Source organism: Bartonella sp. AP88HLJMH (genome assembly GCF_042195605.1).
Taxonomy (GTDB): Bacteria; Pseudomonadota; Alphaproteobacteria; order Rhizobiales; family Rhizobiaceae; genus Bartonella.
The window spans coordinates 173,014-288,356 of sequence record NZ_JBHIOR010000001.1 but is presented as its reverse complement, the minus strand read 5'-3'; the positions used below and the strand labels follow the sequence as shown (position 1 = coordinate 288,356).

The 115,343-nt window shown below is 37.6% G+C and carries 93 protein-coding genes, 1 tRNA gene and 2 pseudogenes (2 of these 96 only partly in view); 38 read left to right on the top strand and 58 right to left on the bottom strand.

Features of this window, described 5'->3' with window-relative positions:
- Together cobS and cobT are read left to right on the top strand one after the other, a co-directional pair.
- Positions 1-163, top strand: the 3' portion of a protein-coding gene (gene cobS / locus ACFIMA_RS01075; RefSeq protein ID WP_375612717.1) for a cobaltochelatase subunit CobS. Its footprint begins 818 nt before the window's first position; 163 of the gene's 981 nt are visible here — the last part of the coding sequence; its start codon lies off the left edge, out of view; its stop codon occupies positions 161-163.
- 14 nt (positions 164-177) lie between these two features.
- The gene (gene cobT, locus ACFIMA_RS01070) at positions 178-2,073 is read left to right on the top strand and encodes a cobaltochelatase subunit CobT (protein ID WP_375692970.1); all 1,896 of its coding nucleotides are present in this window, start codon (positions 178-180) and stop codon (positions 2,071-2,073) included.
- A 49-nt stretch (positions 2,074-2,122) separates the two neighbouring features.
- On the opposite strand, the pseudogene ACFIMA_RS01065 reads toward cobT, so the two are convergent.
- The 3 genes and pseudogenes from ACFIMA_RS01065 to rpmB all read right to left on the bottom strand — a co-directional run.
- Positions 2,123-2,269, bottom strand: a pseudogene (locus ACFIMA_RS01065) (HaeIII family restriction endonuclease); the annotation flags it as partial.
- Positions 2,270-3,452: 1,183 nt separating this feature from the next.
- Positions 3,453-4,136, bottom strand: coding sequence for a VUT family protein (locus ACFIMA_RS01060; protein ID WP_375692971.1), 684 nt, complete (start codon positions 4,134-4,136; stop codon positions 3,453-3,455).
- Positions 4,137-4,256: 120 nt separating this feature from the next.
- Positions 4,257-4,574: a 50S ribosomal protein L28 gene (rpmB, locus tag ACFIMA_RS01055; protein ID WP_375622115.1), complete on the bottom strand. Its 318-nt coding sequence runs from the start codon at positions 4,572-4,574 to the stop codon at positions 4,257-4,259.
- Positions 4,575-4,870: 296 nt separating this feature from the next.
- On the opposite strand from rpmB, the gene ACFIMA_RS01050 reads away from it, so the two are divergent.
- The 3 genes from ACFIMA_RS01050 (at position 4,871) to ACFIMA_RS01040 (ending at position 8,490) form a co-directional block, all read left to right on the top strand.
- Positions 4,871-5,653 carry an SURF1 family protein gene (locus ACFIMA_RS01050; RefSeq protein WP_375612234.1) on the top strand — a complete coding sequence of 261 codons (783 nt, stop codon included), beginning with the start codon at positions 4,871-4,873 and terminating at the stop codon, positions 5,651-5,653.
- Positions 5,654-6,354: 701 nt separating this feature from the next.
- Positions 6,355-7,974, top strand: coding sequence for a bifunctional phosphoribosylaminoimidazolecarboxamide formyltransferase/IMP cyclohydrolase (gene purH / locus ACFIMA_RS01045; protein WP_375692972.1), 1,620 nt, complete (start codon positions 6,355-6,357; stop codon positions 7,972-7,974).
- Positions 7,975-8,337: 363 nt separating this feature from the next.
- Complete coding sequence (locus ACFIMA_RS01040; protein ID WP_375612232.1) at positions 8,338-8,490, top strand: DUF1127 domain-containing protein; 153 nt, start codon at positions 8,338-8,340, stop codon at positions 8,488-8,490.
- A gap of 924 nt (positions 8,491-9,414) precedes the next feature.
- Here ACFIMA_RS01040 and ACFIMA_RS01035 read toward each other — a convergent pair.
- The 3 genes from ACFIMA_RS01035 to htpX form a co-directional block, all read right to left on the bottom strand.
- Positions 9,415-11,160, bottom strand: coding sequence for a heparinase II/III family protein (locus ACFIMA_RS01035; protein ID WP_375692973.1), 1,746 nt, complete (start codon positions 11,158-11,160; stop codon positions 9,415-9,417).
- A gap of 64 nt (positions 11,161-11,224) precedes the next feature.
- Positions 11,225-12,589: an RsmB/NOP family class I SAM-dependent RNA methyltransferase gene (locus tag ACFIMA_RS01030; RefSeq protein WP_375692974.1), complete on the bottom strand. Its 1,365-nt coding sequence runs from the start codon at positions 12,587-12,589 to the stop codon at positions 11,225-11,227.
- 47 nt (positions 12,590-12,636) lie between these two features.
- Positions 12,637-13,683, bottom strand: coding sequence for a zinc metalloprotease HtpX (gene htpX, locus ACFIMA_RS01025; RefSeq protein ID WP_375677714.1), 1,047 nt, complete (start codon positions 13,681-13,683; stop codon positions 12,637-12,639).
- Positions 13,684-13,766: 83 nt separating this feature from the next.
- Between htpX and ACFIMA_RS01020 the strand changes: the two genes are divergently transcribed.
- Positions 13,767-13,982 (top strand): DUF1674 domain-containing protein, encoded by a 216-nt coding sequence (locus ACFIMA_RS01020; RefSeq protein ID WP_375606032.1) that lies wholly within the window; start codon positions 13,767-13,769, stop codon positions 13,980-13,982.
- Between the two features lie 134 nt (positions 13,983-14,116).
- On the opposite strand, the gene rpsP is transcribed toward ACFIMA_RS01020, so the two are convergent.
- The 4 genes and pseudogenes from rpsP to ACFIMA_RS01000 form a co-directional block, all read right to left on the bottom strand.
- Entirely contained in the window at positions 14,117-14,491 is a 375-nt protein-coding gene (gene rpsP, locus ACFIMA_RS01015) for a 30S ribosomal protein S16 (protein WP_375692975.1), read from the bottom strand.
- Between the two features lie 16 nt (positions 14,492-14,507).
- Positions 14,508-14,836: pseudogene (locus ACFIMA_RS01010) on the bottom strand (chorismate mutase).
- Positions 14,837-14,860: 24 nt separating this feature from the next.
- Entirely contained in the window at positions 14,861-16,429 is a 1,569-nt protein-coding gene (ffh, locus tag ACFIMA_RS01005; RefSeq protein ID WP_375693009.1) for a signal recognition particle protein, read from the bottom strand.
- Positions 16,430-16,659: 230 nt separating this feature from the next.
- On the bottom strand, positions 16,660-17,316 hold the full coding sequence (locus ACFIMA_RS01000; RefSeq protein ID WP_375692976.1) for a carbonic anhydrase: 657 nt from the start codon (positions 17,314-17,316) through the stop codon (positions 16,660-16,662).
- Between the two features lie 265 nt (positions 17,317-17,581).
- On the opposite strand from ACFIMA_RS01000, the gene ACFIMA_RS00995 reads away from it, so the two are divergent.
- Positions 17,582-22,291: an NAD-glutamate dehydrogenase gene (locus tag ACFIMA_RS00995; protein ID WP_375692977.1), complete on the top strand. Its 4,710-nt coding sequence runs from the start codon at positions 17,582-17,584 to the stop codon at positions 22,289-22,291.
- A 1,304-nt stretch (positions 22,292-23,595) separates the two neighbouring features.
- Here the strand turns inward: ACFIMA_RS00995 and ACFIMA_RS00990 are convergent.
- The 4 genes from ACFIMA_RS00990 to ACFIMA_RS00975 all read right to left on the bottom strand — a co-directional run bounded on the left by ACFIMA_RS00990 (position 23,596) and on the right by ACFIMA_RS00975 (position 29,029).
- Entirely contained in the window at positions 23,596-24,582 is a 987-nt protein-coding gene (locus ACFIMA_RS00990) for a DUF2125 domain-containing protein (protein WP_375632429.1), read from the bottom strand.
- Between the two features lie 798 nt (positions 24,583-25,380).
- A complete protein-coding gene (locus ACFIMA_RS00985) occupies positions 25,381-26,127 on the bottom strand; it encodes a glutamine amidotransferase (RefSeq protein WP_375606037.1) in 747 nt (248 codons plus the stop codon).
- Positions 26,128-26,273: 146 nt separating this feature from the next.
- Positions 26,274-27,833, bottom strand: a complete 1,560-nt coding sequence (locus tag ACFIMA_RS00980; RefSeq protein WP_375632428.1) for a heme biosynthesis protein HemY — start codon at positions 27,831-27,833, stop codon at positions 26,274-26,276.
- An 11-nt stretch (positions 27,834-27,844) separates the two neighbouring features.
- Positions 27,845-29,029 (bottom strand): COG4223 family protein, encoded by a 1,185-nt coding sequence (locus ACFIMA_RS00975; RefSeq protein ID WP_375632427.1) that lies wholly within the window; start codon positions 29,027-29,029, stop codon positions 27,845-27,847.
- Between the two features lie 307 nt (positions 29,030-29,336).
- Here ACFIMA_RS00975 and tsaD point away from each other — a divergent pair, with 307 nt between their 5' ends.
- The 3 genes from tsaD (at position 29,337) to ACFIMA_RS00960 (ending at position 33,143) form a co-directional block, all read left to right on the top strand.
- Positions 29,337-30,431: a tRNA (adenosine(37)-N6)-threonylcarbamoyltransferase complex transferase subunit TsaD gene (tsaD, locus tag ACFIMA_RS00970; protein ID WP_375692978.1), complete on the top strand. Its 1,095-nt coding sequence runs from the start codon at positions 29,337-29,339 to the stop codon at positions 30,429-30,431.
- A gap of 695 nt (positions 30,432-31,126) precedes the next feature.
- A complete protein-coding gene (locus ACFIMA_RS00965; RefSeq protein WP_375620936.1) occupies positions 31,127-31,561 on the top strand; it encodes an EVE domain-containing protein in 435 nt (144 codons plus the stop codon).
- A gap of 901 nt (positions 31,562-32,462) precedes the next feature.
- The gene (locus ACFIMA_RS00960; RefSeq protein ID WP_375612220.1) at positions 32,463-33,143 is read left to right on the top strand and encodes a response regulator transcription factor; all 681 of its coding nucleotides are present in this window, start codon (positions 32,463-32,465) and stop codon (positions 33,141-33,143) included.
- 901 nt (positions 33,144-34,044) lie between these two features.
- Here the strand turns inward: ACFIMA_RS00960 and ACFIMA_RS00955 are convergent.
- From ACFIMA_RS00955 to argH, 5 genes are all read right to left on the bottom strand, one after another.
- Positions 34,045-34,815 (bottom strand): class I SAM-dependent methyltransferase, encoded by a 771-nt coding sequence (locus ACFIMA_RS00955; RefSeq protein WP_375612730.1) that lies wholly within the window; start codon positions 34,813-34,815, stop codon positions 34,045-34,047.
- Positions 34,816-35,037: 222 nt separating this feature from the next.
- Complete coding sequence (locus ACFIMA_RS00950) at positions 35,038-37,467, bottom strand: TIGR02302 family protein (RefSeq protein WP_375671994.1); 2,430 nt, start codon at positions 37,465-37,467, stop codon at positions 35,038-35,040.
- Positions 37,468-37,593: 126 nt separating this feature from the next.
- Entirely contained in the window at positions 37,594-38,874 is a 1,281-nt protein-coding gene (gene lysA, locus ACFIMA_RS00945; RefSeq protein ID WP_375692979.1) for a diaminopimelate decarboxylase, read from the bottom strand.
- Positions 38,875-38,882: 8 nt separating this feature from the next.
- The gene (locus tag ACFIMA_RS00940) at positions 38,883-39,062 is read right to left on the bottom strand and encodes an LPS translocon maturation chaperone LptM (RefSeq protein ID WP_375622099.1); all 180 of its coding nucleotides are present in this window, start codon (positions 39,060-39,062) and stop codon (positions 38,883-38,885) included.
- A gap of 51 nt (positions 39,063-39,113) precedes the next feature.
- The gene (gene argH / locus ACFIMA_RS00935; RefSeq protein ID WP_375632420.1) at positions 39,114-40,514 is read right to left on the bottom strand and encodes an argininosuccinate lyase; all 1,401 of its coding nucleotides are present in this window, start codon (positions 40,512-40,514) and stop codon (positions 39,114-39,116) included.
- Between the two features lie 32 nt (positions 40,515-40,546).
- Between argH and ACFIMA_RS00930 the strand changes: the two genes are divergently transcribed.
- Positions 40,547-41,242: a TlpA disulfide reductase family protein gene (locus ACFIMA_RS00930; RefSeq protein ID WP_375632419.1), complete on the top strand. Its 696-nt coding sequence runs from the start codon at positions 40,547-40,549 to the stop codon at positions 41,240-41,242.
- Between the two features lie 2 nt (positions 41,243-41,244).
- On the opposite strand, the gene ACFIMA_RS00925 is transcribed toward ACFIMA_RS00930, so the two are convergent.
- The 7 genes from ACFIMA_RS00925 to ACFIMA_RS00895 form a co-directional block, all read right to left on the bottom strand.
- A complete protein-coding gene (locus ACFIMA_RS00925) occupies positions 41,245-41,721 on the bottom strand; it encodes a YaiI/YqxD family protein (RefSeq protein WP_375612882.1) in 477 nt (158 codons plus the stop codon).
- 30 nt (positions 41,722-41,751) lie between these two features.
- Positions 41,752-42,606, bottom strand: coding sequence for a YihY/virulence factor BrkB family protein (locus tag ACFIMA_RS00920; protein WP_375612736.1), 855 nt, complete (start codon positions 42,604-42,606; stop codon positions 41,752-41,754).
- 410 nt (positions 42,607-43,016) lie between these two features.
- Positions 43,017-43,946 carry a prephenate/arogenate dehydrogenase family protein gene (locus ACFIMA_RS00915; protein WP_375612737.1) on the bottom strand — a complete coding sequence of 310 codons (930 nt, stop codon included), beginning with the start codon at positions 43,944-43,946 and terminating at the stop codon, positions 43,017-43,019.
- A gap of 1,957 nt (positions 43,947-45,903) precedes the next feature.
- Entirely contained in the window at positions 45,904-46,944 is a 1,041-nt protein-coding gene (gene holA, locus ACFIMA_RS00910; protein ID WP_375632418.1) for a DNA polymerase III subunit delta, read from the bottom strand.
- Positions 46,945-46,948: 4 nt separating this feature from the next.
- Positions 46,949-47,743 (bottom strand): ABC transporter ATP-binding protein, encoded by a 795-nt coding sequence (locus ACFIMA_RS00905; RefSeq protein WP_375618340.1) that lies wholly within the window; start codon positions 47,741-47,743, stop codon positions 46,949-46,951.
- Complete coding sequence (locus ACFIMA_RS00900) at positions 47,736-48,632, bottom strand: ABC transporter permease (RefSeq protein WP_375692980.1); 897 nt, start codon at positions 48,630-48,632, stop codon at positions 47,736-47,738. The genes ACFIMA_RS00905 and ACFIMA_RS00900 overlap by 8 nt, the downstream gene beginning before the upstream one ends.
- A gap of 63 nt (positions 48,633-48,695) precedes the next feature.
- Complete coding sequence (locus tag ACFIMA_RS00895; RefSeq protein WP_375620923.1) at positions 48,696-49,673, bottom strand: ABC transporter substrate-binding protein; 978 nt, start codon at positions 49,671-49,673, stop codon at positions 48,696-48,698.
- 186 nt (positions 49,674-49,859) lie between these two features.
- Here ACFIMA_RS00895 and ACFIMA_RS00890 point away from each other — a divergent pair.
- Positions 49,860-49,934: transfer RNA gene (locus tag ACFIMA_RS00890), tRNA-Gly, on the top strand.
- Between the two features lie 1,661 nt (positions 49,935-51,595).
- Here ACFIMA_RS00890 and thiD read toward each other — a convergent pair.
- Positions 51,596-52,450: a bifunctional hydroxymethylpyrimidine kinase/phosphomethylpyrimidine kinase gene (thiD, locus tag ACFIMA_RS00885; protein WP_375612742.1), complete on the bottom strand. Its 855-nt coding sequence runs from the start codon at positions 52,448-52,450 to the stop codon at positions 51,596-51,598.
- A 129-nt stretch (positions 52,451-52,579) separates the two neighbouring features.
- Here thiD and ACFIMA_RS00880 point away from each other — a divergent pair, with 129 nt between their 5' ends.
- From ACFIMA_RS00880 to ACFIMA_RS00870, 3 genes are all read left to right on the top strand, one after another.
- On the top strand, positions 52,580-53,386 hold the full coding sequence (locus tag ACFIMA_RS00880; RefSeq protein ID WP_273790137.1) for a 1-acyl-sn-glycerol-3-phosphate acyltransferase: 807 nt from the start codon (positions 52,580-52,582) through the stop codon (positions 53,384-53,386).
- A 692-nt stretch (positions 53,387-54,078) separates the two neighbouring features.
- Positions 54,079-55,176, top strand: coding sequence for a D-alanyl-D-alanine carboxypeptidase family protein (locus tag ACFIMA_RS00875; RefSeq protein WP_375611309.1), 1,098 nt, complete (start codon positions 54,079-54,081; stop codon positions 55,174-55,176).
- A gap of 405 nt (positions 55,177-55,581) precedes the next feature.
- Positions 55,582-56,643 (top strand): CobW family GTP-binding protein, encoded by a 1,062-nt coding sequence (locus ACFIMA_RS00870; protein ID WP_375652365.1) that lies wholly within the window; start codon positions 55,582-55,584, stop codon positions 56,641-56,643.
- A gap of 891 nt (positions 56,644-57,534) precedes the next feature.
- Here ACFIMA_RS00870 and ACFIMA_RS00865 read toward each other — a convergent pair.
- The 3 genes from ACFIMA_RS00865 to ACFIMA_RS00855 all read right to left on the bottom strand — a co-directional run bounded on the left by ACFIMA_RS00865 (position 57,535) and on the right by ACFIMA_RS00855 (position 60,298).
- Entirely contained in the window at positions 57,535-58,284 is a 750-nt protein-coding gene (locus ACFIMA_RS00865) for a L,D-transpeptidase family protein (protein ID WP_375612743.1), read from the bottom strand.
- A gap of 40 nt (positions 58,285-58,324) precedes the next feature.
- Positions 58,325-59,281 carry an acetyl-CoA carboxylase carboxyltransferase subunit alpha gene (locus ACFIMA_RS00860; RefSeq protein ID WP_375611312.1) on the bottom strand — a complete coding sequence of 319 codons (957 nt, stop codon included), beginning with the start codon at positions 59,279-59,281 and terminating at the stop codon, positions 58,325-58,327.
- A gap of 78 nt (positions 59,282-59,359) precedes the next feature.
- Positions 59,360-60,298: a site-specific tyrosine recombinase XerD gene (locus ACFIMA_RS00855; RefSeq protein ID WP_375628561.1), complete on the bottom strand. Its 939-nt coding sequence runs from the start codon at positions 60,296-60,298 to the stop codon at positions 59,360-59,362.
- Between the two features lie 260 nt (positions 60,299-60,558).
- On the opposite strand from ACFIMA_RS00855, the gene ACFIMA_RS00850 reads away from it, so the two are divergent.
- From ACFIMA_RS00850 to ACFIMA_RS00835, 4 genes are all read left to right on the top strand, one after another.
- On the top strand, positions 60,559-61,191 hold the full coding sequence (locus ACFIMA_RS00850) for a shikimate kinase (protein WP_375606223.1): 633 nt from the start codon (positions 60,559-60,561) through the stop codon (positions 61,189-61,191).
- Positions 61,166-62,299, top strand: a complete 1,134-nt coding sequence (gene aroB, locus ACFIMA_RS00845) for a 3-dehydroquinate synthase (RefSeq protein ID WP_375612745.1) — start codon at positions 61,166-61,168, stop codon at positions 62,297-62,299. The genes ACFIMA_RS00850 and aroB overlap by 26 nt, the downstream gene beginning before the upstream one ends.
- A 415-nt stretch (positions 62,300-62,714) precedes the next feature.
- Positions 62,715-63,110: an MliC family protein gene (locus ACFIMA_RS00840; RefSeq protein WP_375611315.1), complete on the top strand. Its 396-nt coding sequence runs from the start codon at positions 62,715-62,717 to the stop codon at positions 63,108-63,110.
- Between the two features lie 17 nt (positions 63,111-63,127).
- Positions 63,128-63,520 carry an MliC family protein gene (locus ACFIMA_RS00835; RefSeq protein ID WP_375629080.1) on the top strand — a complete coding sequence of 131 codons (393 nt, stop codon included), beginning with the start codon at positions 63,128-63,130 and terminating at the stop codon, positions 63,518-63,520.
- Between the two features lie 16 nt (positions 63,521-63,536).
- On the opposite strand, the gene mnhG is transcribed toward ACFIMA_RS00835, so the two are convergent.
- From mnhG to ACFIMA_RS00800, 7 genes are all read right to left on the bottom strand, one after another.
- Entirely contained in the window at positions 63,537-63,947 is a 411-nt protein-coding gene (gene mnhG, locus ACFIMA_RS00830; RefSeq protein ID WP_375611317.1) for a monovalent cation/H(+) antiporter subunit G, read from the bottom strand.
- On the bottom strand, positions 63,944-64,225 hold the full coding sequence (locus ACFIMA_RS00825; RefSeq protein WP_375606068.1) for a K+/H+ antiporter subunit F: 282 nt from the start codon (positions 64,223-64,225) through the stop codon (positions 63,944-63,946). Before ACFIMA_RS00825 ends, mnhG begins: the two co-directional genes overlap by 4 nt.
- A complete protein-coding gene (locus tag ACFIMA_RS00820) occupies positions 64,222-64,707 on the bottom strand; it encodes a Na+/H+ antiporter subunit E (RefSeq protein ID WP_375611318.1) in 486 nt (161 codons plus the stop codon). The genes ACFIMA_RS00825 and ACFIMA_RS00820 overlap by 4 nt, the downstream gene beginning before the upstream one ends.
- Complete coding sequence (locus ACFIMA_RS00815; RefSeq protein ID WP_375632099.1) at positions 64,704-66,326, bottom strand: monovalent cation/H+ antiporter subunit D; 1,623 nt, start codon at positions 66,324-66,326, stop codon at positions 64,704-64,706. The genes ACFIMA_RS00820 and ACFIMA_RS00815 overlap by 4 nt, the downstream gene beginning before the upstream one ends.
- Positions 66,326-66,667 (bottom strand): Na+/H+ antiporter subunit C, encoded by a 342-nt coding sequence (locus ACFIMA_RS00810; RefSeq protein ID WP_273790150.1) that lies wholly within the window; start codon positions 66,665-66,667, stop codon positions 66,326-66,328. Before ACFIMA_RS00810 ends, ACFIMA_RS00815 begins: the two co-directional genes overlap by 1 nt.
- Positions 66,667-69,588 (bottom strand): monovalent cation/H+ antiporter subunit A, encoded by a 2,922-nt coding sequence (locus ACFIMA_RS00805; RefSeq protein ID WP_375692981.1) that lies wholly within the window; start codon positions 69,586-69,588, stop codon positions 66,667-66,669. Before ACFIMA_RS00805 ends, ACFIMA_RS00810 begins: the two co-directional genes overlap by 1 nt.
- A gap of 231 nt (positions 69,589-69,819) precedes the next feature.
- The gene (locus ACFIMA_RS00800; protein ID WP_375677710.1) at positions 69,820-70,317 is read right to left on the bottom strand and encodes a BA14K family protein; all 498 of its coding nucleotides are present in this window, start codon (positions 70,315-70,317) and stop codon (positions 69,820-69,822) included.
- Between the two features lie 167 nt (positions 70,318-70,484).
- On the opposite strand from ACFIMA_RS00800, the gene ACFIMA_RS00795 reads away from it, so the two are divergent.
- Both ACFIMA_RS00795 and ACFIMA_RS00790 read left to right on the top strand, forming a co-directional pair.
- A complete protein-coding gene (locus ACFIMA_RS00795; protein ID WP_375620959.1) occupies positions 70,485-71,582 on the top strand; it encodes a carboxynorspermidine decarboxylase in 1,098 nt (365 codons plus the stop codon).
- Positions 71,583-71,636: 54 nt separating this feature from the next.
- Positions 71,637-72,875, top strand: a complete 1,239-nt coding sequence (locus tag ACFIMA_RS00790) for a saccharopine dehydrogenase NADP-binding domain-containing protein (protein ID WP_375692982.1) — start codon at positions 71,637-71,639, stop codon at positions 72,873-72,875.
- A 1,139-nt stretch (positions 72,876-74,014) separates the two neighbouring features.
- Here ACFIMA_RS00790 and lpdA read toward each other — a convergent pair.
- The 8 genes from lpdA to ACFIMA_RS00750 form a co-directional block, all read right to left on the bottom strand.
- On the bottom strand, positions 74,015-75,421 hold the full coding sequence (lpdA, locus tag ACFIMA_RS00785; RefSeq protein WP_375652370.1) for a dihydrolipoyl dehydrogenase: 1,407 nt from the start codon (positions 75,419-75,421) through the stop codon (positions 74,015-74,017).
- 31 nt (positions 75,422-75,452) lie between these two features.
- The gene (odhB, locus tag ACFIMA_RS00780; protein ID WP_375632104.1) at positions 75,453-76,664 is read right to left on the bottom strand and encodes a 2-oxoglutarate dehydrogenase complex dihydrolipoyllysine-residue succinyltransferase; all 1,212 of its coding nucleotides are present in this window, start codon (positions 76,662-76,664) and stop codon (positions 75,453-75,455) included.
- Positions 76,665-76,696: 32 nt separating this feature from the next.
- Entirely contained in the window at positions 76,697-79,696 is a 3,000-nt protein-coding gene (locus ACFIMA_RS00775; RefSeq protein WP_375677709.1) for a 2-oxoglutarate dehydrogenase E1 component, read from the bottom strand.
- Positions 79,697-79,859: 163 nt separating this feature from the next.
- The gene (sucD, locus tag ACFIMA_RS00770; protein WP_375612754.1) at positions 79,860-80,762 is read right to left on the bottom strand and encodes a succinate--CoA ligase subunit alpha; all 903 of its coding nucleotides are present in this window, start codon (positions 80,760-80,762) and stop codon (positions 79,860-79,862) included.
- A gap of 3 nt (positions 80,763-80,765) precedes the next feature.
- Entirely contained in the window at positions 80,766-81,962 is a 1,197-nt protein-coding gene (gene sucC, locus ACFIMA_RS00765; RefSeq protein ID WP_375612755.1) for an ADP-forming succinate--CoA ligase subunit beta, read from the bottom strand.
- An 88-nt stretch (positions 81,963-82,050) separates the two neighbouring features.
- Positions 82,051-83,013, bottom strand: a complete 963-nt coding sequence (mdh, locus tag ACFIMA_RS00760; RefSeq protein ID WP_375628541.1) for a malate dehydrogenase — start codon at positions 83,011-83,013, stop codon at positions 82,051-82,053.
- Between the two features lie 288 nt (positions 83,014-83,301).
- Positions 83,302-84,501 (bottom strand): cell division protein ZapE, encoded by a 1,200-nt coding sequence (zapE, locus tag ACFIMA_RS00755; protein ID WP_375632107.1) that lies wholly within the window; start codon positions 84,499-84,501, stop codon positions 83,302-83,304.
- A 98-nt stretch (positions 84,502-84,599) separates the two neighbouring features.
- Positions 84,600-85,145, bottom strand: a complete 546-nt coding sequence (locus tag ACFIMA_RS00750) for an AprI/Inh family metalloprotease inhibitor (RefSeq protein WP_375620904.1) — start codon at positions 85,143-85,145, stop codon at positions 84,600-84,602.
- 225 nt (positions 85,146-85,370) lie between these two features.
- Here ACFIMA_RS00750 and dapF point away from each other — a divergent pair, with 225 nt between their 5' ends.
- The 7 genes from dapF to ACFIMA_RS00715 all read left to right on the top strand — a co-directional run bounded on the left by dapF (position 85,371) and on the right by ACFIMA_RS00715 (position 91,444).
- Complete coding sequence (dapF, locus tag ACFIMA_RS00745) at positions 85,371-86,222, top strand: diaminopimelate epimerase (protein ID WP_375632108.1); 852 nt, start codon at positions 85,371-85,373, stop codon at positions 86,220-86,222.
- Positions 86,222-87,505 carry a tRNA (N(6)-L-threonylcarbamoyladenosine(37)-C(2))-methylthiotransferase MtaB gene (gene mtaB / locus ACFIMA_RS00740; protein ID WP_375677707.1) on the top strand — a complete coding sequence of 428 codons (1,284 nt, stop codon included), beginning with the start codon at positions 86,222-86,224 and terminating at the stop codon, positions 87,503-87,505. Before dapF ends, mtaB begins: the two co-directional genes overlap by 1 nt.
- 14 nt (positions 87,506-87,519) lie before the next feature.
- Entirely contained in the window at positions 87,520-88,773 is a 1,254-nt protein-coding gene (gene ftsY, locus ACFIMA_RS00735) for a signal recognition particle-docking protein FtsY (RefSeq protein WP_375611333.1), read from the top strand.
- A complete protein-coding gene (locus ACFIMA_RS00730) occupies positions 88,770-89,456 on the top strand; it encodes a septation protein A (RefSeq protein ID WP_375632110.1) in 687 nt (228 codons plus the stop codon). The genes ftsY and ACFIMA_RS00730 overlap by 4 nt, the downstream gene beginning before the upstream one ends.
- 62 nt (positions 89,457-89,518) lie before the next feature.
- Positions 89,519-90,280, top strand: a complete 762-nt coding sequence (gloB, locus tag ACFIMA_RS00725; protein WP_375632111.1) for a hydroxyacylglutathione hydrolase — start codon at positions 89,519-89,521, stop codon at positions 90,278-90,280.
- A 2-nt stretch (positions 90,281-90,282) separates the two neighbouring features.
- On the top strand, positions 90,283-90,780 hold the full coding sequence (locus tag ACFIMA_RS00720; protein WP_375652372.1) for a hypothetical protein: 498 nt from the start codon (positions 90,283-90,285) through the stop codon (positions 90,778-90,780).
- 196 nt (positions 90,781-90,976) lie between these two features.
- Entirely contained in the window at positions 90,977-91,444 is a 468-nt protein-coding gene (locus ACFIMA_RS00715; RefSeq protein WP_375611337.1) for a hypothetical protein, read from the top strand.
- 23 nt (positions 91,445-91,467) lie between these two features.
- Here the strand turns inward: ACFIMA_RS00715 and ACFIMA_RS00710 are convergent, their stop codons facing one another.
- The 6 genes from ACFIMA_RS00710 to rho form a co-directional block, all read right to left on the bottom strand.
- Positions 91,468-92,364, bottom strand: a complete 897-nt coding sequence (locus tag ACFIMA_RS00710) for a ParB/RepB/Spo0J family partition protein (RefSeq protein WP_375612765.1) — start codon at positions 92,362-92,364, stop codon at positions 91,468-91,470.
- A 41-nt stretch (positions 92,365-92,405) separates the two neighbouring features.
- Positions 92,406-93,203 carry a ParA family protein gene (locus tag ACFIMA_RS00705; RefSeq protein ID WP_273790170.1) on the bottom strand — a complete coding sequence of 266 codons (798 nt, stop codon included), beginning with the start codon at positions 93,201-93,203 and terminating at the stop codon, positions 92,406-92,408.
- A 6-nt stretch (positions 93,204-93,209) separates the two neighbouring features.
- Positions 93,210-93,857 carry a 16S rRNA (guanine(527)-N(7))-methyltransferase RsmG gene (gene rsmG, locus ACFIMA_RS00700; protein ID WP_375611339.1) on the bottom strand — a complete coding sequence of 216 codons (648 nt, stop codon included), beginning with the start codon at positions 93,855-93,857 and terminating at the stop codon, positions 93,210-93,212.
- Positions 93,857-95,725, bottom strand: coding sequence for a tRNA uridine-5-carboxymethylaminomethyl(34) synthesis enzyme MnmG (mnmG, locus tag ACFIMA_RS00695; RefSeq protein WP_375692983.1), 1,869 nt, complete (start codon positions 95,723-95,725; stop codon positions 93,857-93,859). The genes rsmG and mnmG overlap by 1 nt, the downstream gene beginning before the upstream one ends.
- A 106-nt stretch (positions 95,726-95,831) precedes the next feature.
- The gene (gene mnmE, locus ACFIMA_RS00690) at positions 95,832-97,139 is read right to left on the bottom strand and encodes a tRNA uridine-5-carboxymethylaminomethyl(34) synthesis GTPase MnmE (protein WP_375677705.1); all 1,308 of its coding nucleotides are present in this window, start codon (positions 97,137-97,139) and stop codon (positions 95,832-95,834) included.
- A gap of 31 nt (positions 97,140-97,170) precedes the next feature.
- Positions 97,171-98,436, bottom strand: a complete 1,266-nt coding sequence (gene rho / locus ACFIMA_RS00685) for a transcription termination factor Rho (protein ID WP_015857121.1) — start codon at positions 98,434-98,436, stop codon at positions 97,171-97,173.
- Positions 98,437-98,988: 552 nt separating this feature from the next.
- Between rho and ACFIMA_RS00680 the strand changes: the two genes are divergently transcribed.
- From ACFIMA_RS00680 to polA, 6 genes are all read left to right on the top strand, one after another.
- Positions 98,989-99,828 carry a pyruvate, water dikinase regulatory protein gene (locus tag ACFIMA_RS00680; protein WP_375632115.1) on the top strand — a complete coding sequence of 280 codons (840 nt, stop codon included), beginning with the start codon at positions 98,989-98,991 and terminating at the stop codon, positions 99,826-99,828.
- Positions 99,825-100,421, top strand: a complete 597-nt coding sequence (locus ACFIMA_RS00675) for a Maf family nucleotide pyrophosphatase (RefSeq protein WP_375611343.1) — start codon at positions 99,825-99,827, stop codon at positions 100,419-100,421. Before ACFIMA_RS00680 ends, ACFIMA_RS00675 begins: the two co-directional genes overlap by 4 nt.
- Positions 100,414-101,286: a shikimate dehydrogenase gene (locus ACFIMA_RS00670; protein WP_375629126.1), complete on the top strand. Its 873-nt coding sequence runs from the start codon at positions 100,414-100,416 to the stop codon at positions 101,284-101,286. The genes ACFIMA_RS00675 and ACFIMA_RS00670 overlap by 8 nt, the downstream gene beginning before the upstream one ends.
- Positions 101,283-101,870 carry a dephospho-CoA kinase gene (gene coaE / locus ACFIMA_RS00665; protein ID WP_375612770.1) on the top strand — a complete coding sequence of 196 codons (588 nt, stop codon included), beginning with the start codon at positions 101,283-101,285 and terminating at the stop codon, positions 101,868-101,870. The genes ACFIMA_RS00670 and coaE overlap by 4 nt, the downstream gene beginning before the upstream one ends.
- Before the next feature lie 4 nt (positions 101,871-101,874).
- Positions 101,875-102,582: a DNA polymerase III subunit epsilon gene (dnaQ, locus tag ACFIMA_RS00660; RefSeq protein WP_375629128.1), complete on the top strand. Its 708-nt coding sequence runs from the start codon at positions 101,875-101,877 to the stop codon at positions 102,580-102,582.
- A 299-nt stretch (positions 102,583-102,881) separates the two neighbouring features.
- Positions 102,882-105,809, top strand: a complete 2,928-nt coding sequence (polA, locus tag ACFIMA_RS00655; RefSeq protein WP_375692984.1) for a DNA polymerase I — start codon at positions 102,882-102,884, stop codon at positions 105,807-105,809.
- A 5-nt stretch (positions 105,810-105,814) separates the two neighbouring features.
- On the opposite strand, the gene ACFIMA_RS00650 is transcribed toward polA, so the two are convergent.
- The 7 genes from ACFIMA_RS00650 to ihfB form a co-directional block, all read right to left on the bottom strand.
- The gene (locus tag ACFIMA_RS00650) at positions 105,815-106,678 is read right to left on the bottom strand and encodes an endonuclease/exonuclease/phosphatase family protein (RefSeq protein WP_375620887.1); all 864 of its coding nucleotides are present in this window, start codon (positions 106,676-106,678) and stop codon (positions 105,815-105,817) included.
- Positions 106,679-106,790: 112 nt separating this feature from the next.
- Positions 106,791-107,564, bottom strand: a complete 774-nt coding sequence (locus ACFIMA_RS00645) for a Bax inhibitor-1/YccA family protein (protein WP_375611347.1) — start codon at positions 107,562-107,564, stop codon at positions 106,791-106,793.
- A 1,118-nt stretch (positions 107,565-108,682) separates the two neighbouring features.
- Entirely contained in the window at positions 108,683-109,186 is a 504-nt protein-coding gene (gene lspA / locus ACFIMA_RS00640) for a signal peptidase II (RefSeq protein WP_375612774.1), read from the bottom strand.
- Entirely contained in the window at positions 109,176-110,030 is an 855-nt protein-coding gene (locus ACFIMA_RS00635) for a TrmH family RNA methyltransferase (RefSeq protein ID WP_375611349.1), read from the bottom strand. Before ACFIMA_RS00635 ends, lspA begins: the two co-directional genes overlap by 11 nt.
- A gap of 2 nt (positions 110,031-110,032) precedes the next feature.
- A complete protein-coding gene (locus tag ACFIMA_RS00630; RefSeq protein ID WP_375692986.1) occupies positions 110,033-110,965 on the bottom strand; it encodes a class I SAM-dependent methyltransferase in 933 nt (310 codons plus the stop codon).
- A 172-nt stretch (positions 110,966-111,137) separates the two neighbouring features.
- Positions 111,138-111,434: a lipopolysaccharide assembly protein LapA domain-containing protein gene (locus tag ACFIMA_RS00625; RefSeq protein WP_273790185.1), complete on the bottom strand. Its 297-nt coding sequence runs from the start codon at positions 111,432-111,434 to the stop codon at positions 111,138-111,140.
- Positions 111,435-111,441: 7 nt separating this feature from the next.
- The gene (gene ihfB / locus ACFIMA_RS00620; protein WP_273790186.1) at positions 111,442-111,720 is read right to left on the bottom strand and encodes an integration host factor subunit beta; all 279 of its coding nucleotides are present in this window, start codon (positions 111,718-111,720) and stop codon (positions 111,442-111,444) included.
- 183 nt (positions 111,721-111,903) lie between these two features.
- Here ihfB and lptC point away from each other — a divergent pair, with 183 nt between their 5' ends.
- The 4 genes from lptC to ptsN form a co-directional block, all read left to right on the top strand.
- A complete protein-coding gene (gene lptC / locus ACFIMA_RS00615; protein ID WP_375652375.1) occupies positions 111,904-112,548 on the top strand; it encodes an LPS export ABC transporter periplasmic protein LptC in 645 nt (214 codons plus the stop codon).
- Positions 112,549-112,624: 76 nt separating this feature from the next.
- Positions 112,625-113,224: an LptA/OstA family protein gene (locus ACFIMA_RS00610; protein ID WP_375612778.1), complete on the top strand. Its 600-nt coding sequence runs from the start codon at positions 112,625-112,627 to the stop codon at positions 113,222-113,224.
- A 6-nt stretch (positions 113,225-113,230) separates the two neighbouring features.
- Positions 113,231-114,025 (top strand): LPS export ABC transporter ATP-binding protein, encoded by a 795-nt coding sequence (gene lptB / locus ACFIMA_RS00605; RefSeq protein WP_012754448.1) that lies wholly within the window; start codon positions 113,231-113,233, stop codon positions 114,023-114,025.
- Positions 114,026-114,937: 912 nt separating this feature from the next.
- Positions 114,938-115,343: the 5' portion of a PTS IIA-like nitrogen regulatory protein PtsN gene (gene ptsN / locus ACFIMA_RS00600; protein ID WP_375611353.1), read on the top strand. Its footprint extends 59 nt past the window's final position; only the first 406 of its 465 coding nucleotides appear in the window; it begins with the start codon at positions 114,938-114,940; its stop codon lies off the right edge, out of view.

The window sequence follows — 115,343 nt, the reverse complement described above, 5'->3', positions numbered from 1 at the left end:
TTGGGCAGAAAATACAACAATTTTTCAAGATGTCGGCTTTGCCTTCCGATTAACCTTTCTCAATAAATGTGATGAACTCGAACGTGCCACTGTTGCAGAATTTTATCAACGCGCCTTTGGACAAGAGCTTCCCGAATCACTCATTCATGGTGTTTCGCCTTAAGGAATCTGTCACTCATGGCTACCGATATTGGCGACAACAAAAATCCGGCAAAAGATTCTTCCAACAACACTCTTAATGCTGAAGCTTTTAAAAAAGCACTTTCCACCTGTATGCGTGCAATTGCAGGCACAAACAACCTTGAAGTTTCCTTTAGTCATAACCGACCATCTTTAAGCGAAAGTTGCGCGCGTTTACCAGAATTACCTCAATACGCAACGAATAAAGACATCACTATTACCCGCGGACTAGGTGATTCCATGGCTCTGCGCAAAGCATGGCATGACAACCGCATTCACATGCAATTTTCTCCACCAGAATCAGAAGCACGTGCTATCTTTGATGCCCTCGAACAAACACGTGTTGAAGCAATTGGTACTTTAACCATGGAGGGACTTGCAAAAAATCTTGATGTCATGCTCGCCGATAAATACAAAAGAGCCCATTATCATAAAATTAGCAACCAAAGTGAAGCCCCCATCCAAGAAGCGATTGCACTTTTATTGCGTGAAAAAATAACAAAGCGCGCAGCTCCAAGAGAAGCGGGTTCTGTCTTAGAATTGTGGCGTAAAGAACTCGAACAAAAAGCAGCAGCAGAACTCAATGAACTCCCACATCATATTTACAACCAACAAGCTTTTGCACAGATTGTTCGCCAAATGCTTGTTACACTCAAAATGACAGTGCAACAAGCTGAAGCTTCTAACAGTGAAAACAATAAAAAATTAAAAAATGCGTGTGAACCTCAAGACCAAGGAGAAGAAGAGAGTAAAAACAAAAAACACGCTCAAAGTGAAGAACAAACCAGCACTGAACAAGAAAGTGATGTGCAAGATGATGGAAAAACACAAGCGACACAATCAAACAACAATGATCAAGCTGACGGCGAGCAAAAAAATGGACCTTGGCAAGAAAAGCCGAGCAAACCCAAACACCTTTTTTCTGATTCGGAACAAATGCAAAGACTTGGCAATTATAAAATCTTCACCCGTCAATTTGATGAAATTTTGGAAGCAACAGATTTTTGTTCTGAAAACGAGTTAGATCACTTACGCCGTTATCTTGATAAGCAAATCAATCATCTGCAAAACATCGTTGGACGTTTAGCAAACCGTCTCCAGCGCCGCTTGATGGCGCAACAAAATCGCAACTGGAACTTTGACCTTGAAGAAGGATATCTTGATACAACACGGCTTCCACGTCTAATTATTGACCCCATGCAACCCCTTTCTTTTAAAATGGAAAGCAACACCCAATTTCGGGACACAGTTGTTTCACTCCTCATTGATAATTCTGGCTCAATGCGCGGACGCCCCATTAGCGTTGCTGCAAGTTGTGCTGATATTTTGGCACAAACTCTTGAACGTTGTGGTGTCAAAGTTGAAATTTTAGGTTTTACCACCAAAACTTGGAAAGGGGGAAAATCGCGCGAACAATGGCTTACCCAAAACAAACTCCATAATCCTGGACGCCTCAATGATTTATGCCATATCATCTATAAAAGTGCTGATACCCCATGGCGTCGCGCACGACGCAATTTAGGTTTAATGATGCAAGAAGGATTATTAAAAGAAAATATCGACGGAGAAGCTTTGATTTGGGCTCATCAACGCCTTTTATCACGGCGTGAACAACGTCGCATCCTCATGGTCATTTCTGATGGTGCTCCTGTTGACGATTCGACACTATCGGTCAACTCCAGCAATTATTTAGAAAAACACTTACGCGCAGTGATTCAAGAAATCCAAACACACTCCCCTATCGAACTCATTGCCATTGGAATTGGTCATGACGTCACACGTTATTATCAACGTGCTGTAACAATTATGAATGCTGAAGAACTCGCCGACGCCATAACAAAACAATTAGAAATACTTTTTAGTGATAAAAGAACTCATATTCATAAGAAATAAACCTGCCTTGAATTAGCAACGATTACATTTTAAAAAATTATCTTTATCATTAAACCATCGGAATTTGATGGCTAACAACCTGAGAAGATAATCCCACAAATTGAATATCGAACTTTAAAGAAGCTTCTACTTTACTGGATGCATTATGAATCCTAAAAGAAATGCTCCAACCATCTTCAAAAATTGTAATGAGTTTGTTTTTACTTTCTGGTTATATTGCGACTGATAAAGTTTTGCTTAGAACTTTCCATTTACGACCATATCCCAGAGTACCCTTCAAATTAAAAGACTGAATAATCACCCATTTTTGTCTCGATCTTGTGTTATTTCATTATATTTAAATATTGAAATACACGTATATAGAAAAATATCTCCACTAGACATAGCTCTAAAATGCTGCTCTCACAGAAAATATAATGCCTAAACTTTCACCTTCAGTAATACAAAAAGATAAAAGTTGTATTTATTATACGCAAAAGAAGAATCATCCAAAGAGGATATTTTAAACACTAAGAATTATTTTATAAAAGAATCGGCATAAATGGATTCATAGCAATTTTTCGGCAAAAATTGCTAAAGCAAGCGAAAGCCAACCTGTCCCCTAACCTTCCCAAAACAGTACTCACCACGGGTGATCTATCAACATAAGCTCCCATCTCATGGATAAAAGAAAAAATCTTTACTCACATAAAATATAAGAAAAACACGAAAAAAAATATTACTTCATTCACGAAAAAGAACACACCATTATATATCTTATCCGCACTCCTACATTCTTCCTTGCTTCCAAGCTTATTTCACGACAGCGCCCATATATGGCATAATGCAAAATCCAGAATCATCCTTTACTTTACAAGCTACAAGCCAAAAGCAGAATCCTACTTTCAAGTTTCCAATGTTTTTAAGATAAATCAATATACTTTCAGCGCCTAATATTGCACTTTTATTGCATTAAAGCTCTTCATAAGAAGTATTTCTTTCTCAAATGACGTTGTCCGCACGCCAATTCCTCTTATAACATAGGCAAGCAAATGATTTTTATTAACTCAATATAAGAGTATTTAAAACGCGTAAAATTTTATGATATTGGGCTCTTTCACTCAAATGAAAAATATAAGTTATCATTTTAAATCAATCTATTAATAAACATCAGTTGCAATTTCTGTCACATTGAATCATTTGTAAAAAGCATATTTAGCCCCTTCTCAAACAAATGACTTTATCTTTTCCTCACAAGAGAATTTTGAAATAAAAAAGCGTTTTGTGTTGGAGTTCTTACTTAAGTTGGTAAATGATAAAGTATCCATTATAACTAACGTGTCACACCAAGCATAGCGTACAATTTTCTTGGCTTCAGGAAAACAAAAAGACAAAAATCCTTATTTGTGACAAACAAAAGAGGAATCATCTTTTGAATGACATTGATAAAGAGGAAGCTTTACAATATTAAGAATTGTTCCATAAGGAATCAACATAAACAGGCTCATAATAATTTTTACCGAAAAATCACCAAAAGCAAGCGATAGCCAAACTGGCATGCCTATCCCTCCCAAAACAGTACTCTCCACCAGTGAACTATCTGCATACCCTGTTATCTTATCAAAAACAGCAAACGAGCTAGAAAAAGCAAGAGCAAAAAACAGCACTGTATCCAAAGCTGAACCAACCAACGCTGCTGCTAAAGGTGCTTTCCACCATGTTTTACGTCGCAAAGGAGTAAAAACCACAATATCAAGGAGTTGCCCAAATAAAAATGCAAAACTAGAAGCAAGTGCAAGCCGTGGTGTCGCCAATATCCAAGAAACAAAGACACCCGTAAAAAAACCAGCATAAACCACACGCCGCGCAGCAGATGGACCATAAAAACGATTGGTCAAATCATTGATTAGAAAAGCAAATGGATAGGTAAAAGCCCCATAAGTCAACAGCGCATTCAAATCAAACCAATAGACAGGATATTGAACTAAAATATTAGAAGCCGTGACAGCAAGGCACATTGCAAAAATAGAAAAAACAACATACCTTTTCTTTTGCTGTTCTAATAAAAGACCGCTTGAAGACATTTTTTTTAACCTGGGATATGGAACCAATAAAATGAAACGATCAATCTGCAAAAAACTTAACTTCTAGAACAGAAAACCGAAATCAAAGCGTTAATAAGCCAAAAACAATAACGCTGAAAATTACGCTGCTTGTTCAGCCTTCTGCTCACCTTCTTGCTCAGCTTTTTTCTTAACGATTTGGCGTTTTAACAAACGCGCACGTTGTGACAACTCTTTATCGTCTGCTTTAATCAAAAAACCATCAAGACCACCGCGGTGCTCAACAGAACGCAATGCACTTGCTGAAATACGCAAGCGATAACTTTGCTGTAACACCTCTGAAATCAATGTCACATTGCAAAGATTTGGTAAAAAACGACGCCGAGTCTTATTATTCGCATGGCTAACATTATTACCATACAGAACCGTCTTCCCTGTCAATTCACATGCACGAGACATAAACTTCACCCTTAAACTCTAAGAAACTTTCAAATCCCCATACCCAAAGGACACAATGAACGCAAAACACGCGCAATGCAACCTTGAACGGGCATCATTGGGAAGTTTCTTTCTAATAGGGGGTCGACAACAAAAGGTCAAGTCTTTTATAAAACCTTTTTCATCTCTTGTTGGCTCATTTTTCATCTTTTTCCTCAATAAGGCGTGCAAATTCCACCAAAACGCGTACAAAATGTTTTTTTTAATATATACCATGTTAGAATAAAAGCCTATTGTCCCGAAAGGAAGCACAAATCATGAGCAAAAAAGACCCCCCCATGACAAAGCTTCAGGGAAATTCTTGCCGTTTTTCTTCTTTTTTATTTGGAACTTTATGTATTTGTTTTTTTCTTCTCTTCAGTGCATTAGGTATATGGCAAGTACAACGGTTAAACTGGAAAACAAATCTTATCACCAGTACCAATCAGCGCATTCATTTACCCCCCATAAAAGCCCCTCCAAAAAATCAATGGTCAGATGTTACTTTTGAAAAATATGAATATCAACCTGTTATTATCACAGGAAAATTTTTAACAGATAAAAATATTTTAGTCACTGCTGCCGCTCAAAATACTACAGGCTATTGGGTTTTGACTCCCTTACAAACTGCTGATAATATACTGATCTTTATCAACCGTGGCTTTATCCCCATGGATGAACGTAACAATTTTCAAAACACAGAGCAATCGCATACAAATGCCTTATCTCAGCAAAATTCTACCACAGACACAGAACAAACAACGATTATAGGTTTATTACGCATGAGTGAAAAAAATGGATTTTTCCCGCGTAAAAATAATCCTGACAAAAATTTATGGTATACGCGCGATCTCCCCGCTATGGCACAAAAACTTGGTTTGTCCACTGTTGCCCCTTATTTCATTGATGCCAGAAAAACATCTCCACAAGCAAAACTTCCCGTCGTTGGTCTTACGATTATCCATTTTCGAAATAATCATCTCGTTTATGCAATCACGTGGTTTATTTTAGCTGCTGGTGTGTTAGGAGGTTTTCTTTTTCTGCTACGGCAAAAAAACTAAAAAATACCTCTTCCATCTCAAGTAACAAAAATTTTTAGAATCTTGAAAACTGATAAAAAGAATAAAATCTACCAACTTGCGCCTTTGTTAAATAAAGATCATAGGCATACAATAGATCTTTATACCATCCACAAAAGATTTACGCGACACTTTTCAAAAAATCGTCATAAAATAGGGTTGATTCATTAAAGATGTAATGCCCTAAAATGTGAAGAAATGCATTATCTTCACTCTTAAAAAGAATTGTCATAAACGCTTTTGAAAAATATAAAGTTAAATTTAAAAATGATAGGAAAGATGAGCACTCATTTTTGCCTTTATAATTTTATATTCTTGCTTCATTAGATTATTTCCCATTTCAGAGATTACTCCAATTGATATACGCAATACTTTCGCCTTCATCTAGTATAAAGGCTAATATAGCAGAGAACATACGGATGCATTTTTTGTTTCAAAACTGCTATGAAGATGAGATATTGAGTTATAAGCAACAAAAAAATATTTAATGTCTCAATGAGACTTTTATACCTATCACCACACCTCAAATGAGAGGTTTTTACAGGATAATAGAAAAAGGTGAATCATCCTATATTCTAAAAAGACAGTTTATCCTTTCAGTGTATTTTGCTAAAGGCTTATGCTATAAACGTATAAGCGTGTTTTACTAGAATTTTAACTCTTTCATTTTTAAGGCTGCTGTTATGGGTGTTGTTGCCAAAAATTTTCCCATACCTGATCTTCATCGGGTTCGTCGTGTTCTCTTTTCTGTGTCTGATAAAACGGGTGTGGTTGCTTTTGCACAAGCCCTTCATGCTACTTACAATGTTGAATTGATTTCAACAGGAGGAACAGCAAAAACCCTCATAGCGGCTGGTTTACCCGTAAAAGATGTTGCTGAAGTTACCGGATTTCCTGAAATAATGGATGGGCGTGTAAAAACACTCCATCCTTTGATTCATGGTGCTTTGTTAGGGGTAAGAGAAGATCCTAACCATAGGGAAGCTATGGAAAAGAACAGCATTTATGGAATTGATCTTTTGGTGGTGAATCTTTACCCTTTTGAAGAGACGATCCTTTCGGGAGCTGATGGGCAAACGATTCTTGAAAATATTGATATCGGTGGACCGGCGATGATTCGCGCCGCGGCAAAAAATTATGCTTATACCGGTGTTGTAACAGCGATAAACGATTATGATTCGATTTTAGCTGAATTAAAGCAGCATAATGGATGTTTAAGCTTATCTATGCGTCATCAGCTAGCAATGCGCGCTTATGCACACACCGCTGCTTATGATACGGCAATAGCATCGTGGTTTGCAAGGGATTTAGAAATTGAAACTCCATCGTGGCAGAGTTTTTCTGGTCATCTTGAAAGTGTTATGCGCTATGGAGAAAATCCACATCAACAGGCAGCATTTTATCGCAATAATGAAAAACGTTTTGGTATTGCAACAGCAAAACTTTTACAAGGCAAAGCACTTTCTTATAACAATCTGAATGATACAGATGCAGCCTTTGAACTTGTGGCAGAATTTGATCCGCAAAAAACCGCTGCTGTCGCTCTTATTAAACATGCCAATCCTTGTGGTGTTGCGGAAGGAGAAAATTTGAAAGAAGCTTATTTGAAAGCTCTTATGTGTGATAATGTATCGGCATTTGGTGGAATTGTTGCTTTAAATCAAACCCTTGATGAGGAATGTGCTGAAGAGATTGTTAAAATTTTTACAGAAGTGATTATTGCTCCTGATGCCACAATGGCGGCACGTGAAATTATTGCCAAGAAAAAAAATCTTCGTTTGCTCATTACAGGTGGAGTTCCTGATCCACGCTGTGGAGGACTTCTTGCGAAAACACTTGCAGGAGGCATTTTAGTACAATCACGTGATAACGTGGTAGTCGATGATCTTAAATTGCAAGTAGTGACAAAGCGGGCACCAACTCAAGATGAAATGCGTGATCTTCAATTTGCTTTTCGTGTAGCAAAGCACGTTAAATCAAATGCTATTGTGTACGCGAAAAATAGCGCAACAGTTGGAATTGGAGCCGGACAAATGAGCCGCATCGATTCAGCAAAAATTGCTGCAAGTAAAGCAGCAGAAAGTGCGCAAAGAGCAGGCTTAACAGAAACTCTCACAAAAGGATCTGTTGTTGCATCAGATGCATTTTTTCCTTTTGCTGATGGTTTATTAGCAGCAGCTGAAGCAGGAGCAACAGCAGTTATTCAACCAGGAGGCTCCATGCGTGATGAAGAAGTTATCGCCGCTGCTGATGCACAGGGGTTAGCGATGGTTTTTACAGGAACACGTCACTTCCGCCATTAATAATTTTGCTGCTTTTCTTTTCGTATGAGACAAATGTTTCAAGGAATTTTTCATAATTATCGTATGACTATTGATAACTGTTGAAATGGAAGCAGTTATTCAATCCAAAGAAGCTACACGTGAAGAAGTTTATCACCGCAGAAAATGCACATAATTTAGCCAATGCACATAATTTAGCCATTGGTTAGGGATAAGATGTTCTTGTTGATATTTTTAATGGTTACCCTTTCGCATGAGAAAAATGTTAAAGGGACATTATCTTGTATTAGATGCATACCTGCTATGATATTATAACACAACTCTTTTTAGTAATATACTCTATTCTTAAACTAAAGAGTGTAATGAAAAGTTTGAGTAGAGGATATGAATATTCTACGTTTTTATAGTAATTGGCGCCGTTATCGTCGAACCGTTAATGCGTTAAGTCGTCTTTCGACATATGAACTCAACGATCTTGGAATTTGTCGAGGTGATATTGATTCAATTGCACGACGTTATTCGCGTAGATCTTTATGAAAGTTGTTTGAGATATTTGAGAGAATGCTTTGCTATGAAAAAGCGCGCATTTTGTGGTTTGTTATTATAACTTCATTTTTAGTATAATAACAAAGAGCAGAAGAGTTATTTTTCTCGGCCATTGTTATGTATTGTTTCTCGAATTTTCAATGCTTCTGTGATGTACAACATTTGATTTGTAATAATAATTTAGCGTTATTCATATTAAATTAGAACCCCGAATACCGTAAGATTCTCTCATTTCAAATCTGTGTATGTTGAATCAACAAAAACCATTCGCCTGCACGTTACAAGCGGGGAGAGCTGTATGGATAAAAGCTATTAAGAAAAGGCTAAAAATGCCTCTTATGAACCATCTCTAGTGCCAAGAGCTTGTTACAAACATTGGGCACTGATAAATAGTGTGATAGTGCCGAGCTGCTCCTTCATAAGCGTAAAGATGGGGGTGCTTAATGGATTTACCGTTATACCCATCACGGGCATCGTCGCAAAATAGGCTTGGAAGCGTTAAGGGATTTTTCTTTAAAATAAGTCCGTGAATATACAATACAATAGCGCTCTGTTTTTCGTGAAGAGCGTAATCCTATTAATGCAACTCTCTCAGAGAGAAATATTGATCCCAACAGCACACTTAAAAACTTATCGAAGATAAGCAACGGCTTAATTTTCTCTCCATATCTTTAAAGGATCAAAATCCTTAACTAGTACTCATCTGTCAACAATGGTCTTTCAAAAACCTTTTTTCTGAAGCCAATCCCTTTAGCATCACCTCATGAGATTCTATGAGCAAACCTTGCCTAAAAACATCCAACCCATACTCCCAAAAAATGCTTCGTGTATAAAATTGATATGATCTTCAAATTTTGAGAATATTACCACAATAAACAATAATGTTTTGCGACACACAAGATAAAACGCAATATACTATGGGTTGGAACAATGTTCTAATTTTTTATCAAATGCTTTACGGATAAAACGCCAACGAACTTTTTCCTGAAGTGCAGGACGAAAATATAAAACAATCTGTTGTGTCCGTTGTGGACCTGTTAATTCTGCAAAATCAATCGAATCTTCAAGACAAATATCTGCGTCAGGCGATATAAAATACCATACTTGTTCGCTCTTCACGTTCTCGTTCTTTACGGCTAAACACACACGTTTGCCATCATAGTTAACTTCAACTTGTGGATGAAGATGAAACCGAACAGCAACATGATTTTGTTCATTTTGCACACTCTTGTGTCTCTTTCCCCCTTTATTTGGCATAAAAAAGCGATCAAAACCTTCGATCGTATCTCCATTTGTGGCCAAAATAAGACCACGCTCATGAATAAGATTAAAGGGTCGCACATAACCATTATGACTCGCAATAAAACCTGTCTTCTCTGAATCCTCTATACGGCACACTTGAACATCTGTTGGTCCATCAAACAAAAATGGCGCGCCATTTTTCTTTTTATGATAAAAAGCACCCACTGAACAATCATTAAGCGTAGCTGTTGAATGTGCTGCAGTAACACGCCCTAAATGTCGATACTCTTCCCGCCCATCAGGATTAACACCGGCATTGATAATAAAACGGTGCCCTTGTGAAGACATTTCAAAAGACAAACACCCCGAACAAGCCTGCTGTGCTACAGAGCGGGGTGGAAACTTTCCTGTATCTGCAAGCACTGTTGTTTGATTGGCTTTTAAGCGCTGAAATCCTGAATAACGGGCATAACTAAAAGGATGCCCTCCTGTTTCATCAAGCTCCAAAAGCGATGATAACCGTTCCGATACTAGGGGACCAACCCCATTAAAATGGGCCAACGTTTGATCCTCATGGATAAAGAATCGTAAAGCTGGTAACATACGCTCAACAGAATCAATTAAAATACGGGGTGCTGTTTCATTGCTACGCATAAAAAGATGCCGTAACGACAATAAATCCGATAACAAATTCAGCAAAATAACAGGACTACGGGAAATATGCCCACCATCAACTAGGATTTGACGGGAAAGCTCCTCTATAAGTGTGGTTTGTACCTTTTTTTTCACTGCCGCAGAAACAGGCAAAGCAAGAGATGCGAATGTCAAAGCTACTGCTGCTTGTAAACGTTGATCATTGTGCTCCATACTACAAATTGTTACGCGCAAATAACGAAATTGCAAACCAAGTGCACGCAAAAAGCGTTTTTCAAACCGCTCACTTGCCCCTTCTAACAACATTTTCGAATGACAAATCCATGAAATCAAGCGCCGCGCCACAACAGGACCACTCCAAGCAAGTCCTTTTACCTTCTTGCCAGCATGGTCAAACCAATCTTCTAAAAGAGAGCGTGCATGTGCAGAAGCTAAATCACTTCCTGCTGCCTCCATATGGCGCAACCAATGAAAATCATGTAGAGCCGCTTCCCATTCTAGCGTTGGTGGAACCAATGAAAACGGCGAAACAGCACCAGAATGAACAATATGACCAGCAAAAGCAAAACGACCATGATAAAATTCATGCGCCATCATCGGATCAGCTACATGCAAATCCATGGGATGCGCTAAAATTTTATGAGGACGAAACCCTGAAAATCGCCAACGAAACAATGGTCCAACCCATAAACGCCGCATAACATTCTGTATCATATCGATACAGGCTGCCACTTTTACCTGAGGAGCTTTTACCGCAACCGCCAAAATTTCATCTCCATTTATGCTGAATCAAATACAATTTCGACCATTTTTGTAAATGAAGCGTTAATTAAGCAATTTTTCGTAAGCGCGCAGCGAAAAAACCATCCATTCCTAAAAATACGGTTTTCTCAGCATCAAAATTTTTATGACAAAAATCCGCAGGCGTTGTCCGTAACATCCCCCCACAAAGCAAATGTTCCAGTGCTCCCATTTCCTCTGGATAAATAGGGTCTAAAACAATGTCATTGCGTATCGATAAAATTTTCTCAATAAGATCTTCACCTTCTTCTCTTGCCAATGAACAATTGGAAAAAACAATCCGTCCCCCCTCCTTTACCAAAGAAATTGCTGCGACAAGCAAATCATATTGCAACGCCGCTAACTTGACGATATCTTCCCTCGATTTCGTCCATAAAATATCTGGATGACGACGGATTGTTCCTGTAGAAGAACAAGGAGCATCAAGAAGAACCGCATCAAAAAGCTGTGTTGAATGGAAATTTCTCACATCGCCCTTCCAAATGTGAACTAAAAAATGAAGCCGTTCCATATTTTCTTTTAAACGCTTTATGCGGTTAGCAGAAAGCTCAATTGCAGTCACCTCAGCCCCTTGCAAAGCCAATTGTGCTGTTTTTCCTCCAGGGCTCGCACAAAGATCAGCAACGCGTTTACCCTCAATACTCCCAAGTAAACAAGCAGGCAAAGCTGCTGCAAAATCTTGAACCCACCAAGACCCTTCACGATAGCCTGGTAAATCAGCAACAGAACACTCCAGATGCTTCAATCGAACAGAACCATTGGGCAATACCACACCGCCAAGCCTTTCAGCCCATCCACCACTATCAGATTTCACTGTCAAATCGAAAGGAGGTTCCACACTTTGAATTGCGATAATCTGATATGCCTTTTCTGTTCCATAAGCTGATATTAAAAGCTGTCCAAACCACGCTGGCACACCTTCAATGGTAGGAACTTGTTGACGTAAAGGCTCTGCCTCACGTGCAACATTGCGCAAAAGAGCATTCACCATCCCTGAAAAACGGCGCATTCGAGGATCAAGTTTCGCCACACGCACAGCTAAATCAATAGCCGCATGATCGGGAATATCAAGATAAAGAATTTGTGCAACACTGATATGCAAAAGATGCTGAAGTGAAAGTGCTTGTGAAGGCAAAGGACGCGCCAAAAAGCGTGAGAGAGCCGCCATAATCTGCCCTCGATGACGCAATGAAGCTGTTAAAATAGCCCGACATAACAAACGATCTCGTTGTGAAAGCTTCAAATATTGTGGATGTCCGTGTTCATTATCCGTCAAACCAGACAGAGGCGTGTACTTATCAACTACCGCCCCCAAAAGACGTACACACACCTGCCGAACAGCTAATCCTGGAACATTTTTTTCAGACACATGCCCCGCTTTTTTGTGTTTCAAAACACCACCTTTATATCACAGTTTTCTCAAGAGCTCTCTCAATAATTCTATGAACGAGATCTTTTTGAATTTTCATAACGAAGCCAAGAAGGACGTTTTGTAACACGCTGAAAAGAACTGTTTTCTTGCTCACCTAATGCATGAGCCTGACCACTATGAAAATCTCCATAGTTCATCCCGCTGCTTTTTTCATGTATAGCGTCTTCTTTATTCCATCCCACACTTTTGGCAAGAGCCCCTTTCAACTCTTCTGCTTGCCGATAAAGAGCAGCGATACGATTTGCAGTTGCTGGATGTGTCGAAAAAAGACTATCCGCTCCCTCACCGCTCAAAGGATTAATAATAAACAGATGCGCGGTTGCTGGATTATGCTCTGCTTCTTCATTATATACCCCACGTCCCCCATCAGCAATCTTATACAATGCCGAAGCCAACCATAAAGGATTACCACATATTTCAGCCCCTCTACGATCCGCAGCATATTCCCGTGTACGGCTAATCGCCATTTGCACCAGCATCGCTGCAAAAGGCGCCACGAGCAATGCAATAAATCCTCCAATTGCCCCAGCGCCATGAGAATCTTCTGAAGAATTACGCTGTCCTCCCATAAAGAAAGCAAAATTACCAAGCATTGAAATTGCCCCTGCAATCGTTGCGGTTAGAGTCATTGTTAACGTATCGCGATGCTCAATATGTGCGAGCTCATGCGCCATAACGCCGGCAATTTCCTCAGCGCTTAACCGCTCTAACAACCCAGTACTTGCAGCAACAGCTGCATTTTGCGGATTACGTCCCGTTGCAAAAGCATTTGGCTGTGCATTCTCAATAACATAAATTTTTGGTTGAGGAAGAGAAGCTTTTTTAGCTAAATCGCTTACAATCTTATAATAAACTGGTGCTGAATGCTGATCAACTTCACGCGCCCCGTACATGCGTAAAACGATTTTATCTGAATTCCAATAAGAAAAAAAGTTTAAACCACTTGCCATTAAAAGAGCAATGACCATGCCACCACCCCCTCCAACAAGATAACCAACTCCCATAAAGAGAGCAGTTAAAAAAGCCAAAAGCATAGCTGTACGCATTATATTCATTACTCAAAAAACTCCATGATAAAAGTCAATCAATACTATATGATGGTGTTTTCTTTCTGCTTCTTCAATGGAATAGGTGTAAAATGAATAAAAAAGATGAGAAAACAAGCAAAAAAAATGCAACTGTCATTAAACAGCAATCTCTTTCTCCCGCAGCACAACGCGCCCTTAAAGAAGCTGAAGAAAGACGAAAACGCGCAACAAAAAAAGAACAACCTTTAGAAAACGGCGGACGCGGCGGCAAAGACCCTTCCCGCTATGGAGACTGGGAAATTAAAGGCCGCGCCATTGATTTTTAAAACCATTGATTAAAAAAACCAGCGCGGTTTAAACAAGCAGCTTTTTAAAGAAAATCCGTTTTTGATAGACAAAAACGGATAATATGTATTTTTCTAAAGCTTTTAAAAACACGTTGATTAAACAATCATGCTTCTTATGCTGTAGCAGATTCTGCTTCAGCCGCTGCCGCTGCTTCTTCTGCCGCTTGCTTTGCTGCTGCTATACGTTCTTGTGCTTTTTTACCCGGTTCACCTTTATATGGATTATTACGAGTTGGACGCTTTTTCAAGCCAGCTGCATCTAAAAACCGTAAAACGCGATCTGTTGGTTGAGCCCCTTGCCCAAGCCAATATTGGATACGTTCTTCATTAAGTTTCACCCTCGGTCCATCTTTAGGCAACATTGGATCCCATGCACCAACACGTTCAAGAAACCGCCCATCGCGCGGACTACGAACATCTGCAACGACGATATGATAGTAAGGACGTTTTTTTGAACCTCCACGGGACAAACGAATTTTCAATGCCATATTTTATCTCCTATTGTCAGCTCTGGCTTTCGTTTAAATTGACTTTTTTGTTTTTTGCTCTTCAGCAATAACTTCATGATGACTCACAACTTCTTTAATAATAAATTTTAAAAATCTTTCAGCAAAATCAGGATCAAGATCACTATCCATAGCCAATTGCCGCAAACGCGCTACCTGATATTGCTCACGCAGAGGATCTACTTTAGGCAAATCATAACGCGCTTTTAAGCGCCCAACAGCTTTCGTACAACGAAACCGCTCTGCTAAGATATGAATCAAGGTTGCATCAAAATTATCAATGGATGCTCGTAAATGTGCCAATTCGTTTAATACTGTTTCCTGCATTATATTCCTCTCCCTCTTTACATCTTATTTTTTCTTAGGATGCTGAGGAAAATTTCCCCCATCGACAATGCCATTGGAAAGACCAGGAAATGTAGGTCCACGCTTAGGAAGTCCGGGCAAGAGCTTCCCTCCATTACCATTTTCAATTTGCTTTTGAAGCATTGAGAATTTCTTTGGATCCAATCCCGACAAATCCGGCATAGCTGGAGAATCCCCTCCCAAGTTTCCCATACCACCCAAACCCATTTTGGAACCAAGGCCTCCCAACATTTTTCCCATAAAACCACTTTTTCCTTTACCACCCATGGCTTTCATCATATCAGCCATTTGGCGATACATCTTCAAAAGTTTATTAATATCAGCCGCTGTCGTACCAGACCCCTTAGCAATTCGTTGTTTGCGGCTATGTTTTAAAAGCTCTGGATTCGCCCGCTCTTTGGGTGTCATAGATGAAATAATGGCCAATTGACGATCAAACAAACGATCATCAAACCCCGCAGCCGCAATCTGCTCTTTGACCTTCCCCATTCCTGGCAACATGCCCATAATACCGCCCATTCCACCCAGTTTTTTCATTTTCTGCAACTGTTCTGCAAGATCATTCAGATCAAATTTTCCAGCTTGCATTTTTTTTGTAAAAGCAGCAGCTTTCTCGTGATCCATTGTTTCAGCAGCTTTTTCAACCAAAGAAACAATATCCCCCATTCCGAGAATACGATCAGCAATACGACTGGGATGAAATTCTTCTAAAGCATCTATTTTTTCACCAGTTCCAATTGCTTTAATTGGTTTACCTGTAACAGCACGCATAGAAAGAGCAGCGCCACCACGCCCATCACTATCCATCCGTGTTAAAATAATCCCCGTAATCCCTACACGCTCATCAAAAGAACGAGCAAGATGAACGGCATCTTGCCCCGTCAAACTATCAGCCACCAACATAATCTCATGAGGAAGGGAACATGCTTTAATTTCAGCCAATTCGAGCATCAAAGCTTCATCAATATGATTACGTCCTGCTGTGTCAAGAAGAAGCACGTCATAACCACCCAATTTAGCAGCCTGTACGGCACGTGATGCAATATCAACGGGCAGCTGACCCGCAATAATAGGCAAGCTTGCAAGTTTTGCCTGTTCTCCCAATTGGCGCAATTGCTCCTGTGCAGCGGGACGGCGTGTATCTAATGACGCCATGAGAACTTTTTTATTGTGCTTATCAGTAAAACGTTTTGCAAGCTTTGCTGTTGTGGTTGTTTTTCCCGAACCTTGCAAACCAGTCATCATGATAACAACAGGAGCTGGTGCATTTAAATCACTCAGAACGCTTTCATTTCCAAGAATATGAACCAATTCATCATGAACAATTTTAACCACCATTTGGCCTGGTTTAATTGATTTAACGATTTCGGCCCCAACAGCTTTTTCCCGAACTCTATCGGTAAAAGAGCGCACAACATCAAGAGCAACATCAGCTTCCAATAAAGCGCGACGAATTTCACGCAGCGCCTCTACAACATCCTGATCCGATAAAGCGCCACGTCCCGTCAAATGAGACAGGATAGAACCAAGTCGCTCTTGCAAGGATTCAAACATCATTTACCTCATTGTTGCATAACAAACAAACCAAAATAGCATCCGAGAACGCATCGCGCCGTCGGATGTTGACCTCTGAGATCTCTTTATACCCTTAAACTGGGGTCTCAGTCGGTGGCTCCAAGTTAATTTTGTCACTGAAAGCTTGCTCCTTCAAACAATAAAACCCCAGCTTTGTCAAGTTTTATCATAAAATATCTTTTTATACGAAGAAATAAAAACAACAAATACTATACTTCAAAGCTTTCAACTTCAACACGCATAAAACAACCTGTTTCCTGTTCCATGCTCCATAATTTTCCGCTAGAGATATCAAACCAAACACCATGCAATGTCAAAAAACCTTGATCTTTGCGAAGCTTTATCCACGGAAACGTCTCTAAATTTCTCAACGAATGGCGAATAGAAAGCTGCTCTAATGCCGTCTGTTTTTCTGGCCAAGACAGCGACTTATTATTCAAAACGATTTCTGCTGCTGGTGCTAAGAGACTTATCCATTGACCGATAAAATCATTTGATAATAAAGATTTATATGTCTCATTAAGAGCAGTACGAATGCCTCCACAATGGGCATGACCAAAAACGACAATATGTCTCACCTCAAGCAATTGCACAGCATATTCAAGAGCTGCTGATGTTGCGTGATATTGGTCATCAGGAGAAAAAGGAGGAACCACATTCGCCACGTTGCGCAGGGTGAAAATTTCCCCTGGCTTAGCATCAAAAATCATTTCTGGTACTGCACGCGAATCACAACAAGCAATGACCAAAACTTCAGGTTTCTGCCCCTCAATCGCCAATTGCTGATAATCTGCTATTTTATGTAAAAAATGATTGTTTATAAAGTTTTGGTAACCACTTAAAAGTCTTTCTGGTAAATGCGCCATTCTCTCTTTACTTTTTCTTCTTTTTTTACTTTCATTTTGTATATTTAAAAAAACAAACTATTAACATACAAAAATACTAAAAGTGCCCTTTCCTTGAAGCAAAATATTTCTTTAAAGTACAAAATATTACTAAAAAATAGCAAAAACAAACTCATTCTTTCCAAATAAAGAGCTATTTTCTTTAGAAAGAAGGTGTTACAGTATATAAAAAATATAATGGTCTGCTTTTAAAAAGACCCCTTAAGAGCAAAAAGGGAGAGTGAATGTGTTGCAACAAAAAAAAACAGAGACAAAAAACACCCAAGATAAAATAGAACAAATCCTTTTTGCCCAAACCGATAAAGAAGATATTGCTTATTATGAAAATGAAGAACTTCAAAAAGCCACAGCCATCGCGGTAAAAGCTTTTAATCTCCATCAGACGGGAAAAAATACCATCTGCTTTGAGCAAAATTTAACCCGTAGTAACAGACCTATAACCGTTATCACGCTTGTCAATGATAACAAACCCTTCCTTCTCGATTCTATTTTAAATGTTTTTAATCAACACAAAAACCATATCTATTTGATTGCACACCCCATTATTGATTGTGTTTCTGGAAAACGCATCAGTCTGATGCAAATTCACATCGAGTCATTAAACAAACAGCAAATACAAAAACTTGAAAATGAACTCACCTTAGTTCTTGAACAGGTTAATGCTGCTGTACAAGACTGGAAACCTATGCTTGAAGAAGTTGAAAAGCAGATTCATGCCTACCAAATAAGTCTTCCCCCACACTACAAACAAGAAGGCGAAAAAGCCATTGAGTTTCTTCACTGGCTAATGGACGATAATTTTATTTTCCTTGGTATGCGCACTTACAACTTCATCAAAGACCAAAAACCCCTAAAATCCTTTACGGCAAGTAATATTGAACTTGGTATACTCACGGATGCTTCTATTCATATTGTTGACGATAAAAGTATGAAAGAACCTCCTCAAGAAGTTTTATCCTTCATGGAAAGCGATAATCTGTTTATCGTGACAAAAGCGAACAGCCGCTCCAAAATTCACCGTTCTGTTTGGCTCGATTATATTGGTCTTAAAATCTTTGATAAAGAAAACCAACTCTGTGGAGAATTACGCATTGTAGGGCTTTTTACCTCCTCAGCTTATACACGTTCTATTTTGCAAATTCCTTTCTTAAAAGAAAAAGCCCGAACTATTATTCAACGTCTTGGACACAATCACGCCGATTATTCAGGAAAAGCACTCATCAGTGCTTTAGAAACCTATCCAAGAGATGAAATGTTTCGCTCTGATGTTGATACATTGACAGAAAACACTAAGCTTATTCTACAATTAGATGAGCGCCCACGTTTACGGGTTCTTGCCCACACTGATTCTTTTGGACGCTTTGTTTCTATCCTTGTCTACGTACCGCGTGACCAATATAGCAGCAGCCTGCGTGAAAAAGTTGGCGAACATTTTGTAGAGCTTTATAAAGGTGACTTTTTTGAATCTTATCCGCTATTTTTGGAAAGCACCCTTATACGTGTCTATTATATCATCCATCGCAAAGGAAACGAAACTGTTCCCCTTCACGAGCGCTCCACACTTGAACAACATGTACGTTCGATTGCACGAAGTTGGGAAGACAGGGTTCAAGCCATCGCTCTTAACAAGAAAATAACAGAGCAACAAACACGTCTAGCCAGTGAATTCCCCAACAGCTATCGTGATTTATTTTCAGCTGAAGACGCTATTAACGATGCCGGACATATTCTAAGTCTTCATGATGAAAAGCCCCTTTTCGTGATCTTTTATCACGCACAAAACAAAGAAAAACAGTGCATTTCTCTTCGGCTTTTTCACCGCCATGAAGCACTTGCCCTTTCCAAACGTGTACCACTCCTTGAAAATATGGGGTTTCGCGTTATTGCTGAACAAACCCTTGAATTACCAGATGGCAATGGGCGCTCTGTGTATCTTCATGATATGCAGCTAGAAAGTACTTTCCAACGCTGTATCGATTTTGAAAAAGACGGTCAAAAACACGCCGAAACCTTTGAAGCCATTTGGGCACAAAATGCTGATAATGACGGCTTTAATGCTCTCACCCAAACAGCTGAGCTTGATTGGCATGAAATTGTTATTTTGCGCCATTATGGGCGCTATCTCCAACAAGCTGGAATTCCTTATTCGCAAGATCGCGTTGCCCAAACTTTAAATGCTTATCCTGACATTACCCAAGATCTTTATGCTTTATTTCATTTAAAATTTCATCAAAGCCATACAGAAAAAGAACGGAAAAAAAACCAACAAGTTATTCAAAAGCGCATTGAAGAAAAATTACGGAAAGTCTCTGGTTTAGACGATGATCTCATTTTACGCCGTTATTGTAACCTTATCGAGGCGAGTTTACGAACGAATGCCTTTACGACTCTTCCTGATGGAAGTCCACGGCGTATTTTAGCCACCAAATTAAATCCACGCCAGATTGAAGGTTTGCCTGAACCGCGCCCTTACCGAGAAATTTTTGTTTATGGACCAGAAGTTGAAGGGGTCCATTTGCGTTTTGGACCTATCGCTCGTGGCGGCATTCGTTGGTCTGACCGTGCATTAGATTACCGCACCGAAGTGCTTAGCTTAGTCAAAGCCCAACAAGTTAAAAATGCGGTTATCGTTCCTGCAGGTGCAAAAGGTGGATTCTATCCCCATCGGCTTCCCCAAACAAATGACCGTGCTGTCATCATAGAAGCAGCACGACAAGCTTATACAGACTTTATAACAGCTTTGCTCTCCATTACAGACAATCTGATTAACGGCAAAATAAGTTCTCCCCACAATGTCATCTGTCATGATGACCCTGATCCCTATTTTGTTGTTGCAGCGGACAAAGGAACAGCAACTTTTTCTGATACAGCCAACGCCATCAGCCAAGCAAACCACTTTTGGCTTGATGATGCTTTTGCCTCTGGAGGTTCAGCAGGTTACGACCACAAAGACATTGGTATTACAGCTAAAGGTGCATGGGAAGCCGTCAAAAGACATTTTAGAGAGTCATTTAATCACGATATTCAAACAACGCCCTTCACCTGTGTCGGTGTTGGCGATATGTCTGGTGATGTCTTTGGCAATGGAATGCTGCTTTCCAAACAAACAAAATTGATTGCCGCTTTTGATCACCGCGATATCTTTATTGATCCAGATCCGAACATAGACGAAAGCTATGCAGAGCGTACGCGTCTCTTCAGACTACCTCGCTCAAGCTGGCAGGATTACGATAAAACCAAATTATCAAAGGGCGGTGGTATCTTCTCACGAAAAGAAAAAACCATTACTCTCTCACCTGAAGCAGCACAAGCCATTGGTTTCGAAAAACAAACAGGAACACCCTTTGAAATTATCTCTGCTCTTCTCAAAGCCCCTGTTGATCTTTTATGGTTCGGTGGCATTGGTACTTATATACGTGCTGCAACAGAAAATGATGCCCAAGTAGGTGATCGCGCAAATGATGCAATACGCATTACCGGAGAACAAGTGCGTGCAAAAATTATTGGTGAAGGAGCTAATCTTGGTGTTACACAACGTGGACGGATTGAATATGTCTTAAATGGTGGTCGATGCAATACGGATGCCATTGACAATTCTGCTGGTGTGAATTGTTCTGATATTGAGGTCAATCTCAAAATTGTTCTTGCATCAGCACTACGTGCCAAAACACTAACCCGCGAAGATCGCAATAAGCTCTTGAAAAAAATGACGCCTCAAGTCGAGCAACTCGTCTTGCGCAACAATTATCTACAACCCCTTGCGCTTTCTTTGGCGGAAAACCAAAGCACTACTGATTTGCCCTATCAAATACGCTTTATGCACGATTTGGAACAAAAAAAGCTTCTAGATCGCAGAGTTGAAATACTCCCTGATGAGCAAATTTTACGACAAAGAACAACCCAAGGCAAAGGTCTTCTCCGTCCAGAACTCGCCGTTATTTTTGCCTATGCTAAATTGACCTTAAAAGAAGAAATTGCTAATAGCCCCATTGTTGATGATCACTATTTCAATACAGCCCTGCTGAACTATTTTCCAACCCAAATTCAAGAAAATTTTAAGAAGGAAGTTATTAACCATCAATTGCGTCGTAATATTATCGCAACGCTGATTGCCAACGATATTGTAAATCGTGGAGGCCCCACTTTTGTTAATAGACTACACGATGCAACAGAACAAAAGACTGAAAATATTATTCGCGTTTTTATTGCCATCCGCGATGGTTTCGAAATTCCTCAATTGTCTGAGCAAATTGATAAGCTTGATAATAAAATACCCGGTCTTGTCCAAAATAAATTCTACGCAACAATGACCCCAATGCTCTTTGAAACAACCAATTGGGGTTTGCACAACATAGATCTCTCACGTCCACTAGAAGAAATTGTAAAAACAATAAAGCAAGCCCGTAGCGTTATTGAAAAAGAGCTTATGCATTCTCACGACAACGATATTAAGCAAAAGATTGAAGAAAAAGCATTACACTACAGCGAAGAGGGAGCACCAAAAGCATTAGCGAAACAATTAGCCCTCTTGGAAGCTGCTTCAACAATCTGTGATATTTCTTTAATTGCAAAAAAAAGCAACAGTGATCTTATTAAAACTGCAGAGATCTACTTTTCACTTGCGCAAATCATTCGTATAAACCGCATTAACGAAGCAAGTCGTATAATTCCTGTAGTAGATTATTATGATAGTATGGCTTTAAGCCAAGCCAAAGAAAATGTTTCTGAAAGCTTTCGGCAAATCGTTATGAAAATCCTCAAAAATTATGGAAAGAAAAAAGATCCTTTTGACACTTGGAAAAAAACAGAAGAAGATCATATTCACAACATTACAAACCGCATTAGCGCCCTTATTGAAAATGATCTCAATATTTCTCGTTTTACTTTTGCAGCAGGATTGATTTCTCAACTTCAAAATATTGGCTTTCAAACCTAAAGAAAATACAAAACGACCCTCTCAATCTCCCGTTCTATCCCACCACCACAACAAACCAACTAAGACAGAGCAGAAGTTTGCATTTTAGACATAACACCAAAAATAAAAATCTCGCTATTTATCACAATAGAATTGTTTGCAACAATTTCAAAAAAACAACAGGATTGATTTCTCACCCTAAAAACATAAACTTTCAGACTTAAAAGCAGTACAAAACAGCTAAGCTTTTGCTCCGTTCTATCCATCCATGACGAAGCAGCAAGGAAAGAACGGAGGCGCTATCCCGCATTTTTAGACAGAGCACTAAAAATAAACTCAAATTTTACTGTCAAATATCCTTCATCATAAAAATATAATATATTGATTTACAGTTATAATTTTATCATTTTTATGATGACTGATAATTCGATATTCTAAATTTGTCTCATTTAAAATCTGTTTATATTCAATCAATTAACCCCATTTCCCCTTGCATATTGCAAATGCGAAAGCCGAATAGATAAAAACAGTAAAGAAAGGACTAAAAATGCCCCTCATAAACCGCCTCAAGTGCTAAAAACTACAGTAAGATTGAGAATTAGCAAATATAATATGATGGTTATTCCCCCTAGCTTGTTAGTCCATAACCGAAAAGATGGTGGTGCTTAATGGCTTTATCGTTATACCATTCATAGGCGACATCGTGAAATAGCAAGCACTGAGAAATATTTTTTTTAATAAATGCGTAAATATGCAATACAAATATATTCTGTTTTACGTGGAAGACATATAGCTTCATTAAAAAATATCAGAAATAAAAGGATAAGCTTAATCCATTATTTAAAAGATATAACTGTAACTGCTTTTGAAATGCGTAAAATCGAATAAAAAATGACAGTAAAGATGGATGTTGATTTTCCCCTTTACAACTTCATATCTTCCTCCAACTAGGCTATTTACTTGTTTTAAGAGGTTACACCCAAACAGATATATGCAATATGCTCATTCCATATATAAAGAAAAAGGTTCCTAACAAGAACCACACCACCTGTATAAAAAGGCAATTCAGCATACTTTAAAATGCCACTTTTTCCATACAAACACTGTTACTATATGTAGTTTGATATAAGATTTTGTACTAAGTGAAAAGAGGTTGGACGAGTTAGGAGTAGGTGGTAATTTTTTATTTTTATAGCTATTTTTTTTACCATTAAATACGCATTTTGTTAAAATAGATTTTGACACTCTAAAATTGTAAAAAAGTATGAAAATCAGAAAAAATCGAAATTTGGTAGTAAAAATGAAAAAAGGCTTTGGTACAACACCTAAAGTGGAGCAAGACGACCAAGTTTTAAAAATCCCAGTTTTACCCACCCATTGTTAATGAGCAAGGAAAGAACGGGAGCGCCGTCCGCATTTTTAGGCAAAGCACCCAAAATAAAAAATAACGCTTGAAGATTATTGGCTTGCGCGGGAAATAAGCGCTGCAGAGTGTCAAGAAGCTTCATGGACTGAATAAGGACAAGTTCAAATTTTGCTGTCAAATATCCTTCATCATCAAAAGAAAAAGGTCCACTAATACGCACTGCACCACCTGTATGAAAAGTCAATTCACCTTGCTTTAAAAGTCCACTTTTTCCATACAGTCGCTGTTGCCAATTTTTTTCTTCATGTTCAAACAGAAGAGAGGCATCATTTAAAATCCATTTCAAATTGCCATCAATTTTAGGAATATCAACAAAAGAAGATTTTAAAAAGGGAGAAGCATCAAAACCGTCAAAAGTTATATGTCCCGATAAATCATTCTTTTCATGTTTAAGATCAAGTCGAAAAAATTCTGCCGTTATTTTTTGAGGCATGTCTTGTGGCTCTAACGGCTGAATAATCACGTCATGCGTATTTTGCAAAGATGCCGGATCTTCAATATTTTCTTGTGTCGTTTTTTTATCTGTCGTTGGTGCTCTTAATGCTTCTTGAAGCTTTTGATCTTCAGGGGAAGAGGAAAAAGATGAAATCTCAAGCCCTTCAGCTATAAACTTCAATGTTTTACCCGTTTTCCAATAAGGCTCTGTTTCAATCACCAAATTGCGCCAATGCGATACTATGGGAGTTTTTCCGGAAAAAACAATTAATGCAGGAGAATGAACATTAAACTCGACCAAATGAGGTGCGTAAATTGGTGCACCAGCTGTCAAACGCCCCGTCGATAAAGAAACTCCATGTAAAGGCCAAGAAAATTGAAACTTGTCACAAACAACACCGACACGTAAAGGATAACCATCCTTGTGCACATTCTCACATACCGCCGCCATATTATGGGAAGATACTTTTGTGAATATATTAGAAACATAGTCTTCTATTTTACGCGAAAAAAAAACCAGAGTGCGCTATAAATAAATATCAGAGCAAGACAAAAGAGCCCACAAATTAAATAACTCAAAGAAAAACTTTTTTGTGATGATGGTATTTGAAAGGATTTAGACAATATTCAAACTTTCTTTATCTCTTAACTTCCTCCCCACCCTAAAAAGGATAAAGATTCCCAACCACGTTCAGTTTATACACAATCCAACTTCTTAATCGACCGGATTTTATCTACTGATCACTTCAAGAAGTCCCTATACATCGTTCTAAAGTACAGTATCTCATAAGCTCAATAAACAAGATTTTCTTAAAAAAAACCCATTACACCCTTTAACAAAAAACACCTCATGTGTAAAGTTTTACATAGATTTTCTACCTCTAGCTTAAACCATACTGTTTTACAGCACAACAAAAATGATAATGAATAGTGTTTCTTAACGATAAAGCCATTGAGCCCCCCATCTTTACGCTTATGGAGACCCCAAAGCCAGCACCATCATTATATTTGGCTAGCCCCCAAATGTTGCGACAGCCCTTGGCACTTAAGACAGTTCATAAGAAGCATTTTTAGTCTTTTCTTATACAGTTTTTGCCCACACGCCAGCCCTACTTGTGACATGCAAACAAGAGGTTTTTATTGAGTCAACATACACAGGTTTGGAATGAAAAAACCTTACTATATTCGGGGTTCTCATTCAATATACAAAACCGTGAATTACCTATATAAATCAATTCGTTGTCAACAATCACACAAGTACGGGCGGTGTACAAAAAATCTGGTGTAATGCGCTTTCAAACCATTGGCTCAAAGCTCGATCATAGATTAAACGACCTTTCAAATGTGCACAAGCAGGTTGAGCACCTTTTTCAGTCAATTTATGTGCCGAACGCACGACCAAACGCCGCATCATAGCGCGTGTAAATTCAGCATGAAACTGCAAGCCCCATGCATTGTTTCCATAACGAAAAGCTTGTGTAGGATATGTATTCCCTGTTGCCAAAAGCATTGCCTCTTTCGGTAAATCATAAATACCTTCATCATGGAAATGGTAGACCATCTCTGGCCAATTCATCAATTCCTTCCCTTGTGGGGTTGCTTCTAGTGGATACCAGCCGACTTCAACAGTCCCATCACTTCTTGTACCAACGCGCCCCCCTAGATTTCGCGCTAACATTTGTGCTCCAAGACAAATACCCAAAAAAGGCTTATTTTCCTTTAGTGATAACGAAATCCAATCAATTTCCTCACCAATATAGGCTTCGCTGTCATTCACACTCATCGGTCCCCCTAAAATAACAACGCCGGCATAATGCTCTAATGTATCAGGGAGTTTTTGTCCAAAAATAGGACGATAAATATCAAGAACAAAACCATTTTGTTGTAAAAATTTTCCCAACCGACCAGTATAGGTAGAGCGCCGATGAATAACGACAGCAATCCTTGGTTTGTTATTTTTTTGTTTTTTATCAAGACATCTCTGATTTAAAAACATTTTTTAACCAATCACCTCTGCTACCAAGCAAAACTTTATTTTTAAAGCATAAGAGAATAATTTTATTGGACAAGACTAACGATATTTTTTCTTCTAGGTCAATTGTTTCTTCTGAGAAAACATTCGTATTATCACATTGGTGCAATTTAAAATAAACGAAATTTTTTCCTCGATAAAGATGTTTCTTCTTCTGTTTTAACCCCTGGATCATCAACATTTAAGTGAGTTTGACTGAACATTTTTACATCTTTTTCTTTTATATCTTGTTTCTCCACCTGCACATTATGCAAAAGAGAATCATCTATAGGTGTTAATTTTTCAAGCTTCTTATCTCCAACATCATCACTTTTTCCCATAACATACTCTTTGTCTTGCCTTTTCGACACAATATTGTCCGCCTCTAATGTGAGAGAAGGCATACAAGGAGGCGCCTTCCATTCAAAACAGCCCAAACGTCCACTGATTGGAGAAACCACTGACCAAGAAGAAAAAATGGCCCCATCACACATCCACACTGGATCACGTTCAGCACGAAGTGCTAAAGAAAGCCATTGACGCACAGCACCTTGATTGTTTCCCTGTGCCTCTTCAATATCTGCCAACAATAAATAAACACTTTCCCGTGGATGACATTGTAATGCTTTTTGTGCCTTCTCTCTTGCTAATGCTGTTTCACCAGCATCCAAAGCTGCTTTAGCAATAAGGAAAGCCGACTCAAATGCATCTTTATTATAAGAAGCAAGTGTCTTAGCCCTTTTCAATCGCCCAATGGCTCCTTCTTCTCTTTCAAGATAAAGCGCTCCCAAGTCAGGATGAGGCTCCTTTTGCCAAGCCGCTATAATCATTTTATCCGCTTTACGCGTTTCGTTTAATTTATAAAGAATATCAGCAGCAATAACTATTATTGGAACAAAATCAGGCGCCAATTTATGGGCTTTCAAAATAGCTTCACGTGCTTGTACAGGATGTGTATCAAACAAAGAAAGTGCCTGCCCACTTAGTAGTAAAACCTGTATATGCTGCCGCTCTGGAATCGCGCGAATAGAACGCGGGAGAGCTTTTTGCGTTCTTTCAAAAATAGTAAGTGCCTTATCCCATTTACCCTCAGTACTTAACCGATCAAGCACCGCCTGATGCGCCCATAAAAGTGCTGGCGATAAAGTCAGTGCCTCTTCAGCATATTGTTGCGCTGCCTCATAAGCTTTACTCTTCATTGCTTCACGAAACAAACCATAAAGTCCAACCAGTTTTGTCGGATCTTCCTTTCTCATCTCTTCATAAAGACCGATGGCGCGAACAGAGTCATTTTGTAAAGACAAGGTTTGCGCTTGTAAGAGTTTTACCAATGGCTCTTGTTTCCCTGCAAGATATTTAGCAACACGTGCTTCCATTTTTTGCGCAACCATACTATCACCAGCAAAAGTTGCAAGAATCCCCTTTGAAAGAGCTTCGTAACCACGCTTTTGATGGCGTTTATAAAAATAATTGGAAAGAGCATTCGGTATGGAAAAAAAGAAAGACAATAACCACCATAAAAGCACCAGCGTTACAAAAAATAAAATAAGCACACTTAACACTGTAAGAAATGAAGCAGAAAATCTGAAATGCAAAAATGTGAGAACAAAAATACCATTGTGATTAGCTACCCACGTGAAAGCTAAACCGAGGATACAAACAACAAAAATATAAATAAAAACACGTATCATCTTGGGCCTATTTACATCTTTGTTGCTTTAAAAGATCCTTGTTGCACAGACAATAACAATTGCTGCAACAACTGTTGAATAGCAATATGTCTTTCAAGCTGCTTAACAAAATCCATTGAAACATCTTTTGCACTTTGAGGCAATGATTGCCATTCGCTCAAAGCCTTTTCGTAATCACCAGCTTGAATGGCAACTTCCATGCGTGCCGCAATAGCCCCCAGGGTTGGCCCTTCAACATTTCCAATCGGTCGCGAAACAATAAGCCCTTTTATCCATGCTAAAATTCGGTCAAAAAAACCAGCATCTGACGCAACAAGATTTTGCGTACCAACAATTGCATCGGCAACATGAGAAAAATCAACTGAAAGTTGTGCTGAACTTGGAAGACCCACAGTAGCTGTTTTTTGCAACACATCAAGTCCATTAATCGAAGGCGATAATTGTTGTAACAGCTTTAATTCATTATTATAAGATCCACCACGCTCTATAGCATTTTTTAATGAACTAATTGCAGTAAAGAGCGCGGTATCTATTTCTTTTTTCTCACTATTTTTAACAGCAGTTTCTTCCTGTAGTGCTTCTAACTGTTGTTTTAACGCAGCAAGATCATTTGCATTGCTCTGCCCAACAGACAAAGCCGTCTCTATCTCTTTCGACTTTCTAACAAAAGTTTGTACAGTTTCTTCAAGAGCTTTTACTTTTTCCTCTAAAATCGCAAAAGCTTTTTTGCTTTCTTCTTTCGATAGTTCATCATTTTTCGTTGTTTTAAACTGTTGTGATGAAAAAGAAGAAAACTCTGTTTTTAACGTATCAATTTCTTGAAAGACCCGCCTCAATTGTTCCTTTGTGTCTTCACCTTGACTTTTTGCGGCTTCAGCAATCTGCAAAGCTTTTTCTCCTCCAGCAGAATTTTCCACAAAAGGAGAAGGAAAAAAACCAGCCCATTGAAGCCCCATAAAAACTCCCAAAGCAATGAATCCTCCCAAAATCCCAGAAAGGGACAAGAAAAGCCAAGTTGTACTAGAGATACTTTTATCCTGACCTTGCATATTCTGTTTTTCTCGCGCATGAGATTCTACAGAATTATGGATTTTTTCCTCTGAATCATGGGGAACAGCTTCATGTTCAATAACTGGTTTCTTACGGCGCGTACCAGCATAATGTGGTTTAACTTTTGGTTTTGAAGAATCGACCATCTCTGTCACTTTTCGTGCACACTTTTTTTAATGATAAAATAATAAAATGAAAAAAGTTTTAAAAACGCAGCTTTTCTCAATAATATTTACAATTATCGCCTTTAATAGACAAGTTTTAAAAAAACATTTGCATTTTATACTCGAAAATACAGCTTTATTTTTTAATCAATGATATCATAAAATTCAAAGAAAACGCCAAAACACATATTTTTCATAGAAAAAACAATTCTAAGAGAAATACTTTGCATCTTTTTCTGTTCATGGTACGCACGCAGGAAAGAAGCTTCAATATAAGGTTTTGTTTAAAATGCGTCTGCTGGGAATAGAAACAAGTTGTGATGAAACGGCAGCGGCTGTCATTGAATATAACAATGAATCAAACAGCCGAATTCTTTCCAATGTTGTTTGGAGTCAAATTGATCACCATGCACCTTACGGCGGTGTTGTTCCTGAAATTGCTGCTCGTGCCCATGTTGAAGTTCTTGATCATTTAATTCTGCAAGCACTAACAGAAGCAAACACAAAATTAAAAGATATTGATGGCATTGCAGCCACCAGTGGGCCTGGTTTGATAGGAGGATTGTTGGTAGGCGTTATGAGCGCAAAAGCACTCTCTCTTGCCACTGGCAAACCATTTATTGCGGTAAATCACTTAGAGGGACATGCTTTAACAGCTGTGTTAACGCACAACGTCAGCTTTCCTTATTTATTACTTTTAGTTTCAGGAGGTCATACACAAACAATTATTGTTCATGGAGTAGGCAACTATCAACGTTTAGGAACCACTATTGATGATGCATTAGGAGAAGCCTTTGATAAAACAGCAAAACTTTTAGGTCTTCCTTATCCTGGTGGACCAGCACTTGAAAAAGCAGCTTTATTTGGTGATAAAAATCGCATCCCTCTTCCACGACCTTTAAAAGGTGAAAAACGGTTAGACTTTTCTTTTTCAGGACTCAAAACTGCTGTTCGACAAGCCGCAACAGCCATAGCTCCTCTTACAGAAAATGATATTGCTGACATTGCCGCAAGTTTTCAAGCCGCTGTGACTGATACGGTACGTGATCGTGTTCACCTAGCTTTACAACACTTTACCCACCAATATCCTCTCTCTGATAATCAAGAAAAGCATTCTCCTGCTTTAGTTGTTGCAGGCGGTGTTGCCGCAAACCAAGCCATTCGCTCTACGTTGCAAGAACTTGCCCATCAACATGGTTTTGAATTTATAGCCCCTCCTCTTTCCTTGTGTACCGATAATGCTGCAATGATTGCTTTTGCCGGTGCACAAAAACTCGTACGAGGAGAAACAAGCTCTCTTGACATTGCACCCCGCTCACGCTGGCCATTAGATGAAAAAGCCCCGCCCTTGATCGGGATGGGACGCCGTGGAACAAAAGCATAATAAAATTGACGTCCTACACACATCTTAAAGAACGAAGATTTCTACTCAATCCGGTCTATAGATAGTCCGAATTCTCTATCGAGCAGATTCCACCTGCTTCCCACTCACACAATTCACTTAACCCAAAGATCGACACGTAAACCTAAATATTCACCACACATTCTTAAAAACTTCATGTTTCAAAAAACTGCCTTATATCATTACACTTCAAATGACGGTATTTTACAGCATAATAAGACGCACTCTATCCCACAAAGCATAGATATGAATGCCATTCGTTGACCTCATCATCTTTGACCATTTATTCGTTTCATTGTCATTGTAATTTTAAAGCTTTTTAGAACCAATTTTCTTGCTAAATTCTCTCCAACGCAATGCTCCAATGATCCTATAGTAACTACATTTCAAACAGCAGCTGAAAAGATGATTAAGCTTCCACATGGCTGAGCAATTTTAAGTCTATTACTTCGATACACTGATATATTTTTCTGCTACAAGATAAGCAAAATACCTTTATACAACATAAAATATCAATGGAGCGCATTTTTCTATATACAAGTTATTTTGAAATAAGAAAAAACAGATAATGCCCGTTCTTTACTCCATTTTAAAAATCACCCTTGATGATATTACAAAGATACTTATAAAAAATTGGACATGACGAATGCATAACAATCTATGAAAAAGGTGAACACATGGCTTATTGGCTTTTTAAATCTGAACCCCATAAATGGTCATGGGAGATGCAAAAGAAAAAAGGAGCTGATGGCGAACAATGGGATGGTGTACGCAATTATCAAGCTCGTAATAATATGCGCGCTATGAAATATGGTGATAAAGGTTTTTTTTATCATTCAAATAAAGGTTTAGAAATTGTAGGAATTGTAGAAATATGTGCTGAAGCGCACCCTGATTCTACAAGCTCTGATCCACGCTGGGAATGTGTGGACATCCGTGCACTTTGTGACATGCCAACACCTGTTTCATTAAAACAAATTAAAGCTAATCCCAAACTAGCAAATATGGCGCTGGTCAAAGCCAGCCGCTTATCAGTGCAACCCGTGACAGAAGATGAATGGAAAGAAGTCTGTTTGATGGGCAACCTTAAGAGAGAAATGCTTTTATCTTAAAACAATAATTTTTATTCATTAACTCATATAAAAAGATGCTTCATAGCGCAGAAGAATAAGCACAACACCTCCTTCTGTTGAGGTATTCTCATGCTAAATGCATAAATATGATATTTTTTTTGTCATTTTTTATCCTGCACTCTTTCTCAATACAGTCTCCTTCCAAATTACACAAAAAACCTCTTTATGATGCATCTTTTCGGCATTGCTAAAAGCAAGGCTTACTCAACAATTATAATAAGCAACACCATGAACATAACACACAGCCCCTTCGCACACAAATGCAACGAAAAAACAAAACTGAACGTGGATAAAAAACAATAAAAATGATCGTGAAATTCTCCTAAACAGTGCATATGTGCTAGGTGTTGCACAATTCTCTTCACACTTAAAAAACGCATCATATTGCGTGTTTATTGTTTTGCATGTTGGACGAGTGCGCCTCATACCGCAGGATTCTCTCATTCCCAACCTGTTTATTGAATCAATCAAAAGCTATTTGCTTGCACATTCTAAGCGGAGAAAGTCCCATATAGATAAAAAACGTGAAAGAAAGGACTAAAAATTCCTCCTATGAATCGTCTCAAGTGCCAAGGACTGTCCGCAACACCCACGAGCTGGCAAAGTGAATGATAGTGCCAGCTTGTTTCTCCATAAGCGTAAAGATGATGACACTCAATAGCTAAAACACCTCTAGAACATAAAAAACGCTTCCAACCAATACGTAAAATACCCTGCAGACGGAATACCTTCTTTTCAGCAAGCAACCATTAGAAATTATAAAAGTTTATTTTTTAGAAGCGCTCTTTTTTAATTTTCCTCTTTTAATTTTTCTTGCATGAAATCTTATTTTTCATGAAACTATATCAATCAGTGCATCAACATGCCTATAAGGAAAAACATGAACCACTATACTCTTTTAATCGTTGAAGACGATGATCTACGCCCCATTTTAGTAGAACAATTGCAAATGCATCAAGAGTTTAAAATTTTCCAAGCAAAAACAGCAGAAGCGGGAATGAGAATAATCCAAGAAGAAAATATTGATCTCACTATTTTGGGATTTCAACTTCCTGATCTTGATGGCTACAAAGCCGTTAAACAATTACGCACCCAAGGATTTCGTGCCCCCATTATCATGATAATAAATTATGATACAGACTGTGATAATATTTTAGATCTTGAAACAGGCGCCAATGATTATGTAACAAAACCCTTTCGCTTTGCGGTGTTATTGGCGAGAATTCGAGCACAGTTGCGCCAATATGAACAAAATGAAGACGCAACCTTTCATATTGGTCCCTATACTTTTAAACTAAGACAAAAACTTCTTCTTGATCAATGCAACAATAAAATCTGTCTCACAGAAAAAGAAGCAGCGATCCTTAAATGTCTCTATCATGCCAATGATAAAATTGTCAGCCGTGAAACATTGTTAGAACAAGTTTGGGGATATAATGAAAATATTATCACCCATACTTTAGAAACCCATATCTATCGTTTGCGACAAAAAATCGAAAACGATCCCTCCAATGCGCAAATTCTCATAACAGATCAAAATGGTTACCGTTTAAATCTTTAATTCGAGATTTTATGTTTCAAAAATAATTTTAATATTCTAAATGAAAACAGAAACGAGATGAAAAAACCTTCGCATATAATTCGAATGCTATTACATAGAACTTACTCTTATGACAAAATATATAACATTATGAATAAAAAACGAAATATTCCAACATGAGAACCAAAAACAAAAATGCTTTCAACCCTCACGATATACTTTGTAACTTCTGTTTCACATGCTTTTGTTCTTTCTAAAGTTTTTAATATGTTTCGCATATAAATAATCGTGATATCTTTTAGCAACATTCTTGATCATAACTATCATCTTTAGATGAGTGCTATTTATGATTATTTTTTTCAGAAAAACCGCTCCACGCACTGCTTTATCTCACATTCACTAACCTAACTTGAGAGATGTTTTTTATCTTTATAGTTTTCCTCCATTCTTTATGACTTTATCTCCTCTTAAGAGGTTATATAATTCATGATATAACGCTAAATGTTTATCCTAACGATAAAGCCACTGGGCATCACCATCTTTACGCTTATAAAAGAACAAGCCAGCACCATCACACACTTATGTTAGATCTCGATGTTGCAGAGGAGCCCTTGATACTTGAGATGGTTTATAAGAAGCATTGTAATCCTTCCTTGTACAGTTTTTAACCACCATAAACCATATTATGTAAGATCTCTTGGACTCTGCTATTTTTACGTTTACGAAGATACCAGCATTTTTTTCTTTTAAAATGTTTCCACTATTCATGAAATATGGTTCGGTATATAGATACTTGAGATTTTTATTCACATACCAATTCCACATATTAATGTACAAAAGAATATTTTTTAATTGTAAATGCAAAAAATTGAAATAAGAGAATGCCTCTATATTTGCGGTTCTTATGACAATGACAAAATGATTAATTATCTTTATAAATTAAAATATTTCTTGTCTGTGGTGATAAAGCAGGAATAAAAATACGTCGCGACTGACGACGCTGTACGAGCAAACCCTGATAAACACGTTTTTGTGCCTGACACATTAAGAGTCCACCAAAATAAGGCAAAAGATAGCGAGCAAATGGCTCGTAAAAAAATGAGAGCAACCGCGAAAAATACCCCGTAGAGGGCATATAGTGTACAATTTCTTGTATTGGTCCAGAAACAAAATTTGTTTTTTCGAACAAACGAGTAATTTGTTGCCGACTATAGGGTTCGCCATAACCAAAGGGCGTAGTAATATTGCGCGCCCAAAAGCCAGAGCGATTAGGTACAATAACGATCAAGTGGCCATTGGGTGCTAAAACACGCCATATTTCATTCAACGTTTCAAATGAATTTTCTGTATATTCTAATGCATGTACCAATAAAATACAGTCAACTGACGCATCCGGAAGCGGCAAATCTTCTTCAAAAACAAGCGCTGTAGCAACTTGCTCAGAACAAGGCCAAGGCGAAACACCCTGAGAAGCTGGCATAAAAGCAAAACATTGTTGGGCACGTTCACGCAATGTAGAAAGATAAGGAAGTGCATAACCCAATCCCATAATCCGTTTATCCGTAAGATCAGGCCACCATAAATTCAATTGGTCACACAGCGTTTTTTGCACACGCAGTCCAAGTGCAGAAGCATAAAAATCTTTCAGCGTAACGATATCCAACTCAACATACCATGTAGAAACAAATTTCAAACATTACAGATTTTCATATACCAAACCTATATGGACTTCTGCTTTTTTTCCGCAATAGCGAACATTTCAATATTGCATATTTTAAACTTAAATGATTAAAAAATCAGTACAATAGGATGATTATTGCCTTACAAGCACTTTAATCATTTTTTTGGAGATAAACCCCATAGAGGTTCTTCATATACTGTTTTTGACATCAATTAAGAAAAAAGCCAACACTGGTTAATTAAAATGAAGCAATCTTTCAAGATAGTTTTTTTCTTCTTCTGAAAGATGCTCTTTACCAAGACGTTTGCGAATTTCATCCAAAATCTGCCGCGTACGCATTTGATCACTTTCTTGTGGTAGTGCCTCGCCTTCTTGTTCTTCATCTGTTGTTGAAGAAAGTGGACGTCCTAACGGATCTTTAGGACCAAAATCAGCATTTTGATCATCTCCCGTTTCTTTAAGTGTTTCGCGCATTTTTTTCAAAACATTTTGTGCACCTTGCCTCAAAGATTCCAAAGCATCAGACTGATTTTGTATAGATACCTGATGATTTCCATTATCAAGCGCATTTTCCGCAGAATTCATTTTTTCTTCTGCCCTTTTCAATGCGCCCCCTGTTTCAAATCCTTGTTCTGATAATTCTTTTTCTAATGTTGATAATTCAGATTGCAATTCAGCTTGACGTTTTTTTAAAGATTTTTTTTGTGTTTCCGGTACATTTTCTCCGCGTTTTTGTTCCATCTCTAACTGATGTGTTTCATTGAGAATTTCTTGCTGACGACGCATTAAATCTCCAAGCTGGTCCATCTTTTCTTTCATTTGTGCAGATTGGCTTTTTTCTCCCTCATTTTGATTGCCTTTTTGCACATGCAAATGATCAAGCGTCTGTTCAACTTCCGCCAAGAGTTGTTCAGCTGCTAAAGAAGAGCCCGTTTTAGCCATTTCCTCAATTAAATTTAGCTTTTCTTGTAATGTAGATTCAGAAAGATTAGGACTTTTTGAGCTTTTAGAATTTTTAGAAACTTGACTATCCGGTGCTTTTTCAGCCAAAGCACGAATATACTCATCCATAGCTTGACGTAAATCTGCCATAAGCCGTTCAATTTCTGCCGCTGAAGCACCATAACGCAGTGCATCACGTAAAGCAGCTTGTGCTTGTTTTAACTTTTTTTGCACGGATTCAAGCTGATTATCTTCAATACCCAAAGCAATTTGCCATAAATAATCCACCACATCGCGCAAATCCTCGTCTGTTTGTGCTAAAGAAAGTCTTGTCCACGCACTTTGTAGAACAATAAAATGCAATGCATTTTGCAACCCCTTTTCTGGACGCACAAGCAAAGCAGAAAGCATATCCAATACACGCTCTTTCACAGAAGCATCAAGAGCTAATAGACGACGCAATTCAACCACTGCGCGTGCAACAGGATTCGAAAAAACACGCTGTGGTAATATCATAACAAAAGTTTTGCTACGCCCTTTCTGCCCCGCACCATCTTCTGCCACCAAAGTAATTTTGACTTGCGAACCTGCCCATGGATGCGCTGATATATCCTGCACCATTCGCATTTTCCCCTTTCCACCACGCGGAAGAAGAAGCTCTATTTCCGGAGCATTATAAAGAGAAGAAGCACTTTTATTCTGAGGAAGAAAAGGCTCTATTTCAACAAAAGCCTTTGTCACACCATAATCATCATCCACCACATATCGTAACTCCAATGATCCCGTTAAAATCCTCCCTGGTTTTTCCAACCAATGAATTGTTGGAAGCGTGTCCTTAATTATCTGCAAATGCCATTGCTGTTTTTTACGACGTGATGATACAAATAAATTTATTGGATGCTTTAAATGTGTTTCAAAATGAACAATTGGATCATTCAAAGCTGTTTGTTCCGTTTTCTCTGAAAACGAAACTTCCCTCCCATCTTCTACAGACTTTGCTTTTACTGTAATGCCAGCCCCATTGACAACACGCACAACAACATTACTCCCTTCAGGGATTTCTCGTTGTGTTTCCTCATCTTTTGTCAAATAAATCGGTGCCACACCGGTATAAGCAGGTGGTGTTACCCAAGCATCAATCCGCATGAGTTTTTCATCAACGACAGGACGAAAATCAAAGGCATCAGCCAAACGCCCCCCTTGTGAACCAAAAGAAAAACTAAAAGCGCACACAAAAAGAAGAGCACACAAAGCCCTCAAAGCCAAAGGATCATAATCCGCACTATTAAGAGAGATAAATCCAGTTTTTAAATGGTATAATTGCTTTGCCATTCGGCGTTGATGTTCACGCCAAATAACAGCACTAAAATCTTCATCATTTTCAGAACATAAACGATCTGTCTGAATATTCAAAGGCTGGTGTCTAAGATCATTGACGCATTCAAGGCGGCAATTTACTTCCCGCATTGTGGGAAACCGAAAACGAATAAGAAAAAATAAACTCGCCCCAGCACAAATAAGTATAACCCCAAGTAAGAGCAAATGTGACCAATAGCCCAAAATGCCAAAAAGTCCCAACCAGCTAAACGAACAAAAGAGACTAAGAACGAGGAAAAATGGCAACAACCGTACCCACATCCGTTCAAATGAAAGGATCCCCCACATCAAAATGCGCACACACAAAAGCTTCATTGCAAAACCTTTGATGTTTTTATTTTTCATAAACAAGCATTTATCCCCTTTTATCGTGGTGCATTAAGATCATAAACCCCATACAAAACAATTTCTAGAAAATAAATTGTTTCATCAAAGTTTAGTAAAAATAAGACCCAAAATATTTAATAATGCTCAATCTAATTTGGGCTCAATCCAATCTGGAATATGATCACAGCCTATCAATTGTGCATAATCAAGGCGTGGACGAATGACTGCATAACGCGTATCCTGAACCAGAACTTCCGGCACCAAAAGTCGACTATTATAAGTGCTTGCCATCACTGCGCCATAAGCCCCTGCTCCTGTTAACATCAAAACATCACCCGCTTTTAACACTGGTAAAGAACGTTCCAAACCTAAATAATCACCAGTTTCACAAATAGGACCGACAATATCAGCATTAATCAGAGGGGCATCTATTGGTGTTTTTTTCACTGGCATTACATTTTGCCACGCATCATAAAGCGTTGGACGCATGAAATCATTCATCGCCGCATCAACAATAACAAAATTTCGTCCTTCCGCCTTTTTTAAATACACAACCGATGTCACCAACACACCGGCTTCACCAACAATACTACGCCCAGGTTCTAGGATAATATTGATCCCTAAAGGCGCAATATGTTTCTTTACCAGTGCTGCATACTCAAAAGGAGAAGGTACTGGATGCTTCTCATAACCATAAGGAATACCAAGCCCGCCCCCAATATCGATATGGGTTATCGCATAACCATTATTCCATAATTGACGCACAAAATCTGCAACAATAACAAATGCATCTTCAAACGGTTTTAAATCACAAATTTGACTGCCAATATGGAGATCAACACCACACACATGAAGACCAGGCAATTGAGCTGCTTTTTTATATGCATCACCCGCCAAAGACAGTGGAATACCAAATTTATTCTCAGACTTACCTGTTGTAATTTTCTTGTGAGTCTTAGCATCCACATCAGGATTAATGCGTAAAGAAATACGAGCCGTTTTTGAAAGCGCAGCAGCCCGCGCCGATAATTGTTCAAGTTCTGGCTCTGATTCAACGTTAAAACAATAAATATCTTGTGCAAGAGCAAAATCTATTTCTCTCACTGTTTTACCAACACCAGAATAAACAATATTCTGCGCAGGAATACCAACAGCAAGTGCACGCCGTAATTCCCCTTCTGAGACCACATCAGCTCCCGCTCCATTGTTAGCTAAAAGTTGTAAAACTGCTTGATTGGAATTCGCTTTAACCGCATAAGCAATTAAACTCGGCATATCATGAAATGCATTCTGATAATCTTTAAAATGTGCAACGATTGCGCTAGCTGAATAACAATAAAAAGGTGTTTCAACTTCTCGCGCAAGTTCCAAAAGAGAAAGACCTTCAGCGTGAAGCACACCCTGATGATAAGAAAAAAAACGCATAAAAATTCCTATTGTATTAACCGATCAAGAATAAAAGGTTTATCTGTTTTACCTTGAGAAACAAAAGTTCCTTGTGAAGAATTCACTCCTGTTGAAGGAGGTAACTCTAATGACCCTTTACGCCCACACCCAACGATACCCAAGCCCCCAAAAAGGACAATTATCAACCCCTTTAATATAATTTTCATCTGTCCTCTTTCCTCATCTCGATCTCTTTGTTACCTTTAAAATACAATCACTCAAGCGCTCACGAGACGCTTTTTCCAATACGCAATTTGCCGAAGAACCTCTGAAGGCGCTGTTCCCCCAAAGCTTTTACGACTTTCAACAGATTTTTCAACGGTCAAAACATCAAAAAGTGCCGCATTGATATCAGGACAAATTGCTTGAAGTTCATCTAATGATAAATCATGAAGGCGACACTGTTTTTTTTCTGCCAATGCCACAGCACACCCTGTGATGTGATGTGCTTCGCGAAAAGGAATCCCTAAATTGCGTACAAGCCAATCCGCAAAATCTGTAGCTGTTGCATACCCTAAATCCGCTGCTTGTTTCATGGCTTTTTTATTCACTTTCAAATCAGCAATCATCCCTGTCATTGCTGCTAGTGATAATTCCAAACTCAAAGCCCCATCAAACACATATTCCTTATCTTCTTGCATATCCTTTGAATAAGCAAGCGGTAATCCTTTCATCACCGTTAACAATCCCATAAGTGCACCATTCAATCGACCTGCTTTCGCTCGTACTAACTCTGCCGCATCAGGATTTCTCTTTTGTGGCATAATGGAAGACCCTGTTGAAAAAGCATCTGATAAATGAATAAAACAAAACTGTGCACTTGACCAAAGGACAATTTCTTCCGCCAATCGCGAAAGATGTGTTGCACAAAGAGCGCCAGCGCTTAAAAATTCCAATGCAAAGTCACGATCTGAAACACTATCAATTGAATTGCGTGTAGGTTCGCGAAAGCCTAGCGCTTTTGCTGTCATAAAACGGTCAATTGGAAAGCCTGTCCCCGCTAAAGCAGCCGCCCCTAAAGGCGATTCATTCATTCGCTCAAGAGCATCACGCATCCGCGATAAATCTCGACCAAACATTTCAACATAAGCCATCATATAATGACTCAATGTTACGGGTTGAGCCAATTGTAAATGCGTAAAGCCTGGCATAAAGGTATCAACATGTTGTTCTGCGCGAATAAGTAATTGCTCTATCAATCCTTTTAAAGCTTGTGCTATCTTTTGCGTTGCTTCACGTACCCACAAGCGAAAATCAACAGCAACTTGATCATTGCGTGAACGCGCCGTATGCAAACGCCCAGCTACAGGACCTATCAATTCGCTCAGCCGCGCTTCAATATTCATATGAATATCTTCAAGCTTTCGTGAAAAAACAAATTTACCGTCTTCAATTTCTTGGCGAATAAGTTTCAAACCATGAACAATTTTTTCATAATCTGATTGTGAAATGATTTTCGTTTGCGCTAACATAGCTGCATGAGAAAGAGAACCTTCAATATCTTGTCGATAAAGTTTTTGATCAAAATCAATAGAAGCATTAATTTCTTCCATAATTGCAGCAGGGCCTGCCGCAAACCGACCACCCCACATTTGGTTCTTTAACTTCTCATCTGTCATATTCTGAAAACACCCATCCAAAGGACAAAATTATGATTTTTCAAATTTTCATCAGCGAAAAAAACAATAAAAAAAGGCAACTCTCCCTTGCATTCTTTATCATTGCACTGAGTTTATACGCAACCATAAACTACGATACCAAAAGAGAGTTTTTTCTTTTCAATTTCATTTCAGCAGCACAAGCACAAGAAATAAACATTAATAAAGCACGAGCAGAAAAAATGATGGCGATACGAAAAGCAGCAAAAGGCTTTTTTAGCCACATACGATTTGCTGATACGCTCTCAGATATGAATAAACTCTCTTTCAAGGATATTCAAGGAAAAGAGCACACACTCAGCGAATTTACCGGAAAACCAATGCTGGTCAATCTATGGGCTATTTGGTGTGCACCTTGCCGCACAGAAATGCCTGAACTTGCGCAATTAAAACGTGAATTAGGTGGAGAAAACTTTGATGTCATAGCTATAAATATCGATAAAACTGCTTCTCTTGAAAAAATTCAGCAATTTTTACAGAATATTCATTCAGATAATTTGCTTTACTATCGCGATGAAACAATGGATATTTTCAACAATGTTAGAAAACAGGGGCTCGCTTTAGGACTCCCCATTACATTGCTCATTGATAAAGAGGGATATCTCATTGCTTCCTTCAATGGTGCAGCTCCATGGGCCAATGACGATGCCAAAGCACTTATAAAAGCAGTCATTAAAGAAGCCCTATAACTTTAATAACCGCGTCTTTTTAAACGTTGTATAACAAGATCCAGTGCTGACAAAAAAGCAGAACGGTCTTTACGAGAAAAAGGACGGGGACCACCTATTATACTGCCCTGTCCACGCAAATCTTCCATCAAATTGCGCATCGCCAAAGCCTGACCAATTGAATTTACATCAAAAATACGCCCCGTTGGCGAAAGACAAAACCCCCCAGCTTGCACAACCCGCGCTGCTAAAGGAATATCACTGGTAATAACGATACTTGCCTCATGCACATGTTCTACGATCCAATCATCAGCACCATTGAATTCACCAGCAACGACCACTCTTTCAATGAGTGCTTCATCTGGAAGGGACAAAGAACGATTTGCCACAACAAATGTCTTAAGCTGATAACGATTCATCACACGATAAACTTCATCTTTTACAGGACAAGCATCTGCATCAATCAACAAAGTGATAGCAGGCTTTATTGGGATAATCATACCTTGGCTTTCAAGCAATAATAAGCTCTTTCATTTATCTGAATGTTGCAAATCCTTGCGATAAAACATTATCGCCGCGTTTATTTCTCCTCCCAAAATAAAAATTGCACTCAATATGTACAGAAAAATAATAGCAACCATAATAGATGCCAACCCTGCATAGGTAGAAATATAATCAAACATCGTTAAATATTGCGCAAAAGCGATAGAAGCCATAAACCATATAAACATTGTCACCACTATTCCTGGTAAAATATCTATAATTTTCCGCCGCCCTGCTGGAAGCCATTTATGAACAATCAAAAGACTGATAAACAAAATAACGATTGCAACTGTATAACGCCATACACGAATAACAGCAATATATTCAGTCATAAAAAAAGAATGATTTTGCATAATTTTGATCAACAAAGGCGCCAGAATCAATAAAAAACTAATCACAACAAGACCAACAGCTCCAAGGATTACAAAAAACAGACTTTGAAAACGACAAAATAACAAACTCCGTCGATCAGTAACACGGTAAGCTTTATTTAAAGCCGTACGCAAAGCCTCTATCCCATTAGAAGCAAAATAAGCCGCTCCAATGACAGAAAGCGTCAACACACCTCCTCGATGAATGGTTAAAACATTAACAATTTCCTGAGATAAAGGCTCTGCAATAACATCAGGCAATAACTGCACCAGTGCTTTAATTTTTTGCGGTGTATAAGTAAAAGCACCTAGAAAACGAGCAAAAGATGTTCCAAAAATAAAAAAAGGGAAAAATGCTAAAAGCCCCGATAGCGCAACATGGCTTGCAAAAGCACTCCCATTATCACGCCAATAATGACTTACTGCGTCACACAAAATACGATAGCTATACCAAAAGATATTTTTTAACAAAACTCAATACTTTCTGGTAAAACTCTTCCTCAGTCTATTTCAAGTTTTATAAAAATCATCAAAACTCTGCAAATAAACATTTTGCAATGTTGCAATATAACGGTCAATAATCAATACGGTCAAGCCCGACTTTATACCAAAACAAAAACAATAACCCACTCTCTGAAGTTCTACAACGACCTCATTTTTTTGTTACTTCTACAGATCAGTAACCTCTTCTGTACATCATATGCCCTATAGAGAACTAAGCAAGATGATCGTGCACACATAAAACCTTTTGAAGTCATGGTTATCTATATCGGAGCAATCGCCACTCTTTTTTATTGCAATCTATGACTGAGTAGAGAAAAAACTTCTTATCGGTTTTTAGAAAAAACCAACGAAATTCAACAAAAACCTCTTGTTTTTACTCACCCTTTTTTAGAAACATTCTGACGCCCAAAATCAGGAGCATCAATTTCCTGTCCAGCATCAATAATATTGCGGCGTACAGCACGCGTACGTGTAAAAAAGTTAAACAGTGTCTCACCATCTCCTAAATGAATTGCCCGTTCTAAAAAAGCAAGCCCCTCACTAAAACGGCTCAACATTTCTAAAATAGCATCCTTATTATGCAAACAAATATCTCGCCACATAACGGGATCAGAAGATGCTAAACGCGTAAAATCACGAAAACCGGAAGCGGAATAAGCAATCACTTCCGAATTTGTTACTTTTTCTAAATCACTCGCTGTCCCAACAGTATTATACGCAATCAAATGGGGTAAATGTGAAACAATAGCCAAAACAAGATCATGATGCTTAGGTTCCATCTTTTCGACACGCGCACCACAAGCTTCCCAAAACGCTGTTAATTGTGCGACAGCAGCAGCATCGCTATCCGCAAAAGGCGTTAAAATACACCAACGATTCATAAATAAATCAGCAAAACCAGCATCCGGTCCTGAATATTCCGTTCCAGCAATTGGATGCCCTGGAATAAAATGAACCGTTTTTGGCAATAAAGGTGCCATTTCCGCAATAACCAACGCTTTCGTAGAACCAACATCACTCACAATCGCTCCAAGTTTTAAATGATCACGAATGGTTTTTGCCACTTCTGCACTAGCCCCAACAGGAACAGAAAGAATAACCAAATCTGCTCCTTCAACAGCTTTTGCATTATCTGTCGTATAAAAGTCCCCAAGCTCCAATTCACGCGCTCTTTTCAGGGTTTCTGGACGACGTGTTGCAATAGAAATCTGAGCCGCAAGATTTTTCTTTTTAATCACTCTTGCTAAAGAAGACCCAATCAGACCGATCCCAATGAGTGCTATTTTTTCAAACTGAGTATGGAGCATCTTTCACCTTCAAAGATTCTTTGCAAATGGCAATAAAGACTAATTGTAAAATCACAATTTTCTTGTTTGTTTGTTCAAGAGTTATGCGTAAAACATTAAAAAATGACAACTAGGGAATAAAGAATAACGCAGTTTACCAATTATCACCTGCGCAAGCTGACAACAGATCACTTTACCTAGAAAACACATAAAAAATAAATGACGAGAAATCTAACATCACGCTCTAAAACTCCCTCTTAATTACTGATCAAAGCGCATCACCGAAACAAAATAAAATGCACTCTCAATTAGGATAACAACGACTCTACATAAAATCCCATCAGTTTACTTTATCTTACTAATTTACTCACAAAAAAACACATCAAAAGCGTAAGCAGACACTAACTCTTCTCCAATTATCCCGATACGTTCATTAATTTGTACATTAGACCTATATAAAACGTATTGCGCCTCCACCTACAACATCAACATAAGTTTCGCGAATATTGAAAACACCGTAAAACAACGCATACCAAAAGATACCATTAAAAACATTTTCCTCTCCCGATTCCGGATACCGTAAATCAAATAAATATGAGAAAAACACGCCCTCTCAATAAAGAAAAAGTTTGATAACAAAAACACCGAATATCCCTTTAATGGAATCACACCCCTCACGTAAAACAGAACGCCCTCAACAGAATAAATTTGGATTACAAATTCATGGGTTTGTTTTAAAAGACATCTCGCTCCCTAGCCTATCTTACGACAGTGTTCGTAAATGTTATAACTATAAATCTATTAAGCACGACCCTCTTCACACTTAATAAAACACTATCATTATATTTTCCTACCCCCAATGTTGCAAAAAAACTTGGAATTTGAGAGCATTCATAAGAGGCATTTTTAGTGCTTTCTTGTACAGTTTTTATCCACACGCCCCCCCCCACTTATGACGTGCAAAAGACATTGTTCTGATTGATTTAATATGAAAAATAATAAATTATTAATAATAAACAATGGCTAGCTCTGTTTATGAGACACATTCATTGCTAAGATAATCATCTCTGTATCAAACATAAAAGTTTCCCCATAGGTGCTGTGGTTTTCATCATAATCTATTTTGACTTTCTTCTCATCCCATGAAGATTCTTAATTCATACCGATCTGCAAACAATTCATTTTCTTGTCTAAAAGATTCCTCTGGCTCACTATTTTAAGTGATTCAATTAATCTATAATACATTGATTTATAAAAATAATACTTTTTTTCAATTTGAATCATAACTTCGAATACTGTAAAATTCTTCCATCACAAACCCTCTTATCAATTAAAATCTCTTGGCTACACGTCACAAGAAGACATGTGAGAAAAAATGATGAAAAACGCTCTCTAATGCTAAAAACTGTAGTAACATTAGAGGCTAGCAAAGTATATAATGAGTGTCGACTTGCGCTTTTATTAAGCATAAAGATAGAGTTGCTCTATGGGTTTTATATTCTTCACAAGGAACTTTACTTCTACACCATTCATAAACACCGCCGCGAAATAGATATGACGCGCATTGAAAAATATTTCTAAGAAAGCGTATGAATCTACCATACAAGTGTCTTCTGTTGTTTGAGATACTCTGTTTTACATGGGGGTGTTACTCCATTAAGACTCTATGAACCAACCTAATATTCACCAAATACCCACACAAAAAACATCGAACACATAAAATTTGATATGGGCCTCGTATCACTATCCTAAAAACAGTATTTTACGACACAACAAAATAATAAAACTGTTTCAAAATGGCCTTTTGAAAATAAACTATTTCTTTTGAAGAAAAATTTCTATCAAGCTTTCAAGCTCCTAAAATGCATCCTCAAAAATACAAGTTCCATCAACCTCTACTTGATAGCATAACAGTTTTAATTACTGAAAATACCTCTGTGGTATACCAAAAATAAAAAATCATTATATTTCTAGGCTGTTAAGCTGCCATCTGGCGTCGTGCAATAATTGTAAGCCCTAACAAAACTTGACGAATGATAGCTTCGCCCAAAAGTGGATTTTTACGACTGTCTAAAACAGCACTCTGAATTCTTTCCATTGCATAAGAAATTTGTTCTAACTTCCAATATTTTAAAGCTTGTTCAACGATCTTTTTCCGTTGAAAAAAAATGGGAGGGCGTGCCTGAGAAACCACCGTAAAAGGTGAATTTCCTTCAACCTCTACCTGATAACGCAATAGCTGTAATTGCTGAAAATGCCTTTGAGCTGTACTCAAAATTAAAAAAAGTGCCCCCTGCACTGCTGCATGTCGGTTAAAATGCGCTTCAAAGCCTGATATATCGCCCAATAAAAGAGCATCAATGACTTCATCTTGAGAAAGAGCACTGACATCGCTTACAACAGCTTTCACATCTTCAAGAGTAATATGAACATTTGCAGCGTAAAGACAAAGCTTTTCTAATTCACTGCGTGATACAAGGCGATCCGCCCCTAAACATTCATGCAACCATCTACGTGCATCTAAAGAAAGAGTCTTCTTAAACTGTCCTAAAACCTCATCAATCAAACCGTCAAGAGACCGCATATCATCGGCAAAACAGGGCAAAGCCATCGCTTTTGATGCTGTTTCAATAGCATTGCGCAACCCTGTTCCTTTTTTTAAATCCCCTGCCTCAATGAGAATAAAACAAGCTTCTGGTGGTTTCTCAATTAAAAGTTTTAAGGCAGCAAGAAAACCTTTTTGGTTAGCAGCATTAGAGATCCATATCAAACGATCTCCCCCAAAAAGCGATAACGTACGCGCTTCATTTTCTAAACGTGCAGGATCTTTATCAATTTCAGCAGCATCCAAACGAATTGTCGAAAATGGATCTTCTATTGCTACCCGTGTAAGTTTTGCAAAACATTGTGCACGCTCACAAATAAGACCACGATCTGGCCCATAAATGAGAACAATAGGAAAAGCACGTGAAAAACGCATTAGAAACTGATCAACTTCATGTGCTTTTTTCTGAGCCACACTATTAATCCATTAACAGTTCATCATCATCAAGAACTTCCCCGCGAACTTTCTGAAACATGCCAATTAAATCATTGACATCCAAGCCCTTACGCTCTTCATGACAGACATCCAAAATCACTTTTCCACCATGCAACATCAAGGTACGATCGCCATAATCAAGAGCCTGACGCATAGAATGAGTCACCATGATAGTCGTTAATTTTTTCTCTTCAACGATTTTTTCAGTCAACCGCATCACAAAATCAGCCATTCCAGGATCAAGCGCTGAGGTATGTTCATCAAGCAATAAAACATCCGCATGTGCTAATGTTGCCATCACAAGACAAACTGCTTGGCGTTGCCCACCTGATAAACTATCCATAGGATTATGAATATATGCTTCAAGACCAATGCCTAATTGAGCAATTTTCTCTCGAAAAAATTGCCGTTTCTCATGATTTAAAGCCGCACGCAAACCACGACGACTTCCTCGAAGAGCAGCAAGAGCCAAATTTTCTTCAATTGTTAAAGAACCACAACTTCCCTCTAAAGAATCTTGAAAAACACAAGCAATCTTTCCAGCGCGTTCACTGACTGATTGCCTAGAAACATTTTGTCCATTGATAACCACTTTCCCTGTTGAAGGAAGCGTTGCACCCGCTAAAACACTAAGCAAAGTTGATTTACCAGCACCATTTGAACCAATAACCGTAACAAAACTACCCTGATCAATTTTCAGGTTAATATCAATTAAAGCCTGTTTTTCCAAAGGTGTTTGCGGTTTAAATGTGACCCCAACATGAAAAAACTCAATCACGTTTATGCCTCCTCCAATAGCGTGGCACAATAAGGGTTAAAATAACCAACAGTGAAGTAATCAACTGAAGATCTGTCGACGTATCAATACCAATGCCATTTGCTTCAAATGCAAATTGCACCGCCACACGATAAAGCACAGACCCTACAATACAGCTGATTATAATCCAAAAAATATTGCGCGTACGAAAGAGAGTTTCACCGATAATCACGGCTGCCAACCCAAAAACAATTGTTCCAATTCCACCGGTAATATCTGTTGCAATCGCAGTTTGAATATAAAGAGAACCACCAAGTGCCACACACGCATTGGAAAGCCCCATTCCAAAATATATCAATGCTGATGTATGGACACCTTGCGCCGTCGCCATGCGTGGATTAGCGCCCATTGCACGCATAGCAAGACCAATTTCACTTTCCAAAAAGCGCCAAATCAAAAACGCCATAACGAGCAACACAATACCAACGAAAAGAGGACGCACAAAAATATCGGACAAACCAAACAGATTATAAAAGGGGGTTAACGCCGTATCAGCAAGTGCTAAATTAACATTAGACCCTCCCATAATTCCCATAATACGAAGATTAACTGTATAAAGTGCTGACATTGTTAAAATAGAAGCTAAAAGATTCAAAATGCCAAAACGCAAATTCAATAGAGCTGTTAATAAACCAGCCGCCATACCTGCACAAAAAGCGCATGCCATAGCTGTCCATGCATTGAAACCCAAGAGAATCAAAACACCACAGACACAGGAACCAAGAAGAAACGAGCCATCAACCGTTAAGTCAGGAAAATCCAAAACCCGAAATGAAAGATAAACCCCTATAGCAACAAACGCATAAATAAGGCCTAATTCCACAGCACCAGAAAACGCAAATATATTCATGTAAAGACAATCCCCATGAAAACTTAACGTATTTTTATTGTATCAACACTCTATCAATAAAAGTTATTGAATCACTTTTGTTGCACGGTCAATAACTGCCTGCGGAATAATAATCCCTGCTTTTTGGGCTGCTTTCAAATCAATTCGAATGTCATTATTAGCCGCCTGCACAACATCAATATCACCAGGCTTTTCACCCTTTAGAATACGCACAACCAATTTCCCAGCATCAACCCCTACATCATAGAAATTCACACCTTGCGTCATAAAAGGCCCACGCCCGATAGTATTAGCATCAACAGTAAATACAGGCATATTGGCTTCCTCTGAGACCTTTATTGCACCTTCTAAAACAGATAAAATCGTATTATCAGCAGGAACAAAAATAATATCGACCTTACCGATTAAAGCGCGTGTTGCTGCCTGAACATCTGAAGGCTTTGGTGCCGATGAGGGAATAATTTCAATTCCAGCTTTTTTTGCTACATCCTTTAACGTTTTAAGTGTCGAAACAGAATTTGCCTCAGAAGCATTATAAAGATAACCAATTTTTTTCAAATCTGGTTTTACTTCTTGTAAAAGTCTAACACTTTCTGCAACATCTATACGATCAGAACTCCCCGTCATATTACCGCCAGGTTTGGTAAGTGAAGAAACGATTTTAGCTCCGATAGGATCAGAAATTGCTGCAAAGACGATAGGAATTGTTTTTGTTGCCGCAAGCATCGTTTGTGCTGAAGGCGTGGTAATTGCTACAATAACATCGGGTTTATCACCAACAAATTTACGCGCAATTTGCGTTGCTGTTGAAATATTACCCTGCGCTGATAAAAAGGTAAGTTGAAAATTTTCACCTTGCTTATAACCATTTGCTGCAAGCACATCTTCCACACCTTTACGAACAGCATCCGCAGCAGGATGGACCATAATTTGCGTTATTGCAACTTTAACGTGTTTAACTTGGTCATCGGCCTTTGCAACACTGTTCATCATAAAAACAGTTGCAATGATAATCCCTAATATATTTATTCTCTTCAACATTATATTCCACCCCTCTCCATGCAAAAATTAAAAAAGGAATAATCTATTACTGAAGAATTTTCTAAAATCAATCTTTATTTCATTTTATTTAAACATGGACAAAATAAATCAAACTAAAATGATATTTTTTTGTTGCAATTCGTAGAAGCCTACGCCATACAGACAAGACATATATCGAATCGGTAAGCGGGTGTAGCTCAGGGGTAGAGCACAACCTTGCCAAGGTTGGGGTCGTGGGTTCGAATCCCATCGCCCGCTCCATTGAATTTTGTATTTATTCGTTCTTGTGTGGAGTTATAGCTTGTCATCGGTTGTTGTAGCTGTATGTATGTAGCTTGCCAGCAGGTTTTGTATATTTTGCCACTAGGTTTTGTACCAATTTATTTTTTTCAAAGAGTTTTTAAGGGGTTCTCAAAGGGTCTTCAAAGACCTTTCAAAGATCATTTAAAGGTCTTTTATGTGTATTGTTTCTTTTTCTATATCGCAGTCGATGATGAAAAATCTCTCACGCTAATTGTAATTATTTTCAAACGAAATAAACTGTTTTCACCTATTATTTAGAGTAAATTAAGTTTTTGGGATTTCTGGCACATCATTTGGTAATCCTCTTGCTTGAACAAATTCTTATCCAGAATAATCTTCAACACAAAAATAAATTAACAACTTGATTTATAAAGATAATTTATCATTATTCATATTGAGCAAGCGTCTCAAATATCATAGGATTATCTCATTTCAAATCTCTATACATTAAAATCACTCACAATCATCTTCTCACGCATAACAGGCAAAATTGACGTATCGATAAAATTCACTTGAAGAAAGGAATAAAAACTCTTCTTCTGAACGCTCTGAAATACCAAAGATTATCGCAACATTGGGAGCTAAAATAGTATAGGGGGGGACCCCTTTCACCTTGAAAACGTAAAAATGGGAAGCATAATAGTTTTATACACTTCATAGAGGCTTTAGACCATTCACGAACATTATTATAAAATGGATGTGACACACCTTGAGAGAAATCTCTTTAAAATAAACATGTGAATTAACAATATAAGTGCATTCTATTTTACATGAGGAACGTAACGTCAATCAAGATAAGGTAACATAAGGTGTTGAAACCGTCATAGCGCACAATAAAATCAGACCATTTTAAATGTTTAATGGTAACATCTGCTAAACAACAGAATAAAAATTCAATTTTGAAAAGATTAAACCATACGCTACAGGTCTATTGAAACTCCGATTGTACGATCGACTATCTTCTCGCTAAAATTTAATCACTATAAATATAAAAACCTTAAAACCCGCTCTAAGTGCGTGAAAGTTTCTAGATCTTGCTGTATTAAATGTTGAAACTCCTCACGGCTTCTCATCTGAAACGCCAATAATTCCATAAAGCAGTTCCATACAAAGAGAATAATGACGTTGTAATATCCGAAAAAATTCACTACATCACCTGAAAGATCATTGATAATTCTATCAGGACGTATCAATTTCCATTTAGAAAACCCTACCCATACCGACAAAAACTCTGTAAATGTTAGATATCTTCAATAATTTTGATAACAATTTTGGCTCATTCTGTTTTGCCACCAATATAAGAAACAGCAAATATAGTGGGATCAGCCAGCTTCAATATCGCCTTGTAAAAGGTCTTTCCCTCTACCCTTTTTGCTATCAAATCCTGATTTTATAATTCCTTGCTCTCTTTTTTATACTCAAAATTGCCTCTGAAACAGGATAGATTAATCGTAAAAAATATATAAAAGAAGCAAATTATAACATTTTTTCTTATCCTTCTTAATACAAAATAACTGTTAAGCTACAATACGCTAACATTTATCAGTCATAAGTCTAAAACATCATATAATGACGAAACAAATTCATAGAGTGAAGATTTTTCACTATCAACCGTTGTATTAATCTTTCCATAATGCATAAAAATGATGAAGCGGCCCTCGCCCTTTCCCTACTTTTAAAGCATCTGAGGCAGTTAAAGCGCCATGCAAATAATCTTTTGCTTGTTTAACAGCGCAATCCAAAGGTTGGGTAGGTAACAGAGCTGCAATGGCAGCAGAAATGGTACACCCTGTCCCATGATCATGAGTAGTTGAAAGACGAGAGGCTTCAAGTATAACAAGGTTTTCACAATCACAATAAAGATCTGGACTAGAACAATCGTAATTTTCTGTACTATTTTTGGTCAGCGTATTCAAATGTCCCCCTTTTAACAAAACTGCATGACACCCTAGCGCCAAGAGTCGTGGAGCATATTGATACATAGTCTCTAAAGACCATTGCACTTCACGCCCCAATAACAGTGCAGCTTCAGGCAAATTTGGCGTGATCAAAGTTGACATCGGCACAAGAACATCACGCATAATTTCAATTGCATCAGACTTTAAAAGAACATCACCACTTTTTGCAACCATAACCGGATCAAAAACAATGAAACGCGCTTTATGATAAGCAAGACGTTCTGCAATAACCTGTGCAATCTGAGCATTTGCAACCATACCAATTTTAACGGCATCAACATGGATATCCTCAAAAACAGAATCAATTTGATCTGCAACAAAAGAAGCATCTAATGCCTGAAAAGAACGCACACCCTGAGTATTTTGTGCAACAACAGCTGTAACCACACTCATACCATAAGTTTTCATAGCTGAAAAAACCTTCAAATCCGCCTGCATTCCAGCGCCACCAGAAGGATCTGTTCCCGCAATAGATAAAATCCGTGGAATAAAAAGTTTATCTTTTTGTAATTCCATTAACCTCTTTCCTTCTGTTTTTAAATATCGGAAAATGAGTTACCGAAAAAATAGATGCTTGAAAAAACATAAAGAAGATGTTTTCTCATGTGAATTATATTATATATGAAGTCTTCTTATAGATATAAAATGGAAAATGTAGTGCTTATCCTTCGTTCTATTCTTTTTACGTTCGCTTTTTATACAACAACTTTCATACAAATGATTCTTTACGCTCCCGTTTATTTTTTAATGCCCCGCAAAAAGGCATGGATTGTCCCTAAAACATGGGCGCGCGTTACACTCTTTTTGCAAAAATACATCGCAGGCACAAGTTATGAGATTGAAGGTTTAGAAAATCTTCCCAAAGGACCCTATATCATTGCTCCAAAGCATCAATCGGCTTGGGAAACTTTCAGTCTTGTTCCTTATTTTGATGATCCCACTCTCATTTTAAAACGTGAATTGATGTGGATTCCATTGTTTGGCTGGTATATGGCAAAAACGCAAATTATCCCCATTAACCGCACAACACCCATCAAAGCCTTAAAAATGATTATACAAAAAGCAAAAGAGAAAGTAAAACAAGGGCGCCAAATCTTGATTTTTCCCGAAGGAACACGCCGACAACCCGGTCAAGAACCAGATTATAAGTCGGGAATTGTCGCGCTCTATAATGAATTAGGACTTCAAGTTGTTCCTATTGCACATAATGCGGGTTTATATTGGCCACGCAATAATTTTCGCCGCTATCCCGGAACAATTCGTGTCCGTATTCTTCCCCCGATAGAGGCTGGTTTAAGCAAACGTGATTTTCTAGATCAACTTGTCCAAAAAACTGAAAAAGCGTGTGATGAACTGCTTCTCTTAGCAGCTCAAGATCCCACCCCTCCTCCTATGCCACCATACGCTGTTCAGAAACTTCAAAAACTAAATCATCATGAAACAATGCACTGATTGATAAGAATAATGCATAACTTTGTATATTGAGCGGAGTATAGGGAACAAAAATATAAGAAAGATACTTCAAACTTTCTAATTTAAAATTGTAAAACACTTGTACATGATAAGAAATGATCAATGTGTAAATTTTTTTGAAAAAGAATTCTTCCTCTCTTTAAAATCATTTAAATAACATACATCTCATTGATTTATAAGGATATTTTAGCGTTATTCAACTTGAATGAGAACCCTGAATACCGTAAGATTTTCTCATTTCAAATCTATTCTAGGTTGAATCAATTAGAATCATTTTCTTACACATTACAAGCGGGGATATCTGTGTGAATAAAACGATACAAGAAAAGATTAAAATGCTTTTTACTAACCGTCTCAAGTGCCAAGGGCTATCCTAACAGGAGAGCAAGAAAAATGCATGATTATGCAGATTCATTCCTTTCTGAGAAATTCAATCCCTCCAAGAACCTGAAATCTTGTACAATCTTCATTATTTAAAAAGTATTTTTTGAGATACTTAAGTCATCAAACCAAATTCAAGGGGAAAATAAAAATGAGAATTGGTTTTTATCCCACAGACACAACGGATACAGCAATTAACCATCTTTCCTTCCTATCCTAGACTTAAATGCTTTGTGTGCTACATTAAAACAATTCTAAATAACGAATAAGAGGGAACTAGATTTAAATTAATGCGACGTCTCTTCTATAATTTATTTTTTTCTGTGATTTTGAGTTTATCCAGCGCTGTTGCTCTAGCGCAGCCTTTTATTTCTGTTGATGTTACAACGAGGCGTATCTTAAAACATAATCAAGCTTTTGAGCGTTGGTATCCTGCTTCCTTGACAAAATTAATGACCGCTTATGTTATTTTTCGTGCCATGAGCCGAGGGGAAGTTTCACCAAACAAACATATCACCATCAGCGAATACGCCGCAAAAGCTCCCTCATATCGTTCAGGCTATAAAGCTGGTTCTGTACTCACACTTGATACAGCCTTAAGTATCACCATGGTTAAATCTACCAATGATTTAGCCATTGCCATGAGTGAAGCTGTTGCGGGTTCACAGAAAGATTTTGTACGTAAAATGAATAGCGAAGCTAAACGTTTAGGCATGTTTGGCACCCATTTTGCGAACGCAAGTGGTTTACCAGATCCTCAAAACTACTCCACGGCACGCGATATTGCTCTTTTAGCCGTTCAAATACGTCGAGAATTTCCACAATATGCTCATTATTTTTCTATTCCAGCCATTGATTTTGGTAATAATCGAAAAATCCAACATAACTCAAACAACCTCATTGGCCGTTTTTATGGGATAGACGGTATGAAAACAGGCTTTATTTGTGCCTCTGGTTTTAATCTTGTTGCCTCAGCCACCCGCAATAAACGTACAATTATTGCTGTCATTCTAGGTGCTAACAACATAAGTGAAAGAGAAGAAAAAGCTGCACAACTTCTTGAAATAGGATTTTTGCACCAAGGAAGCCCCCAATTAACACTAGCAACATTAAAACCTTATGGGAGCAACATAACACAAGCCAACAATATGAGACAACAAACATGCACACCTGAAGCCATAAAAATGCATGCAAATTCATATGATGATCAAGGAAATATTATTCTCACCTCACCTTTTATCACTGCTCCACCTTCTTTTTCTCATCCTTTATCAGTACACCTCATTCGTACGCCACAAACACCTAAAATGACAGTAAAACCACTAAGAAAACCCTATATTCCGTATAAAAGGCACGCAAACCATTCTATAAAAAGCCATAAATCATAATCTACAATTAATTATAATACTTTGATTTATAATCATAATTAATTATTTTGTACCTTATGTCAAAACCACAAGTATTGTAAGATTCTCTCATTTCAAATCTGTATTTGTTGAATCAATAAAACCAGTCTCTTGCGCGCCACAAGGTGGATGAACATGTAGATAAAATAATTAAAACAAGGAATAAAAATCCTTCCTATAAGTCCTTTCAAGAACCAAGAATTATCATAACATTGACGCTAAAAGTGTATAATATACCCACGTGCACCTACCTTTATAAGCGTAAAGATAGTGGTACAATGGATTTCATGGGGGATTAACCATTATATCCCTCACGGACATCATTATAAATTGCTTAGACATACTGAGATATATTTTTTAAAAACAAAACTATGATTGATGATTAACATGAAAATAAAGCGCATCCCTCTCACGCTTATTACGGGTTTTTTAGGCTCTGGCAAAACAACTTTGCTCAACCGTATGCTACAAGACCCTCTTCTAACAGAATGTGCTGTTATCATCAATGAATTCGGCGAAATCAGTATTGACCACCTTCTGGTTGAAAAAACGACAGAAGGAATTATTGAGCTTGCCAATGGTTGCTTATGCTGTAATTTACGCAGTGATCTCATCGACACATTAATTGATTTAATAAATCGCGTTCAGACAGGACAGATCAAACAACTCCATCATATTATCATTGAAACCACAGGGATGGCTGATCCCGCCCCTATTTTACAAATACTTTTAAGCCACCCATTGTTTATTCAAACATTGTCCATAAATGCTGTTCTTGCAACATTTGATACATTAAGTCCACTTTCCATATGTAAGCGCTATCCTGAAATATATAAACAATTAATATTTGCTGATAAAATCATTCTCACCAAAACAGATCTTAGAGACCCACAAACGCTTTCAGATGCACTCCTTAGCACACTTAAAACAATGAATCCTACAGCACAAATCATTGACGGCCATTCTAAAGATTTCTGTTCAAATCTATTAATAAATAACACATTATGGGATGAAAAAGTAGAAAATACAAAACTTAAACAAAATCTTACGACTACCCCACATGATCATACCCCCCATAAAACCATTCGTACCTTTTCACTAAACTGTGAGGGTCCTGTTGATTACGCCACAATTGAAGCTTTTTTAGATCTCCTACAAGAGCGTTATGGTACAAAATTATTACGTATTAAAGCAATTATCGCATTGCGTGATGACCCTTATCGCCCACTTGTATTACATGGCGTACAAACATTTTTTCATCCTCCCATAAGATTGCCGGCATGGCCAAAAGGAATAAAACAAACACGTTTTGTCATCATTGCCAATGGTGTTGAAAAAGACGCAATACAAAAGCTCCTCAATGCTTTTTTTAATAAACCAGCAATAGATACTGCAGACAAAACAGCTCTCTTAGAAAATCCTCTGGTCATTCCAGGAATAAAATTTTAATTTTTTCTCCCCTTCAATGATATAACATTAAATTCATTAGCACCACCATCTTTATGCTTTTAAAGAAGCAAACCGGCACCATTACACACTTTGCTAATTCCCAATGTTGAAACCAAGCCCTTGGTACTTGAGACGGTTTGTAAAAAGCATTTTAGTCTTTCTTGCACAGTTTCACCCACGCGGTTATCCCCGCTTGTAACGTGCAAGAAAATGGTTTTAATTTATTCAACATGGAACGGCTTTGAAATGAGAGAATCTTACGGTATTCAGGGTTCTAATTTAACTTGAATAACACTAAATTATCATTATAAATCAAATTGTTATGATAAAAAATTTAATACCCATCAATCTGCAAACAGATTGTTTTCTCTCTAAATGCGCTTCATCTGCAAACCACTTCATATGATTCATTTCACAGACCGATTGGCCAAATTCTTGGTTCTAAAATATTCTGCTCAACTCTATGTTTACTCAAGCTAATTGAAATCAAAATCCCTGTTAAGAAAAAAACCAAAATCAGACAGAGGCAATATCGCATTTTAAAATATGTGAATGTATCTTATATAACAGCACGACAAGACAATATTTTACAGCATAAAAGAATAAAACTCTTTGAAAGAAATAAAAAGAGAGGTACATTTCATGTTAACTTACTCTTCACTAAAAACGAAGATTGATACCAGTAACGATGTGCAAACAATCAAACTTCTTTGAGAAAATTCCTCTTGGCTTCCCACTTCATATGATTTACTTACATAAAGCTCTATGAAAAAACTCTGCGCTTTAAAATATTGACTACTCACTTAAACACCTTATGTGCAAAGTTTTTGCATATCCTGTATCACCATTATTAAGTGATAGTGTTTACGGTGCAGTAGGATACAATAACACTCACTGCATTAGAGAAACTGAATTTTTATCAATATCGCGATTAAAAACGTAACGTTTTCCATAAACCTCAACAGTTGGAGGTTGACGATTTTTTTCAAAAAAATCATAACCTTTCTTAAGCATAACCCAGAATTGATAATGAGGATTCTTGCTATGACGTGACATATTATCCTCGGTCATGCGGAAAGGAAAAGCCTGCAACTGAAACTCTCTTTGTCCTCCTTTAAAAGCATCCCGTGCAAACGCATAAATCTGAGCCATGTTCTTATCACTCATAGAATAACAACCTGCGGAAAAGCAAGAACCATGCACCATAAGATTGCTTCCTGTGCGACCATTTTCCTGATCATAAAGGTTAGGAAATCCTATATTAAAAGAGAGATAATATTTTGAATAAGGATTCATTTGGTTTGCGCTAATAGTATAAAAACCCTCTGGTGTCTGAAGATCCCCTTCTTTATATTTAGGTCCAAGCTTACCAGACCATTTGCAAATGCCATAGCGAGCAACCAAGATAAAAGGTCCTGAACGAGATTGCTTCCAAACTTCAGCAAGATTTTCTTCCTTAAAAAACCGCATCATAATCGGTGCATAGGGATCTATATCATACAGAACCATTCTATTTTTGATTTCTTGCGGCAACGGCTGCTCAACTTTAGCGCGAATAGAGGCTGGTAATCTTCCTTCACATGCTGTCAATAGTCCCATTACAAACAACACACACACAGCAAGGAATCTGCTAAATGTCATCGAATAAAACTCCAATCCAACACCCCTCACAAAAAATAACCTATGTTAGAGATCGACCAATTTGAAGGTATTTTTCCCTTCGCTCTTGTTTAAGCACTTGACCATCTTTTCCAGCCATAGCTTTTAAAGCTTCTGAAATAACATCACCCGTTGCATCAATGACAATCTCTTTGCCACGATGCGCTCCCCCTAAAGGTTCCGAAATAATGCCATCAATAATCTTTAAGCGATACAAATCTTGAGCGGTAATACGCATATTCATTGCAGCATCTTTTGCACGAGCTGGATCACGCCATAAGATAGAAGCTGCTCCTTCTGGTGAAATAACAGAGTAAATTGCGTGCTCCAACATATAAACTTTGTTGGCAGCCGCGATTGCTATCGCCCCTCCAGAACCGCCTTCTCCAATAACAACGGAAACCACAGGAACTTTCAAACGCAAAGTTGTAGCTGTTGATTGAGCAATTGCTTCCGCTTGCCCACGTTCTTCAGCGCTTACCCCAGGATAAGCACCTGCTGTATCAATAAAAGTAAGGAGGGGCAAACCAAAGCGGTCAGCCATTTCCATAATACGTACAGCTTTACGATAGCCTTCTGGACGCGCAGAACCAAAATTATAGCGCAAACGTGTTTGCGTATCATGACCTTTCTCTTGACCGATATAAGCAACGGCCTCACCTTTAAAGCGTGCAAACCCCGCTTGAATAGCCTCATCTTCAGCAAACTTGCGATCTCCGGCCAAAGGCGTAACGTCACTCAATAGGCGTTTAGAATAGTCCATAAAATGGGGACGATCCGGATGACGAGCAACTTGTGTTTTTTGCCACGGCGATAATTTTTTATAAATATCGCGCAACGCTGTTTGGGAACGCGTTTCAAGACGAGCAATCTCGTCACTCATATCAAGACTGCCTTTTTCCTGAGAAATTTTTTTTAATTCAAGAATTTTCCCATCAAGATCAGCAACTGGTTTTTCAAAATCAAGATAATTATACATTTGTGTCAACTCATTCAGTGTCACTTATACACTTATAATTTGCTTTATAAAGTCTTTTTCAAAAACATCACCTTTTCTTTAACGAGCCTTTTGCTCATCGGCAAGTGGATGATGCTCATTGACTAAACGATAAAGTCCCTCTTCCAACACATGGGTATAAATCTGAGTGGTAGCAATATCAGAATGACCTAACAAATGTTGAACGGCACGCAAATCAGCACCATTTTGCAAAAGATGACTAGCAAAAGCATGACGCAACACATGGGGAGAAAAGCTATCACTTCCTATCCCTGCTCTTCTAGCGAGATTTTTCAACTCTCGTGCAACGACTTGACGAGCAATATATCCTGTCTCGGAATGCGCAGGAAAAAGATAAGAACTCGTAGCGTCCTTTCCCTGATCACGCAAATTTAACCACTGTGAAAGAACTTGGCATGCTTTTTTTGATAACAGCACCATTCGTTCTTTTTTACCCTTACCACGAACCAAAACGCTGTATTCCTTCCTTCGAACAGACTGAACCGGCAGACTCACCAACTCACTAATACGTAACCCTGTTGCATAAAGCATTTCAATCAATAGCTGAAGACGCAGTGCACGGAAATAACCTTTGGACCCATAGTCTGCTTGATTGACTTCTAACTCCGCAAAATCAAGCAATTTTATCACTGCATCTTCACTCATGATTTTGGGTAAAGGACGCCCCTGACGAGGTGCATCAATATCATGAGAGGGATCATCTGCTCTCAACCCTTCAGCATAAAGGAATTGATAAAACTGACGCAAAGTCGATAAACGGCGCGCTTGCGACGATGCCGCAAAACCAAAAGTATGCATAAGTGACAAAAGAGTAATTAAATCTTCTTTTTGTGCTGAAAAAAGCGAAACAGAGTGTGAAGACAATTCGTCTTGTGCCCACTGCAAATCATGCTGATAAGCCGCAAGCGTATGAGACGAAGCCCCTCTCTCCGCACTCATCATCTCAAGAAAATGATCTATCACAGCACCACTTTTCATTTCATTGATTCGCTTCCGTAGAAAGATTCCATGAATCCAAGGGAACATCAATGTACATATCCACAGTTACTGGTTCAACCCAAACCACAAGAGCACCCATTATAATGAAAAGAACAGAAAGCAAAATGAAAAGAATCATCAAAAATCTAGTCAATGTTGGCATAAGACAATAACCTACCCAAAAATATTCTATCTCGTATTATGCCTCACAAAGATTAACAGGAATTGACTTTAAGATGGATAAATGCCGAAATAAAGTTATGAAAAGCAATCGACAAAAACGCGTCCCCATAACACAAATAAAGAATCAGCTCTTATCGTCCCTTGATAAAAGAGCACTTGTCCTTGTTGGTCTTATGGGGGCAGGCAAATCAGTGATCGGAAAACGCGTCGCCACCATGCTTCGTTTACCTTTTTATGATTCTGACCAAGAAATTGAAAAAGCTGCACAAATGACAATCACGGAACTCTTTGAAATTTATGGTGAATCCGAATTTCGTGCTCTTGAACAGCGTGTTATTCTAAACCTCATGAAAAAAAGTCCCCTTGTTTTAGCAACAGGTGGTGGTGCCTACATAAATGAAAATATCCGAAAAGCCATTCACCAAAATGGTATATCCATATGGCTAAAAGTCGATCTTGATATCCTCATGCAACGTGTCTCAAAGCACCCAACACGTCCCCTGCTTCAAACAGCCAATCCTAAAGAAACCATGCAAAAACTCATGGAACAGCGTTATCCTATCTATGCAAAGGCAAACTTAACAATTAACAGTCATAAAGAAAGCCGTCATACCGTAGCACAAAATGTTATACGATCCGTACAGCACTACCTATACACAGAAATTAACAATAGGGATAACCAGCATGCAAACCAAAACCGTCACTGTTAAACTTGACAAACACTGTTACGATATCATCATTGGTCCGGGTCTGATTACACAAGCTGCTTCACAGATTAAACATGCTCTTAATAAAAAAGATCCTCATCAAACGCGCTTGGCACTTGTTACAGATACAAATGTTGCTTCCCTTCATTTGGAGATATTGCAAGCAGAATTAACAAAAAATAAAATTCATACTGTCCCTATTATTGTAGAAGCAGGAGAACAATCAAAATCATTTTCAACCCTGCAAGTTGTCATCGATCAAATTCTTGCTGCGCGTTTAGAAAGAGGCGACTGTGTTATTGCTTTTGGCGGTGGTGTCATTGGTGATCTAGCAGGATTTGCGGCAAGTATAATCCGCCGTGGCATGAACTTCATTCAAATGCCCACAACGCTTCTTGCACAAATTGATTCTTCTGTTGGTGGAAAAACGGGAATCAATAGCCAATATGGCAAAAATCTTATTGGTGCCTTTTATCAACCACAATGCGTTATTGCTGACACGTGTCTTCTTGATACCCTGCCACCGCGCGAATTTCGCGCTGGCTACGCAGAAATAGTAAAATACGGTCTCATTAACCAACCTGACTTTTTTGAGTGGCTTGAAAAAAATGGGCAGAAAATTTTCTCTAATGGCCCTATGCGAACAGAGGCCATTGTTCGCTCATGCCAATTTAAAGCTGCCATTGTAGCACGCGATGAGTACGAAACGGGAGAGCGCGCACTCTTAAATCTTGGCCATACATTTGGACACATGCTTGAAACAGCAACCGCTTATGACTCCAACCGTTTAATCCATGGCGAAAGCGTAGCAATTGGGATGATTCTAGCTCATCAATTCTCTGCTCAATTAAATTTAATAAGCCCCACGCTTATACAACGCATTGAAGCGCACTTCAAATTTATAGGATTGCCTACACAATTAAAGGATATCCCAGGGTGTCTACCAGATGCTGAAACTTTAATGACTCTCATTGCCCAAGATAAAAAAGTTTCGCAAAACAATTTGACTTTCATCTTAACACGCGGACTTGGCCAATCATTTATTGCAAAAAATGTTTCACCAGATGCCGTTTTATCCTTTTTGGAACAAAAATTAACAGAAATTCGTTAATTCATATTGAATATAATTGATTCGTTTTTATACTTCTATTAAAGATTAACATGATGATGTCTGCGTAGCTCAGTAGGATAGAGCACAGGATTCCTAAAGAAATTGGGCACTTTGAGGAGAAATCCTCAAAGTGAATCTGCTCAAATTCGGGGAAAGCTTCATGGGCGACTGTATGCCAATCCCGAGCCAAGTCTCTCTTCAAATGAGAGAAAGGTGTAGAGACTGAACGGGCAGCACCTAAAGAGCAAAAGCTTCAAGGTGAAGAGACAGTCCAGACCACAAACAGCCGATAAGGCTGGCGGTGAAAATCGAAGTGGTATGAATCCTGGGGTCGCAGGTTCGAATCCTGCCGTAGACACCATCGTATCAGTCAAATTATTCTTTGTGCACAATATTAGGAATATAGGGAAGCATCATGAAAAAAACTTTGCACATTTTAGGATTTTTCACCGCTTTAAGTTTATCACTCTTCAGCTCAAACAATAGCTTAGCTGGTTCTTTAATCATTGAAGTACCAGACAATCCAGAGCCCAAAACAGAGACCATTACCTATCAGTGTGAAACTGGAGCAGGTAAAGAGCGCATTGAGGCAGTCTATCTTAATGCTGATAATATTTCGTTGGTTGATTTCAAATGGAACGGTGATCGTGTCATTGCTGCTAATGTCATCGCGGCAACAGGAGCAAAATTTGCAGGAGCTCAGTACATCTGGTGGGAAAAGAACAAAGAAGTCACGCTTTATGACCTTGCTCAGGATCCAGAAGAAAAAAAACCTATCCTCTGTAAAGATGAGTCAACATTATTATTTTAAATAACACGGGAAATATTATGAAAAAAATTTCTTTTACTAAACAATTTTTCATTACTTTAAGTGTGCTCCTCCTCGGTTCAATTAATGCATTAGCAAGTTCTTTAGTCATTGAAGTACCAGATAATCCAGAACCAACAACAGAGACCGTCTCCTATCAATGCGATATGGGAACAAGCAAAGAGTATGTTGAAGCAACTTATTATAATGCTGGCAATATTGCGCTTGTTGATTTAAAATGGAACGGTAAGCGCATCGTTGGTTCTAATGTAATTGCCGCTTCTGGAGGAAAATATGTGGGTGGACAATACATTTGGTGGATAACTAAAAATGAAGCCATATTTTACGATCTTATTAATGATCCAAAAGAAGAAAAGCCCATCCACTGTGTAGAAGAAAAAAGCACAGAATAAGGAAGATTCTTACATTTCAAGAACCGCGCTGGCTCTCATCTCGTGATGTTCCTTCTGATGTGGGTAGCTTTTCCTCCGTTTGGTGTAATAAAAGAGCCAGCGGTTTTTCTGATTGTTTTTCTGAATGATGTCGATAAGCTGCCGTATGTGAAAGCAACATAGAAGCTACCGGTGCTGTTAAAAACAAAAAAAACATCAGCAACACTTCATGAAAAACAAAATAATGGTCCACAAATATTGAATAAAGAAATGAAGAAATAAGAATACTACCAACGCCCCAACTCGTACATACTGAAAGCATATGCAAACGCTTATAAAAATTGGAAAAACGCACCAAACCTATCGTTGCGATCAATGTCAATCCAGACCCTAATATTAAGAAAACTGTGATAGCAATAGCAACCACAAGCGATATATCATCTTTCATTCAATAATCTCCCCCCGCATAAGAAATTTCGCCAAAGCGATGCTTGAGACAGATCCTAACAATCCAATAATGAGAGCTGCGACAAAATAAGTGGTTGTTCCTGAACGAATATCGAATGTAAGAAACAAAAGAATAGTGGTTATATAAAGGGCATCCAAACCAACAATTCTATCCTGCGCCCGTGGACCACGAATCAACCGAAACAGCGCGAAAATCACCGCTAAACTTAAAAAAAACTGTGAAAAGAAAAGCCCCCAATAAAGAATCACCATACTCATAAAAAAATCTCCAAAAGCAATTGCTCATACCGTTGTTTGATCAACTGTTTGTAATCATATCCATTTTTTAAATTTAAGACATGAAGCAAAAGTTCACCCTTTTTACTATTATAGGCAACCCAAGCAGTTCCAGGGGTTGCCGAAAGGATGCATGCTAAAATAGCCAAAGCAGTGCGATTATGAAGCAGAAGAGGTACTACAATAAAACCAGATTTCTGCACTCGAGACCTTTTTGTTAAAACAAACCAAGCCACCGAAACATTTGAGAATATAGAATCTATAAATACTCGAAAAACAAGACGAAAAACCGCACTCCAGCTTTTAATAACAACCTTCTCTGGCTCCAGAAGCCGTATCATCCAACCACAAAACAAAGCGGTTAAAATCCCTAAAAGCAATTGCCCTAAACTAAAACCATTTAAAATAAGCCACATAAGGACAATGACACCACTGAAAAAAGGGGAAGGACAAAAACAATTCATTTACTTATCTCCCTATTTTCGAGAGAAAAATCCGTTAAAACGCTCCCAATATAGTTTTGAGGTTCATACAAAGTCTTAGCAGTTTCAGACATATAATGACTAACAGGACTGGCTACAATTGTTATAAGAAAACACAAAGCAAGGAGAACGGCAATAGGCGCAAATTCTATCACTTGCACACGAGGAATACGCCCTTCAAGAGAAACCCAAAAAGTTCGGATACCCGTTCGTGTCAATGCAATCAAAGCCGCAAAACCAGAGAGAGTGACAAAAACTACAAAAAGCCAATCTTGGTAAACCGGAAGAGAAGTAGAAAAATCCTCTCTACTGTGGTTTAAAATTGCCATGAACATCATAAATTTAGCAACAAAACCAGAAAAAGGCGGCAATCCAATAATCAAAATGGCACAGATACCAAAACAAGCTCCAAGAATTGCCAAGGTTACTGGAAAATAGATGCCAACTTCATCTTCTTCCTCCTCTTCATCGTCACCATACACCTCCATTGTGACAGCAAGAACATTAGCAGCCACATCTTGACAGCGTTCTACCAACTCTACCAAAAGAAAAAAAGCTCCCAGTGCTAAAGTTGAAGAAACAATATAAAAAAGTGCGCCTGCTGTCAGTGCTGCATTGCCTATCCCGATCGCAGCCAACAATGTGCCAGAAGAGACAAGAACGCTATAAGCTGCCAAACGCACCAAAACTTGGCTCGCCAATACTCCAATAAAACCAATAATCATAGTGGCAAGCCCACCATAAAACAAAACCGTATGACCAAAATGGTTAAAATATTCACTTTCAGAACCAAACCATAGCAACGTTAAACGTAAAATAATATAAATACCAACCTTGCTCAAAAGTGCAAAAGAAGCTCCAACAGGCGCTGCTGCTGCACTGTAAGTTGGCACCAACCAAAAATTAAGCGGCCACATACCCGCTTTAAGCAAAAAAGCAATACCTAAAAGTGCAACACCTATTTCGAACAAAACAATATCTGTAGAAGATATATATTTTATTTTAACAGCCAAATCGGCCATATTAAGAGTACCAACGACTCCATAAATGAGCGCTATACCAACTAAAAAAAATAATGAAGCAACAAGATTAACCACAACATAATGCAACCCTGCACGCACGCGTGTCTGACCAGAACCATGCAAAGCAAGCCCATAGGAAGCCGTTAACATAACTTCAAAAAACACAAATAAATTAAATAAATCGCCAGTCAAAAAAGCACCATTTATCCCCACCATAAAAAATTGCATTAGTGACTGAAAATGAGAACCAGCTTTGTACCAATGAGCCCGCGCAAAAACCAACACGCTAGTCACCAACAAGCTGGAAAGTAAAAGCATCATAGCGCTTAAGCGATCAAGGACTAAAACAATTCCAAAAGAAGACGGCCAATTACCAAGTCGATAAACATCGCAAGCCGGTGCTATTTCAAGAGTACGTATAATCAATAAAATGGCAGTAACGACCAACAGTCCCGCAGAAGAAAGACTGATGAATGATTTAAGTCTTGCACGACGTTCATCATAAAAAAGAAGAAGTGCTCCAGTGATTAACGGCAAAAGAATAGGCAAAATAAGGAGATGATGCACTCCTATTTCCATTATTGCACCTCACGTCCATCAACGTGATCAGAACCCGTTAAACCACGTGAAACCAACAAGATAACTAAAAATAAAGCTGTTGTTGCAAAACCAATCACAATCGCAGTTAAAACCAAGGCTTGTGGAAGAGGATCGACATAATTAGCTGGATTAATAACAGTGGTAGGATCAACAATTGGAGCAGCATTACTACGCGGTCTACTCATTGAAAATATAAAAAGATTAACACCATAGGAGATCAAGGACAAACCAAGAATGACTTGAAAAGTACGTGGACGCAAAACAAGCCAAATACCTGATCCGACAAAAACACCGATACCCAAAGAAAGAACAATTTCCATTAATTTTCCTTCTCTTTTAAAATAGGTTTCTTACCGATTCGGTAACTCCGAATTGACTGGTGTGCAAGTGCAATTAAAATGAGAACAGTTGCTCCTAACACAAGAGAAAGCACACCAAAATCAAACAAAAAAGCAGATGCCATGGGAACTTTCCCAATTAACGGAAGATGAATATATCGAAAAAAGGATGTTAAAAAAGGATATCCAAAAAACCAAGAGCCCATCCCCGTTACGACTGACAATAATAAACCAAAGCCTATCCAACGCAAAGGTAAAACTCTCAAATGCGTTTCCACCCACCGAATATCGCGTGCAAGATATTGTAAAATAAATCCTATAGCCAAAGTAATACCACCGACAAATCCACCTCCTGGCAGATCATGCCCTCGCATTAATAAATAAATAGCAAAAGCGATAATAATTGGAAAGAGCCAACCCATAATAACAGCAGGAACAGCTAAATAATTCAATACTGTATCTCCCACATTTCGATTAGGCTGTGCTATATCAAAGGCTTTCTGGATACGTTGTTGAAAAGGCGCATCAATACTCTCAGGCGCAGGACGAAAACGTCGTAAGAGTGCAAAAACAGTAAGGGAAACAACACCCAAAACCACAATTTCTCCCATGGTATCAAAACCACGGAAATCAACCAATAACACATTCACAACATTGCGACCACCAGCATCTGAGTAAGCATGCGTTAGAAAAAAATCAGAAATCGTTGTACCTTGGGGACGTGTCATCACTGCAAAAGAAAGCCATGCTACACCAGCACCTCCTACAAAGGATATGATGAAATCACGGAAACGACGCAAGCGAACCCAAAAATGAACAGCAGCTGGCCCAGGGTCATGCAAACGTTTAGGCAACCACCGTAAACCAAGCAATAATAAAACGACTGTAACAACCTCAACAACCAATTGTGTTATTGCTAAATCAGGAGCAGAAAGCCATAAAAAGGTTGCACAAGTCATCAAACCAGCTCCCCCTAAAAGCATAAGTGAAGCAAGACGATGAAACTTTGCTCGCCAAGCAACTAAAAGCGCACATAATCCGCCAACCAGCCAAAGAGCGAGAAAAGGAATATCAAGTGGAAAAAGCGGTAATGTCCCCACTGGAATGAAACCATCGCACCAAAGTAAAAGACCAACAAAGGCAAAACAGACCCAAAAAATCCAATGCAATTGGATCTGCAAACGGCGTGTTGACAAAGCAGACTCCACCGCACGGGCCCATTTCCAAGAAATAATTACGAGAATGCGTTCAAAAATACGCGGTCCTTTTAAGTGACGGAAAAAAGGAGCCCCATCATCACAGGATAAAAAATAACGATGCCCAACAGCATAGAGCAATCCGCCCCCTAATAATGCAACAAAGCTCATCACTAATGGAGTGTTAAACCCATGCCAAACAGCCAAACTATAAGGAATTGTCATTGGTCCTAAAACAGACACGACCGCATTATCTAAAATAGGTCCTATTGTTAAATTAGGAAAAATACCAACCGCTAAACAAATAAACACCAAAAGCTCCATTGGTAAACGCATGAAATGCGGTGGTTCATGGGGAGTCTTGGGTAAATTGTCAGGCTTTGGTCCTAAAAAAACGCCATGAATAAAGCGTATAGAATAGGTCACACTAAACAGACTAGCTAGCGTTGCCACATAAGGCGCAATCCAATCGAGCCATGATTCCATATGCGTTTCAACAGCTTCAGCAAAAAACATCTCTTTCGATAAAAAACCATTCAACAAAGGAACCCCAGCCATCGCTGCACTCGCAACTAAAGCAAGAGTTGCTGTGATAGGCATAGAACGATAAAGCCCTGACAGTTTACGCATATCACGTGTTCCCGTCTCGTGATCAATAATGCCAGCAGCCATAAATAAAGAAGCTTTAAAAGTAGCATGATTGGCCATATGAAAGATCGCCGCAACACAAGCAAGTGGACTACCAAGACTTAAAAGTGTTGTAATTAATCCAAGATGACTAATAGTCGAGTAAGCAAGCAGTCCTTTCAAGTCTTGCTGAAACATGGAAAAATAGGCACCTAGAAGAAGAGTTGAGAGTCCTGAAAAGCCAACCAGCCAAAACCAAGATTCTGTTCCAGAGAGCACAGGCCATAAACGAACAAGCAAAAACAATCCCGCTTTTACCATTGTTGCCGAATGCAAATAAGCCGATACGGGAGTTGGAGCAGCCATCGCGTTAGGTAGCCAAAAATGAAAGGGAAATTGCGCGCTTTTTGTTAACCCTCCCAATAAAATACAAATAAGGATAGGACTATAAAGAGAACTTGACCGGATCATATCTCCAGACTGTAGCACCTTATCCAAATCAAAACTGCCAACAGTATACCCAATCAATAAAACTCCAATAAAAAGAGCAAAGCCGCCAAAACCTGTGATCGTTAGAGCCATACGCGCACCCTCACGCGCACTTGCATTATGGTACCAATAGCCGATCAGCAAAAAAGAAAAAATACTGGTGAGTTCCCAGAAAACAACCAAAAAGATGAGATTACCTGATAAAACTATTCCTATCATTGATCCCATAAAGGCCAAAAAAAAGGAAAAAAAACGCGGTACAGAATCCGCTGGATCTATGTAATAACGTGAATAAATGACAACAAGCAGCCCAATCCCTGTAATAAGCAAGCAAAAAAGCCATGACAAACCATCTATGCGGAGAATCAAATCGCTTCCCCATTCTGGAAGCCAAGAAATATCTAAACGCACTATGTGGTTTCCGCGAACTTCCGGATAAAGCATTATTGTAAAAATAAGACAGAAAAGTGCGACGACCCCAGCAAACCACGCTTCATTATTTTTTGCTGTCGAACGAAAAAAGCCAATGACAGCACTTCCACCAAAGGGAAGCAAAACGAGCAATACCAACATTGCTTCCCGTGTTGTCATTCTTTAAACTCCATTTTACCTTAATATTTTGTCATCGACAAAACAAAAACTTATATTCTCACCCCCCATTCCACACTTAATGATAATAAGATTTAATAAAACTTAAAAGCATTTAAATTTTTTTAAAAAAAACAATGCTTGCATGAAAATACTGCGCACCACACAAGTCTTCTCTTTATTGTAAGAACAATAACGCTCACGACAAGAAGCAATTAAAATTTTATTTAATTTCTATCCTTTAAAAAAGCGTGATAAACACTGCCTACGCCCCCCATGAAAAGGCTGAAAACTATTATCATTTTTATTATAAGAGCGATAACGCACACGGCAAGATTCAATATGTTGTTTAAGCATCCATGGCTCTTTTTTTTCTAATTTTTCCGAAGAAGACGTTAAAAACACTTTTTTAGCATCTGGTACAACTTTTAATGATGCGCCTTTTGTGCTTAAATGCGGTGATGTAACAAATGCCACTTCAGGATACCACCAATTATCACTGTATTTACGATAACCACGCCGATAATGACGATAACCTTTGAAACCATTAAGTTCTCTACGCCCCGTAAAAATCAGAGGCACCGAACTATCTTGGACAGAAGTCTGAGTAACCAGTTTGGCTTTAGCGTCACTTCTATTTTGCCCCCAATTAACAAGAGTGGTTGTTATGATGAAAAAACTGCTAACAAATACAAAAGCTAAAGCATAATATAATTTTTTTTTCATACTCATAACAAAAAACTCAACATAATAAACAACAGTAATTACAGAAAGCCTTTCTCTTGCTGGACAGAAACAGATTCTTTTCTTAAGATTCTTTTTTCTTGAGACATTCTGTTACTCTTTGTACTAAACGTTGATCTTGGCAATAAGATCCTACAAAAAAGAATGAATAAATGATGATAAAAACCCCCTACTATCTTATAGACAAATCGAAACTCATCAAAAACATGCAAACAATTTCTCGTTTACGGGAAATGTCCGGAGCTAAAATTTTACTTGCTTTAAAATGTTTTGCCACATGGAGTGTTTTTGATTTAATGTCTGAGTTCATGGATGGAACCACATCATCATCCCTTTATGAACTACGTTTAGGAAGAGAAAAATTTGGCAAAGAAACCCATGCTTATTCAGTGGCTTGGGCAGATGATGAAATTGATGAAGCCTGTGGTTATGCAGATAAAATCATCTTTAATTCCATCCAACAGCTTCAACGCTTTTCTGATGCAACAAAAACCATTCAAAGAGGTTTAAGGTTAAACCCAGGAATGAGCGCATCAAATTTTGATCTTGCCAACCCCTCACGCCCTTTTAGCCGCTTAGGAGAAACAAACCAAAGCGCTATCAAAGAAGTTCTGCCTCTTATCAACGGATTGATGATCCATAACAATTGTGAAAATGCTGACTTTAATCTTTTTAACCAAATGCTTGGGTATATGGAAGAAAAATTTGCAGAACTTTTTTCTGCTGTTGACTGGATAAGCCTTGGCGGCGGAATCCATTTTACGGCTGAAAATTATCCTCTAGAAGCTTTCGCAAAACGCTTAAAACAATTTTCTAAAACTCATGGTGTCACTCTTTTTCTAGAACCAGGAGAAGCTGCTATTACCAAAAGCACCACACTGGAAGTAAGCGTTCTTGACACATTGTATAATGAAAAAAACCTTGCCATCGTTGATAGCTCCATTGAAGCTCATATGCTTGATCTTCTCATTTATCGTGAAAATGCTAAATTAGAACCCAATCAAGGTCCACACGAAATTATGATTTGTGGAAAGTCTTGTCTTGCCGGCGATATTTTTGGAACATTTCAATTTCAAAAACCTCTTAAAATAGGCGATAGACTGTCTTTTCAGGATGCAGCAGGTTATACAATGGTCAAGAAAAACTGGTTTAATGGCGTTACAATGCCTGCTATTGTTCTCAAAGAGTGCGATGGTACATTAACACTTCAACGCCAATTCAGCTATAACGACTATCAGGAAAGCCTTTCATAAAGATAAACCATAAAAAACGTCATACAACAGTATTAAAAAGGAGATGGACCTACAATGAAAAAAAATGTTCTCATTATTGGTGCCGGAGGTGTTGCACAAGTTGTTGCGCATAAATGCGCTCAAAACAACGATATTCTTGGTGAAATTCATATTGCTTCACGAACACTCAAAAAATGTGAGGCCATCATTGCTTCTATTAAAGAAAAAAACACAATGAAAGAACAGGGTGTTCTCAAAAGCCATTCGCTCAATGCCATGAATGTAGAAGAAACTATAAAGCTCATCCAAAAGACCAAATGCGAAATTGTCATTAATGTTGGTTCTGCCTTTCTTAATATGTCTGTTCTTTCAGCTTGTATTGAAACCAAATGCGCTTATATCGATACCGCAATTCATGAAGACCCATTGAAAATTTGTGAAACACCTCCTTGGTATGGCAATTATGAATGGCCTCGACGTCAAGAATGTGAAAAAGCTGGTATAACCGCTATTTTAGGAGCAGGTTTTGACCCAGGTGTAGTGAATGCTTATGCAGCATTAGCGCGCGATGATTATTTTGATAAAATCACAGATATTGATATTATTGATATTAATGCCGGAAATCATGGACGTTGGTTTGCTACAAATTTTGATCCAGAAATTAACTTCCGTGAATTTACAGGACAAGTATGGTCATGGCAAAATAAAAAATGGACTTCCAATAAAATGTTTGAAATCAGCCATGAATGGGATCTTCCCGTTGTGGGAAAACAAAAAGCCTATATGACAGGACATGATGAAATTCATTCACTTTCCAAAAATCTTGATGTAGAGAATGTCCGTTTCTGGATGGGATTTGGTGATCGTTATATCACTGTTTTTACGGTTCTAAAAAATCTTGGTCTCTTATCTGAACAGCCCATTAAGACAGCAGAAGGACAAGAAGTCGTGCCCTTGAAAGTCGTAAAGGCCGTCTTACCCGACCCTTCCTCTCTCGCCCCAGACTACACAGGAAAAACCTGTATTGGAGATCTTATTAAAGGCGAAAAAGATGGAAAACCGAGAGAAATTTTTATCTATAATATAGCCGATCACAAACAAGCTTTTCATGAAACTGGGGCACAAGGCATTTCCTATACGGCTGGCGTACCAGCAGCGGCAACAGCTCTTCTTATTGCCACAGGTGAATGGGATGTTAAAACTATGGTCAATGTGGAAGAATTACCACCCCACCCTTTCCTTAAATATCTTGATCATATGGGGCTTCCCACTTTTATAAGAGAACAACAAGAGGATAAAAAATTACAATTTTAATACCTATAGAAAGCATATGCTTGATTTTTTAAGTTATCACAAAACTGCCCAATGAAAACAAACTTAATATTCTCGTGTAATTATGGTTTTCAAAAAAATTTTAGCTATTCGTTATATTTTGGCAACATTGCGATTTCTTAACAACCCTAAAGAAGAGACATAGCATCTTTTTAAGACATAGCGAGCAATGATCAAGAAAAACAGAGAAGAAAAAACTAATTTAATCACACTGTATAACTTGTCATTATCATCAAAAAGATAGTGTCATAAACAAAAGATATAAAAATACCGCTCTTTTAAAGAAGAGCGGTATTTTGTAGAATATTCAATTCCTCGCCTCTTCATCTTAAATGACAAAGATCCTTAACCTACACCAATCATTAAACAATTCAATTTCTTTGAGTGAATTCCTTTTGACTTCCCTCTTCATATATAACGCTTTGATTTATAACAATAAATCATCATTTTCAACTTGATTCATAACGCTGAATACTGTAAAATTCTCTTAATCACAAACTCTCTCACATTGAAGTAATTAAAATCTTTTGTCTGCACATCACAAACAAAACGAGCGTGTGAGGTAAAATGATAAAAGCACAGAATAAAAATTCTCTTATGAAAACTCTCAAATAATAAAGAGCTTTAGCAATATTGAGAACTGAAAAAGTGTATTATAATGCCAGCGTGTACTTTTACTAAACATAAAGATGATGGTGCACAATAGGTCTTATAACAGTTTGAATGAATTTCATATATTTCAAGAGGAACTTTTACAGCTATACCATTCACGAACACCCTCGCGAAGTAGATTTGGGCACTTTGAGAGATGTTTTCTTAACACAAAGCACGCAGATAGGCTCAGAATCCTATCTTAAATATTTTATAACAGTATAAAAACTACCCCATATATAAAACTTTACATAGACTAAACACCACCGCTCTAAACGATAGTGCACAACAGAATAATCAATCAAAACTGCACAACAGATATCTAAAACAGTAATTATCGAAAAGCATACAACAAATGGAACATTTCAATACAATTGGTTATATTTTTTTAAAGTTTTAAAATGTTGTTGCATGCTTCACTAATATTTTCTGCCTCATGTGCCTTTTAAAATGTACTTTTTAAAAGCTTTTTAAATATGAAGTGGTTTAGCAAATGTTGCCAAAGCTGCCTCACGCACGGCTTCTGATAAGGTAGGATGTGCATGGCAACAACGTCCCAGATCTTCTGATGAACCACCAAATTCCATTAAAACTGCAATTTCATGGATCATTTCACCAGCACCAAATCCAAGAATATGCCCCCCTAATACCCGATCTGTTTTTTTATCAGAAAGGATTTTAACGAACCCATCACTCTTTTGCATTGCACGTGCACGACCATTGGCCATAAAAGGAAATTTGCCAACATTATATTCAATACCAGCAGTTTTTAGCTCTTCTTCTGTCCTTCCTACACTCGCAATTTCCGGCTGTGTATAAACAACACTAGGAATAACATCAAAATTAACATGCCCTTTTTGACCTGCCAAAATTTCTGCCACAGCAACGCCTTCTTCCTCTGCTTTATGTGCTAGCATTGGTCCTTTTACGACATCACCAATCGCATAAATTCCTGGAACATTCGTCTGCCAATGAGCATCAATTGCAATAAATCCGCGTTCATCTAACTGAACACCAGCCTCTTGTAATCCAAGCCCCTCTGTATAAGGAGAACGTCCAGTAGCAATAAGCACAACATCAGCCTCTAAAGTTTCAGATTCACCACCTTTGACAGATTCAAAGCTCACCTGAGCAGTTGAGCCAGATTGTGTAACAGCTGTTACCTTTGCACCCGTTTTATATTCAATCCCCTGTTTTTCCATTAATTTCTGAAATTGCCGTGAAACTTCACCATCCATTGAGCCCAAAACTTTATTAAGATACTCAATAATGGTCACCTTAGCACCTAAACGGCTCCAAACTGATCCAAGTTCTGAGCCAATGACACCAGCACCTACTACAATCATATGCGTTGGTACTTTTTCAAGTGAAAGAGCTCCCGTAGAAGAAACAATAGTCTTTTCATCAATTTCAACATTCACCCCTGGAATGCCTGAACTCTCTGAACCGGTAGCAATAATAATATTTTTTGTTTCAATTGTTTGTTTATTACCATCTCTGGCAACAACTTCCACATGACCCGCATTCAAAATTTTGGCTGTCCCAAAAAAAGTATCAACTTTATTTTTTTTCATCAAAAAAGAAACACCACTCGTATTGGCTGTCACCACAGCTTTCTTATGAACCATCATTTGTTCAAGATTAAGCTTAGATTTACCAATAGAAATACCAAGCGTTTCAAAACCATGCTGGGTTTCAGAAAACACTTCTGAAGCATGCAACAACGCTTTAGAAGGAATACAACCAACGTTGAGACATGTTCCTCCTAATGTTGTACGCTTTTCAATAATTGCTACTTTAAGTCCCAGTTGCGCCGCTTTTATTGCTGCTACATAACCACCTGGTCCCGCTCCGATCACAGCCACATCATAAGACATCCGTTTCTCCTTTCATCCTGAAAACTGTATTTTACAAATCAAGAACAAGGCGTTCCGGATCTTCTAAGCTTTCCTTAACACGCACAAGGAAAGTCACAGCTTCTTGCCCATCCACAATACGGTGATCATAAGAAAGCGCTAAATACATCATGGGGCGGATCACAACTTGACCCTCAACAACCATTGCTCGCTCTTTAATCGCATGCATTCCCAAAATACCAGATTGTGGTGCATTCAAAATCGGTGTTGACATCAACGATCCATACACACCACCATTGGTAATGGTAAAAGTTCCGCCCTGCATATCAGAAACGGCTAATTTTCCATCACGCGCAAGACGCCCCAAACGACCAATCTCTTTTTCAATCTCTGCCAATGACATTTGATCTGCATCTCGCACCACTGGAACAACAAGCCCTTTATCCGTTCCAACAGCAATTCCAACATTGACATAGTTTTTGTAAACAATATCTGTCCCATCAATCTCTGCATTAACAGCAGGAAGTTCTTTTAATGCATGACAAACAGCCTTGGTAAAAAAACCCATAAAACCAAGCTTAACACCATGTTTCTTTTCAAAAAGATCCTTATAACGCTTGCGCAAATCCATCACCGCTGACATATCAACCTCATTAAATGTGGTTAACATTGCTGCTACATTTTGTGCATCTTTAAGACGGCGAGCAATTGTTTGACGCAATTTCGTCATACGAACCCGCTCTTCACGTGTTTCTTGGACAGGAGGTGCCGAAGAACTCGTCGCAGAAGAAGAGGGTGTAGGAGCATTTGTACTTTGTTTTAATCCATCAAGAACATCTTCTTTAAGAATTTGTCCACGTTTTCCAGAACCTGAAATATCGCTTTTTGCAACATTATTTTCAGCCATCAATTTTGCTGCTGAAGGAGAAGGAGGCATTGCACTGCTCAAAGCAGGCTTCTCCGATTCAGATGAAGCCGCTGGAACAAGTGTAGCAGAAGGTGAAAGTGATTGGGAAATACCAGCTTCTCCAGCTTTCACCACTCCTAAAAGAGCATTTACTTCAACCGTATCGCCTTCTTTTGCAATGATTTCAGATAATTTCCCAGCAACAGGAGAAGGAACTTCAACGGTTACCTTATCAGTTTCTAATTCAACCAAAGGCTCATCCATAGCGACAGCTTCGCCAAGTTTTTTAAACCATTTGCCAACCGTTGCTTCGGTAACCGATTCGCCCAAAGTAGGAACACGAATTTCAGTAGTCATAATATTTTTCCATACATCAGAGTAGTAATAAATTAAGAACCTAACGCGTCTTTAAGAAACGCAGCCAGTTGTTCAAGGTGTTTCACCATTAACCCAGAGGCCGGTGACGCACTCGCAGGACGTCCTGCATAACGAGCACGTGAATATTGCGCATTAATATGCGTCAAAACCCATTCCAAATAAGGCTCAATAAATGACCAAGCCCCCATGTTTTTTGGTTCCTCTTGGCACCAAAAAACTTCCGCCTGCAAAAAGCGCGATAATACATTCACCAAAACTTTTGCAGGAAAAGGATAAAGCTGTTCAACACGAAGGAGGTAAACATCATCAATACCCCTTTTTTCACGTTCTTCATAAAGGTCGTAATAAACCTTACCAGTACAAAGAACGACACGGCGAATCTTATTATCTTTTTGCAACTTAATGACAGAATCTTTGAGACATTCTGCATCATCAAGCAACACACGACAAAAACTTGTTTCTGGCCCCATTTCATTGAGAAAAGAAACAGCTCGCTTATGACGTAAAAGTGATTTCGGTGTCATCAAAATCAATGGCTTCCGGAAATCACGCTTAATTTGTCGACGCAAAATATGAAAATAATTTGCAGGGGTTGTACAATTAGCAACCTGCATATTATCTTCCGCACAAAGTTGAAGAAACCGTTCTAAACGTGCAGAAGAATGCTCCGGCCCTTGCCCTTCAAAACCATGAGGCAATAAACACACAAGACCAGACATACGAAGCCACTTACGCTCTGCGGATGAAATAAATTGATCAAAAATGACCTGTGCACCATTAGAGAAATCACCAAATTGTGCTTCCCAAAGTGTTAATCCTCGTGGTTCAGCAAGAGAATATCCATATTCAAAACCAAGAACAGCTTCTTCAGAAAGCATAGAATTAACAACGTCATAAAGCGCTTGCCCCTTTTGTAAATGATTCAAAGGAATATAACGCGCCTCATTTTCCTGGTCATAAAGAACGGAATGACGTTGTGAAAAAGTTCCCCGCTCAACATCTTCACCGGAAAGACGAACCGGTGCACCTTCCAAACAAAGTGAACCAAAAGCTAAAGCTTCAGCGGTTGCCCAGTCAACACCCTCACCGGTTTCAAAAATTTTAGCACGATTATTTAAAAAACGTTGAATGGTTTTGTGAACGTGAAAATTCGCCGGAATTTCAACAATTTTCTGACCAATTTCCTTTAAAGTTTTTAATTCAACACCGGTTGCTCTAGAATGCTGCTCATCAGAACTACTAAAAGCTTTGAGTCCCGTCCAGCTTCCATCAAGCCAATCAGCCTTATTAGGTTTATAAGAAGCACTTGCTTCAAGTTCACCTTCAAGCTTATCGCGCCATAATTTTTTTTGTTGCTCAATTTCTTCTGAAGTAACCATTCCTTCTGCTACCAATCGGTCACTATAAAGTTGAAGTGTTGTTTTATGATTACGTATTGCTTTATACATAAGCGGCTGCGTAAAGGAAGGTTCATCACCTTCATTATGCCCATAACGGCGATAACAAAACATATCAATAACCACTGGTTTATGGAAAATTTGGCGAAACTCTGTTGCTATTTTGGCAACAAAAACAACTGCCTCAGGATCATCACCATTCACATGGAAAATTGGTGCGTCAATCATTTTTGCGACATCTGATGGATAAGGCGAAGAACGTGAAAAACGTGGAGATGTTGTAAAACCAATCTGGTTATTGATAATAACATGAAGTGAGCCTGCAACACGATAACCTTTAAGACCTGAAAGACCAAAAGTTTCTTGGATAACGCCTTGTCCTGCAAAAGCGGCATCACCATGAATAAGCAATGGCATCACTTTTGAACGCTCACTTAATGGGAGTAAATCAGTATGCGCAGGTCCCATAAGTTGATCTTGTTTAGCACGTGCTTTTCCCATAACAACCGGATCAACAATCTCAAGATGAGATGGATTCGCCAACAGTGATAAATGAACTTTTTTACCATCAAAGTCCAGATCAGCGGTAGTTCCCAAATGATATTTGACATCACCGGATCCCTCCACATCATCAGGCTTGTAAGATCCCCCTTTGAATTCATGAAAAATAGCCCTATGCGGTTTGGCAAGAACTTGTGAAAGAACATTTAAACGACCACGATGTGCCATTCCTAAAATAACTTCCCTAACCCCCAAAGCACTACCACATTTGATAATCTGTTCAAGAGCGGGAATCAGCGCCTCACCACCATCGAGTCCAAAACGCTTTGTACCTTTATATTTAGTGTCTAAAAACTGTTCGAATCCCTCTGCCTGAATAAGCTTATTCAGAATAGCTTTCTTGTCTTGTTGTGTGAAAGAATTTTTTTTATCTCGCCCTTCAATGCGTTCTTGAAGCCATACTTTCTGAACCGGATCAGAAACATGCATATATTCCACACCGATTGTTGAACAATAGGTACGATTGAGAATCTCAAGCATTTGCGGAATAGTTGCATATTCCAACCCTAAAACATTATCAATAAAAATGAGACGCTCGTAATCAGCTGGAGTAAAACCATAAGCTTCTGGAGAAAGTTCCTTGTAATCTTCTTGTTTTTCAGCCAATTGAAGAGGGTCAAGTTGCGCATGAAGATGTCCCCGTTCTCGAAACGCACGAATCATCATAATTGCATGAACGGAATCACGTGTTGCACGAATAATATCTTGTTCACTGGAAGTTTTTCCCTTTTGTGCAGCACCTGTTATTGCTTTTTCCTTTAATTTATCGCCAAAATATTTTTCAAGAGAAGACCAATCACCATCAAGAGCAGAAATCAATTCACCCTCTGCTTTTAATGGCCAATGATCACGCTGCCATGTTGCTCCTTCAGCATTTTTAAGAACATCTTCTTTATTATCATGAAGTCCTTCAAAAAAAGCACGCCACTGTGAATCAACACTGGTAGGATCTTTTTCATATTGAGCATAAAGTTGATCTATATAATCCGCATTCCCACCATAAAGAAATGATGTCTGTGCAAAAAGGCTATTTATTTCGTCCTGCCTTGCCATATACTTCTCCGGAACATTTATTCCGTCTCCTTATATCTCTTTTTGACCTTTAAATGCTTACAAACAAGCAGTGATTCGAACATTCAAAAAAGTTTTACCTTTTTATACTCAAGCTTTTTCACCTGAATCTAAGAACCTTTTCTTATTCAGGTGAAACTTTCTTTTAGCCTTTCAAAACTGACATCAAAGTCTTACCTATCTGTGATGGCGAAGAAGATACACGAATCCCTGCTGATTCCATTGCCGCAATTTTATCTTCTGCTCCACCTTTACCACCAGAAATAACAGCACCAGCATGTCCCATTGTACGTCCTGGAGGAGCCGTACGGCCAGCAATAAAGCCAACAACTGGCTTTTTACGACCTTTTCTTGCTTCATCTTGCAAAAACTGTGCTGCTTCTTCTTCAGCAGAACCACCAATCTCACCAATCATAACAATAGACTCGGTTTCATCATCCGCTAAAAACATTTCCAACACATCAATAAATTCAGTGCCCTTAACAGGATCGCCACCAATCCCTATAGCAGTTGTTTGTCCGAGACCTTCCTGACTCGTTTGAAAAACGGCTTCATAAGTTAAAGTTCCCGACCTCGAGACAACCCCAACAGAACCTTTTCTAAAAATAGAACCAGGCATAATACCAATTTTACATTCATTTGGAGTAAGAATACCGGGACAATTAGGACCAATAAGACGAGACTTTGAGTTTTCTAATCGCGCCTTCACTTTAACCATATCCATAACGGGAATACCTTCCGTAATACAGATAATTAAACGAACTTCAGCTTCTATAGCCTCTATAATAGCTGCCGCAGCCCCTGCAGGAGGAACATAAATAACGGAAGCATCTGCACCTGTTTTTTCTTTTGCTTCTGCAACATTAGCGAAAATAGGAAGAGTTTCGCCTTTTGAACCTTCCCATGTTTCTCCACCCTTTTTAGGATTAACGCCACCAACCATTTGCGTACCATGATAAGCAAGCGCCTGTTCTGTATGAAATGTTCCTGTTTTTCCTGTAAGCCCTTGAACGAGAACTTTTGTCTCTTTATTCACAAGAATTGACATAGCTTAAGCTCCCTTCACGGCTGCAACAATTTTTTGGGCAGCATCATCTAAATCATCAGCAGGAATAACATTCAAACCACTCTCATTGATAATTGCTTTACCTTGCTCAACATTAGTACCTTCAAGACGAACAACCAAGGGAACCTTTAAACCAACCTCACGAACAGCAGCAACCACACCTTCAGCAATGACATCACAACGCATAATACCACCAAAAATGTTAACCAAAATGCCCTTAACATTTGGATCGGCCGTAATAATTTTAAAAGCAGCTGTCACCTTTTCTTTTGATGCTCCACCACCAACATCCAAAAAATTCGCTGGCTCTGCTCCATAAAGCTTAATGATATCCATTGTTGCCATAGCAAGCCCAGCACCATTAACCATGCAACCAATCGTACCCTCAAGAGCAACATAAGCAAGATCATGCTTTGATGCTTCTATTTCCTTTGGATCTTCTTCTGAAAGATCGCGCAATTCTAAAATATCTGGATGACGAAACAGAGCATTATTATCAAAAGAAACTTTCGCATCAAGAACACGCAAGTGACCATCTTTCATCACAATAAGCGGATTGATTTCTAAAAGGCTCATATCTTTTTCACAAAATGCCTTATAGAGAATCGGAAAAAGCTTTTCACCATCTTCTCGCGCACTACTTTGTAGTTTCAACGCATCACAAAGTCTTGCACAATCAGCAGAAGTAACACCCTCTACAGCATCAATGGGAAGCGTGAATATTTTTTCTGGTGTCTCTTCAGCAACCGTTTCAATATCCATTCCACCTTCTGTTGAAACAACAAAAGCAATTCGACCAACGCTACGATCAACCAAAAGTGAAAGATAAAGCTCCCGTTCAATATCGGCACCATCTTCAATATAAAGGCGGTTGACCTGCTTACCCTCTGGACCAGTTTGTTTGGTTACCAAAGTTTTTCCAAGCATTTCTTGAACATTTGCAACAACTTCTTCAACAGATTGTGCAAGCCGAACACCACCCTTTGCATCAGGACCAAGTTCTTTAAACTTACCCTTACCACGACCACCAGCGTGTATCTGACTTTTAACCACATAGAGAGGTCCGGGCAATTTTTCCGCCCATTTTTCAGCTTGCTCTACAGAATAAACAGCGACACCATTTGCAATTGGTGCTCCATATTCATGAAGCAGACGTTTGGCCTGATACTCATGGATATTCATGCATTTGTCCTTTTCTTTTATGGATCTTATTAATCCTAAAGTTTTAATATTCTAAATACTTATTTTAATGAATTAAATCTTGTTCAATTTACTTGAGACTAGGTACAAGAGCAATACAAGCTTCACAAAGCTTTTTAACCGCATTTACTGAATGATCAAAAGCACCTCTTTCTTCTTTATCAAGATCAATTTCAATGACTCGTTCAACACCACCTGCACCAAGTACAACAGGTACCCCAACATAGGTATCATTAACCCCATATTCTCCTGAAAGATAAGCTGCAACAGGCACAACACGCTTAGTATCCTTTAGGTAGGCCTCAGCCATAGAAACAGCAGAAGCTGCTGGTGCATAATAAGCAGAACCTGTTTTTAACAAACCAACAATTTCTGCACCGCCATCACGGGTACGCTGGATAATTTGATCAATTCTTCCCTGTGTTGTCCAGCCCATCTTTATAAGATCAGGCAAAGAAATACCACCAACCGTTGAATAACGCACGAGAGGAACCATTGTATCACCGTGGCCCCCTAAAACAAACGCTGTCACATCTTTAATAGAGACCTTAAATTCCTCAGATAAGAAATGACGAAAACGCGCTGAATCAAGAACACCAGCCATACCAACCACTTTATGTGTAGGGAGACCTGAAAATTTCTGCAATGCCCACACCATCGCATCAAGGGGATTGGTAATACAAATAACAAACGCTGAAGAAGCGTATTTTTTAATTCCAGCTCCAACTTGTTCCATAACCTTTAAATTAATGCCCAAAAGTTCATCACGACTCATACCAGGTTTTCGCGCAACGCCTGCTGTTACAATAACAACATCAGCACCTTCAATTGCTTCATAAGCATTAGCACCTTTTAGACTGATATCAAAACCATCAACAGGAGAAGATTCGGCTATATCTAGAGCCTTACCTTGTGGCACACCTTCTGTAATATCAAATAAGACCACATCAGCAAGCTCTTTAAGCCCAATAATATGTGCTAAAGTACCACCAATCATACCTGAACCAATGAGAGCTATTTTTTTCCGTGCCATTTTATTTTTCCTAACTTTTAGATAATTCAGCGCACACCCAATCAACGTCCGTATACTGAATATTCTTGACTTCAACCATATTCAAACAATATCATAAAAAGGAGTAAAGAAATGAAATTTACAAATTTATCTCCTTACAGAAACAACAACCCTCCGCTGAAACAACTATTAGAAAATTATCACGATGTATCGATAAAGTGAATTTTAAAAAAATACAACAGAATTATTATATTTCTTTAATTTCAAAAAGTTATTGTTTTGACAGTTTACGTAAAGGTAAAAGTATAATCAATGCTTCTTCTTCAAAAGAAAACGTTCTTCCCAAAGTTTTAAATAATCGTAGCTTTGCATTTCGAAAAGACGTGATTGTGTTCTTTGAAATTCAAATGTTTCCGTAATCTGCGCATGCCCTTTATACAAAGCCCCTATCCCTGCGGCTGCCGACATAAACAACCGTATATGCCGATCATAAAGAATATCAATAAGCAAAATAAACCGTTTTGTTTCATTGCGACATGTATCATCCATGACCGGTACATTATCAATAAAAATCGTATGATAACGCTCCCCTAATAACAAATATTCAGCCGCGGCCAAAGGCTTTTCACATAAATCCCCATAATCAAAACGAGCACATCCTGCACCAAAGCGCGGAATAGGAATAATGCGCCCTTTTATAGAAAGCTCATCAGATGTCTCCTTATGTCCTTGCAATACAAGTGTCCATGCTTGATCCATATATTCATTTGCCGGGACCCCCAACGGCGACACATACACCTGTTGTAGATTTGATTTTTCAAGGCGATAATCTGTTTTTGCATCAAGATTAACAACACGAACATATGCTTTCAAAACTTGAATAAAAGGCAAAAAGAGCTCACGATTCAAACCGTTACAATAAAGGTTATCCGGCGCCACATTTGAGGTTGCAATAAAGAAAATTCCTTTATCAAACAGAGCAGAAATAAGCCGCCCCAATACCATAGCATCAGCAATATCCGTTACACTAAACTCATCAAAACAAAGTACTTTTGCTTCTCGTACAAGATCCTCAGCAACAGCTAAAATAGGATTATCTTGTTTAAATTTTGCACACCCAGATGCTTGACGATAAAAATTAATACGCTCATGCACATCAGCCATAAAATCATTAAAATGGGCACGCTTTTTATGACCTTTAGGCAAACAAGAAAAGAACAAATCCATCAGCATGGTTTTGCCCCGTCCTACTTCACCATAAATATACAGTCCCTGAAAAAAACCTGTTTCATCTCCTTGTTTTACAACACAAGAAATATTTTGTTTTTTCCTTTTAAATATTCTGTTAAAGAAAGAGCAAAATATCCAAGGCAAAGGATGAGAGATATTTTGTTCCGCAATTTTTTTTAATAAATGATCAAAATATTCTGTTATAGCTAATTGAGCGGGATCAAAACAAACCTCTCCTTTAGCGACAAGCTCCTTATAACGTGTTGAAACGAGAATCATCCAAAAAACCTTTTTCAAACCGATCTCAATGAAAAATACAAATACTTTTCAAGAATCTGTCCGTCTAGTTTAGTTTGTCATAAACGATCAAAAATGATTTAACGACTTAAAATAACGGGATGATCATCAAGTGTACGTCCCTCAAAACGATCAACATTTGAAGAATAAAGAACGAGGATAACACGTCCAGAGTTATTATAAAAATATAATCTTTTTCCTTTAACAGCCCACGATCTCACTTGGGAAGCAATTCCTGGACAGTGTAAAGGACCAGCACGGTACCCTTGTCCAAACTTTGTTTGTGGAGTTGCAATCCGGCAAACTTTTCCTCCCATAGAAAGATTCCACACCCCAGCAACACTTGCAGGAAATAAATCAGTGGCATTACTTGGCAATTCGAGACTAGCCATTCGTCCATCGCTCTGAGAATCTCCTTTTTCATACATCGGAGCGTTTGCATCTTCAGATATCGACGAAGAAGTAGACGACAGATCAGACGCTTCTAATATTGTCATTTGTTGAGATGGATAAAAAACTTCTAATGCGTTACCATCGTCATTACCATCAAACCGTGTTGTTGAACATCCCCCTAAAAACATTACAGTTGATAGTGCAACGAAAAACGAAACTTTTGAAAACGCCATGTCTGTACTCTCTCCCACGACAATAAATAAGTTCACAAAAAAATTAAGCGAATATTTGTTATAGTTACAAAGATAAATTAACAAATTAAAAAAAACAGGTTAAAATCACTTATTTTAAAAGAAATAATTTATGTGCCCAATTTTATATTTATTAAACACTAGAAATTTATAATATTTTCAGTCATATATCTTTTTATAAGTAATCATTAGAAATAGAGAAGTTTCATGAAAACGCCATTTAGCAAAATGGACGGTCTTGGAAATCAAATTATTGTTGTTGATATGCGTGAAAGCACATACGCTCTTACACCACAAGCAATCCTTGCTTTGTCGGCAGATCCTGAAATGCATTTTGATCAAATCATGGCTATCCACACACCAACCCAGAAAAAAACCGACTTCCGCATAGAAATATGGAATGCCGACGGATCAATGGCTAAAGCTTGTGGCAATGGTACCCGCTGTGTCATCGCATGGCTTAAAGATCACAATTTTGGTGAAAAATTTCATTTAGAAACTCCCGCTGGAATTATTGAAGGAAAATACCAAACCGATAATCTCATTTCTGTTGATATGGGATGCCCAAATTTCAATGCAAAAGAGATGCCTGTTTCACGTGAAATAGTTGATACCAATCACGTAGAAATTATGGCTGGTCCCCTAAAAGACGCTTGTCTCATATCCATTGGCAATCTCCATGCTATCTTTTTTGTTGAAAATGATATTCAACATATTCCATTAGAAAAATATGGGCCAAAACTTGAACATGATCCCCTGTTTCCCGAACGGTGCAATATTTCCATTGCTTGCATAACGTCAAAGAAAAGTCTAAATTTACGTACATGGGAGCGAGGGGCAGGATTAACACAAGCATGTGGGAGTGCTGCTTGTGCAAGTGCAGTGGCTGCTTATCGTCGTGGACTTACAGAGCGCCATGTTGATGTAAATTTACCAAAGGGAACACTTAATATTTTTTACCGAAAAGACGATCATATTATCATGACAGGACCAATTAAATATCACTTTAGTGGTTTTTTAAGCCCTTTAACAGGGTGCTACAAAAAGGATCACTCCTGATGGCAATAGAAATTGTAACTTTTGGTTGTCGACTTAATAGCTACGAATCGGAAATCATTCGCAAAGAAAGTACTTCTTCAGGGCTAGATCAACTTAAAGATGGTGCTATTATCTTTAATACCTGTGCTGTCACTGCCGAAGCCGTACGACAAGCAAAACAAGCTATCCGCAAAGCAAGACGTGAAAATCCTCATGCGCGTATCATTGTAACAGGGTGTGCAGCCCAAACAGAAGCACAAAATTTTGCCTCAATGACAGAAGTGGATCTTGTTTTAGGAAACGAAGATAAACTTCACGCTCATTCTTATCGTCAACTTCCTGATTTTGGTATTAATCATTCTGAAAAGGTGCATATCAATGACATTATGGAAGTACAAAAAATTGCTCCACATATGGTCGGTGCAATACAAGAGCGCACCCGCGCTTTTGTACAGGTACAAAACGGATGCGATCACCGCTGTACATTTTGCATTATTCCTTATGGACGAGGACCATCTCGTTCAGTTCCCATGGGTGCTGTCATAGAACAAATTAAAAAGCTGATAGGTGGGGGTATCCAAGAAGTGGTCCTTACAGGTGTTGACCTTACAAGTTATGGCCACGATCTTCCTGGAAAAGCTACTCTAGGAAAATTAACTTCAGCTATTTTGCATCATGTCCCTGACTTAGCCCGATTACGCCTCTCATCTATTGACTCTATTGAAGCAGACGAAGAACTCATAAATCTTTTAGCTTATGAAACAAGAATCATGCCCCATTTGCATTTATCTTTGCAAGCAGGTGATAATATGATTTTAAAACGGATGAAACGGCGTCATCTGCGCGAACATGCCATTCAATTTTGCCAAGAATTGCGTGCCAAACGTTCTACAATGGTTTATGGTGCCGACTTAATTGCTGGTTTTCCTACAGAAACAGAAGAGATGTTTCAAAATAGTCTTGCCTTAATCAAAGATTGTAATTTAACCCATCTCCATGTCTTCCCCTTTAGTCCAAGAGAAGGAACACCTGCCGCACGTATGCCACAAATCAACCGTAAAATAGTTAAGCTGCGTGCTGAAAAATTGCGTAAAGCAGGTGATATGGCTTACCAAAAGCATCTTGCTCATTTACAAAACAGTCTACAAACAATTCTCGTTGAAAAAGATGAAATCGGACGAACAGAAGATTATACTCTTGTACAAGTTAAAGGTGCAAAAGCAGGAACAATTGTTCAAGCCCTTATCGTTGATCATGATGGCGATAAATTGATTGCTGTCCCTCCAAAATTAAACGCTGCTTGAGCAGGAGAATTCTTATGACTAAATCTTTTATAAAAAAAATATTCTCTTTTAACAAATCTCAAGAGCAAGAAATTGAACAACAGATTTCTATTCCTGATAAAAGCGATATAATAGAAGAAAATAAAGACAAAAATGAAAAGACAAAAAATAATCAAATCTCTATAAACACAGAAAAAGAAGAACAAACAAAAAATCCAGAGTCAATACTTACAAAATATGATGAAAAATCTCCATTTCTAGAATCCCATTCTGATAAAATTCCCTTTTCCGGTAAAATTATTGTCACAGACAACATCCGTGAAAAAAAGAATGAAGAAATTTTATCTGAACCTTCTGTTGAACAAAAAAAGACAGCGTGGTTTGGGCGCCTTAAAAAAGGCCTATCCCTTTCTTCACAACGCCTAAGCGGATCAATTGGCGATCTCTTTGTTAAAAGAAAACTTGATGAAGATACATTGCAAGAGCTCGAAGATATTCTTATCCAAGCTGACATAGGTGTAGAGACGGCAACACGCATCACAAATACTTTAGCTTCCAGTCGTTACGGAAAAAACCTCTCCCCAGATGATATTCATACTATTGTAGCTGATGAGGTCAAAAAAGTTCTGGAACCTGTTGCAATACCATTAGAACTTGATCTCAGCCATAAACCTCATGTTATTTTGCTGGTAGGTGTAAATGGCACTGGAAAAACGACAACTATTGGAAAACTTTCAGCCAAATTAACAGAAGGGGGATTAAAAGTTATGCTGGCAGCAGGTGATACTTTCCGAGCCGCTGCTATTGAGCAACTACACATTTGGGGTGAACGTACCAATTCTCCTGTTATTTCGACAAAATTGGGTGCAGATGCCGCCAGCTTAGCATTTGATGCTTATGAAAAAGCAAAAAAAACAAACAGTGATGTATTAATTATTGATACAGCAGGGCGTTTACAAAATAAATCTGAATTAATGGATGAGTTGGCAAAAATTATTCGTGTTTTAAAAAAACACACCCCCCAAGCACCCCACACAATCCTTCAAACTCTTGATGCAACAACCGGACAAAATGCACTCAACCAAGTGGACATTTTCCGTGATATTGCTGGTGTTAATGGTTTAGTTATGACAAAGCTAGATGGGACTGCACGAGGAGGAATTCTTGTCGCTATCGCAGCAAAATATAAATTACCCGTTTATTTTATCGGTATAGGAGAAGATATTGAAGACCTTCAACCCTTTTCTGCTTCTGACTTTGCCGAAACTATTGCAGGAAAACACGCATGAAACAGCCTTTATCTAATCTTAATTTACACAATAATTCTGAAAAAAAGATGAATAACAATAAAAAAATTTCTCTCTCACCAACACTTAAGTTTCTTTTGGAAATGGGTCCATTGGTTGCCTTCTTTTTTGCCAATTATAAGGGAGAATGGCTGATAAAAAACATTGGATTTTTTCAAAATTTTAGTAAGCCTATTTTCCCTGCAACAGCTATTTTTATGGTGGCTATTATTATTTCCCTAAGCTTATCATGGATCCTTGCAAAACAAATTCCTATTATGCCTCTTATTTCAGGAATATTTGTTTTAGTTTTTGGCTTTCTAACTCTCTGGCTTCATAATGAAACTTTCATAAAAATGAAACCAACAATCATTAATAGCTTATTTGCTTTTATACTTTTTGGAGGGATGTTTTTTAAAAAACCACTTTTACGTTATGCTCTTGATTCTACCTTAAAACTTGATGATTTAGGTTGGCAAAAACTTACCTATCGTTGGGCGTTTTTTTTCATTTTTCTTGCCATTTTGAATGAAATAATTTGGCGTAATTTTAGCGATAATTTCTGGACAAGTTTCAAAGTATTTGGCGTCATGCCTATAACAGTCCTTTTCATGCTTACCCAAATGCCTATAATTATAAAACATTCAAAAGGACTTTTTACAGAAGAGGACAAATCTGATTCTTAAAAAAATCATCACTACCGATTATTTTATAGATTCATCGCCAAACACTGTTCGGGAGAAAAAATATGTTGATTGAACAGTTTATTTGTCGAGAAGACAATTTCGGTGTACTCCTTCATGATGAAAAAAGTGGTATGACAGCTGCAATAGATGCTCCTGAAGGCAAAGCGATTCACAATGCCTTAAAGCGCCACAATTGGACACTTAACACTATTTTTGTAACTCATCATCATCACGACCATGTAGAAGCCCTATCAGAATTAAAACAAGTTTACAACGCTACGGTTATCGGACCAGAAGCAGAAAAAGAAAAGATCAATCATCTTGATAAAACACTTCAACCTGATGAAAGTTTTTCTTTTGGCTCACACCTTCTTTTAGCTCTTTCAACACCTGGTCATACTCTAGGCGCATTATCTTACTATTTTCCTGAAAAGAATTTACTCTTTGCTGGAGATACACTTTTTTCATTGGGCTGTGGACGTCTTTTCGAAGGAAAACCAGCACAAATGCTGAATTCTTTAAAAAAACTTCGTAAACTTCCTGATGAAACACTTCTCTATTGTGGACACGAATATACAAAAAATAACGCTCTTTTCGCACTAACAATTGACCCACATAATAAAAAACTCCACCAAAGAATAGAGGAAGTTTTTTTGCTACGTGCAAAAAACGCTATGACTTTACCAGTAACCTTAGGGCAAGAAAAAGCCACCAATCCCTTTCTCCGCTGGGATGATAGTGTATTGCGAAAGAACCTTGTAATGGAAGAAAAAACAGATGAAGAAGTTTTTGCTGAAGTTCGAAGAAGAAAGGACAATTTTTAACCATGCGTAAGTTCGTATTACGTTTGTTCCTGCTTTTTCTTTTCGTGATACATATTCAACAAACAATGGCAGAGGAAAAGGAAACAGATAATTCTTCTCTTATAGCACCTCTCATTGCAAATTATCCCTTAACAGAAGATTTTCTTTTAAAGCTGGAAAAAATTGAAAAAGAATGTAAAAACTTACTTCCAGAAACAAAAAATAATCTTATAACTTATGATTCTAGTATCCACTCTAGTATTGAAAACTACACTACCTATATTTCTAGTAAACAAAAACTTGTGAATATTTTAAAAGAAAATAATATAACACCGAAAGATTTTGCTGCGGGAACCTTAGCACTTAAAGAAATATCAGCGCTTCTCATATTTGTACCTGAAAAGGAATATTCTACTGAGAAAAATACTATATTTCTAAACAATCTTGAATTTGTTAAAAAACATTTTTACAAAGCAACAATTCTTTTAAATAGCTGTGAAAAACTCATTTTGAGCAACTAATCAGCTATGAGACATTAAAAAATATCATCCCATTAATCTAATAAAAAAGTATGTGCATTAAAAAAACACCGTGTTTTTACCATTCCTAATAATTGTTTTTATTTCGATTATATTTACAAATGTTTTTCTAAAAATAAAGAATAACAGACGGAAAAATATTTATTGAAATTCAAAAAAGAAAGGATAATTTTTCGTCATGTTTAAACTTCTATTGTGTTTTTTCTTCATTTTTCCTTTTGTATCATACGCTCAAGAAAAAAAACAAGAAATAGATGATCCTTCTTTTATACCGCCTTTCATTGCAAATTATCCCTTAACAGAAGATATTCTTTTAAAGCTGGAAAAAATCAAAGCAGAATGTAGAAATTTATCTTCAGAACCAGAACAAACAAATACAAAAAGTGATCTCAGTACTTATGATGATAATATTGAAAAATACGCTTCCTATATTTTTAATAATCCAAAACTTGTAAATATTTTAAAAGAAAATAATATAACACCGAAAGATTTTGTTGTTGCTCACCTAGCACTTCAAGCGACATTGTATGTACTTACTGATGAAGAAAATTCTACTTATGAAAAAAACTCTTTACCTGCAAGAAATATAGAATTTGCTAAAGAGCATATGTATAGAATAATAAAAATTTTAAAAGATAACTGTTAAAAAAATCTTTTTAGAACAATTGATTAACTTTGTAAACGCCGACAAATTTCATCTAATTGTTCTAATGAAGAGTAATGTATTTTTAAATCTCCACCTTTTTTACCATGTCGAATAATAACTTTCATTCCTATCACATCTGCAAGTAATTTTTCTAAAGATTTTGTTTCAGCATCTTTCTCCGTATTGGTACGCTTTTTAGTTTTAGGATTAGCTTGCTCATATGCAAGTATTTCTGTTTGACGTACTGAAAGCCCTTCACGAATAATTTTCTCAGCTAAATTTTGTGGATCATCAACGGTTATAAGACAACGTGCATGACCTGCAGAAAGTTGTCCATCAGTTAAGAATTGTTGTACTTTTTCTGGAAGTTTTAACAAACGAAGCGTATTTGCAACATGACTACGACTTTTTCCTATAACTTGCGCTAAATCTACTTGCGTATAATCATGTTCATTTAGAAGCATCTCATATCCCTTTGCTTCTTCGATAGGATTAAGATCTGCACGTTGAACATTTTCAATAATTGCCAATTCCAAAGCCGTTTTATCGTCCACATCACGAATAATAACGGGTAATTGACTTAAATTTGCACGTTGTGCTGCACGCCAGCGCCGTTCACCCGCAATCAATTCAAACCGATGAGGATGATCTCTTAAAGGCCTCACAATAACCGGTTGAACCACACCGTGTTGACGAATTGATTGTGTCAAATTATCAAGCTCTGTTTCAGTAAAATGACGCCGAGGATTGTGAGGATTACATGAAATAGATTCAATAGAAATAAATCGCTCAGAAAGACTACCGGATTCATTTAATTTATCAAAGCTTGATGAACGTGCAATATTGTTGTTTAAATTGATATCTCCAATCAATGCCGCTAATCCACGTCCTAGTCTTTTTTTTGATAGATCATCGTTCATAATTTTTCTCTTTGAGTTTTCTTACAAAAAATTTTACATTTTTAAGCAGCAGCACGTGCTTGTTTTTCACGTTGAATCATTTCTGATGCTAGACGCAAATAAGCTTGGCTCCCAGCACATTTAAGATCATAAAGCAATACAGGTTTGCCAAAAGAAGGCGCTTCTGATACTCTTACATTTCGTGGAATAACAGTACGATAAACTTTATCTCCCATAAAAGAGCGTACATCTTCAACAACTTGATTTGAAAGGTTATTACGTCCATCATACATTGTTAAAACAATACCTTGGATCTCTAAAGATGGATTAAGTACGGATCGCACTTGTTTTACTGTTTCAAGTAATTGACTTAAACCTTCAAGTGCTAAAAATTCACACTGCATAGGCACTAAAACAGAATCCGCAGCCCCCATAGCATTAAGTGTTAAAAGATTAAGGGAGGGAGGACAGTCAATTAAAATATAATTGAATTTTTTTTCCATTTCCGGATCATCATAGAGAGCTTTACGTAAGCGTTGTATGCGATCTTTTGATGAAGAAATTTCCATTTCCACACCTAAGAGATCAAGTGTAGAAGGAACTATATAAAGATTGGGTACGGCTGTTTTTAAAGCCGCCTGTGTAATTGAAACGCCCGAAACCAAAACATCATAAGAAGATAAAGGACGGCTATTACGATCAATCCCTAAACCTGTACTAGCATTACCTTGTGGATCAACATCCATAATAAGGACATTTTCACCAATAGCCGCTAAAGCTGTAGCAAGATTAATTGCTGTGGTTGTTTTTCCGACTCCACCCTTTTGGTTTGCAATAGCGATAATTCGTGTTTCGCTCATTTTGCTCTACCCTCTATATGATCGAATATGAGAAATTTCCAAAATAACAGAATTTTCATCAACTTTACTTTTATGTTTTAACAGATCAAAGTGCCAATTGGCAGAGGCATTTTTTATTTCTGTAGCGTAATCCCGACCTTTTTGCAAAAGAGCTATTGTTTTTTCTGTTAATAAAGGAAAAATGAGTTGTAAAAGAGTATCAAGCGGCGCTAATCCCCGTGCTGTTATAATATCAGATATGGGAATTTTTTGATATATATCTTCAATTCTAGCGTGATAAACCGTTGCTGGAAGATTAAGTTGAGCAATAACTGTTCGCAAAAAAGCAACTTTTTTCCCATTACTTTCAACAAGATTAATATGTCCTGCTTTTTTTTCTTTCAAAAAGATAGCAATCACAATTGCAGGAAAACCTCCTCCTGATCCTAAATCACACCAATGTAAAGAATGAGCATACAAAGGAAAAATTTGTGCTGAATCTAGAATATGTCGTGTCCATAGATCTGGTATAGTTGTAGCAGATATCAAATTAATATGTGCATTCCACTGAAGTATTAAAGACTCAAACTGAATTAAATTTTCCATCGTTTCACGTGAAACAGAAGGAACAATATTTAATAATTGTTGATATTTTTTTTCTGTAGAAAAATTCATTAAGCTGTTTTAGCCTTTTCACGTCGTTGACGTTGAATATGTGTAATAATAAGCGATAACGCGGCGGGTGTCATGCCATCAATTTTTTGTGCATCAGCAATTGAACGCGGCGACACTTCTTGAATTTTTGATTTAAGTTCATTTGAAAGACCTGAAATTGCCTGAACATCAAGAGAAGAAGGAATTTCTAAACGCTCATCTCTCTGAAGAGAGGCAATATCTTGTGCTTGTTTATCTAAATAAACCGCATATTGTGCTTCAATTTCTAAAGATTCTGCTGTTTTAGAATCAATTGTTTTTAATTGTGGCCAAAAATCTGAAAGACGCTCTAAGGTCATATGAGGATAAGCAAGAAAATCATAAGCCGAACGCCGAATTCCATCATGATTAACATGTAATCCATGAGCAGAAGCTTCATTGGGTGTAAAAAAAAGATTTTGACATATTGATCGTGCTTGATCAAGCCGTTGTTGTTTTTTCTGATAACATTCCCAACGTATTTTACTCACAATACCCCATTTTTGTGCCAAAGGTGTTAAACGCGTATCAGCATTATCAGATCGTAAAGATAAACGAAATTCAGCACGTGATGTAAACATCCTATAAGGTTCACAAACACCACGTGAAACCAAATCATCAATCATAACACCAATATAAGCAGTAGAACGACTTATAAGTATTTCATCTAATTTACCTACTTTACGTGCAGCATTTAATCCAGCTAAAAGTCCTTGTGCTGCTGCTTCTTCATATCCTGTTGTACCATTAATTTGGCCCGCTAAGAACAAACCCGGTAAAGAACGTAATTCTAAGTTTCTCGTTAATTGTTGTGGATTAACAAAATCATATTCAATAGCATAACCAGGTTGCAAAACTATAGCATTTTCCAATCCTTCAATGGTTTTCAATAGAGAAATTTGTACATCTTCAGGAAGAGAAGTAGAAAGACCATTTGGATAAACAGTATCATCATTTAATCCTTCTGGTTCCAGAAAGATCTGATGTCCATCACGTTCTCCAAATTTAACAATTTTATCTTCAACAGAAGGACAATAACGTGGTCCTAACCCTTCAATATTTCCAGAATATAAAGCAGAGCGATAAATATTCTCGCGAATAATTTGATGTGTTTTCTCATTTGTACGTGTTATTGCACATTCAATTTGTGGTTGTTCAATTTTCTCTGTTAAAAGAGAAAAGGGTATGGGATTTTCATCTGCTTGTTGTTTTTGGAGAGCTTCCCAAGCAATTGTTTTTTTACTCAAACGAGCAGGGGTTCCTGTTTTTAATCGTCCAAGTTTTATATGATATTTTTTCAAATGTTCAGCAAGTTTTACACTTGACTGATCTCCCATACGACCAGCAGCCCATGTTTTATTACCAATATGAATAAAGCCATTTAAAAACGTACCTGTTGTTAAAACAACAGCACCAGAAAAAATTGTTCCTTGTTTTTTTAAAATAACACCTGATACACAATTATCTTTAACAACCAGATCAATAACTTCATCCTCAATAAGAGTAAGATTTTCTTGTTCTTTTAATAATTTTTGAATTGCTTTTTTATAAAGTTGTCTATCTGCCTGTGTCCGTGGTCCTCTTACTGCCGGTCCTTTACGTCTATTAAGTAGTCTAAACTGAATTCCAGCAGCATCCGCTGCTCTTCCCATAAGACCATCTAACGCATCTATTTCACGAACTAGATGCCCTTTTCCAAGTCCACCAATAGCAGGATTACACGACATTGTTCCCAGTGCTGATATTTTATGTGTAACAAGCGCTGTTTTGGCTCCTACACGTGCTGAAGCTGAAGCCGCTTCACAGCCAGCATGACCACCACCAACAATAACAACATCATATGATTGCATTTAATTAATTCCGTAGAAAATATTCTAAGGTTTCACGTGAAACAGGATATAAATTACATAATCTTTATAATCTGTCTATGAAATAATCAATGTTTCACGTGAATCATTATTTACCAACACAAAATTCTGAAAAAATAATATCAAGCAAATCTTCAACATCAATATCCCCTGTAATTTTCCCAAGAAAATCACTTGCACAACGGAGATGTTCTGCACGTAAACTGAGATCAAGAGAATGATAATTAAGAGAAAATTCAATCTCTTTAACAGCCTGCTTTAATAATTGAAGTTGCCTTTTACGTGCTGGAACAATATTTCCAATTTTAGAAGCACGATAATGACAAAATGATTCAAGTTCTTTTATAAAATAATCAAAATTTAAACCAGTTAATGCGGAAAATTGTATAGACCAACGCTGATCATTTTTTTCATAAAGATCAAGCTTATTGCCAACACACCATATTTCAGCCGATGTTTCTGGTAAATCAACTTGCTTAGGATTTCCTATATCATAAACCAAAATAACCAAATCAGCTTCCCTAACATGCTGTTTAGCAATTTCTATTCCCATCTGTTCTATTTTATTTTCTGTTTTTCTAAAACCAGCAGTATCGGTTAAAAAAATAGGTAAACCACCAAGAATAATTCTCATTTCTAAAGCATCACGGGTTGTTCCTGCTTCTTCCGTTACAATAGCAACAGATCTTCCTGAAAGACGATTCATAATGCTTGATTTTCCAGAATTTGGAGCACCAGCAATAACAATTTTTAATCCATCACGTAAAATACTCGCACGTTCTCCTTCAGTAATATATTCCCGAATAGAAGTACAAAGATCCTGAACATCTTTCCAAACTTTATCAGATATTGCGTTGGGAATATCTGCTTCATCAACAAAATCAAGTTCTGCCTCAATAAAAGCACGCGCCTTCATAAGCTTATGACGCCAATCACGATAAAGCGTCGTTAAATATCCACTTGTACCCATAACAGCTAAACGCCGTTGGCTTTCCGTTTCTGCTTCTATTAAATCAGCAAGACCTTCTGCTTGAACAAGATCTAATTTTCCTTCCATAAAAGCACGACGTGAAAATTCACCTGCTTCTGCAATACGGCATCCAGAAAATGTCGACAATTCATCGAGAAAACGATTAACGACTGCTTTTCCTCCATGTAAATGGAATTCTGCACAATCTTCCCCCGTAAAACTATGAGGAGCAGGAAAAAAAACAGTTAAACCAGAATCTAAAAAACTACCATCACGAGCAGTAAGATTTCCATAATGCATAAAACGTGCTTTAGGTAAACGACCACAAAGCGTTTTAACTATATCCACAACATGAGGACCAGAAAGCCGAATGACTGCAACCCCTGAAGGTAACAATCCACTCGAAACAGCAAAGATTGTATCCACAGGTTTTATCCTAATAAAAACTTTAATGACTCTACGTATTCATTGAATCAAAAAATTCACTATTGTTTTTTGTTTGCTTTAATTTATCAATCAAAAATTCAATTGCATCTGTTACATTCATAGATGCTAAAATACGACGAAGAACAAAAATTTTGTGTAAATCTTGTCGTTCTACCAGAAGTTCTTCCTTACGCGTTCCTGACTTTAAAATATCCATAGCAGGGAAAATACGTTTATCAGCAACTTTTCGATCAAGAACAATTTCCGAATTACCTGTTCCTTTAAATTCTTCAAAAATAACCTCATCCATACGACTTCCTGTATCAATCAAAGCCGTTGCAATAATGGTTAAAGATCCGCCTTCTTCAATATTACGTGCTGCACCAAAAAAACGCTTTGGACGCTGGAGGGCATTTGCATCCACACCACCTGTTAAAACTTTACCCGAAGAAGGAACAACTGTATTATATGCACGTCCAAGACGTGTAATAGAATCGAGAAGAATAACAACATCACGCCCATATTCAACGAGACGTTTGGCTTTTTCAATGACCATTTCTGCCACTTGTACGTGACGTATTGCAGGTTCATCAAAAGTAGAAGAAACCACTTCTCCTTTTACTGAACGCTGCATATCAGTAACTTCTTCTGGTCGTTCATCAATTAAAAGAACAATGAGATAACATTCAGGATGATTAGTGGTAATAGAATGAGCAATATTTTGAAGTAAAACTGTTTTTCCCGTCCGAGGAGGAGCTACAATTAACCCTCTTTGTCCTTTTCCCAATGGAGATATCAAATCAATCACGCGTGATGACATATCTTTCTCTGTAGGATCTTGTATTTCCATTTGGAAACGTTCATTTGAATAAAGAGGAGTAAGATTATCAAAGTGGATTTTATAACGAATCTTTTCAGGTTTTTCGAAATTAATTGTATTAATTTTAAGGAGAGCAAAATAACGTTCTCCCTCTTTTGGACTGCGTATGGGACCTTCAATTGTATCGCCTGTTTTTAAAGAAAACGACTGTATTTGTGCAGGTGAAAGATAAATATCATCAGGACCAGGAAGATAATTAGCATCAGCAGATCTCAAAAATCCAAATCCGTCCTGTAAAACTTCAACAACACCTTCTCCTATAATTTCAACGTCTTGTAGAGCAAGTTTTTTCAAGATAGCAAACATTAATTCTTGTTTGCGCATAAGGGAGGCATTTTCAACTTCTAATGTTTCAGCAAAAGAAACAAGCTCAACGGGATTTTTGCTTTTAAGTTCTTGTAGTTTCATTTTTTGCATGAAATATGCTCTTTGTAATTAAGGAGAAGATTGTTCTAAATAATTTATGGAAATTTATGAGTGAAATATTATTAAGAAAAAATATCCTACACTCAATTTTTTTAATCTGCAAGTACCATTTATATGAAATTTGTTCCTGTAATATTAAGTAATTATATGAAAAACTTGAAAAAATATAAAATCCAAATAGTATTTAATTATTTTAATAACAAAAATGTGAGTTAGGATTATAGCATTAATGAAATGCTATTCAAAAGTATTTTTTACAGAAATTTATATTAATAAATTTATATTAAAGAAAGGATTATTCTTATTTATAACTGTGTTTAGTGTGGATTATTATTTATCCTCAATTTTATCCACAAAAGGAACTGAAAAAAGAATAAAAATATCACTATCTTAAAGATATTATCCCCTCTTTTTTTATAAGAGGGATTAAATTATCACAAGCATTTAATTTGTGCATAAAAAAGGAGAATTTTTCATAAATTTTAGTTTTATAAAAAACGGTGAGGATATATACACATGTCTTAACAAGGAGTTAAAATTTTTGTGACAAAAGAAAAAAAATTCTTTCATTTACACATGCTTTCTGATGCAACAGGAGAAACATTAATTTCTGTTGGAAGAGCTGTAGCATCGCAATATGCAATGATTCAGGCAACAGAGCATATCTATCCTATGATTCGTAATAGAATACAGTTACAGAAAGCTCTTGATGAAATACAACAAGAGCCAGGTATTGTTCTTTACACAATGATTGATGAAGAACTTAAACTACTCCTTCAAAAAAAATGCAAAAAAATAGAAGTTCCCTGTATTGATATATTGCATCCTGTTTTAAATGCTTTTCAGTCTTACCTTGGAATGCCAACACATTTACGTGCGAGCGCACAACATGATCTTAATGCAGATTATTTTCGCCGTATTGAGGCACTGGATTTTACAATAGAGCATGATGATGGACAGTCTTCCAGTAGCTTATCCGAAGCAGATGTGATCCTTGTGGGAATTTCAAGAACCTCTAAAACACCAACAAGCATCTATTTAGCAAATCGCGGAATAAAGACGGCTAATATTCCTCTTATTCCTAATATTGATTTGCCAGAATCCCTTTTAGAGGCAAAAAATTCTTTAATTATTGGTTTAATTGCTTCAGCTGAAAGAATCTCACATATTCGTCAAAATAGAGATTTAGGAGAAGGTTTTGCTCTTGATAATTATACTAATCGTATCAACATAGCTGAAGAATTAATCCATGCAAAACGCATTTGCGAACGTTTTGGTTGGCCTATTATTGATGTCACAAGACGTTCTATTGAAGAAACTGCTGCTGCAATATTTGAACTGTTATCACGATTTCGTGAAGGAAATGAGAGAAAATTCTCATGAACGCAGATACTTTAATATTAGCATCTCTTAGTTTTTATCGTGCAAAATTATTAAAAAAAGCAGGCTTAAATTTTTCCATTGAAGGAGCTTCTTTTGATGAAAGAGAAGTAGAAAAAAAAGCAAAAGAAAAAACACCTAAAGAACTCAGCTGTTTTCTTGCGAGCGCAAAAGCAAAAAATGTTTCAGATCGTTTTCCTGATGCTTTCGTTATTGGTTGTGATCAAGTTCTTGATTTTGAAGGTCAAGTTTTTCACAAAGCAACAAATATTAAAGAAGCACATCAACGTTTATGTGAATTATCAGGAAAAACCCATTCTCTTCATAGTGCGGTAGCTTTATTTAAAAATGGTCAAAAAATTTGGGTTGAAGCTTTTAGTGCACATATGTCCGTCCGTTTACTCTCATCAGAATTTATTGAACGTTATTTAGCACGCGTAGGAAAAGATGTTTTAAACAGCGTGGGAGTATATCAAATTGAAGGAGAAGGAATTCATCTCTTTGAAAAAATTGAAGGAGATTTTTTTACCATTGTTGGTTTACCTTTGCTGCCTCTACTCATAAAACTGCGCCACTTAGGAATTATTGATGGTTGACTTAACAATAAAAAAAACAAATTATCCGCGTGCTTTTGTTGTTGGTTCTCCAATTCATCATTCAAAATCGCCAAGAATTCACAATTTTTGGCTTAAACAATATGGTTTACAAGGAGAATATCTTGCACAAGAAGTAACATCTGAAGAGTTCAGTCATTTTATTGCGTCTTTACAAAAAATAGGCTTTTGTGGAGGAAATGTTACTTTGCCTTATAAACAAGAAGCTTTTCGTTTAGCAGATTATAAAGATGAGAGAGCAACAATGATTGGTGCTGTTAATACACTTTGGTATGAAGGAGATAAGCTTTGTGCCACGAATAGTGATGCCTATGGTTTTAGCGCTAATCTTGATGATTTTGTATCTGATTGGGGAGGGGAAACAGCTCTTGTTTTTGGAGCAGGTGGTGCCGCACGCGCTATCATATATGCCTTAAAAAGACGCGGATTTGAACAGATTTATTTAATTAACCGTACAAAACAACGTGCTGATAATTTAGCTCAGCATTTTGGAAAAATCATTAAAGTTTACGATTGGCATAAAATCCATGAAATACTTCATCAAGCTGATTTGATTGTTAATACAACCTCTATTGGCATAAAAAGTCCAGAAGAAAAAAGTGATTCTTTTTTTTGCGATTTTCATAAAGCAAAAAAAACGGCATTAGTAACAGATATTATTTATACACCATTGATAACTCCTTTTTTACAACAGGCAAAGGCTTGTGATCTCAAGACGGTTGATGGACTTGGGATGCTTCTACATCAGGCTGTTATAGGGTTTGAACAGTGGTTCGGAATAAGACCACAGGTAACAAAAGCGTTACGGACAGCTATTTTAGAGGATATGAGTGAAAAAAGAGAATGAAGATCATAGGATTAACGGGATCAATTGCTATGGGAAAATCAACAGTTGCTGATTTTTTCAAGCAAGCGGGTATTTCTGTTTTTAGTGCTGATGAAGCAGTACAACAGCTTTATAAAAGTGAGCCAGCTTTGTCATTCATAGAGCGTATTTTTCCTGGTGTGGTTGAAAACGGAGAAGTTAACCGTTTGAAACTTTCTGAAATTTTGATTGATGATAAGGAAAAATTACAAACATTAGAAAAAATAATTCATCCTTTGGTGCAAGAAAAAGAAAGGGAATTTATTGATATAGCGCGTGAACAAGGGAAAAAATTAGTTATTCTTGATATTCCACTTCTGTTTGAAAAAAATGGTGAAAGTCGTGTGGATAGCGTTATTGTTGTTTCTGCTCCACCAGAAATACAAAAAGAACGTGTAATGATTCGCCAAGGTATGAATGAGAAAAAATTTGCCTTTATCAACGCTCAACAAATGCCAGATGAAAAAAAACGAGAACGCGCTGATTTTATTATTGATACAGGGAAAGATTTAGAGAATACACGTCAACAGGTTTTTGATGTGATAAAAAAATTGCTAAAGAATTAAAATTATGCGTGAAATTATTTTTGATACAGAAACAACAGGTTTAGATAAAGAGAAAGATCGCATAATCGAAATTGGTTGTGTAGAAATGGTTGATCGTTATCTCACAGGACGCCAATTTCATGTTTATTTAAACCCTGAAGGCGTTATTATTCCTGATGAAGTTGTAGCAATTCACGGATTAACCAATGAACGCTTGAAAAACGAGAAAAGTTTTAGTGATATTGTTGATGAATTTTTGGAATTTATCAAAGACGCGACAATGATTGCGCATAATGCGAGTTTTGATATTGGTTTTATTAATGCAGAATTAAAACGCGTCAACAAACCGCTTATCAGTGTTGATAATATTCTTGATACATTGGCTATGGCGCGGCGTAAATTTCCTATGGGTCCTAATTCTCTTGATATTTTATGCAAACGTTTTGGAATTGATAACAGCCATCGTGTTCTTCATGGTGCTTTGCTTGATGCAGAGATTCTAGCCGATGTTTATATTGAGCTCATCGGTGGAAAGCAAGGTGTATTGGGTTTTGATAACAGAAGGGGTATTGATGAACATATCCAGAACGATAAAGATACATCTTATGCCGTTAAAATTCGCCCGCAGGCTTTACCTTCAAGATTGAGTATGCAAGAAAAAAAGTTACACGCTGATTTTATCTACAAAATGGGTGAAAAAGCTCTGTGGAATAACTTCAAAATTCATGAATAACATCATCTTTTATCTAAAAGAGTCACGATTGAAATTAAAGAATATCGATGTCAAAAAAAACGGTCGTTGTGGGGAGGGGAACACCACAACGACCCTGTCGCTACATCGTACCTCAGCTATCATAGGAGGAGCAAAATGAAAGCTATTAATCCTGTAACAGCAAAGAAAAGCTCTAGGTACTTAATATAAAGTGCAACGACTTCACGTCTTATGAAGAGAAAAAATGGCTTTTTAGAGGCAAAGTGAAAAAATATATAAGGGTAATTTGTTTTTTTAGCTGAAATGGAGAAAAAATTGTCATGAAAGCAACAGATCATCTTTTTTTGGTTGACGGATCAGGCTATATTTTTCGTGCTTATTATGCTTTGCCGCCTTTAAAACGTAAAAAGGATGGACTTCCTGTAGGAGCAGTAGCTGGTTTTTGCAATATGTTATGGAAATTACTTTGTGATGCTCGTAATACAGCTACGGGTGTTGTTCCAACACATTTTGCTGTTATTTTTGATTATTCATCTGATACTTTTCGGAAACAAATTTATCCTGAATATAAAGCGAATCGCGTTGAACCTCCTGAAGATCTAATTCCTCAATTCGCGCTAATACGCCAAGCAACGAAGGCTTTTAATTTGCCTTGTATTGAAAAGGAAGGCTTTGAAGCGGATGATTTAATTGCTACCTATGCAAAGTTGGCAACAAAGGTTGGGGCAAAAACAACCATTATTTCTTCCGATAAGGATCTTATGCAACTCGTAAATACGCATGTATCTTTGTATGATGGAATGAAAGATAAGCATATAGGTATCTCAGAAGTTATAGAAAAATGGGGTGTTGCGCCTGAAAAAATGATTGATTTACAAGCATTAATTGGAGATTCAACGGATAATGTACCGGGTATTCCAGGCATTGGTCCAAAAACTGCAGCTCAGTTGTTAAATGAATTTGGTTCTCTTGATCTTCTATTGCAAAACGTAACAGAAATTAAACAAACAAAACGACGTGAAAACATTCAAGCTTATAGAGAACAAGTTAAAATATCTCGTGAACTTGTCAGGCTTAAAACAGATGTTCCTATAGATAATGATTTAGATGATTTTATTTTGGAGCCACAAGATGGTCCACGTTTAATTGCTTTTTTGAAAGCGATGGAGTTTTCAACATTAACGCGTCGCGTGGCAGAGGCAACAACATGCGATGCAGCTGTTATTGACGCACTTGATATAAATGTTGAATGGGAAAAACTAAGCCCCAGGAATGATTCTGATATCAGGCATGATTCTGATATCAAGAATACTGAGCACGCATCCCTTCATAATTTTTCTGAAAATTCTCCACAAGTTTTTGCACAAGAACGTAAAGATCAAGCGCTGACTCAAAAAATTACAAGAGATGCTTATACAACAATTCTTGATGAGGAAATTTTAAAAGACTGGTTATCACAAGCACAAGAGCAGGGTTTTTTCGCTTTTGATACTAAAACAACATCTCTTGATCCGATGCAAGCAAAGCTTGTTGGTTTTTCACTCGCATTACAGCCGGAAAAAGCAGCTTATATACCTCTTGAACATTTTGATGAAGGAGAAGAGGACCTTTTGAGGGGCGGGCGCATTGCTTCACAGATTGGGGCTCGAAAAGCTTTAGCACTTTTAAAACCGATATTAGAAGATTCAGCGGTGTTAAAAATTGGTCATAATATAAAATATGATTGGTTGGTGATGAAGCAATACGACATTATGATAAGCTCTTTTGACGACACCATGCTTTTATCATATGCTTTTGATGCTGGAATGTTAACCCATAATATGGATGATTTGTCTGAACGTTGGCTTGAGCATAAACCAATTGCCTATAAAGATTTAACGCATAACGGGAAAAAAATTACTTCTTTTGCACAAGTAGATTTAAAACAAGCAACCCTTTATGCGGCGGAAGATGCTGATATAAAGCTACGTCTTTGGCAAGTATTGAAACCGCAACTTGTTGCTCGTGGAATGACAAAAATTTATGAGCGTCTTGATAGACCTCTTGTAGAAGTTCTTGCAAGAATGGAAGAACGGGGGATTCTTATTGATCGGCAGATTTTATTGCGTCTTTCAGGAGAGTTGGCACAAGCTGCTTTGATTCTAGAAGAGGAAATTTACAAACAAGCTGATGAAAAGTTTAATCTTGCTTCGCCAAAGCAATTAGGGGATATCCTTTTTGGCAAAATGGGATTGCCTGGAGGCGCTAAAACAAAGGGTGGACAATGGTCAACTTCTGCACAGACCTTAGAAGAGTTGGCTGCTGAAGGTCATATTTTACCGCGTAAAATTATTGAGTGGCGTCAACTTTCAAAGCTAAAATCTACCTATACAGATGCCTTGCCTTCTTATATTTTTTCAAAAACAGGGCGAGTTCACACGAATTATTCTTTGGCAATAACATCAACAGGTCGGTTATCATCATCAGAGCCAAATTTGCAAAATATTCCAGTGCGAACTGCTGAAGGACGTAAAATTCGAACAGCTTTTATTGCTCCCAAAGGACATGTGTTACTTTCTGCTGATTATAGTCAGATTGAGTTGCGCATTCTTGCACATATTGCGGATATAAAAGCATTAAAAGAAGCTTTTGCTAAAGGGCATGATATTCACGCTATAACGGCATCACAAATGTTTGGTGTTGCGATAGAAGGAATGCATTCAGATATACGACGGCGTGCAAAAGCGATTAATTTTGGTATTATTTATGGTATTTCAGCTTTTGGATTAGCCAATCAATTGGGAATTTCACGCCAAGAAGCGGGTCGTTATATTCAACTGTATTTTGAAAGATTTCCAGGAATTAAAGATTATATGGAGAAGACCAAAATCTTTGCACGTGAAAATGGTTATGTAGAAACAATTTTTGGACGTCGTATCCATTATCCAGAAATAAAAGCAAAGAATGTAAAAATTCGTTCTCTTAATGAGCGGGCAGCTATCAATGCTCCAATTCAAGGTTCTGCGGCCGATATTATTCGCCGCGCTATGATACATATGGAAGATGCTTTAAAAGCAGAAAAACTATCAGCAAAAATGTTGCTGCAAGTTCATGATGAACTGATTTTTGAAGTACCAGAAGAAGAAAGTAAAAAAACCATGACTGTTGTTAAAAATGTTATGGAAAATGCTACAATACCGGTTCTATCTTTATCTGTACCGCTTGAAGTAAAAGTTATGACGGCTCAAAATTGGGATGAGGCACATTAATTTTTTTATTTATTTTTAAGAATATTGATTGCGTTGGAAAGATTAAGATAGGCTTTGATAGGCAAATGATCTGAAGCAATGCGTGCAAGTGGTGAATAATGATTTTCAATACTTGTTACCAATTGGTGGGGAAAAGAAAAAACTCTATCAAGGGCTAACAAAGGAAAACGAGAGGGAAAGCTTGGTACAACTTCAAAAGTGCTATCAAAATAGGGAAAAAAATGATTTAAAGATGAGCCTTTTCCCATTCGCCATTCATTAAAATCTCCTATGAGGAGTGTAGGCATAAGGGGGCGTTTTTGGAAAATTTCAAGGAGCATTTTTGTTTGTTGTTTACGAGAGTAACGTAATAAGCCAAAATGAGCCGCAATAATACGAATAGGGCCTGCTGCCATTTCCAACTCTACAATTACAGCCCCACGTGGTTCAATACTAGGAAGAGTGACTTGTAAAGTATCACGTACATATCCCTTTCGCAAAAAAAGAGCATTCCCATGCCAACCATGGCCATGAGGTGACATAGTATTAAGAGGTACAGGAATCAAACCGGTTTCAGCTTTTAATAGCTGAAGATTAATCAAACCGATGCGTTCCCCAAAACGTTTATCTGCTTCTTGAAGAGCAAGGATATCAACTTGTAATTCAGTAATAACACGGACAATTCTTGTAGGATTAAAAACTTTATCAACACCTACACATTTATGCACATTATAGGAAGCAACGGTCAGATCATAATTACTATTTTGATTGACGATGTTTGATTGATGATGAGAGCGGCTGTGAATTGTATTTAAAAAGGAGCTATGGAGTTTTTGTTGGATAAAACCGGTAAACCAAGGGAATTTTTGCTTATAAGGGATTTTTGTCATTTTGCGAAAAGAATAGTTTCTAAGAAGCAGAGGGTAAAGATTTACACTAAAAACAAAAGAACCTTGTTTCTTTTAGAAACAAGGTTCTTTAATTAAGTAATGATTTTTGCAATCAATCACGGTTTGAGCCAAGAAACTGTAGCAAGAAGACAAACATATTGATGAAATCAAGATAAAGATTCAGCGCGCCCATAATAACTTTACGTCCTCTGGTATCGCTTTCATCTCCTTCATAATACATCAACTTAATGCTCTGGGTATCGTAGGCTGTTAAACCAGCAAAGATAAAAACACCAATCACAGAAATAGCAAACTGCAAAGCGCTTGATCCAAGAAAAATGTTCACAATCATGGAAAGCAACAAGCCGATCAATCCAATGAATAAGAATGAACCGATTGCTGTGAGATCACGCTTTGTTGTGTATCCATAAAGTGAAAGAGCTCCAAAAGTTGCGGCGGAAATGACAAAGGTTTGCACAACACTTTCTGTCGTATAGCGCAAAACGATTGAAGACAGTGAAAGACCAACCAGAGCAGCATAACCAAAAAAGAGACTACGAGCAGCATTTGTGCTCAATGTATTAATTTTAAAACTGAGAAATAAGACTGCTATGAGTGGTGCAAACATAACAATATAAGAGAATGGCGATGTATAAAATGTTACTCCAAATGGTGTTAGATAAACACTGCTATTGATTTGAGCTGCTGCTTGGCTCATATCTGTTGTCGTTGCTAATGATACAATTGCATAAGCGGCAGCAGCTGTAATAAGCAAACCAATGGCCATTGCATTGTAGACACCCAACATATAGTCGCGTAATCCCTGATCAATTGATGCATCGGCATGAGAAGCAGGTGCCGAACGTAAATCTTTAAAATTAGCCATAATATAAAATCCTTTAGCATATGTTCTGTCAGGTATAGGGCTTTAAAGGTGTCTCTGTCATTACACAGATAAGCTTGGTATAAGCCTTAATTGGGCAAATACAAAAACCCTTAAGAATCACTGACAGAATTCCAGCATATATGCTCTTATTATGGAGATTTATTTAAAAATTACAAGAGATTTATATGAAGAAGGAACCTTACAAATTGGTAAGGAAATAGTTCATTTTAATAAAAAATATTTCCATTTTTTGCCATATTTTTGCAAGATAAAAAGACTATACTTAAAAACTTTTCTATTTTCACAGAAACTATGTAATACAATCCCTTATAAATATTCACTATTTTTGCGTTTATGAGAAGAGCGGCAAGTATCATCACACTATTTTCAACCTCCAATATTGCATCTGTTTTGCACGGTTATAAGAGCTATTGAATTGGATTTTTATATAATATATTGATGTATAATGATAAATTGTCTTTTTGAATGCTAAATGATACTCCGAATATCGCAAGATTCTCTGGTTGAAAATCTGTTCATATTAAATCAATCAAGATTATTGACTTGTGTCTTGCAAGAGATATTGTTTTAATGGATTCAACATGAACAGATTCCAAATAAAAGAGATTTAGGATAGTAAGGGCTTTTATTCAATATGAAAAACGGTAATTTATATTTATAATCAATATGTTGCTTTAACAAGACACCATTGAAAATAGTTGAAAAAATGTTTTTTATTAAACAATATATAAAATAAAAAAGGAGAGTTTTTAAACGAAGCACTTAAGAAAGGCTCTGTAAAATCGATATCTGTAAAAACTAAAAAACGTACGAAAATCAATTGTTCAAATCAAATAAACAGAACTTCAAATGCTGTGAAATGTCTCCTCAAAAATTGTGATGTAGGACACATGGATAAAAAATATTGATTCTATTTGAGTTCATTTCTTTTGCACTAACTAAGTGTAGAAATGTAAAGTTGAAAAGAAAGTAAGATCTTATAGTCCCATGAAGAGAAACACGTGAAATGACGAGCAACAAGAATTGATTAAGAGAAATCAATGCGTAATCAGACTTGTGACGGTCAATAATCTCTGTTTTCTAAGGCACTGAACATATCAATGAGAAGATGTACTATTGGAATGACGCCTTGCTTTCATCCAAGTACGCAATTCTTCAATAAGGATGGCAATAACACCGAGAGTGATAAAACTATCTGCAAGGTTGAAAATAGCAAAATAAAAAATATCATCAATATGAAAAAGTATATAATCAGTGACATGATGAAAGCGAATACGATCAATGAGATTGCCGATGGCTCCCCCAATAATAAGAATAAGGCCAAAGCACATTAAAGACTTATTATATTCAGTATTTTTCCATAACCATAGAAGAAAGATAATCACAATGATCGTGATGGCGATGATTCCCCACTGAGAAAAGGAAGAAAAAAACGAAAATGCAATGCCAGAATTGCGCACATGATAAAGGGAAAGAAAAGGAATAAGCGAAATTTCTGTTCCTAAAGGCATATTGTGCATAACCCAGTATTTGACAGCTTGATCAAGTACTACTGTAAAAGCCAAGCCCAAGAGAAGAAAAGGGAGTGATTTACGAATCATGTTTTTCCTCACATGGTTCCAGTATTAAATAGGGGCGACGGATTTCATAAAGCATAACAGCTGTTGCTACAGCTAGATTAAGCGAGTCTGCTCGTCCGCTTTGTGGAATACGCGTAAGTTTATCACACCGATTCGTAAGAAGATCTGATAATCCCTGTTTTTCATTCCCCATTAAAAGGATAATAGGGCCATTTTTGAAGTCAAGTGTGCGATAATCCAGAGAACCTTTGAGGTGTGTTCCAACAATCATACCTTTAAAGTGAGAAGACCAGTTTAAAAAGCCGTTTTCATCAAAACGATAAAGTGGTACAGAGAAAATAGATCCCATGGTTGCGCGGACTGTTTCAGGCGAGAAAGGGTCTGTTGTCTCGCCAATTAAAATAACACCTTTAGCACCTACAGCATCAGCGGTTCGAATAATGGTACCAAGGTTTCCAGGATCACGTACACGATCAAGCGCGATGTAAACATCTTTAATCTGCCCTTTTATCATTTCAAAAGAGTGCCATTTTTGCTTGAAAATACCAATAACTGTTTGTGGATTATCGCGTCGGGTAAGTGATTCCATAACCTTTTGTGAGGCTTTAATAACAAAACCACCGTTGGCTACAGCACGTGCGGCAGTATTTTCGATAGTAGCATTACCGATTTCACTTTTAGAAAAAATAAGCGTCTGTATTGTCCAGCCAAGATTGAGAGCATCAATGACCAATTTCAATCCTTCTGCCATGAAAAGACCTTCTCTATTACGGTTTTTCTTTTGGCTAAGTGCTTTAAGATTTTTTATGATGGGGTTGCTAAGAGAGGTAATTTCTTTCACTCTACCAGTTTTGGGTCTACACATATTCAAGCAATCCAACGGCTAAAAAGAGAAGTAGAAAGAGCACGTCCTGCAACTTCTTCACGCAAAATGAGTTCTCCTGATTCGACCGTACCACCAAGATTTACAAATGCATCACGCATTAAAGCATGAAGTGCAAAGAAGGAAGCACGAATAGAATAAGCCGTAAGGACAACAGAGAGCGGTTTATCAGAGAGAAGTTTACGACAATTTGTGATCATAGCGGGTAAATGATCAAACAGTTGCCAAATTTCACCATGGGGTCCACGCCCATAAGCAGGGGGATCAAGAAGAATCATATCATAGCTTTTCTTACGACGCAGTTCACGCTCGACAAATTTCATAGCATCATCGCAAATCCAGCGAATAGAATGATCTGGTAATCCTGCTCTTTCTTGATTAGCTTTTGCCCACGCAATGGCTTTTTTAGAAGCATCAACATGGGTAACATTCGCACCCGCTCGTGCTCCAATCAAAGAGGCAATACCTGTATAGCCAAAAAGATTCAACAATTTTATAGGGCGTTCGGCTTTAACAATTTGTTCTTCCATAGAGCGCCAATGGGCATCTTGTTCAGGAAAAACCCCCACATGACGAAAGGAAGTAAAACGGCCTAGAAAAGACAATCCATTCCAAGCAAGAGCCCATGTTTCATCAAGTGGCTTTTTAGGAAAATGCCAACGCCCAACCCCTTCTTCATCAAGGTTTCCTGTGAAAATAGCATCAACATCAGCCCATTGTTTTTGTGGTAAAGCGGGTTTCCATAGTGCTTGACCTTCTGGTCGAATAATGCGGTAAGCTCCATAACGTTCTAATTTTTGTCCATGACCAGAATCAATGAGAGCATAGTTTTCGCTTATACCCGTTTCTAAAATAAGGGGCAGCTTTTCCTGCGGATATCTATTGTTATGGGAGAATTGAAAGCATTGTGCGGACATGTTTTGTATCACGGTATATGAGGTATAAAAATATATTATAAAGCTCTTAAATGTTTCGTAAAAGTGCAAAAAAGCTAAAGTCAATTAAAACATGTATAAAAAAGAAAAAGAGCACTTTTAACTCTGTACTGAATATAAAATACTAAAGAGAAAAGATTTCATTTAAATACCATTACACCAGATTTGTAATAGATGTTTTCAATTTTTCAATCTCGGCTTTACTTTTTTTGAGAGCTTTTTTGTATTTGTGATAGGAAAACCAACTGATCAGATTTCCTAATAAAATACCAAAACCAAAGAAAATAAAGAGCCATATAAAGAGGGGAGCATGATAAGTAAAACTTTCAGGATTTGCTCGAAAAGGATCAAGGGTTAACGGAACCATTTGACGATTAGCCACGATAAAAACAATCAAAACCGCTGCGAGAATCACACCGATACTTGTTAGAAGAATACGTTTAATTATCATAAGTTTCTCACTGATTAAGACGGTCACGTAAATCCTTGCCAGTTTTAAAAAAAGGAATCCACTTTTCTTCAACAGAAACGGCTTCACCTGTTCGTGGATTACGTCCATTACGGGCTGAACGGCTTTTTACAGAAAAAGCTCCAAATCCACGAAGTTCAACGCGATTGCCATTTGCAAGTGCTGTTGCAATTTCCTCAAAAATAGCGTTTACAATATTCTCCACATCCCGTTGAAAAAGATGCGGGTTATGACGAGCGATAATTTGTACAAGCTCTGATTTTACCACAATAGCCTCACTTTCACACAAAAAAATTTTGTAATTGTGCACTTCATGCATATTACAATATATAAACGGATAAAAGCAAAATAAAATCAAGAAAAAACAAATTGCAAGAAACAAAATTTGAAAATACCTTCTATAAAGGGTATACAGATTAAAAATGCGGAGGATTTAAGAGATCAGGAGAGTATGTCCGTACACAATCATTATAAAGCCTTTTCAACGCAATCATCTTTTGGAGATGTTTTAAAAAAAGCATCCCGTCATTCGCGTCGCATTAGCATATTAAAAATTTTTTTACCTCTCGTAGCGTTGATTTCAGCGCTGGTTTTTTGCTGGTTTACGTTTTTCTTGGTTCCTGTTACTTCTGATTCTATGCCTTTGAATAATGGAGAAAGTGGCGTGATGAATTTGACGATGCTCAATCCAAAATTAGAAGGGTATACGCGTGCTCATGAACCTTATTGGCTTAAAGCAGAAAAGGCATTTCAAGACCATACACACGCTGGAATGATTGGGTTGCAAAACATTACAGCTAGAGCATTTATGGGCCAACAACGACAGGTTTTTCTCGTCGCACAAGGGGGGGTTTACGATAACATTAATGGTTTTTTACAGTTGGATAAGCCATTCACGATTACGACGAATGATGGGATGATGGTACGATTTATGTCAGCTAGTATTAACTTATCCGAGGGACAGTTAAAAACAGATCAACGTGTTAATATTCAGCAAGCCGGTTTGAATCTTGCCGCAAACGCCTTACAAATTCGAGAAAAAGGAAAAAACATATATTTCCATGGTGGTGTGCATTTAGTGCTTCAAAAGCAATAACGCAATATCAATACAAATCTTTAAAGGATATTTATAAAGAGAAGTATGTGTATATACAAACAGAAGAATTGAAATAATGAAATCGTACAAAAGATGGATAGGTGTGATGTTAGCTTTTAGCATGGGAATGTTAGGAGAAGGAGCAGTTTTAGGATATGCTGAAGTGGCTCATTTTGGAATAAGTCTATCAAGCGATAAAGAACCGGTAGAACTTCATGCAGATTCTTTGGAAATACGTGATAAAGAAGGGATAGCGCTTTTTAAGGGTGATGTTTCAGTGGTACAAGGTGAACGTCTTTTAAAAACGGCAGAATTAGTTGTTTACTACGATAAAGCATATAAAGAAATTGATAAAAACAAGGAAGATACAAAGGCATCATCTGTTTCTTTATTTGGTTCGTCGAGTATACAAAAAATGGAAGCTTTAGGAAAAGTTTATATAAAAATTGCTACGCAAGTTGCTACGGGTGATAAAGGTGTTTTTGATGGAAAGTCAAAAATGATGAGTTTGACAGGGAATCATGTTGTGTTAACTGATGGTGACAATGTGGCAACGGGGTGCAAACTAACGGCAAATATGGAAAGCGGAAAGGCTTTTTTAGAAGGTTGTGAGACGCCTAAGAAAAAAGGTCGTGTTTCTATTATTTTAAAACAAAATCAAAAGAATGGCCATTAAGATTTCATGTTTGGAATCAAAAGAAAAAAACAGACCGATAGGTATAATCTTGAAAGTGAAGCTTCAAAAAATCCCTTAAAAGGGACCTTGATTGCCAGTAATTTGATTAAAGTTTATCGAGGAAGACGAACTGTTAATGGTGTTTCTTTTGGCATTCGTACGGGAGAAGCCGTTGGCATTTTAGGGCCCAATGGGGCAGGTAAAACAACTTGTTTTTATATGGTGACAGGGCTTATAAAATCTGATGGAGGATCCATTAAAATTGATGGATTTGATATTACGCATCTTCCGATGTATCGACGTGCGCGTTTAGGTATTGGATATCTTCCACAGGAAGCGTCTATTTTTCGTGGTCTTTCAGTAGAAAATAACATTAAAGCTGTTTTAGAGGTCGTTGAAAAAGATCGCCTTAAACAACGTGAAGAGTTAGATAGCCTTTTACATGAATTTAAAATTGATCATTTACGTAAAATGTCTGCACTTTCGTTATCTGGAGGTGAACGTCGGCGACTTGAAATTGCGCGCGCTTTAGCTTCTCGTCCCCATTTTATGTTACTTGATGAACCATTTGCAGGAATTGATCCTATCGCTATTTTCGATATTCAACAACTTATTCGTCATTTAACGAGGCGTGGCATTGGTGTTTTAATAACGGATCATAATGTGCGTGAGACATTAGGGCTTGTCGATCGCGCTTATATTATTCATACAGGGCGGGTGTTAGTTCACGGTTGTCCTAACGATATTATCAACAACGTTGATGTACGCAGAATTTATTTGGGAAATCAGTTTTCTCTTTGATTTTACAGCTTTCACGAGTTTCCATTTAAGTTTAACCAAACATTATTACTGAAAATTTCCTTATTTATGCCAAAACTTCTTTTATGACTATAACCTTAATGTTGTTATTGAGTGGTGAAAAAGGCTTCATCATTAGAGGTTAGTTTGTTGTTTTATAAGTTTAGCTTACTCATAATTGTATCATAGAAAAGATATCACTAGATTAACGTGATAATGAGTGATAAACGAAGCTCTCAATAAATGCGTGTGTTATTGAAAGGTAAGAGATATTTATCATATTTTTCTCTGTCGAATCAAAAAATATATCGATGATGCTGTTTTAGGTATTTTGATGGGAGCACCGGTTTATATATTGCGGTTATTCAATAGGAGTTGTCGTATTTTATTGGTTTATATCGCCTATTTGAAAATAGGAACTTGGCTACAGATATCAGGCTAAATCTATAAATCTTTTAAAATAATCATTAAATTTCTAAAAATCTTTATATTCTTGTTATAAGTCGATGTTCAAGCTATACAGTAATTTTCAAAGTAAAGGTCCATTTTGCTCAGTATGCTTTTCATCTTAATTTAAGGGCTCATTGTTTAAAGAAAGAAAAACTCTGATGGCGGATTATACATCAACTCTTATGACAAGTTTAATAAGTTTATGAATAATGGCCTTTTCTAGAGTCGTAAGGAAATTAACTTTATGAACAACTTCATTTGTTTGGTTTCTCATGCCGTTAATGATGATCCGAATACTATTTATTATTGTTTTAGAAGTGATATGAGATGTATTGAGCCATCACCCATTATAAATTGAAAAGTAAAAACACATGCGATGTTGCGAAAAGTGAAAGAACATTAAGTATCTATAGCGTTTATAGGTTTATTGATGAGCATTTTAGCGTGTAAGAGGAAAATTAAAGTATGAATTTGAGTGAGTTAATAGCACCGGAAGCGATCATTCCGGCTCTTAAGGCTAATTCGAAAAAACAGGTTCTGCAAATTTTAGCCGAAAAAGCTTCCAAGCTAACAGGTCTTAGTGAACATGTGATTTTTGATGTTGTTTTACAACGCGAGAAGCTTGGTTCAACGGGTTTGGGTGGAGGTATTGCGATTCCTCATGGAAAATTACCTGATATTAATCGGATCATTGGTATATTTGCACGTCTTGAAAGTCCTGTTGATTTTGAAGCTCTTGACGACGAACCTATAGATCTCGTTTTTCTCCTTTTAGCACCTGAAAATGCTGGTGCAGATCACTTAAAAGCTTTATCACAGATCGCACGTGTTTTGCGTCACACTGATGTTGTACAAAAGTTGCGCAGTACGC

Coding starts and splice junctions, on each gene's coding strand:
- cobT (WP_375692970.1), top strand. CDS start 178: ATGGCTACCGATATTGGCGACAACAAAAATCCGGCAAAAGATTCTTCC.
- ACFIMA_RS01060 (WP_375692971.1), bottom strand. CDS start 4,136: ATGTCTTCAAGCGGTCTTTTATTAGAACAGCAAAAGAAAAGGTATGTT.
- rpmB (WP_375622115.1), bottom strand. CDS start 4,574: ATGTCTCGTGCATGTGAATTGACAGGGAAGACGGTTCTGTATGGTAAT.
- ACFIMA_RS01050 (WP_375612234.1), top strand. CDS start 4,871: ATGAGCAAAAAAGACCCCCCCATGACAAAGCTTCAGGGAAATTCTTGC.
- purH (WP_375692972.1), top strand. CDS start 6,355: ATGGGTGTTGTTGCCAAAAATTTTCCCATACCTGATCTTCATCGGGTT.
- ACFIMA_RS01040 (WP_375612232.1), top strand. CDS start 8,338: ATGAATATTCTACGTTTTTATAGTAATTGGCGCCGTTATCGTCGAACC.
- htpX (WP_375677714.1), bottom strand. CDS start 13,683: ATGAATATAATGCGTACAGCTATGCTTTTGGCTTTTTTAACTGCTCTC.
- ACFIMA_RS01020 (WP_375606032.1), top strand. CDS start 13,767: ATGAATAAAAAAGATGAGAAAACAAGCAAAAAAAATGCAACTGTCATT.
- rpsP (WP_375692975.1), bottom strand. CDS start 14,491: ATGGCATTGAAAATTCGTTTGTCCCGTGGAGGTTCAAAAAAACGTCCT.
- ffh (WP_375693009.1), bottom strand. CDS start 16,429: ATGTTTGAATCCTTGCAAGAGCGACTTGGTTCTATCCTGTCTCATTTG.
- ACFIMA_RS01000 (WP_375692976.1), bottom strand. CDS start 17,316: ATGGCGCATTTACCAGAAAGACTTTTAAGTGGTTACCAAAACTTTATA.
- ACFIMA_RS00990 (WP_375632429.1), bottom strand. CDS start 24,582: ATGGCGGCGGTATGTGAGAATGTGCACAAGGATGGTTATCCTTTACGT.
- ACFIMA_RS00985 (WP_375606037.1), bottom strand. CDS start 26,127: ATGTTTTTAAATCAGAGATGTCTTGATAAAAAACAAAAAAATAACAAA.
- ACFIMA_RS00980 (WP_375632428.1), bottom strand. CDS start 27,833: ATGATACGTGTTTTTATTTATATTTTTGTTGTTTGTATCCTCGGTTTA.
- ACFIMA_RS00975 (WP_375632427.1), bottom strand. CDS start 29,029: ATGGTCGATTCTTCAAAACCAAAAGTTAAACCACATTATGCTGGTACG.
- tsaD (WP_375692978.1), top strand. CDS start 29,337: ATGCGTCTGCTGGGAATAGAAACAAGTTGTGATGAAACGGCAGCGGCT.
- ACFIMA_RS00965 (WP_375620936.1), top strand. CDS start 31,127: ATGGCTTATTGGCTTTTTAAATCTGAACCCCATAAATGGTCATGGGAG.
- ACFIMA_RS00960 (WP_375612220.1), top strand. CDS start 32,463: ATGAACCACTATACTCTTTTAATCGTTGAAGACGATGATCTACGCCCC.
- ACFIMA_RS00950 (WP_375671994.1), bottom strand. CDS start 37,467: ATGAAAAATAAAAACATCAAAGGTTTTGCAATGAAGCTTTTGTGTGTG.
- lysA (WP_375692979.1), bottom strand. CDS start 38,874: ATGCGTTTTTTTTCTTATCATCAGGGTGTGCTTCACGCTGAAGGTCTT.
- ACFIMA_RS00940 (WP_375622099.1), bottom strand. CDS start 39,062: ATGAAAATTATATTAAAGGGGTTGATAATTGTCCTTTTTGGGGGCTTG.
- argH (WP_375632420.1), bottom strand. CDS start 40,514: ATGACAGATGAGAAGTTAAAGAACCAAATGTGGGGTGGTCGGTTTGCG.
- ACFIMA_RS00930 (WP_375632419.1), top strand. CDS start 40,547: ATGATTTTTCAAATTTTCATCAGCGAAAAAAACAATAAAAAAAGGCAA.
- ACFIMA_RS00925 (WP_375612882.1), bottom strand. CDS start 41,721: ATGATTATCCCAATAAAGCCTGCTATCACTTTGTTGATTGATGCAGAT.
- ACFIMA_RS00915 (WP_375612737.1), bottom strand. CDS start 43,946: ATGCTCCATACTCAGTTTGAAAAAATAGCACTCATTGGGATCGGTCTG.
- ACFIMA_RS00900 (WP_375692980.1), bottom strand. CDS start 48,632: ATGAATATATTTGCGTTTTCTGGTGCTGTGGAATTAGGCCTTATTTAT.
- ACFIMA_RS00895 (WP_375620923.1), bottom strand. CDS start 49,673: ATGTTGAAGAGAATAAATATATTAGGGATTATCATTGCAACTGTTTTT.
- thiD (WP_375612742.1), bottom strand. CDS start 52,450: ATGGAATTACAAAAAGATAAACTTTTTATTCCACGGATTTTATCTATT.
- ACFIMA_RS00880 (WP_273790137.1), top strand. CDS start 52,580: ATGGAAAATGTAGTGCTTATCCTTCGTTCTATTCTTTTTACGTTCGCT.
- ACFIMA_RS00875 (WP_375611309.1), top strand. CDS start 54,079: ATGCGACGTCTCTTCTATAATTTATTTTTTTCTGTGATTTTGAGTTTA.
- ACFIMA_RS00870 (WP_375652365.1), top strand. CDS start 55,582: ATGAAAATAAAGCGCATCCCTCTCACGCTTATTACGGGTTTTTTAGGC.
- ACFIMA_RS00865 (WP_375612743.1), bottom strand. CDS start 58,284: ATGACATTTAGCAGATTCCTTGCTGTGTGTGTGTTGTTTGTAATGGGA.
- ACFIMA_RS00860 (WP_375611312.1), bottom strand. CDS start 59,281: ATGTATAATTATCTTGATTTTGAAAAACCAGTTGCTGATCTTGATGGG.
- ACFIMA_RS00855 (WP_375628561.1), bottom strand. CDS start 60,298: ATGAAAAGTGGTGCTGTGATAGATCATTTTCTTGAGATGATGAGTGCG.
- ACFIMA_RS00850 (WP_375606223.1), top strand. CDS start 60,559: ATGAAAAGCAATCGACAAAAACGCGTCCCCATAACACAAATAAAGAAT.
- aroB (WP_375612745.1), top strand. CDS start 61,166: ATGCAAACCAAAACCGTCACTGTTAAACTTGACAAACACTGTTACGAT.
- ACFIMA_RS00840 (WP_375611315.1), top strand. CDS start 62,715: ATGAAAAAAACTTTGCACATTTTAGGATTTTTCACCGCTTTAAGTTTA.
- ACFIMA_RS00835 (WP_375629080.1), top strand. CDS start 63,128: ATGAAAAAAATTTCTTTTACTAAACAATTTTTCATTACTTTAAGTGTG.
- mnhG (WP_375611317.1), bottom strand. CDS start 63,947: ATGAAAGATGATATATCGCTTGTGGTTGCTATTGCTATCACAGTTTTC.
- ACFIMA_RS00825 (WP_375606068.1), bottom strand. CDS start 64,225: ATGAGTATGGTGATTCTTTATTGGGGGCTTTTCTTTTCACAGTTTTTT.
- ACFIMA_RS00820 (WP_375611318.1), bottom strand. CDS start 64,707: ATGAATTGTTTTTGTCCTTCCCCTTTTTTCAGTGGTGTCATTGTCCTT.
- ACFIMA_RS00815 (WP_375632099.1), bottom strand. CDS start 66,326: ATGGAAATAGGAGTGCATCATCTCCTTATTTTGCCTATTCTTTTGCCG.
- ACFIMA_RS00810 (WP_273790150.1), bottom strand. CDS start 66,667: ATGGAAATTGTTCTTTCTTTGGGTATCGGTGTTTTTGTCGGATCAGGT.
- ACFIMA_RS00805 (WP_375692981.1), bottom strand. CDS start 69,588: ATGACAACACGGGAAGCAATGTTGGTATTGCTCGTTTTGCTTCCCTTT.
- ACFIMA_RS00800 (WP_375677710.1), bottom strand. CDS start 70,317: ATGAGTATGAAAAAAAAATTATATTATGCTTTAGCTTTTGTATTTGTT.
- ACFIMA_RS00795 (WP_375620959.1), top strand. CDS start 70,485: ATGATAAAAACCCCCTACTATCTTATAGACAAATCGAAACTCATCAAA.
- ACFIMA_RS00790 (WP_375692982.1), top strand. CDS start 71,637: ATGAAAAAAAATGTTCTCATTATTGGTGCCGGAGGTGTTGCACAAGTT.
- lpdA (WP_375652370.1), bottom strand. CDS start 75,421: ATGTCTTATGATGTGGCTGTGATCGGAGCGGGACCAGGTGGTTATGTA.
- odhB (WP_375632104.1), bottom strand. CDS start 76,664: ATGACTACTGAAATTCGTGTTCCTACTTTGGGCGAATCGGTTACCGAA.
- ACFIMA_RS00775 (WP_375677709.1), bottom strand. CDS start 79,696: ATGGCAAGGCAGGACGAAATAAATAGCCTTTTTGCACAGACATCATTT.
- sucD (WP_375612754.1), bottom strand. CDS start 80,762: ATGTCAATTCTTGTGAATAAAGAGACAAAAGTTCTCGTTCAAGGGCTT.
- sucC (WP_375612755.1), bottom strand. CDS start 81,962: ATGAATATCCATGAGTATCAGGCCAAACGTCTGCTTCATGAATATGGA.
- mdh (WP_375628541.1), bottom strand. CDS start 83,013: ATGGCACGGAAAAAAATAGCTCTCATTGGTTCAGGTATGATTGGTGGT.
- zapE (WP_375632107.1), bottom strand. CDS start 84,501: ATGATTCTCGTTTCAACACGTTATAAGGAGCTTGTCGCTAAAGGAGAG.
- ACFIMA_RS00750 (WP_375620904.1), bottom strand. CDS start 85,145: ATGGCGTTTTCAAAAGTTTCGTTTTTCGTTGCACTATCAACTGTAATG.
- dapF (WP_375632108.1), top strand. CDS start 85,371: ATGAAAACGCCATTTAGCAAAATGGACGGTCTTGGAAATCAAATTATT.
- mtaB (WP_375677707.1), top strand. CDS start 86,222: ATGGCAATAGAAATTGTAACTTTTGGTTGTCGACTTAATAGCTACGAA.
- ftsY (WP_375611333.1), top strand. CDS start 87,520: ATGACTAAATCTTTTATAAAAAAAATATTCTCTTTTAACAAATCTCAA.
- ACFIMA_RS00730 (WP_375632110.1), top strand. CDS start 88,770: ATGAAACAGCCTTTATCTAATCTTAATTTACACAATAATTCTGAAAAA.
- gloB (WP_375632111.1), top strand. CDS start 89,519: ATGTTGATTGAACAGTTTATTTGTCGAGAAGACAATTTCGGTGTACTC.
- ACFIMA_RS00720 (WP_375652372.1), top strand. CDS start 90,283: ATGCGTAAGTTCGTATTACGTTTGTTCCTGCTTTTTCTTTTCGTGATA.
- ACFIMA_RS00715 (WP_375611337.1), top strand. CDS start 90,977: ATGTTTAAACTTCTATTGTGTTTTTTCTTCATTTTTCCTTTTGTATCA.
- ACFIMA_RS00710 (WP_375612765.1), bottom strand. CDS start 92,364: ATGAACGATGATCTATCAAAAAAAAGACTAGGACGTGGATTAGCGGCA.
- ACFIMA_RS00705 (WP_273790170.1), bottom strand. CDS start 93,203: ATGAGCGAAACACGAATTATCGCTATTGCAAACCAAAAGGGTGGAGTC.
- rsmG (WP_375611339.1), bottom strand. CDS start 93,857: ATGAATTTTTCTACAGAAAAAAAATATCAACAATTATTAAATATTGTT.
- mnmG (WP_375692983.1), bottom strand. CDS start 95,725: ATGCAATCATATGATGTTGTTATTGTTGGTGGTGGTCATGCTGGCTGT.
- rho (WP_015857121.1), bottom strand. CDS start 98,436: ATGCAAAAAATGAAACTACAAGAACTTAAAAGCAAAAATCCCGTTGAG.
- ACFIMA_RS00675 (WP_375611343.1), top strand. CDS start 99,825: ATGAACGCAGATACTTTAATATTAGCATCTCTTAGTTTTTATCGTGCA.
- ACFIMA_RS00670 (WP_375629126.1), top strand. CDS start 100,414: ATGGTTGACTTAACAATAAAAAAAACAAATTATCCGCGTGCTTTTGTT.
- coaE (WP_375612770.1), top strand. CDS start 101,283: ATGAAGATCATAGGATTAACGGGATCAATTGCTATGGGAAAATCAACA.
- dnaQ (WP_375629128.1), top strand. CDS start 101,875: ATGCGTGAAATTATTTTTGATACAGAAACAACAGGTTTAGATAAAGAG.
- polA (WP_375692984.1), top strand. CDS start 102,882: ATGAAAGCAACAGATCATCTTTTTTTGGTTGACGGATCAGGCTATATT.
- ACFIMA_RS00650 (WP_375620887.1), bottom strand. CDS start 106,678: ATGACAAAAATCCCTTATAAGCAAAAATTCCCTTGGTTTACCGGTTTT.
- ACFIMA_RS00645 (WP_375611347.1), bottom strand. CDS start 107,564: ATGGCTAATTTTAAAGATTTACGTTCGGCACCTGCTTCTCATGCCGAT.
- lspA (WP_375612774.1), bottom strand. CDS start 109,186: ATGATTCGTAAATCACTCCCTTTTCTTCTCTTGGGCTTGGCTTTTACA.
- ACFIMA_RS00635 (WP_375611349.1), bottom strand. CDS start 110,030: ATGTGTAGACCCAAAACTGGTAGAGTGAAAGAAATTACCTCTCTTAGC.
- ACFIMA_RS00630 (WP_375692986.1), bottom strand. CDS start 110,965: ATGTCCGCACAATGCTTTCAATTCTCCCATAACAATAGATATCCGCAG.
- ACFIMA_RS00625 (WP_273790185.1), bottom strand. CDS start 111,434: ATGATAATTAAACGTATTCTTCTAACAAGTATCGGTGTGATTCTCGCA.
- lptC (WP_375652375.1), top strand. CDS start 111,904: ATGTCCGTACACAATCATTATAAAGCCTTTTCAACGCAATCATCTTTT.
- ACFIMA_RS00610 (WP_375612778.1), top strand. CDS start 112,625: ATGAAATCGTACAAAAGATGGATAGGTGTGATGTTAGCTTTTAGCATG.
- lptB (WP_012754448.1), top strand. CDS start 113,231: ATGTTTGGAATCAAAAGAAAAAAACAGACCGATAGGTATAATCTTGAA.